This is a genomic window from Nitrospirillum viridazoti CBAmc, from assembly GCF_000730165.1.
Taxonomy (GTDB): domain Bacteria; phylum Pseudomonadota; class Alphaproteobacteria; order Azospirillales; family Azospirillaceae; genus Nitrospirillum; species Nitrospirillum viridazoti.
In genome coordinates this window covers 1,604,736-1,716,282 of sequence record NZ_CP022111.1, presented here as the reverse complement: position 1 = coordinate 1,716,282, position 111,547 = coordinate 1,604,736, and the positions used below count along the sequence as shown (strand labels likewise).

110 protein-coding genes, 5 tRNA genes and 1 pseudogene (2 of these 116 only partly in view) are annotated in these 111,547 nt (G+C 62.6%); 68 read left to right on the top strand and 48 right to left on the bottom strand.

Annotation, left to right across the window (positions count from 1 at the left end; all coding sequences use genetic code 11):
• From Y958_RS20805 to Y958_RS20795, 3 genes are all read left to right on the top strand, one after another.
• Positions 1 to 2,831, top strand: the 3' portion of a protein-coding gene (locus Y958_RS20805; RefSeq protein WP_186291379.1) for a ligand-binding sensor domain-containing diguanylate cyclase. 304 nt of this gene lie to the left of the window's left edge; the window shows 2,831 of its 3,135 coding nt (coding positions 305-3,135); the start codon falls outside the window, past its left edge; its stop codon occupies positions 2,829 to 2,831.
• A gap of 65 nt (positions 2,832 to 2,896) precedes the next feature.
• Positions 2,897 to 3,763, top strand: a complete 867-nt coding sequence (locus Y958_RS20800) for a substrate-binding periplasmic protein (protein ID WP_186291378.1) — start codon at positions 2,897 to 2,899, stop codon at positions 3,761 to 3,763.
• A 106-nt stretch (positions 3,764 to 3,869) separates the two neighbouring features.
• A complete protein-coding gene (locus Y958_RS20795) occupies positions 3,870 to 4,667 on the top strand; it encodes a crotonase/enoyl-CoA hydratase family protein (RefSeq protein ID WP_088873776.1) in 798 nt (265 codons plus the stop codon).
• On the opposite strand, the gene gcvA is transcribed toward Y958_RS20795, so the two are convergent.
• From gcvA to Y958_RS32055, 4 genes are all read right to left on the bottom strand, one after another.
• Entirely contained in the window at positions 4,668 to 5,573 is a 906-nt protein-coding gene (gcvA, locus tag Y958_RS20790) for a transcriptional regulator GcvA (RefSeq protein ID WP_088873775.1), read from the bottom strand.
• Positions 5,574 to 5,653: 80 nt separating this feature from the next.
• Positions 5,654 to 6,937, bottom strand: coding sequence for a UDP-N-acetylglucosamine 1-carboxyvinyltransferase (murA, locus tag Y958_RS20785; RefSeq protein ID WP_088873774.1), 1,284 nt, complete (start codon positions 6,935 to 6,937; stop codon positions 5,654 to 5,656).
• Positions 6,938 to 7,079: 142 nt separating this feature from the next.
• Positions 7,080 to 7,634 carry a dCTP deaminase gene (dcd, locus tag Y958_RS20780; RefSeq protein ID WP_088873773.1) on the bottom strand — a complete coding sequence of 185 codons (555 nt, stop codon included), beginning with the start codon at positions 7,632 to 7,634 and terminating at the stop codon, positions 7,080 to 7,082.
• A 167-nt stretch (positions 7,635 to 7,801) separates the two neighbouring features.
• The gene (locus Y958_RS32055) at positions 7,802 to 7,957 is read right to left on the bottom strand and encodes a hypothetical protein (protein ID WP_186291377.1); all 156 of its coding nucleotides are present in this window, start codon (positions 7,955 to 7,957) and stop codon (positions 7,802 to 7,804) included.
• Positions 7,958 to 8,180: 223 nt separating this feature from the next.
• Between Y958_RS32055 and Y958_RS20775 the strand changes: the two genes are divergently transcribed.
• From Y958_RS20775 to Y958_RS20765, 3 genes are all read left to right on the top strand, one after another.
• Positions 8,181 to 8,255 (top strand) — tRNA-Thr (locus Y958_RS20775).
• A gap of 247 nt (positions 8,256 to 8,502) precedes the next feature.
• Entirely contained in the window at positions 8,503 to 9,912 is a 1,410-nt protein-coding gene (locus tag Y958_RS20770; protein ID WP_088874132.1) for a DUF2252 domain-containing protein, read from the top strand.
• Positions 9,913 to 10,222: 310 nt separating this feature from the next.
• Positions 10,223 to 12,631, top strand: a complete 2,409-nt coding sequence (locus Y958_RS20765) for a TonB-dependent receptor (RefSeq protein WP_088873772.1) — start codon at positions 10,223 to 10,225, stop codon at positions 12,629 to 12,631.
• A gap of 57 nt (positions 12,632 to 12,688) precedes the next feature.
• Here the strand turns inward: Y958_RS20765 and Y958_RS20760 are convergent, their stop codons facing one another.
• Positions 12,689 to 13,693: a helix-turn-helix transcriptional regulator gene (locus tag Y958_RS20760; protein ID WP_088873771.1), complete on the bottom strand. Its 1,005-nt coding sequence runs from the start codon at positions 13,691 to 13,693 to the stop codon at positions 12,689 to 12,691.
• A gap of 108 nt (positions 13,694 to 13,801) precedes the next feature.
• On the opposite strand from Y958_RS20760, the gene Y958_RS20755 reads away from it, so the two are divergent.
• The 3 genes from Y958_RS20755 (at position 13,802) to Y958_RS20745 (ending at position 15,939) form a co-directional block, all read left to right on the top strand.
• Entirely contained in the window at positions 13,802 to 14,440 is a 639-nt protein-coding gene (locus tag Y958_RS20755) for a hypothetical protein (RefSeq protein ID WP_088873770.1), read from the top strand.
• 89 nt (positions 14,441 to 14,529) lie between these two features.
• The gene (locus Y958_RS20750; protein ID WP_088873769.1) at positions 14,530 to 15,480 is read left to right on the top strand and encodes an NIPSNAP family protein; all 951 of its coding nucleotides are present in this window, start codon (positions 14,530 to 14,532) and stop codon (positions 15,478 to 15,480) included.
• Between the two features lie 201 nt (positions 15,481 to 15,681).
• Positions 15,682 to 15,939 (top strand): hypothetical protein, encoded by a 258-nt coding sequence (locus tag Y958_RS20745; protein ID WP_088873768.1) that lies wholly within the window; start codon positions 15,682 to 15,684, stop codon positions 15,937 to 15,939.
• An 18-nt stretch (positions 15,940 to 15,957) separates the two neighbouring features.
• Here Y958_RS20745 and Y958_RS20740 read toward each other — a convergent pair whose 3' ends face one another.
• A complete protein-coding gene (locus Y958_RS20740) occupies positions 15,958 to 16,497 on the bottom strand; it encodes a hypothetical protein (RefSeq protein ID WP_088873767.1) in 540 nt (179 codons plus the stop codon).
• Between the two features lie 501 nt (positions 16,498 to 16,998).
• Between Y958_RS20740 and Y958_RS20735 the strand changes: the two genes are divergently transcribed.
• Positions 16,999 to 17,403, top strand: a complete 405-nt coding sequence (locus tag Y958_RS20735; protein WP_040843005.1) for a hypothetical protein — start codon at positions 16,999 to 17,001, stop codon at positions 17,401 to 17,403.
• A 20-nt stretch (positions 17,404 to 17,423) separates the two neighbouring features.
• Here the strand turns inward: Y958_RS20735 and Y958_RS20730 are convergent, their stop codons facing one another.
• On the bottom strand, positions 17,424 to 17,897 hold the full coding sequence (locus Y958_RS20730) for a helix-turn-helix domain-containing protein (RefSeq protein ID WP_186291376.1): 474 nt from the start codon (positions 17,895 to 17,897) through the stop codon (positions 17,424 to 17,426).
• Positions 17,898 to 18,486: 589 nt separating this feature from the next.
• Between Y958_RS20730 and Y958_RS32050 the strand changes: the two genes are divergently transcribed.
• Positions 18,487 to 18,969 (top strand): hypothetical protein, encoded by a 483-nt coding sequence (locus tag Y958_RS32050; RefSeq protein ID WP_186291486.1) that lies wholly within the window; start codon positions 18,487 to 18,489, stop codon positions 18,967 to 18,969.
• Between the two features lie 326 nt (positions 18,970 to 19,295).
• On the opposite strand, the pseudogene Y958_RS33090 reads toward Y958_RS32050, so the two are convergent.
• The 3 genes and pseudogenes from Y958_RS33090 to Y958_RS20715 all read right to left on the bottom strand — a co-directional run.
• A pseudogene (locus Y958_RS33090) lies at positions 19,296 to 19,591 on the bottom strand (helix-turn-helix domain-containing protein); the annotation flags it as partial.
• A gap of 210 nt (positions 19,592 to 19,801) precedes the next feature.
• A complete protein-coding gene (locus tag Y958_RS31530) occupies positions 19,802 to 20,497 on the bottom strand; it encodes a hypothetical protein (RefSeq protein WP_145727660.1) in 696 nt (231 codons plus the stop codon).
• Between the two features lie 13 nt (positions 20,498 to 20,510).
• Positions 20,511 to 20,765: a hypothetical protein gene (locus Y958_RS20715; protein WP_088873764.1), complete on the bottom strand. Its 255-nt coding sequence runs from the start codon at positions 20,763 to 20,765 to the stop codon at positions 20,511 to 20,513.
• A gap of 564 nt (positions 20,766 to 21,329) precedes the next feature.
• On the opposite strand from Y958_RS20715, the gene Y958_RS20710 reads away from it, so the two are divergent.
• Genes Y958_RS20710 through Y958_RS20695 form a run of 4 tightly spaced genes read left to right on the top strand, consistent with a single transcriptional unit; the run spans position 21,330 to position 23,665 of the window.
• A complete protein-coding gene (locus tag Y958_RS20710; protein ID WP_145727661.1) occupies positions 21,330 to 22,058 on the top strand; it encodes a hypothetical protein in 729 nt (242 codons plus the stop codon).
• Positions 22,059 to 22,095: 37 nt separating this feature from the next.
• On the top strand, positions 22,096 to 22,365 hold the full coding sequence (locus Y958_RS33085; protein WP_088873762.1) for an Rmf/CrpP family protein: 270 nt from the start codon (positions 22,096 to 22,098) through the stop codon (positions 22,363 to 22,365).
• A 39-nt stretch (positions 22,366 to 22,404) separates the two neighbouring features.
• Positions 22,405 to 22,779 (top strand): hypothetical protein, encoded by a 375-nt coding sequence (locus Y958_RS20700; RefSeq protein ID WP_244909487.1) that lies wholly within the window; start codon positions 22,405 to 22,407, stop codon positions 22,777 to 22,779.
• A complete protein-coding gene (locus Y958_RS20695; protein WP_244909486.1) occupies positions 22,763 to 23,665 on the top strand; it encodes a TIR domain-containing protein in 903 nt (300 codons plus the stop codon). Before Y958_RS20700 ends, Y958_RS20695 begins: the two co-directional genes overlap by 17 nt.
• Before the next feature lie 282 nt (positions 23,666 to 23,947).
• Here the strand turns inward: Y958_RS20695 and Y958_RS20690 are convergent, their stop codons facing one another.
• Positions 23,948 to 25,576, bottom strand: coding sequence for a potassium channel family protein (locus Y958_RS20690; protein ID WP_088873761.1), 1,629 nt, complete (start codon positions 25,574 to 25,576; stop codon positions 23,948 to 23,950).
• Positions 25,577 to 26,157: 581 nt separating this feature from the next.
• Here Y958_RS20690 and Y958_RS20685 point away from each other — a divergent pair.
• On the top strand, positions 26,158 to 27,381 hold the full coding sequence (locus Y958_RS20685) for an exonuclease SbcCD subunit D (protein WP_088873760.1): 1,224 nt from the start codon (positions 26,158 to 26,160) through the stop codon (positions 27,379 to 27,381).
• A 3-nt stretch (positions 27,382 to 27,384) separates the two neighbouring features.
• Complete coding sequence (locus Y958_RS20680) at positions 27,385 to 31,122, top strand: AAA family ATPase (RefSeq protein ID WP_088873759.1); 3,738 nt, start codon at positions 27,385 to 27,387, stop codon at positions 31,120 to 31,122.
• A gap of 117 nt (positions 31,123 to 31,239) precedes the next feature.
• Here the strand turns inward: Y958_RS20680 and Y958_RS31525 are convergent, their stop codons facing one another.
• A complete protein-coding gene (locus tag Y958_RS31525; protein ID WP_145727662.1) occupies positions 31,240 to 32,361 on the bottom strand; it encodes a hypothetical protein in 1,122 nt (373 codons plus the stop codon).
• An 890-nt stretch (positions 32,362 to 33,251) separates the two neighbouring features.
• On the opposite strand from Y958_RS31525, the gene Y958_RS20665 reads away from it, so the two are divergent.
• Positions 33,252 to 34,070, top strand: a complete 819-nt coding sequence (locus Y958_RS20665; RefSeq protein WP_145727663.1) for a YkgJ family cysteine cluster protein — start codon at positions 33,252 to 33,254, stop codon at positions 34,068 to 34,070.
• Between the two features lie 128 nt (positions 34,071 to 34,198).
• On the opposite strand, the gene istB is transcribed toward Y958_RS20665, so the two are convergent.
• From istB to istA, 3 genes are all read right to left on the bottom strand, one after another.
• Positions 34,199 to 34,927 carry an IS21-like element helper ATPase IstB gene (gene istB, locus Y958_RS20660; protein WP_088873755.1) on the bottom strand — a complete coding sequence of 243 codons (729 nt, stop codon included), beginning with the start codon at positions 34,925 to 34,927 and terminating at the stop codon, positions 34,199 to 34,201.
• Between the two features lie 47 nt (positions 34,928 to 34,974).
• A complete protein-coding gene (locus Y958_RS20655) occupies positions 34,975 to 36,195 on the bottom strand; it encodes an IS256 family transposase (RefSeq protein ID WP_088871361.1) in 1,221 nt (406 codons plus the stop codon).
• Between the two features lie 61 nt (positions 36,196 to 36,256).
• A complete protein-coding gene (gene istA / locus Y958_RS20650; RefSeq protein WP_088873754.1) occupies positions 36,257 to 37,756 on the bottom strand; it encodes an IS21 family transposase in 1,500 nt (499 codons plus the stop codon).
• A gap of 278 nt (positions 37,757 to 38,034) precedes the next feature.
• Between istA and Y958_RS32045 the strand changes: the two genes are divergently transcribed.
• Positions 38,035 to 39,396, top strand: a complete 1,362-nt coding sequence (locus Y958_RS32045) for a hypothetical protein (RefSeq protein WP_186291375.1) — start codon at positions 38,035 to 38,037, stop codon at positions 39,394 to 39,396.
• 57 nt (positions 39,397 to 39,453) lie between these two features.
• Here Y958_RS32045 and Y958_RS31515 read toward each other — a convergent pair whose 3' ends face one another.
• Genes Y958_RS31515 through Y958_RS20640 form a run of 3 tightly spaced genes read right to left on the bottom strand, consistent with a single transcriptional unit; the run spans position 39,454 to position 41,403 of the window.
• A complete protein-coding gene (locus Y958_RS31515) occupies positions 39,454 to 40,092 on the bottom strand; it encodes a hypothetical protein (RefSeq protein WP_145727693.1) in 639 nt (212 codons plus the stop codon).
• 60 nt (positions 40,093 to 40,152) lie between these two features.
• Positions 40,153 to 41,091 (bottom strand): HNH endonuclease, encoded by a 939-nt coding sequence (locus Y958_RS20645; protein WP_088873753.1) that lies wholly within the window; start codon positions 41,089 to 41,091, stop codon positions 40,153 to 40,155.
• Positions 41,092 to 41,106: 15 nt separating this feature from the next.
• The gene (locus tag Y958_RS20640) at positions 41,107 to 41,403 is read right to left on the bottom strand and encodes a hypothetical protein (protein WP_088873752.1); all 297 of its coding nucleotides are present in this window, start codon (positions 41,401 to 41,403) and stop codon (positions 41,107 to 41,109) included.
• A gap of 82 nt (positions 41,404 to 41,485) precedes the next feature.
• Here Y958_RS20640 and Y958_RS20635 point away from each other — a divergent pair, with 82 nt between their 5' ends.
• Positions 41,486 to 41,779 (top strand): hypothetical protein, encoded by a 294-nt coding sequence (locus tag Y958_RS20635; RefSeq protein WP_088873751.1) that lies wholly within the window; start codon positions 41,486 to 41,488, stop codon positions 41,777 to 41,779.
• Positions 41,780 to 41,794: 15 nt separating this feature from the next.
• Positions 41,795 to 42,007 (top strand): hypothetical protein, encoded by a 213-nt coding sequence (locus tag Y958_RS20630; protein ID WP_088873750.1) that lies wholly within the window; start codon positions 41,795 to 41,797, stop codon positions 42,005 to 42,007.
• A gap of 10 nt (positions 42,008 to 42,017) precedes the next feature.
• Here Y958_RS20630 and Y958_RS20625 read toward each other — a convergent pair whose 3' ends face one another.
• Positions 42,018 to 42,626, bottom strand: coding sequence for a hypothetical protein (locus Y958_RS20625; protein WP_088873749.1), 609 nt, complete (start codon positions 42,624 to 42,626; stop codon positions 42,018 to 42,020).
• A gap of 186 nt (positions 42,627 to 42,812) precedes the next feature.
• Here Y958_RS20625 and Y958_RS20620 point away from each other — a divergent pair, with 186 nt between their 5' ends.
• The gene (locus tag Y958_RS20620; protein WP_088873748.1) at positions 42,813 to 42,995 is read left to right on the top strand and encodes a hypothetical protein; all 183 of its coding nucleotides are present in this window, start codon (positions 42,813 to 42,815) and stop codon (positions 42,993 to 42,995) included.
• An 80-nt stretch (positions 42,996 to 43,075) separates the two neighbouring features.
• Here Y958_RS20620 and Y958_RS33080 read toward each other — a convergent pair whose 3' ends face one another.
• Both Y958_RS33080 and Y958_RS20610 read right to left on the bottom strand, forming a co-directional pair.
• The gene (locus tag Y958_RS33080; RefSeq protein WP_369410314.1) at positions 43,076 to 43,309 is read right to left on the bottom strand and encodes a hypothetical protein; all 234 of its coding nucleotides are present in this window, start codon (positions 43,307 to 43,309) and stop codon (positions 43,076 to 43,078) included.
• Between the two features lie 48 nt (positions 43,310 to 43,357).
• Entirely contained in the window at positions 43,358 to 43,567 is a 210-nt protein-coding gene (locus Y958_RS20610; RefSeq protein WP_088873746.1) for a metallophosphoesterase family protein, read from the bottom strand.
• A gap of 808 nt (positions 43,568 to 44,375) precedes the next feature.
• Here Y958_RS20610 and Y958_RS20605 point away from each other — a divergent pair.
• Entirely contained in the window at positions 44,376 to 45,437 is a 1,062-nt protein-coding gene (locus Y958_RS20605; RefSeq protein WP_088873745.1) for a Panacea domain-containing protein, read from the top strand.
• Between the two features lie 329 nt (positions 45,438 to 45,766).
• Here Y958_RS20605 and Y958_RS20600 read toward each other — a convergent pair whose 3' ends face one another.
• From Y958_RS20600 to Y958_RS33065, 6 genes are all read right to left on the bottom strand, one after another.
• Positions 45,767 to 46,471, bottom strand: a complete 705-nt coding sequence (locus Y958_RS20600; protein ID WP_145727692.1) for a hypothetical protein — start codon at positions 46,469 to 46,471, stop codon at positions 45,767 to 45,769.
• 256 nt (positions 46,472 to 46,727) lie between these two features.
• On the bottom strand, positions 46,728 to 47,435 hold the full coding sequence (locus tag Y958_RS20595; RefSeq protein ID WP_088873743.1) for a metallophosphoesterase family protein: 708 nt from the start codon (positions 47,433 to 47,435) through the stop codon (positions 46,728 to 46,730).
• Between the two features lie 17 nt (positions 47,436 to 47,452).
• Complete coding sequence (locus Y958_RS20590) at positions 47,453 to 48,358, bottom strand: metallophosphoesterase (RefSeq protein WP_088873742.1); 906 nt, start codon at positions 48,356 to 48,358, stop codon at positions 47,453 to 47,455.
• A 103-nt stretch (positions 48,359 to 48,461) separates the two neighbouring features.
• Positions 48,462 to 48,755: a DUF6634 family protein gene (locus Y958_RS33075; RefSeq protein ID WP_425600688.1), complete on the bottom strand. Its 294-nt coding sequence runs from the start codon at positions 48,753 to 48,755 to the stop codon at positions 48,462 to 48,464.
• Between the two features lie 208 nt (positions 48,756 to 48,963).
• Positions 48,964 to 49,158, bottom strand: coding sequence for a LuxR C-terminal-related transcriptional regulator (locus Y958_RS33070; RefSeq protein WP_369410315.1), 195 nt, complete (start codon positions 49,156 to 49,158; stop codon positions 48,964 to 48,966).
• Positions 49,159 to 49,254: 96 nt separating this feature from the next.
• Positions 49,255 to 49,476 carry a response regulator transcription factor gene (locus tag Y958_RS33065; protein WP_186291374.1) on the bottom strand — a complete coding sequence of 74 codons (222 nt, stop codon included), beginning with the start codon at positions 49,474 to 49,476 and terminating at the stop codon, positions 49,255 to 49,257.
• Between the two features lie 106 nt (positions 49,477 to 49,582).
• On the opposite strand from Y958_RS33065, the gene Y958_RS33060 reads away from it, so the two are divergent.
• From Y958_RS33060 to Y958_RS20565, 3 genes are all read left to right on the top strand, one after another.
• Positions 49,583 to 49,924, top strand: coding sequence for a helix-turn-helix domain-containing protein (locus Y958_RS33060; protein ID WP_088873739.1), 342 nt, complete (start codon positions 49,583 to 49,585; stop codon positions 49,922 to 49,924).
• Between the two features lie 298 nt (positions 49,925 to 50,222).
• Positions 50,223 to 51,371, top strand: a complete 1,149-nt coding sequence (locus Y958_RS20570; RefSeq protein WP_088873738.1) for a hypothetical protein — start codon at positions 50,223 to 50,225, stop codon at positions 51,369 to 51,371.
• 77 nt (positions 51,372 to 51,448) lie between these two features.
• On the top strand, positions 51,449 to 51,973 hold the full coding sequence (locus Y958_RS20565) for an MbcA/ParS/Xre antitoxin family protein (RefSeq protein ID WP_186291373.1): 525 nt from the start codon (positions 51,449 to 51,451) through the stop codon (positions 51,971 to 51,973).
• Positions 51,974 to 52,002: 29 nt separating this feature from the next.
• On the opposite strand, the gene Y958_RS20560 is transcribed toward Y958_RS20565, so the two are convergent.
• Positions 52,003 to 52,842 carry a S1/P1 nuclease gene (locus tag Y958_RS20560; protein ID WP_186291372.1) on the bottom strand — a complete coding sequence of 280 codons (840 nt, stop codon included), beginning with the start codon at positions 52,840 to 52,842 and terminating at the stop codon, positions 52,003 to 52,005.
• 935 nt (positions 52,843 to 53,777) lie between these two features.
• Here Y958_RS20560 and Y958_RS20555 point away from each other — a divergent pair.
• The 3 genes from Y958_RS20555 to Y958_RS31510 all read left to right on the top strand — a co-directional run bounded on the left by Y958_RS20555 (position 53,778) and on the right by Y958_RS31510 (position 55,206).
• Positions 53,778 to 54,203: a Ros/MucR family transcriptional regulator gene (locus Y958_RS20555; RefSeq protein WP_244909484.1), complete on the top strand. Its 426-nt coding sequence runs from the start codon at positions 53,778 to 53,780 to the stop codon at positions 54,201 to 54,203.
• Between the two features lie 209 nt (positions 54,204 to 54,412).
• The gene (locus Y958_RS33055) at positions 54,413 to 54,829 is read left to right on the top strand and encodes a DUF6088 family protein (RefSeq protein ID WP_369410313.1); all 417 of its coding nucleotides are present in this window, start codon (positions 54,413 to 54,415) and stop codon (positions 54,827 to 54,829) included.
• 122 nt (positions 54,830 to 54,951) lie between these two features.
• Positions 54,952 to 55,206, top strand: coding sequence for a hypothetical protein (locus tag Y958_RS31510; RefSeq protein ID WP_145727690.1), 255 nt, complete (start codon positions 54,952 to 54,954; stop codon positions 55,204 to 55,206).
• Here Y958_RS31510 and Y958_RS20550 read toward each other — a convergent pair.
• Complete coding sequence (locus Y958_RS20550; RefSeq protein ID WP_088874129.1) at positions 55,188 to 55,382, bottom strand: SEC-C metal-binding domain-containing protein; 195 nt, start codon at positions 55,380 to 55,382, stop codon at positions 55,188 to 55,190. The two genes, Y958_RS31510 and Y958_RS20550, sit on opposite strands and share 19 nt — an antisense overlap.
• Before the next feature lie 212 nt (positions 55,383 to 55,594).
• Between Y958_RS20550 and Y958_RS20545 the strand changes: the two genes are divergently transcribed.
• From Y958_RS20545 to Y958_RS31500, 4 genes are all read left to right on the top strand, one after another.
• The gene (locus Y958_RS20545) at positions 55,595 to 56,422 is read left to right on the top strand and encodes a DNA/RNA non-specific endonuclease (protein ID WP_088873734.1); all 828 of its coding nucleotides are present in this window, start codon (positions 55,595 to 55,597) and stop codon (positions 56,420 to 56,422) included.
• 206 nt (positions 56,423 to 56,628) lie between these two features.
• Positions 56,629 to 57,885, top strand: coding sequence for a hypothetical protein (locus Y958_RS31505; RefSeq protein WP_145727689.1), 1,257 nt, complete (start codon positions 56,629 to 56,631; stop codon positions 57,883 to 57,885).
• 14 nt (positions 57,886 to 57,899) lie between these two features.
• Positions 57,900 to 58,097 (top strand): MucR family transcriptional regulator, encoded by a 198-nt coding sequence (locus tag Y958_RS33050; protein WP_088873732.1) that lies wholly within the window; start codon positions 57,900 to 57,902, stop codon positions 58,095 to 58,097.
• Positions 58,098 to 58,369: 272 nt separating this feature from the next.
• Complete coding sequence (locus Y958_RS31500; RefSeq protein WP_145727688.1) at positions 58,370 to 58,957, top strand: hypothetical protein; 588 nt, start codon at positions 58,370 to 58,372, stop codon at positions 58,955 to 58,957.
• A gap of 111 nt (positions 58,958 to 59,068) precedes the next feature.
• Here the strand turns inward: Y958_RS31500 and Y958_RS20530 are convergent, their stop codons facing one another.
• The 3 genes from Y958_RS20530 to Y958_RS33045 form a co-directional block, all read right to left on the bottom strand.
• On the bottom strand, positions 59,069 to 59,473 hold the full coding sequence (locus tag Y958_RS20530) for an OB-fold nucleic acid binding domain-containing protein (protein ID WP_145727687.1): 405 nt from the start codon (positions 59,471 to 59,473) through the stop codon (positions 59,069 to 59,071).
• A gap of 75 nt (positions 59,474 to 59,548) precedes the next feature.
• Positions 59,549 to 59,671, bottom strand: a complete 123-nt coding sequence (locus Y958_RS32855) for a hypothetical protein (protein ID WP_276328588.1) — start codon at positions 59,669 to 59,671, stop codon at positions 59,549 to 59,551.
• The gene (locus tag Y958_RS33045) at positions 59,649 to 59,984 is read right to left on the bottom strand and encodes an SOS response-associated peptidase family protein (RefSeq protein ID WP_369410312.1); all 336 of its coding nucleotides are present in this window, start codon (positions 59,982 to 59,984) and stop codon (positions 59,649 to 59,651) included. The genes Y958_RS32855 and Y958_RS33045 overlap by 23 nt, the downstream gene beginning before the upstream one ends.
• A gap of 332 nt (positions 59,985 to 60,316) precedes the next feature.
• On the opposite strand from Y958_RS33045, the gene Y958_RS20525 reads away from it, so the two are divergent.
• Positions 60,317 to 60,595 (top strand): type II toxin-antitoxin system Phd/YefM family antitoxin, encoded by a 279-nt coding sequence (locus Y958_RS20525; protein ID WP_088873730.1) that lies wholly within the window; start codon positions 60,317 to 60,319, stop codon positions 60,593 to 60,595.
• Positions 60,596 to 60,598: 3 nt separating this feature from the next.
• Positions 60,599 to 61,060, top strand: a complete 462-nt coding sequence (locus Y958_RS20520; RefSeq protein WP_088873729.1) for a PIN domain-containing protein — start codon at positions 60,599 to 60,601, stop codon at positions 61,058 to 61,060.
• Here the strand turns inward: Y958_RS20520 and Y958_RS20515 are convergent.
• A complete protein-coding gene (locus Y958_RS20515; RefSeq protein ID WP_145727686.1) occupies positions 61,035 to 61,268 on the bottom strand; it encodes a hypothetical protein in 234 nt (77 codons plus the stop codon). The two genes, Y958_RS20520 and Y958_RS20515, sit on opposite strands and share 26 nt — an antisense overlap.
• Before the next feature lie 1,190 nt (positions 61,269 to 62,458).
• On the opposite strand from Y958_RS20515, the gene Y958_RS20510 reads away from it, so the two are divergent.
• Genes Y958_RS20510 through Y958_RS20495 form a run of 4 tightly spaced genes read left to right on the top strand, consistent with a single transcriptional unit; the run spans position 62,459 to position 67,974 of the window.
• Positions 62,459 to 62,980 (top strand): hypothetical protein, encoded by a 522-nt coding sequence (locus tag Y958_RS20510; RefSeq protein WP_088873727.1) that lies wholly within the window; start codon positions 62,459 to 62,461, stop codon positions 62,978 to 62,980.
• Positions 62,977 to 65,127, top strand: a complete 2,151-nt coding sequence (locus Y958_RS20505) for a Mu transposase C-terminal domain-containing protein (RefSeq protein WP_088873726.1) — start codon at positions 62,977 to 62,979, stop codon at positions 65,125 to 65,127. Before Y958_RS20510 ends, Y958_RS20505 begins: the two co-directional genes overlap by 4 nt.
• A 1-nt stretch (position 65,128) precedes the next feature.
• Entirely contained in the window at positions 65,129 to 66,112 is a 984-nt protein-coding gene (locus Y958_RS20500) for a TniB family NTP-binding protein (protein ID WP_186291371.1), read from the top strand.
• A 2-nt stretch (positions 66,113 to 66,114) separates the two neighbouring features.
• Positions 66,115 to 67,974, top strand: a complete 1,860-nt coding sequence (locus tag Y958_RS20495; RefSeq protein ID WP_088873724.1) for a TniQ family protein — start codon at positions 66,115 to 66,117, stop codon at positions 67,972 to 67,974.
• Between the two features lie 331 nt (positions 67,975 to 68,305).
• Here Y958_RS20495 and Y958_RS20490 read toward each other — a convergent pair whose 3' ends face one another.
• The 4 genes from Y958_RS20490 to Y958_RS20475 form a co-directional block, all read right to left on the bottom strand.
• The gene (locus Y958_RS20490; RefSeq protein ID WP_186291481.1) at positions 68,306 to 69,454 is read right to left on the bottom strand and encodes a beta/alpha barrel domain-containing protein; all 1,149 of its coding nucleotides are present in this window, start codon (positions 69,452 to 69,454) and stop codon (positions 68,306 to 68,308) included.
• 147 nt (positions 69,455 to 69,601) lie between these two features.
• Positions 69,602 to 70,060 carry a periplasmic heavy metal sensor gene (locus tag Y958_RS20485; protein WP_088873722.1) on the bottom strand — a complete coding sequence of 153 codons (459 nt, stop codon included), beginning with the start codon at positions 70,058 to 70,060 and terminating at the stop codon, positions 69,602 to 69,604.
• Between the two features lie 50 nt (positions 70,061 to 70,110).
• Positions 70,111 to 70,632: a hypothetical protein gene (locus Y958_RS20480; protein WP_088873721.1), complete on the bottom strand. Its 522-nt coding sequence runs from the start codon at positions 70,630 to 70,632 to the stop codon at positions 70,111 to 70,113.
• Positions 70,629 to 71,279 (bottom strand): RNA polymerase sigma factor, encoded by a 651-nt coding sequence (locus Y958_RS20475; RefSeq protein ID WP_088874128.1) that lies wholly within the window; start codon positions 71,277 to 71,279, stop codon positions 70,629 to 70,631. The genes Y958_RS20480 and Y958_RS20475 overlap by 4 nt, the downstream gene beginning before the upstream one ends.
• A 485-nt stretch (positions 71,280 to 71,764) precedes the next feature.
• On the opposite strand from Y958_RS20475, the gene Y958_RS20470 reads away from it, so the two are divergent.
• On the top strand, positions 71,765 to 72,613 hold the full coding sequence (locus Y958_RS20470; RefSeq protein ID WP_088873720.1) for a hypothetical protein: 849 nt from the start codon (positions 71,765 to 71,767) through the stop codon (positions 72,611 to 72,613).
• A 113-nt stretch (positions 72,614 to 72,726) separates the two neighbouring features.
• Positions 72,727 to 73,488 (top strand): enoyl-CoA hydratase-related protein, encoded by a 762-nt coding sequence (locus tag Y958_RS20465; protein ID WP_244411121.1) that lies wholly within the window; start codon positions 72,727 to 72,729, stop codon positions 73,486 to 73,488.
• Here Y958_RS20465 and Y958_RS20460 read toward each other — a convergent pair.
• From Y958_RS20460 to Y958_RS20445, 4 genes are read right to left on the bottom strand one after another with little or no spacing between them, the layout of a single operon-like run.
• A complete protein-coding gene (locus tag Y958_RS20460; protein ID WP_088873719.1) occupies positions 73,463 to 74,197 on the bottom strand; it encodes a DUF1028 domain-containing protein in 735 nt (244 codons plus the stop codon). The two genes, Y958_RS20465 and Y958_RS20460, sit on opposite strands and share 26 nt — an antisense overlap.
• Before the next feature lie 5 nt (positions 74,198 to 74,202).
• The gene (locus tag Y958_RS20455; RefSeq protein WP_088873718.1) at positions 74,203 to 75,168 is read right to left on the bottom strand and encodes an IS481 family transposase; all 966 of its coding nucleotides are present in this window, start codon (positions 75,166 to 75,168) and stop codon (positions 74,203 to 74,205) included.
• 25 nt (positions 75,169 to 75,193) lie between these two features.
• Positions 75,194 to 75,448, bottom strand: a complete 255-nt coding sequence (locus Y958_RS20450) for a DUF1028 domain-containing protein (protein ID WP_088874127.1) — start codon at positions 75,446 to 75,448, stop codon at positions 75,194 to 75,196.
• 5 nt (positions 75,449 to 75,453) lie between these two features.
• Positions 75,454 to 75,738: a hypothetical protein gene (locus Y958_RS20445; RefSeq protein WP_088873717.1), complete on the bottom strand. Its 285-nt coding sequence runs from the start codon at positions 75,736 to 75,738 to the stop codon at positions 75,454 to 75,456.
• A 355-nt stretch (positions 75,739 to 76,093) separates the two neighbouring features.
• On the opposite strand from Y958_RS20445, the gene Y958_RS20440 reads away from it, so the two are divergent.
• The 3 genes from Y958_RS20440 (at position 76,094) to Y958_RS20430 (ending at position 78,025) form a co-directional block, all read left to right on the top strand.
• Positions 76,094 to 77,017, top strand: a complete 924-nt coding sequence (locus Y958_RS20440; protein ID WP_145727685.1) for a protein phosphatase CheZ — start codon at positions 76,094 to 76,096, stop codon at positions 77,015 to 77,017.
• Positions 77,018 to 77,115: 98 nt separating this feature from the next.
• Positions 77,116 to 77,577 (top strand): MarR family winged helix-turn-helix transcriptional regulator, encoded by a 462-nt coding sequence (locus tag Y958_RS20435; protein WP_088873715.1) that lies wholly within the window; start codon positions 77,116 to 77,118, stop codon positions 77,575 to 77,577.
• A gap of 46 nt (positions 77,578 to 77,623) precedes the next feature.
• Complete coding sequence (locus Y958_RS20430; RefSeq protein WP_088873714.1) at positions 77,624 to 78,025, top strand: DUF1398 family protein; 402 nt, start codon at positions 77,624 to 77,626, stop codon at positions 78,023 to 78,025.
• Here the strand turns inward: Y958_RS20430 and Y958_RS20425 are convergent, their stop codons facing one another.
• The gene (locus Y958_RS20425) at positions 78,026 to 78,664 is read right to left on the bottom strand and encodes an FMN-binding negative transcriptional regulator (protein WP_088873713.1); all 639 of its coding nucleotides are present in this window, start codon (positions 78,662 to 78,664) and stop codon (positions 78,026 to 78,028) included.
• Positions 78,665 to 78,791: 127 nt separating this feature from the next.
• On the opposite strand from Y958_RS20425, the gene pdxR reads away from it, so the two are divergent.
• Positions 78,792 to 80,216 (top strand): MocR-like pyridoxine biosynthesis transcription factor PdxR, encoded by a 1,425-nt coding sequence (pdxR, locus tag Y958_RS20420; protein WP_088873712.1) that lies wholly within the window; start codon positions 78,792 to 78,794, stop codon positions 80,214 to 80,216.
• A gap of 96 nt (positions 80,217 to 80,312) precedes the next feature.
• Here the strand turns inward: pdxR and Y958_RS20415 are convergent, their stop codons facing one another.
• On the bottom strand, positions 80,313 to 80,855 hold the full coding sequence (locus Y958_RS20415; protein ID WP_088873711.1) for a GNAT family N-acetyltransferase: 543 nt from the start codon (positions 80,853 to 80,855) through the stop codon (positions 80,313 to 80,315).
• Positions 80,856 to 80,946: 91 nt separating this feature from the next.
• Between Y958_RS20415 and Y958_RS20410 the strand changes: the two genes are divergently transcribed.
• Positions 80,947 to 81,291, top strand: coding sequence for an MmcQ/YjbR family DNA-binding protein (locus Y958_RS20410; protein ID WP_088873710.1), 345 nt, complete (start codon positions 80,947 to 80,949; stop codon positions 81,289 to 81,291).
• 30 nt (positions 81,292 to 81,321) lie between these two features.
• On the opposite strand, the gene Y958_RS20405 is transcribed toward Y958_RS20410, so the two are convergent.
• The 4 genes from Y958_RS20405 to Y958_RS20390 form a co-directional block, all read right to left on the bottom strand.
• Positions 81,322 to 83,568, bottom strand: a complete 2,247-nt coding sequence (locus tag Y958_RS20405; protein ID WP_088873709.1) for an EAL domain-containing response regulator — start codon at positions 83,566 to 83,568, stop codon at positions 81,322 to 81,324.
• Positions 83,568 to 85,376, bottom strand: a complete 1,809-nt coding sequence (locus Y958_RS20400) for an ATP-binding protein (protein WP_186291370.1) — start codon at positions 85,374 to 85,376, stop codon at positions 83,568 to 83,570. Before Y958_RS20400 ends, Y958_RS20405 begins: the two co-directional genes overlap by 1 nt.
• A gap of 294 nt (positions 85,377 to 85,670) precedes the next feature.
• Positions 85,671 to 87,080 (bottom strand): type I glutamate--ammonia ligase, encoded by a 1,410-nt coding sequence (gene glnA, locus Y958_RS20395; RefSeq protein ID WP_004274166.1) that lies wholly within the window; start codon positions 87,078 to 87,080, stop codon positions 85,671 to 85,673.
• Positions 87,081 to 87,323: 243 nt separating this feature from the next.
• The gene (locus Y958_RS20390) at positions 87,324 to 87,662 is read right to left on the bottom strand and encodes a P-II family nitrogen regulator (protein WP_004274165.1); all 339 of its coding nucleotides are present in this window, start codon (positions 87,660 to 87,662) and stop codon (positions 87,324 to 87,326) included.
• Between the two features lie 485 nt (positions 87,663 to 88,147).
• Between Y958_RS20390 and Y958_RS20385 the strand changes: the two genes are divergently transcribed.
• The 6 genes from Y958_RS20385 (at position 88,148) to Y958_RS20360 (ending at position 96,526) form a co-directional block, all read left to right on the top strand.
• Positions 88,148 to 88,223, top strand: a tRNA-His gene (locus Y958_RS20385).
• 126 nt (positions 88,224 to 88,349) lie between these two features.
• Positions 88,350 to 88,715 carry an MmcQ/YjbR family DNA-binding protein gene (locus Y958_RS20380; RefSeq protein ID WP_088873707.1) on the top strand — a complete coding sequence of 122 codons (366 nt, stop codon included), beginning with the start codon at positions 88,350 to 88,352 and terminating at the stop codon, positions 88,713 to 88,715.
• A 782-nt stretch (positions 88,716 to 89,497) separates the two neighbouring features.
• Complete coding sequence (locus Y958_RS20375) at positions 89,498 to 91,084, top strand: NAD(P)H-hydrate dehydratase (protein WP_088873706.1); 1,587 nt, start codon at positions 89,498 to 89,500, stop codon at positions 91,082 to 91,084.
• Positions 91,085 to 91,570: 486 nt separating this feature from the next.
• A complete protein-coding gene (locus tag Y958_RS20370; RefSeq protein WP_138918590.1) occupies positions 91,571 to 91,822 on the top strand; it encodes a hypothetical protein in 252 nt (83 codons plus the stop codon).
• 355 nt (positions 91,823 to 92,177) lie between these two features.
• Entirely contained in the window at positions 92,178 to 94,001 is a 1,824-nt protein-coding gene (locus tag Y958_RS20365; protein WP_186291369.1) for a hybrid sensor histidine kinase/response regulator, read from the top strand.
• A 161-nt stretch (positions 94,002 to 94,162) separates the two neighbouring features.
• Positions 94,163 to 96,526, top strand: coding sequence for a transketolase (locus Y958_RS20360; protein ID WP_088873704.1), 2,364 nt, complete (start codon positions 94,163 to 94,165; stop codon positions 96,524 to 96,526).
• Between the two features lie 75 nt (positions 96,527 to 96,601).
• On the opposite strand, the gene Y958_RS20355 is transcribed toward Y958_RS20360, so the two are convergent.
• Complete coding sequence (locus Y958_RS20355; protein ID WP_088873703.1) at positions 96,602 to 97,306, bottom strand: GNAT family N-acetyltransferase; 705 nt, start codon at positions 97,304 to 97,306, stop codon at positions 96,602 to 96,604.
• A gap of 362 nt (positions 97,307 to 97,668) precedes the next feature.
• Here Y958_RS20355 and Y958_RS20350 point away from each other — a divergent pair.
• The 16 genes from Y958_RS20350 to Y958_RS20275 all read left to right on the top strand — a co-directional run.
• A tRNA-Leu gene (locus tag Y958_RS20350) sits at positions 97,669 to 97,753 on the top strand.
• A 108-nt stretch (positions 97,754 to 97,861) separates the two neighbouring features.
• Positions 97,862 to 99,199: a trigger factor gene (tig, locus tag Y958_RS20345; protein WP_040849802.1), complete on the top strand. Its 1,338-nt coding sequence runs from the start codon at positions 97,862 to 97,864 to the stop codon at positions 99,197 to 99,199.
• 131 nt (positions 99,200 to 99,330) lie between these two features.
• The gene (gene clpP / locus Y958_RS20340) at positions 99,331 to 99,966 is read left to right on the top strand and encodes an ATP-dependent Clp endopeptidase proteolytic subunit ClpP (RefSeq protein WP_088873702.1); all 636 of its coding nucleotides are present in this window, start codon (positions 99,331 to 99,333) and stop codon (positions 99,964 to 99,966) included.
• A gap of 265 nt (positions 99,967 to 100,231) precedes the next feature.
• A complete protein-coding gene (gene clpX, locus Y958_RS20335) occupies positions 100,232 to 101,497 on the top strand; it encodes an ATP-dependent Clp protease ATP-binding subunit ClpX (protein WP_040849805.1) in 1,266 nt (421 codons plus the stop codon).
• A 360-nt stretch (positions 101,498 to 101,857) separates the two neighbouring features.
• Positions 101,858 to 104,266: an endopeptidase La gene (gene lon, locus Y958_RS20330; RefSeq protein ID WP_004274299.1), complete on the top strand. Its 2,409-nt coding sequence runs from the start codon at positions 101,858 to 101,860 to the stop codon at positions 104,264 to 104,266.
• 159 nt (positions 104,267 to 104,425) lie between these two features.
• Positions 104,426 to 104,698: an HU family DNA-binding protein gene (locus tag Y958_RS20325; protein ID WP_004274300.1), complete on the top strand. Its 273-nt coding sequence runs from the start codon at positions 104,426 to 104,428 to the stop codon at positions 104,696 to 104,698.
• A gap of 317 nt (positions 104,699 to 105,015) precedes the next feature.
• Positions 105,016 to 105,090: transfer RNA gene (locus Y958_RS20320), tRNA-Val, on the top strand.
• A 338-nt stretch (positions 105,091 to 105,428) separates the two neighbouring features.
• Entirely contained in the window at positions 105,429 to 106,292 is an 864-nt protein-coding gene (locus tag Y958_RS20315) for a hypothetical protein (protein ID WP_088873701.1), read from the top strand.
• The gene (locus tag Y958_RS20310) at positions 106,292 to 106,504 is read left to right on the top strand and encodes a hypothetical protein (RefSeq protein ID WP_088873700.1); all 213 of its coding nucleotides are present in this window, start codon (positions 106,292 to 106,294) and stop codon (positions 106,502 to 106,504) included. The genes Y958_RS20315 and Y958_RS20310 overlap by 1 nt, the downstream gene beginning before the upstream one ends.
• Before the next feature lie 51 nt (positions 106,505 to 106,555).
• Positions 106,556 to 108,241: a Na+/H+ antiporter gene (locus Y958_RS20305; RefSeq protein WP_088873699.1), complete on the top strand. Its 1,686-nt coding sequence runs from the start codon at positions 106,556 to 106,558 to the stop codon at positions 108,239 to 108,241.
• Between the two features lie 188 nt (positions 108,242 to 108,429).
• Positions 108,430 to 108,654, top strand: coding sequence for a hypothetical protein (locus Y958_RS20300; RefSeq protein ID WP_040849813.1), 225 nt, complete (start codon positions 108,430 to 108,432; stop codon positions 108,652 to 108,654).
• A 174-nt stretch (positions 108,655 to 108,828) separates the two neighbouring features.
• Positions 108,829 to 108,905 (top strand) — tRNA-Asp (locus Y958_RS20295).
• A 446-nt stretch (positions 108,906 to 109,351) separates the two neighbouring features.
• Positions 109,352 to 109,720, top strand: a complete 369-nt coding sequence (locus tag Y958_RS20290) for an NADH-quinone oxidoreductase subunit A (RefSeq protein WP_040849814.1) — start codon at positions 109,352 to 109,354, stop codon at positions 109,718 to 109,720.
• 81 nt (positions 109,721 to 109,801) lie between these two features.
• Positions 109,802 to 110,374, top strand: coding sequence for a NuoB/complex I 20 kDa subunit family protein (locus Y958_RS20285; protein ID WP_040849827.1), 573 nt, complete (start codon positions 109,802 to 109,804; stop codon positions 110,372 to 110,374).
• A 21-nt stretch (positions 110,375 to 110,395) separates the two neighbouring features.
• Positions 110,396 to 111,043 carry an NADH-quinone oxidoreductase subunit C gene (locus Y958_RS20280; protein ID WP_088873698.1) on the top strand — a complete coding sequence of 216 codons (648 nt, stop codon included), beginning with the start codon at positions 110,396 to 110,398 and terminating at the stop codon, positions 111,041 to 111,043.
• An 8-nt stretch (positions 111,044 to 111,051) separates the two neighbouring features.
• Positions 111,052 to 111,547 carry the 5' portion of an NADH-quinone oxidoreductase subunit D gene (locus Y958_RS20275; protein WP_040849816.1) on the top strand. The gene runs 698 nt beyond the window's last position, so 496 of the gene's 1,194 nt are visible here — the first part of the coding sequence; it begins with the start codon at positions 111,052 to 111,054; the stop codon falls past the right edge of the window.

The following is a 111,547-nucleotide window of genomic DNA, read 5'->3' as shown; positions in this document are numbered from 1 at the left end:
GGGTGGGTACCACCGGCGGCCTGTACCGCTGGGACGGCCGCACCTTCGCCCCCGTGTCCCAGGACGGGCGGCCGGTGCCCGTATGGCAAGGCCAGAAGCTGGCATCGCTGGATGCGGGCCACCTGCTGGTGGTGGGCCGCGAGGACCTGCTGGTGGTGGAGGCGCACAGGACCGACGCCGCGCCGGGTGCCACCACCGCCGTCGCCTGGGTCGCCCGCCCTTATTTCACGCCGGACCAGAAGGCCGCCCAGCCGGCGCTCAACCGAATCCAGAGCGTGCGGGTGTTCGGTGTGGGCGAACAGGGCGGCGGCGACATATGGCTGGGCTGCGGCCAGGCGCTGTGCGAGGTTCGCCAAGGCCAGCTGAAGCTGTGGGGGCCCGACCAGGGCGTCGCTCCCGATCGCTGGGGCAATGTGCTGCGCGATGTCGACGGCACCTTGTGGGCGCGTGGTGAACACCAGGTACTGGCGCTGGCGCCTGCGGACGCCCAAGGCGAGGGCGGCCGCTTCATGGCGCAACTGCCGCTGCCCTCGACCCGCACCAACGTCCGGGTGTTCCTGCCCCTGCTGCAGGACATGGACCGCAACATCGTCACCTTCGGCGACCAGGGCCTGTTGCGCCTAGCACATCCAGGCAAGGGGCAAGCGCCGAGCCGCTGGGAGCAACTGGGCGATGGCAATGGCCTGCCGGCGCGGGAGGTCAGCGCCCTGCTGGTCGATCACGACGGCGACCTGTGGGTAGGCTCGGCCGGCTTGGGCCTGACCCACTGGGTCGGCTATCGCAGTTGGGCCAACTGGACGGCGCGCCAGGGGTTGATCCATGAATCCGTCTGGTCCTTTCGCCGTGACGGCGCCGGCCGCCTGGTCATCGGCACCGATGGCGGCCTGGCGCGGCTGGAAGAGGGGGGTGATACTCCCCCGCACATCATCCCGGCGCCCGGCGGCCAGCCCGTTCTGAACCATCAGGTCGGCAGCCTGGCGTTGGACAAGTCCGGCCGCTTGTGGGGCGGCACCTTCTCCGGCCTGCTGTTCTACCAGGATCCGGGGAAGGACGGGGCGCCGCCGGCGGCCGTTGTCGTGGCCCACCTGCCTCTGATCTTCCAGGTCTTCATCGATGCGCAGGGCCGGTTGTGGGTCATGACCCGGAAGAAGGGCCTCTACGTCATCGACAAACCGGAAGGTCCCAATCCCCAGGCGGTGCCCCTGGGTGCTGCCCTGCCCATTCCGCCCGACACCTCGGTTTCCAGCGCCTGCCAGGCGCCCTCCGGCACCCTGTGGTTCGCGACAGAGACCGGCGTGCTGCGCTTCGGCGAGGGTAAATGGACGGCGCCGGCCATCACCGGCGTGCCCCCGGTCACCCGCTTCAACGTCATCGCCTGCGCCCGCGACGGCAGCCTGTGGCTGGGCGGGGAGACCGTTCGCCTGGCCCATGTGCAGGAGCCGCCAGACAACGCGCCGGGGGCCGGCACCGGCGTTCTGCAGCCTGTCGGCGACGTGACCGAGGATCTTGTGGGCGACCGCCAGGTGCTGGGTCTCCTGGAGGACCGGCGCGGCTGGATGTGGCTGGCCACCGACAGTGGTGTGCTGGTATGGAATGCTGGCGCCCTGCGCCAATACAGCCACGACACCGGCCTGGTGTGGAACGACTGCAACCAGAGCGCCCTGATCGAGGATGATGACGGGACCCTGTGGGTGGGCACCAGCAAGGGCCTGACCCATATCACGCGGCCGGATCTGCTGTTCAACCGGCCGGCGCTGGTGACGCGGGTGACGGGCATCGAACGCAACGGCATGGCCTTGCCCACGGATGGCAATTTCGAACTGCCCTGGGATACTGCTCCTCTGACCTTCCACCTGACCACGCCCAGCTTCCGCAGCCGGGGTGGGCAAATCTACCGCTATCGCCTGAACGGCCTGGAAAGCGACTGGAACGTGACGGCGGCCGAGGAAATCCGCTACTCCGCCCTGCCGTCGGGGACGTACGAGCTGGAGCTGGTAGCCCGCAACACGGCGTTGCAGGCCATGGCCCCCGCCATCCTGGTGCCCTTCAGCATCCGGCCACCCTGGTGGCAGACCAAGTTGTTCTTCGCCGGCTGCGCCCTGTCCGTGGTCGCGATCGGTGTCGCCATCTACCGCTGGCGCACCCATGCCGACATGCAACGGCGGCGCACCCTGGAGATCCTGGTGGAGGCGCGGACCCGGGAGTTGGAGGCGTCGCGGGAGCAGCTGCGCCAGTTGGCCATGTACGACAGCCTGACCCATCTGTGGAACCGCCGCGCCATCCTGGATTTGCTGGAGTTGGAACTGGCGCGGCGGCGTGAGGATGCGTCGCTGACCGTGGTGCTGGCCGACGTCGATCACTTCAAGCGCATCAACGACACTCACGGCCATCCCGCGGGCGATGCCGTGCTGGTCGAGGTGTCGCGCCGGCTGTCCGCCGCCGTGCGCAGTTACGACGCGGTTGGCCGTTACGGTGGCGAGGAATTCCTGATCCTGTTGCCCGGGCTAGGGCGAGAAGACTGTGGGGAGGTGCTGAACCGCCTGCATGGCGCCATCTCCCTCAGCCCCATCGCCTTGGGCGACGTGCCTGCTGGCATGGTCCAGGCCCATGAGGAAGGGTGGCCTGAGGCCGCGCCGGATGTGCACGTCGACGCCTTTGGCGTGAGCGTAACGGTGACCTGCAGCTTTGGCGTCATCTCCGTCGGGCCGAAGTCCAGCCATGGGCCCACGGGGGTGCCGCCGCTGGAGGAAATCATCAAGCGGGCGGATCAGGCCCTGTACCGGGCCAAGCACCTGGGACGCAACCGGGTGGAGTACGCGACTGGAACGTGACCGCCCCACGCGTGTGAAGATGGGCGGGGAAAGCCGGGGGGCACGCCATGGGCCTGGACAGGCGCATGTTCATTCGGGCCATGTCGGGCGGCGCCGCGCTGGCCGTGGCCGCCGGGCGTGTCTCCGCCCTGCGGGCCATGCCTGAGGATACGGGCGCAGAGGCGGGACCAGTGCGCTTCCTGCTGTCCGCCCTGCCCCTGTGGACGGAAGGGGAGGGGGATGGCGCGACCGGCCCCATGCCCGACATGGCCAGGGCGATCTTGCGTCGTGCCGGCCAGCCCGGCCACCTGGAAGTGATGCCGCAGCTGCGCCTGTATGACGAACTGATGCGGGCGGGGACGGTGGTGTTCGCCCTGTCCGACAATCATCCGCCCGACAGTCGGCTGTCAGGCACCCAACTGCCGGGCACCAAGCTGCCGGACGCCCCGGGCGCGGGCCGCGAGGGGATGCCCGCCATCGTCTTCGTCCCCCTGGCGCCGGTGCTGCAGATGCCGTTGGCGGTGGTGGCCCGCGCCGGCACACGGCTGGCCAGCCCGGAGGACGTGAGGGCTTTGGGTCCCGTGGCCAGTACCCGCACCACCGGCGGCAGCGTCGCCCGGCTCATGGACCGGCTGGGCGTTCCCCTGGTGCCGGCCCCCTCGCTGGAGAGTGCCCTGCGCATGCTGCGCGCCGGTCGGGTCAATGGCGTGGTGGGGGCGGAGGTCATGCTGGACGCGTTGATCAGCCGCCTGGGACTGGCCGATGAGCTGGGCAGCAAATGGCGGGTGGGCGTCATGGAGGGATGGCTCAGCTGCTCCCGCGACGCGGCTGCCACCAAGGCGGCGCAGGATTTGCGACGGGCGGCGGACGAGTTACGTGCCGAGGGGGTGTTCGACCAAATCGTGGAACGGTATTTGGGCGTGCCCGTCCAGCCCGCAGGTCCGGTGCCCTGATTTCACTCAGGTGAGTTTTGCTCATGTGAGGGTGCGAAAGGCGCGTTTGTCCGGGCTGTAAGGAAACGGGAACAGTGGGCGCCTCTTCCCTCGCAAAGGTGTCCCCATGACCACCCCCGTCCTGTTGCGCACCGTCGATGATGACGGCATCACCACCCTGACCCTGAATCGTCCGGAAAAGCTGAACGCCCTCAGCTACGCCCTGGTCGACGCCCTGCTGAAGGCGTTGGAGGAGATGGAGGGCGACGATGCGGTCCGCGCCGTCATCCTGACGGGTGCCGGCGACCGCGCCTTCTCCGCCGGCGGGGACATTCCGGAGTTCGCCGGCAGCGTGCGCCTGGGCGCGGCGGTGGCGGTTCGTGACTTCGTGCGTCGGGGCCAGGCCTTGACCAGCCGCATCGAGGCCTACTCCAAACCCATCATCGTCGCCGTCAACGGCCTGGCTTATGGCGGCGGATGTGAGATCACGGAGGCGGCGCCCCTGGCGGTGGCCAGCGACCGCGCCCTGTTCGCCAAGCCGGAGATCAAACTGGCGATGCCGCCCACCTTCGGCGGGACCCAGCGCCTGCCGCGTCTGGCGGGGCGCAAGCGGGCGCTCGACCTGCTGTTGACCGGCGACAGCTTCACCGCTGAGCGGGCGCTGGAGTTGGGGCTGGTCAACCGGGTGGTGCCGCATGATCAACTCATGCCGGCCGCCCGTGACCTCGCCCACCGCATCATCCGTCATGCGCCCGGTGCGGTTGCCGCCATCCTGGCCGCCGTTACACGCGGGGTGAATATGCCGATCGCGGAGGGCCTAGCGGCCGAAAGCGCCGCCTTCGCCGCCCTTGTCCCCGGCCACGACCTGGAGGAAGGGCTGGACGCCTGGATCTCACGCCGTCCCGCCGTTTACACCGGCACCTGACTACACGGTCGGGGACGCGGCCAGCTCCGCCTTGATCCAGGCGCGGAAGGCCGCCACCTCCGGCCGGTTGCGGCCGGCCCGGCTGGTGATCAGCCAGTAGCCGGTGCGGATGGGCCTGGGCGGGCCCAGCACGGCCACCAGGCGGCCGGTGGCCAGGTCGGTATCCACCAGGGGCAGGCGGCCCATGGCCACGCCCAGGCCGCTGGCAGCCGCCTCCAGCGCCATGTGCACGGTGTCGAACCGCGCGCCGCCGGTCAGGGCGCTGATATCCATCCCGGTCGGCACCGCCCAGGCTGCCCACTCCTCCGTCACGCTGTCGACATGCAGCAGGGGCACCGAGTTAAGGTCGGCTGGGGCGGTTACGCGTGCCGCCAGGGTGGGGGCGCAGACCGGTATCAATGCCTCCCGCACCAGGCAGGCGGCGTACAAGTCTGCACCCTCGTCGGGTCGCCAGTCGTCCTGGCGCATGCGAATGGCCACGTCCACGCCGTCGCGCGGCAGGTCCGCCGGGCGCTGGCTCGTGTCCAGGGTCAGGGTGATGTCCGGGTGCTGGTCGCGGAAGCGGGGCAGGCGTGGCACCAGCCAGCGCAGGCCGAAGGTGGGCGCCACGCTGACCGCCAGCCGGCCGCTGGGCGCGCGCCCGGGCAAGGCGGACGTGGCCACGGCCAGCCGTTCCAGCATGCCGCGCACCTCGGGCAAATAGGCCGCGCCGGCCGGCGTCAAGGCCAGGCTGCGGTGCCCCCGTGTGAACAGCGGCGTGCCCAGCCAATCCTCCAGCGTCTGCAGGGCATGGCTGACGGCGCTGGGGGTCAGGTTCAATTCCTCCGCCGCCTGCTTGAAGCTGAGATGGCGGCCCGCCGCCTCGAAAGGGCGCAGGGTACTCAGCGGTGGCAGGTGGTAGGGCATGGCGGCGGCTCATCCATTTTCGGATGAGAATAGTTCATCCGAGGGGCGGGACGCCACCGCCCCCACGGATTCCCTCCGGCTTAATCGCCCTTCAGGCGCTCCATCTGGGCGCCGCAGGCGTTCAGCTTGTCCTCGATACGCTCATAGCCGCGATCCAAGTGGTAGATGCGGTTGACTGTCGTTTCGCCCTGGGCGGCCAGTCCGGCCAGCACCAGCGAGACCGAAGCGCGCAGGTCCGTCGCCATCACCGGCGCGCCGGTCAGGCGCGGCACGCCACGCACCAGGGCGGACGAGCCGTGGACCGTGATGTTGGCGCCCATGCGCGCCAGTTCCGGCACATGCATGAAGCGGTTCTCGAAGATGGTCTCGGTGATCATCGAGGCGCCCTTGGCCGTGCACATCAGCGCCATCATCTGCGCCTGCAGGTCGGTGGGGAAGCCGGGGAAGGGCTCCGTCATCACGTCCACGCCCAGCACCTCGCCATTGGCGCGGCGCACCTTGAAGCCGGTGTCGGTGGGGGTGAAGACCACCTCTGCGCCGGTCAGGGCTGTGGCCACGGCCTGGATGTGCTCCAGCTCGCCGCCCACCAGTTCGAGTTCACCACCGGTGATGGCGGCCGCCATGACATAGGTGCCGGTCTCGATGCGGTCGGACACGATGCGGTGGCGGGCGCCGTGCAGCGACGGCTTGCCCACGATGTGCAGGCGGTCGGTGCCGATGCCGCTGATTTCGGCGCCCATGGCCACCAGGCAGTGGGCCAGGTCGGTGATCTCCGGCTCACGCGCGGCGTTGATCAGGACGGTCTCGCCCTTGGCCAGGCAGGCGGCCATCAGCAGGTTCTCGGTGGCGCCCACCGACACCTGGGGGAAGACGAACTCCGCCCCCCGCAGCCCCTCGGGGGCGGAGGCGTGGATATAGCCGGCCTCAAGCTCGATTTTGGCGCCCATGGCCTGCAGCCCCTTGATGTGCAGGTCGACGGGGCGGGTGCCGATGGCGCAGCCGCCGGGCAGCGACACCTTGGCCTGACCGAAGCGGGCCACCAGGGGCCCCAGCACCAGCACGCTGGCGCGCATCTTGCGCACCAGGTCGTAGGGCGCCTCGGTGGAGGTGATGGTGGTCGCGGTCAGGTTCACCGCGCGCTGGGCGCAGGAGGTGGCGCCACCCTCGTACACCATGTCCACACCGTGCTGGGCCAGCAGGTTGGCCATGGTGGTGATGTCGGCCAGGTGGGGCAGATTGTCCAGCGTCAGCGTCCCCTCGGTCAGGAGGCAGGCGGCCATCAGCGGCAGGGCCGCGTTCTTGGCGCCGCTGATGCGGATGCTGCCGTTCAGCGGCGCGCCGCCGCGTATGCGTAACTTGTCCATGGGGAAAGGGCCGATCGGTTCGAACGTGCCGGTCTTGAGCCCCGTCTCGGGAGCGGTGCCGGCTGAAAGGGTGATGGCGGAGGGGTATGGCGGAATTGGGGCGGCGGCGGTCCGCCGCCTGGAAATCAATGTGGGTCGCGACTCACAAGCGCGGCAGGGTCACGCCGCGCTGGCCCATGTATTTGCCCGAGCGATCAGCGTAGGACGTCTCGCAGATGGTGTCGCCCTTCAGGAACAGGAACTGGCATAGGCCCTCATTGGCGTAGACCTTGGCGGGCAGCGGCGTGGTGTTGCTGATCTCAAGCGTCACGTGGCCCTCCCACTCCGGCTCCAGCGGCGTGACGTTCACGATCAGGCCGCAGCGGGCGTAGGTGCTCTTGCCCAGGCAGATCACCAGCACGTCACGGGGCACCCGGAAATATTCCACCGTGCGCGCCAGCGCGAAGCTGTTGGGCGGGATGACGCAGACGTCGGTCTTGCGGTCCACGAAGCTGGCGTCGTCGAACCGCTTGGGGTCGACGATGGCGCTGTCGACGTTGGTGAAAATCTTGAACTCGTCCGCCACCCGCGCGTCATAGCCGTAGGAGGAGAGGCCGTAGGAGATGACGCCCTCGCGCTTCTGCGCCTCCACGAACGGTTCGATCATGCCCCGGTTCTGCGCCATGTCGCGGATCCAGGTGTCGGGCATGATGGCCATGGGCGTCGCTCCTGCGGTCGGGGGTCGATGGGATATGCACTAACGGTGCGCTTTCCCTTCTTAGACCCTCCCCGTCCGCCGCTCAAGGTGACTCTGACGCCTGCCTGGCGGGGATACGCACCAGGAATGGGCGCGGGCCTGCGGCCGTACCCACCACATCTGGGGGTTCACTCGGTCTCGGCCGCCGGGGCGTCGGCGGCGTCCTCTCTCTCGCGCGACTGTACCTTGCGGCGGCGCAGGTTTTCGCGCAGGGCGGCGGCCAGGCGTTCCTCCCGGGTCATGGTCTTGTCGGCGCCGGGTTTCGCGGGCGGCTTGTCGGTCATGGGGCGGTGTTACTCCTAAGGGGCCGGGCTGGAGGTGGCTGCCCTGGCCTTTGCCCTATCGCGGGGTCCCGAAAATAGGCGCAGAATGGCGGCACGCCAAGGGCTTCGGCCCCGTGGACCGTCAGCGCCTGGACCCTGCCGATCAAAATTCTTTCATTTTCTTCGCTCAAAAGGCTTGCATCCCCTCCGCCCCTGTGGCAATTACCCCGCCCACCGGACGGGCGCTGCCGTAGCTCAGTGGTAGAGCACTCCCTTGGTAAGGGAGAGGTCGAGAGTTCAATCCTCTCTGGCAGCACCATCCGAACCTTCCTTAAAATCAGATACTTAAGCCCGCATCGCCCGCTGGAGCGAAGGTGCGGCCTTTCGTCGTTTTCCATGAACAATCATGGAACGGCACCGGTATCCTGATGGAAAATCCGTGCACCGGTGAGTCCCTGGCCATGGCGCCGGGAGTTCACAGCGGTGCCATAATCGCTTCCGACACTTCGGACGTTCCCCGGCGGCACCTGCCGCTTTCCCGAGCCTTCATCCGCCCGGAGACATCCATGCCCGATCTCGCCGCCCTGCGCGCCCTGCCCGCCGACAAGCGTAAGGAGGCCGGCAAGGCCCTGCGCGACGCCGCCCCCCGTTCCGGCAATGCGGCCCTGCCGCCGCTGAAGGACCGGGGCGATCCTATTGCGCTGCTGGTGGCGACCTCCGCCACGCGCATCCAGTCGCTGCTGCCCGTGCGCTGGGCCCGCATGGTGGCCAGTCCCTTCACCTTCCTGCGCGGGGCGGCGGCGGTCATGGCCCGCGACCTGGCCCAGTTGCCCGTCAGCGGCATTCGCGTCCAAGCCTCCGGCGACTGCCATCTGATGAACTTCGGCATCTACGCCAGCCCCGAAGGCCGGCCCGTCTTCGATCTCAACGACTTTGACGAGACGCTGTCGGCGCCCTTTGAATGGGATGTGAAGCGGCTCGCCGCTTCGCTGGTGCTGGCGGCACGGGACGCGGGGCATACGCCTGGTGCTGCCAAGGACATGGCGCGCGCCGCCGTCACCGCCTATCGCCTGCGCATGGGGGAACTGGCGGGGCTGGATCCCTTGACGGCATGGTCCAGCCGGGTGGACATCACCGCCATGGTCCAGGGCATCAACGATGAGGCCACGCGCGCCAAGGAGATGGACCTGTTGGCCAAGGCGGCCGCCACCCCGTCCGCCGGCGACGATTTTCCCCGCCTGGCCCAGGGCGACGGAAGCCAGGCCCGCATCCGTGATGCCCCACCGTTGATCTATCATTTTGACGAAGAGACGGACCGCCAGGGCCAGGCGGCACTGCGCGCCCGCGCGCTGTTCACCCGTTACCGGGACACCTTGCCTGAGGAACGCCGTTTCCTCATCGACCGTTATCAGCTGGCCGACGTGGCCTTCAAGGTCGTAGGCGTGGGCTCCGTCGGCACCTTCTGCGCCATCGGCCTGTTCGTCGACCCTGACGGACACCCCTTGTTCCTGCAGGTGAAGGAGGCGACCGCGTCGGTGCTGGCGCCCTATGCCGGCGCGTCGCCTTACGCCAACCAGGGCCAGCGGGTGGTGGTGGGCCAGCGGACCCTGCAGACGGTCAGCGACGGGTTCCTGGGGTGGGCGGCGGATGAGGCCGGACGCCAATTCTATATCCGCCAGTTGAAGGACCGGCGGCTGGCGTCGGCCAGCACGCTGATGGAGGATGACCGGCTGGATTTCTACGCCACCCTGTGCGGCGCTACGCTGGCGCGCGCCCACGCCCGTTCCGGTGACGCGGCGTTGATCGCGGGCTACCTCGGCAATTCCGGAACTTTCGACGACGCGGTGGCGGATTTTGCCGCCGGTTATGCCGAGATCAGCGCCGCGGATCATGGCGCGTTGAAACAGGCCGTGGCCGATGGCCGGCTGGAGGTGGCGGATCTGCCGCGCAAGGCCAAGGGGAAAAAGGCGGGATGACCGGCGCCTGTCGCTTCCAATTCGGCAACCATCGCGTTTTTGCCCCGATTCGCCTTTTCCGTGCGACGGGCCTGGCTTGCAGGTGCGACAATTTGCCTGACCGGACGGTCAGAAAACAGTCACAAAACCTGACCATTTGATCAAGTTCTGGGCGAATTCGCCACCGCGAAGCGCAAAGGACGTACGGCAACCGACCTTTTCTTCCAACGCCTTGAAACTGCAACACTCCAATGTTAGTGCAGATGCACAAACATTGGTTGGCGGCCTCTTGGGAAGCAGGGCGCCGGTAGGAAAAGATCGGGGGATTCTCATGACGACTTTCACGCCGGGCGGCGTCGCCGCCCGCGAACGCTTGCGCCTGCGCCGCATCCTGCTGGCGGGTGCCGCCCTCAACGTGATGGTGTGCGGGGGCGCCATGGCGCAGGAGGCCTCGTCGGCCGGCGACGTGGAAACCATCCTGATCACCGGCGGCCGCCCCGTGAGCGCCACCGGCCAGATCACGATGCAGGAGGCGCCGAAGTCCGCGTCTTCCGTCACGCAGAAGTTCATCCAGGACCAGCCCGCGGCGGCCAACCCCTTCCAGCTGATCAACCTGGCGCCGGGCGTGAACTCCAACGGCCGTGACGCCACCGGCACCGGCCGTGGCGCCATCTCCGTCCGCGGCTTCCAATCCAACCAGATCGGCCTGATCCTGGACGGCGTGCCGGTCAACGACAGCGGCACCTTCAACGTCTACCCGCAGGAATACATCGACGCCGAGAACCTGTCCCAGGTCTACATCATGCAGGGTGCCGGTGACGCCGACACGCCCAACGTGGGTGAGACGGGCGGCAACATCGGCATGGTCATTCAAAAGCCGTCCGACGATTTCCATGTGACGCTGCAGCAGGCGCTGGGCGACAACAACCTGCGCCGCGAGTTCGTGCGCGTGGATACGGGCGACCTCGGCTTCCGCACCAAGGCCTTCATCTCCTACTCCAATGCCGAGGTGGACGTGTGGCGTGGCGAGGGCACGACCAAGCGCCAGCATGTCGACGCCTCCATCGCGCACGACATCGGTGACAGCAGCCGCATCGCGCTCAGCGCCTTCTACAACACGGCCGAAACCTATTCGTACCAGGCACTGACCAAGGCGCAGATCGCCCAGTACGGCTATGACTTCAACTTCGCCACCGCCTTCGCCCCCACCGCCCCGGCGGCGACCGGCACGGTGCAGAACGACAACAACGGGCCGCTGCTGACCCAGCGCTCCAACTACTACAAGCTGGCGACCAACCCGTTCGAAAACCTGGTGGTGTCGGTGAAGGGCAACTTCGCCCTGACCGACAACCTGCGCCTCGATGTCCAGCCCTATCTCTGGTACGGCTTCGGCGGCGGCGGCACCGCCGGCTATTTCTCCGAAACCAACGCGGCGCAGTTCGGCGTTCCGGGTCAGGCGTTCAAGGGCATCGACCTGAACGGCGATCACGACACGCTGGACAACAAGCTGTTCTACAACCTCTTCGCCCAGCAGCAGATGCGCCCGGGCTTCGTCACCCGTGGCAAGTGGACCTATGGCCACAATGAGCTGGTGGTGGGCTTCCAGTACGAAACTGGCAAGCTGCGCGAATGGAAGCCGCTGCTGTCGGTTGACCCCAATGGCAATCCCGTCAGCCTGTGGCCCGACCTCTACAACGAGCATGTGTTCCGCGCCGACGGCAGCGTCGTCCGTACCCAGGACCAGAAGACGACGACGGAAGTGGTGCGCCCCTTCGTGGTCGACACCCTGAACCTGTTCGATGACAAGCTGGCGCTCAGCGTCGGCCTGCAGCATTCGCAGATCAACCGCGGCGGCATCAACTATCTGCCGCTCAGCCTGCGCACCGCGAACGCCAACGCCATCGCGCCGACCCATCCGGAACTGGACCAGGGCAAATTTGTGCCCAGCGCCGGCGCCGTCTACCATATCGACGACAGCAACCAGATCTTCGCGTCGGCCACGCAGACCTTCCGCGCCACCGACAATTCCGCGCTGTACACGCCGGGCGTGAACCTCTCTACCATTCAGCCGGAAACCACCGTGGATCTGGAGGCGGGCTACCGCTACGCCGGGGAATGGTTCATCAGCTCTGTCACCGTGTTCAACACCAACTACTCCAACCGGCAGCAGTCGCTGTTCGACGTGACCGCCAACACCACGGTGTCGAAGAACATCGGCGGCGTCATCATCAAGGGCCTGGAGGCCGAGGTCGGCACCAAGCCCATCGACGGCTTCTCCGCCTATATGTCCACCGCCTATACCCAGAGCCACCTGAAGAACGACCTGTATGTCGGTCTGGCCAACGGCTCGACGGTGCCCTTGCCCACGGCGGGCAAGCAGCTGACGGACACGCCGGAATGGCTGGTTTCCGGACTGCTGCGGTATGAGCGGGACAGCTATTTCGCCCAGATCCAGGGCAAGTACACGGCCCACCGCTTCAGCACCCTGACCAATGATGAAGAGGTGCCGTCGTTCTACACCTTCGACGTCGCGGCCGGGTACACCCTGCCGGAAGCGCTGACCGGACGGTTCGCGACCAAGCTGGTGCTGTCGGTCACCAACCTGTTCGACAAGCGCTACCTGGGCGGCATCAATTTCGGCAATAACGCCCAGCCCTACAACGGCGTCGCGGCTAATCTGCCCAGCTATCAGCCGGCGCCGCCGCGCTTCATCTCCGCCAAGATGACGGTCACCTACTGATCGTGGGGGCATAAGTCTGGAAGGGGCACCGGTGGCGACGCCGGTGCTCTTTTCCTTTCAGGGCGCGGCATAGCGGCGGTGCAGCTCTGCCGCCATTTCCCCCATATGGGCGCGCAGTGTCGGTGGGCCCAGGACCTCCACCGTCAGGCCCAGGCCCAGCAACTGGCGGGCGGTCCATTCCACTGCCTCCAGGGGGATGTCGGCCTCGGCCCAGCCATCGGCGTCGGCCGGCAACAGGGTGGCGGTGATGCGCTCGTTGAAGGCCGGGCCCAAATTGCGCAGGGATTTCAGGCCGGCCGCCGTGGCCTTCACCCGCGCCGTGCCGGTGTACAAACCGGCCTCGAAGCTTTGCAACGATTCCTGCCAATGGGCCGGCAGGTTGAAATCCGCCGGCCGGGGGAAGCGCCGGTCCAGCACGGTGTGGGCCAGGATGTTGGAAACGCGGTAGGTGCGCGGGCCGCCCGCCGGCTTGCCGGCCTTCGTCTGCGCCGTCTCCATGTGGGACTGGGCCACCAGGTACCAGACGCCCCCTTTCAGGACCAGCCCCAGCGGTTCCACCGTGCGCTCCACGATGCCGGCCCAGCGTTCATAGCGCATGCGGATGACCTGCTCGTTCCACACCGCCCGGGCGATGTCGGGCAGGATGTCGACCTTGCCCGGTTCCTGGAACCAGCCCACCGGATCCAGGTGGATGCGGGCGTTCAGGCGCGAGGCCGTCTGGCGCCCCGGTTCGGGCAGGGCCGCCAACAGCTTCAGCTGGGCGGCGGCCAGGGTGTCGCCCAGGCCCAGTTCCGCCGCCGGCCCCGGCAGGCCCGCCAGGAACAGGCTCTCCGCCTCCTGCGCCGTCATGCCGGTCAGACGGGTGCGGTAGCCATCCAGCAGCTGGAATCCGCCGGTGCGGCCCCGGTCGCCGTAAACGGGGACGCCGGCGGCACTCAGATCGTCGATGTCCCGATAGATGGTGCGGACAGTGACCTCAAGCTCATCGGCCAGGGCCTGGGCGGTCTGGCGACCCCGAGTCTGAAGCAGCATGAGCAGGGAAAGAAGACGGCTGGCGCGCATGAATTTCAAACTAGCAGATTATACCTGACAAAGGATGTCATGTTTTGTCCGGTAAAGTGCGTTCACCGGACAAATCGCCCGGTTTTCCCGTCGCGGAGGACCGTTTCCATGCACGACACCAGCACCCTTACCCCCACCCGCCGAGCCGCCCTGCTGGGTGCCGGCCTCATGGCCTTCGCCGCCCCGGCACGGGCGGAGCACTTGCCCACCGTCGACCGCCGCCCGACCGATCCGGACCAGCCGGATCTGCTCACGGGCGGTCCGGGGGCAGGCGATTTCGACTTCCTGGCTGGCCGCTGGTCGGTACTGAGCCGCCGCCGGCTGAACCGCTGGGTGGGCGATGACCGCTGGGACGAGGCGCGGGCCAGCGCCCACGGGCAAGTCATGCTGGGCGGCCTGGCCTGCCTGGACGAACTGGAACTGCCGGCTCCGGCGGACCGGCCCGGTGCCGCCGTCACCTTCCGCCTGTACGACCCGGCGGCCCGGCACTGGGCCTTTCATCGGGTGGACGGGCGCACCGGCACCCTGCAGGCCCCCCTGATCGGCCGTTTCACCGGCGGCCTGTTCGCCGGCCGTCGGGGTGACTTTCGCGGCCAGGATTTCGATCCGCTGTTGGGTCGGCCGGTTCAGGCGCGGGTGATCTGGTCGCGCATCACCACCTCCTCCGCCCTGTGGGAGCAGGCGTGGTCGGCCGATGAGGGCCGCAGCTGGGAAACCAATTGGACCCTGGCCTTCACCCGCGCTTGAAGGGGCGCGCTTGAAGGGGCTTGACCTCAACTTTGCTTGAGGTTTTAGCGTGACCGACAGCTCAAACGACAAGAATAAGGAAAACCACCATGAGACTGCAGACCGCCGTATTGCTGGCCCTGACCCTGTTGGTCGGCGCCGGCGTGGCCGACCGGGCGCTGGCCTGGCCGCCCGACCTGATGCCGGCCGACGCCCTACCCCTGAAGGTGGCGCTGCGGGCGGAGGCACCGGTGCCGAAGGCCAAGGTTTCGCCGGTCACCGGCCCCGCCGCCGCCTGCTGCGCTGTTCTGGAACTGCGTCAGTACACCCTGAAGCCCGGCCAGCGGGACGCCTTGATCGACCTGTTCGACCGCTATTTCCGGACAGGGCAGGAGGCGGCGGGTCTGCGGGTGGTGGGCCAGTTCCGCGACCTGGACGATCCCGACCGCTTCGTCTGGCTGCGGGGCTTCCCTGACATGTCGGCCCGCGCCACCGGCTTGGCCGCCTTCTATGGCGGACCCGTATGGCAGGCGTACCGCGAGGCTGCGAACGCCACCATGCTGGATTCCGACAACGTCCTGCTGCTCCGGCCGGCAATCGCGGGTTCAGGCTTCGCCGATGTCACGCCGGTGCCGCCAGCGGTGACGCCCGGCCCAGCGCCCCCCCTACCGCCCGCGCCGGCGCCGTCCGGCGCGCCGCCGGCAGGGCACGGCATGTTGGTCGCCACCCTGTACTACCCGTTCCCGGCCCATGACGCGGCAGCGGCCCAGGATTTGGCCGACGCCTTCGCCCGCGACGGGGGGCCGGCTTTGGCGGCGGCGGGCGGTCCCGTCCTGGCGGCCTTCGTCACCAATCCTGAACCTAACAATTTCCCCCGCCTGCCGGTGCGGGAGGGGGAGGCGGTGTTCATCACCTTCCAGGCATTCGCCGACGCGGCGGCCTACGATCGCTATCGCGCCCATGTCGGGACGCCCTGGTGGCGCGGGCATGTGCTGAAAGGCGCGCCTGAGGTCCGCCGTTTGGCCCCCACTTCCGGATCCCGGTGGCAAGGGCCCTTCTGACCAATGTCTAGGGCCCCGGGCCACCTTTTAGGGGCCTTGGCCTGCGGCGGGCGAGCCCGGACAGTGATGGTGACAGATGATGTCTATCGTCCTTGCCGGGAGGCCAAGATGGAACGGTCCACACTCCAGTCCGCGTCATCCCTTCAGAGCGTGTCTCCTGAGGTCGTGCGGAGACGCCGGCACTGGTTGAAGCCTCTGGTGATGGGAGCGGGCATTTTGGGCGCCGGGCTGCTGCTCAGCGCCTGCGCCACCCAGCCACCGCCCATGGCGGGCCGTGAGTTGCCGGGCTTCCTCTATGGCTTGCTGCACGGACTGATCGCGCCTTTCAGTTTCCTCTACAGCTTGATTTCCGATACGCGGGTCTACGCCTATCCCAACCCCGGCCGCTGGTACGATTTCGGCTTCCTACTGGGGGTCAGCGCCTGGGGCAGCGGCGGCACCACCGTGGTGCGCCGTTGAGATCCCATCCGGCGCGACTCAGGGTGGCGCCATTCCGATGGCGGGAGTGGCCGGGTAGCGGGGCGGCAGGGCGCGGATGGGAATGTCCGCTGCCGGCGAGGGCGCCGGGCTGAAAGGCGGCACCAGGGCTAGGCCCCTTTCCAGCGTCCATAGCGCCGCTTCGCGGCTGTCGCCCGCTTCCTCGGCCAGGCCAGCCCGGGCCAGCACGTCTGCCTGTTTCAGCAGGCTGGTCGCCGCCTCCATGCGCACGCGTAAGGTGGCGGCCGGGCGCAAGTCCACTTCCCGCACCTGGCCGTGGGCCTCCAGTGTCGCTTCCAGCCGGCCTATGCCTTCCAGCGCCTGCTCCAGTGCGGGCGCCGCCGTTTCCAACAACTCGTCACGGGCCTCTTGGCCGTGACCCTGATCCAGCCGCCGGCTGGCCAAGCGGACGCTGAGCGCTGCGTGCGCCAGATGGCGCGCCAGGGTTGGAATTTGAGCGGCCAGGGGCGGCATGGCCAAGCCACGCGCGGGCGGGGCGGCGGCGATGGGAACAGGCGGCGCGGATGACGCGGACGACATGGGGGCAGGCTCCGTCGTTGACTGTCAAAAGGAACCCCGGGGCGGTGGCGGCCGATCGGCGCCTGCCCACCCCGGGGAGGGGGCGACCCGCCCGGGGAGGGGCAGGGGCGGATCGCCATCGCCGGGCGGCGCCGATGGGGAAGCGCCGGCCGGTGAGGATTACCCTGGCAGGAGAAAAATACCCCGTCAAGGAAATTCGGGTAAAAATGCCCTAATCGCGGAATGTTCTCCTGTCTGCTCCGTCCGCGGCGCATCGGCCACCGCTTGACCACTCCCCATCAAAATGAGAACGTATAGAGAACATATAGCAAGCACGCCGAAAGGCATTCTAGGCCTTGTGGCGCACGTTAACCGGGAGTTTCGGCCAAAGATTTATCGAGGACGTACGATTTGCAGGGCTTGGCGCTTGGGCTGTCCCATTGGGGCAGATCTGGGCCGGGCCAGTATTAGGGAACGGCATCCCGGAACAGGATCGGGGCCATTGCGGGATAGAGGAGTGGAATGTCCGGTCGCGTGTCGCAGCGGCGTTTGCCCCTGGCTGGGGAGGTTTATCCCGGCACGCCTGAGGTGCCGCCCCTTGGGCGGCGCCTGCGGGTCATTGTGGGCGGCGTGCCGGTCGTGGCGGTGGTCAGCGATGCCTGGCCGTGGACCCTGCTGTCGCTGACCCGGCACCGGCAGGTGGACATGGTGCCATCCTTGCACCAGGTGGCCGGGGGCGCGGCCATCGCCGCCGATGCCTGGGTCGCATTGGAGACAGCCACAGTCCCGAACGGTCTGCGCGTGCGCCTCTATCTGGTGGACGCCTTGCCGGCCGATTCGGCGGCTATGGCGGAGGCAAACGACCGCCCGGCCGATATGCTGCTCAGCCGCGACCTGGCCGCCTGCCTGGGATGGGCGTCATGCTGACGGCCGGCGCCGCAAACGCCTCAGCGCTGGGCGATCTCGCGTTCGATCTTCAGCTTTTCCAGGTCCAACTGGAACAGGCGCACCAACTGAGCGGCCAAGTCCAGGTCGCCCTGACGGTAGGCCGCCCGCACCTTGTCCAGCACGGCGTCCAGCACCGCGTGTTCCGGCAACGGCGGCGGTTCCTGCCCGGCATAGGGGATAGGGGGCGGAGTGGCGAGACGGCCAGCCTCGTCGCCCGAGTCGCTGCCCAATCGGCTCTCGCCGATCAAATCCTCGATTCGGCAGCCCAGGCCGCGCGCGATCTTGTAGATGGTATCGGCGCGGGGGGAGGCGGACTTGCCGTACATGATGCCTTTGATGGTGCCTTCGTTCAGGCCGGCCGCCCGTTCGAACTCCGCATAGCCCAGGTTCAGCGCCGACAGGCGACGGCCCAGCCGCTCAGCCAATGGGCTGGGCGCGGCGGCGTTCAGGATGACTTTGGCGGCGGTGGTCATGTGGGGAAATTTACCCTGAGGCGGAAGCGGCGTCGTGGGGGAATTATACCCTGGAAAACGGGAGAAATTTACCCTATCCTTGGCGGTATGACCAGGGGCTAACATCCCTTTTCATAGAAATCCAGATTGATCAAGGAAAGGCAGACTGGTTGCGAATTACGTCAACAAATTCGCGTGCGAGAAAATATTGATCTATTTCCAGTAAGTTATCAAGAATCTCCAGGTTTCCGACCCGAGTTCGGCATCGGGTTGCGCAAGGGACAGCTGCCCGGCCGGTTCCGGGGAAGGCCAGGGCATGCCCGGCCGGACGAAGGGGACATCCATCATCGCACCTCGGGTCTTTGTGCCGGAGAGATTTATGTCCGAATTCGAGGTCGGCGGCCGATACATCGTGTTTGGGACCTGGAAGGCTGACCAGAATGCTTGGACCTCGAAGGACGGGAAGTCATCCATCCTGTTTCGAAACTTAAAAATGATAGCGTATCAGAAGGCCCAATTCTGTCGTATCGATTTGCCAGTTGAAGGTGAGGACGAGGAAGTTTAAATGCGGGGTGAATGCAATCCATTACCCAACGATTAAGGGCCCTATATGTCTGACGTGATCCAATTTTTCCTCAAGATGGCCGCTGGCTTCGACGAGAGGGCCGTTGAGCCCCCGTATCTCGTTCAATTTGGTATCGAGCGAGCAAGACTTTCTGACGCTCGCGAAAAGGCTGAACGACTAGTCACCCAGCTGTATAAGCATCGGAATTTCAAGAATGGTTCCCATGCAGCTCAATTCTCGATCGCGGATGCAGTCCTGGCCAATGGGCACACGGACCAACGTATTCAGCAGATGCTCGCCCTGCTGATTGTCCACCTCGCCACGGACTCCCAGCAGAAGCTGGACACCATCGCTGCTGGGGCCGACAAAGTTGGGTACGTCATGTCGCTGTCTGATGATTCTCTGCGGGCCATGGAGCAGACCGACGGAACGGACGAAGATTTTGAGAGTGTCGCCAGTGGAATGCTGGCTGAGGGTAACTCGCCCTTCAAATTCAAATTTGTCGCTCTGTCGTCAGCCATTTCGTGATTGGCGAGCCGCTGTCCCACGGTGCCTTTAGATTGTACAGAGACGGTTATCCTCTGACAGTCGCCCCGTCTGGTGAGGTTATCAGGCGGCGGGTTGAGGTTTGCTTCGGGCGCCTCCTTCTGTGGCTTGGGGATACCGTCGCGGAAGGCCTGGAGGGGCGTACGTCCCTTCATGGCGCGCCCCTGGTGGGGCGCTTGGTATTGTGGACGACCAGGTATTGGTCGAGCACGCCCTGCATCTCTTCGATGGTATCGAACCAGGTGCGGCGGCGTCGGCCGCGGAAGAGTTCGCCCAGCAGCGTGCGGTGCAGGCGCTCGACGATGCCGCAGTTCCTGGGCCACCCGCAGGGAGCCGTGGCAGGGATGGGCCAGGGCGTGATCTGGTACCGCCGTTTCCACCTCCGCCGACACGCGGTTGGGATGGGGGCCGCGCGGGCCGGGCGGACGGTCGATCAGGCCGTCCGCCCCAAAGGTCTGATAGCTCCGCGCATCTCGTAGAACTGCTGTCGGCTGTAGCCCATCACTTTGCAGACTTTGCAGACTTTGCCGAGGTCGGACGCAAGTTCAAGCAGGCTCAGCTTACGGCGTGCTACCTTCTGTGCCGTCTTCTGTGCCGTGGTCATGTCGCTCTCCGGTCTCTGGGTTGATGTTGCTAGCAACTCCATCAAACCCCACCAGAGATAGCATGGCCACACCGGCCCCCGCGGTGGCCGGTGTGGCCGGGACTGTCAGGTCAATACTCTCTCAGCACAAACTGATCATCAGCACCGGCGCTTATGCCGTGCCGCCTGGCACACGTTCGAGATCGCCAGAGATTTCATTAATAAACTCACTCAGAATCCTTTCGCGCCCTTCTGCCTATCGATTGCGGCCTTGTCCTTCTTGATTTTGGCCTCAACGGTCGGATTGATGAATTCAATCCGCGACATGTGCATATCTAGATAATAGAGCGACAATCTAAGGGTGCCCTGAGGAAAACTCCAATCACATTGCCTATTGTTAAAAATTAGACCGTATCCGCCATACGTATTTACGTATTCATCCCGATTTGGCTTGCCATACTTTCCTTCCATCATGTTTCTAATCGTTTCAAATTTTACAATGCTAAATCCGACATCGATGGAAGCTAATTTACCGTCATAATAATCATAATTAATGCGATCTATTTCAACGTCGCCAATTTTATATGATCCGAGAGAGCTTCTTGGATCTACGGCTTCCCGTTTCTCAGGGCATGCCAAGTAGCCGGATACTACTTCGTCATGGCAGCCTCTGATCCCGTAAGGGTCTTTGTTTCGCCAATCGGGAAATGACAACTCAATCGGCTCTCCCAGCGTATGGCCCCGGAATTCGAAGGTCTTGGCCATGGTGCTGTGGGTAAGCGCCAGGCCCGCGGCAAGGATTCCGATCCGGAGCACACTCTGAGCTGACATGGTTGTCCTGAATTTCATCGCGGAATCGAGATAGGCGCCGCCGGGCATATGGCAGGCTGCCTCCTCAAGTGGGGTGTTGTCGATCAACGGCTTCACGTGAGCGAAGCCGTCAGTGCCCTTCAGCCTGGCGGTTTCCAGCGGCTTCGGCGGCCTTCTGGCACATATAGAAGCCGTCTTTGGTGGTGCCGTAGTAGCGGCTGCCTTGGAGGTGATAGACGCCCGAGTTGGGGTTGACCCACACCACGGGCGACTTGCAGACCTTGGCTGCGGCGGCCGGGTCGGAATAGTGCTTGCCTTCAGCGGCTAGGGCAGCTGGGCTGACTAGAAGAGTGGTCATCAGAATGGCGGCAACGAGACGGCGCATTCGGGGAGCCCTTGCAGCTGGAAACTATCGCCTAAGCTTATAGATTGCGCGTTATGCGAGCAAGCTGCTGCGGCATGTGGGTAAAGATGTCGGCTTTGTCGCAGGGCAACGGTATCCTAGCAATGCCGCTAAGAACGTAGTGTGAACATCACGATTTGGTGTGGTATGCTCCGTTGCAATAACAAGATGGGGGCTCTGATCACTTCTTGATGGAGGATGCTCATGCCTGGTGAACCGATAGAGTTCGTTGGCCCCTATAGAGAAGCCCCCACGCTCCGCGAGCGTGAAGACATTCAGCGATTCATTGATGAGACAGGCCAACCAGAGGCTTGGCCCAAGCTGGCCAAGGGAAAGCCCGACTTAGCGCTGCGATGGGAGATCGTTCTTCAATTTGCGGTCAGGGCAGAGGTACGTCCTGAAGGGAAGCTCATTCCTTGCTGCCTTTGCGATGATAAGCCCAAGTTCCTTGAAGGGGCGTACATATGGGGAGTCGATGACGGTTCCCTTCGGTGCGTGGGGTGGTGTTGCGCTGGCAATCATTTTGGCGGTGTCCGGATGAGGCAGATGCAGCGCACCTTCCGCAATGCCCAGCGCTACGACCAGGCGGCGTTCTGGTTGATGGAGGCGGTCATACCGGTGGCAGAAGAACTGGTTGCGGACCTGAAAGCTCTGGAACCGGCGGTAAAGCACCTCACGCGGGAGCGGCAGGTGTTGCATCGGCTGCCGACGACTGAGGGGCTGCTGAAGAGGGCCTGTGAGCAGAACAATGGTCGGCTGACGGTGGAAGTCAAAGCCACGGGCGGAATGGTTCCTAGGCTTGGGCTTGCAGGATCGGGCGGTACCAGCAACTTCACGACTGTGGTTGTCGGTCAGCTACGGGGACAGGAGTTCGTCCGGGGTACGAAGGGCTGGCGCCAGCGGTGGGAACAGCTCCACAAGTGCGCCGCGTCGCTCATTTATTCCGACCCCGCTGTCGTTTGCACCTGGACCCGAAAGGAAGTGATGGACCTTTCCCGGCAGGCGGAGCGACTAATTCGCGAAGTTCCAAAGTTCTGGGCGGACCTGAAAAATGCGGCTGATTTCCTCTCCCAGGAAAACGCGCAGGAGATCCACCGTTGGTCCCAGCATCCGGACATGCCGCATCGCCTCTGGGTTCGGGTAGACAGCGGCCGAGCGCTTGGTTTGCATGCCAACGGGGAGCCCTTCGTGAAGATAAACCTGCGTTGCCCGCCCATGCCTGCGCTGTCCGGCAAGTGGGAGCAGCTTCGGGATATGACGAAGGTGGCTGCCTGAGGTTCTACGAGACGGTGAGTTTCAGCGGGAGGTCGATATGGACGAGCAGGCTGGGTATCGGGTGCGGCGCCGAAAGCATATGACGGCGGAGGAGCAGCAGGCCGCTGCGGCTGCGCGAAAGGCCAGTGGATGGCCTTTGCGGCTGGATATGCCGCCCACCCGTGCTGCGGGGGACAAAGCGTTCCATGACGGCGTTCGGCGGGAGGACTGTCCGCTTGAACGCGGTGGTGGCCGATCTGAGTGGTTACAGGGATGGGACGACGCGGCGGAGGCCCGGAGGAAGTGGGAGGAGGAAGCGTATCGCTAGACGGTGCGCGTTTTGTCCTGATGGGCAGGAAAGTCCGCTGTGTCTGCGAACAGCGCAACTAGGAGCAGGTGTTTCTATGGACCTCACTTCAATGATGGAAGGTTAATGATGGCATTCGAGATTAAGGGCTTAAACAAGGTGACTAACGACATGAAAGAGTTTCAGAAAGCTCTGTCTGAGTTGGATGGCGAAATTGGGACGGTAAAGTTCGACCCTGAAGATCCAGGTAGCATCGAAGTTGCTATCCAGGATATGGAGCATATAATTGAAGAGAAGCTTGGTAGATACTCTTCAAATCCATTTGCCGGACCAATGATGGACCAAATTAAGGAAACGATGAGGGATCAGATAATTCAGAAGGCGCAGGAAGTTAGAGATAATCAGGAAGAAGAGGAAGATGATGAGCGGCAATGACATATTTAAATCAATAAACAACGCCATTCTCGATCTTCAGGGCTCCAGTCTTCAATCTTATGAACGTCCTATTAAGAATATCGGCCGCCTCTTGCGAGATGACCAATTTAAGGAGGTGAATGCCCGTTTGACGAATGGCTTGGATCTGAAAAAATTTTTGGAAGAAAGTAAGAAGACCCAGGGAGGTATGGTTGGTACGGCTAAACTCCAATGGCCGGATGACCACGAGAAGACGCTGGGTCTTCAACTTCTTATGGTCGAGAGCCTTGCGGATGATCCAGAATCAATGATTCACATTAGTCATCAATTCTTTAGCGGCGGTTCAAAAATAATTAATGGCATTCACAATTTGACGAGACAGATAATTGTGCCATTCGCTAGAGATTACAAGGACTACGTTATGAGTAACGCGACCCATCAGCCGAAAATCCTGCTCCCGAAATCGGATAAGATATTTATTGTTCACGGTCATGATGTTGCTATCCGGGAATCCGTTGCTCGCTTCCTTGAGGGAGTTGGCTTCAGGCCAATTATACTTCATGAACAAGCGAATAAGGGACAGACGGTTATTGAGAAAGTTGAGGCCCACAGCGATGTTGGATTCGCTGTGGTTCTGCTGACGCCCGACGATGAGGGGTGCGTTAAGGATGGAGAGCTTGAGCCCCGCGCCCGCCAGAATGTTTTGCTGGAGCTGGGATATTTCATCGGCAAGCTGGGGAGATCTCGCGTCTGCGCCATAAAGAAGGGAGCGGTCTCCATCCCCAGTGATTTCGCTGGGGCATTATGGACGGAGTTTGATGCATCGGGCGCTTGGAAGCTGGCCCTCGGCAGAGAGCTTGCAGCTGCCGAATATGAGATCGACTGGAATAAGATAATGCGACGATAGCCTAGCAGGCTGTTGAACATTAACCACGAGATCGCCAAGAGCCTCGACGCCCGCATCTCTTTTGGCCCGCTATGACCCCTGGCGCGACCTAGCGACTAAAGTCAGCAGCAGACCCAACGCCAGCGCGGGCAGAAAGTTTATTCCCTCCACGTTCCCGAGGTCGAATGCCTTGGCAAGGGCTGTGTCCTCTGCGGGTTCGGCTGCAAGGTCAGCGTCGCTGTTCCCATCACCGAGCAAATGGATAGCCTCTTTGTCCTTCGCGGCAGGCTCACCGTCATTTGTTTAGTATCTACTACGATTGGAAAAGCCAGCAACGGCGAGTCCCATTGTAGCAGCGCCTAAAAGAGATTCGGAGGAACATAATATCTTCAGCAGTGTTGTCTTTGGAGTAATATCTCCATATCCAAGAGTGGTGAATGTGACTGTAGAAAAATATAAACTGTCAACCCAGTCTAATATTATCCGATATCCCTTTTCATCGTCGGGCCATGGAAGATAATGATATCCAGAAGCGTATAAAATTATCAAAAACAGGGCCAGAGAGAAAATACGAGATGGGCGCTCTCCATACCCCCAAATAAGATAGTCAATCATGGAATATATCCAATGAGATCTGAACGCTATTAACGGAAATAGATACTTTGGCAAAGTATATAGTTTAAAAGTGGACTTAAGATATTTATACAATAAGTTCCGAAATGTATTTTTATCTATAATATTGTTTTTATATTTTTTAATAAAATCCATGAGATTTCCATTGTATATACCTGAGAATTTGGATCTATGCTCCAAATATGGTCTGAAATAAGATTTGCGCTCAAATATCCTTTCTTTGTAGTAAGACTCTGACGCCTCGCGGCGCATGCCGCTATTTTGGAAAGCTATTCTTAATAGCCTATATGTAGATGCTGTGTCATGCGGTGGCGCATCTTTTTTGCTAGAGAAATTGACCTCTCTTAGTTCACAGTTATAAAGAAGAGGTACGACAGTCGTATCTTTAAATTTCATCTTTATGATCTGGGAATCTTTCGCGGTTATTGTAATTCTCCCAGCACAGCAGAAGTAAAAGTCTTGAATACGGGACTCATATATTTCAATTTTATCCATATGGCATTGATAAAATGTAAAAAATGCCAACTGCGCTCCGGTAATTTTCATATTTTGGCACGAACTATAGCTGATATTTGCCTGAAGGGAGCCATGAAAATCGCCCGTTATGGTGATGGAATCCATGTCCGTGAAATCAAGATTTCTTCCAGATATATGAACCATAGATTGTATTTCGACTTGGCCCAGTTTCAAAGCATCGAATTCTTTGAAGAGAAAGGCTTTAGATCTATTTAACGGGTCAATTTCATGAAGATTGTAGACGAATGTGTTAGAATATTGTTTATTCATCTGATCGTGACAGAAATAGCCACCATGATCACCATTATATTTCAACCATAAGAAATATGGAGTTATGGTCCCGATAATTTCATTATTATCCTGTTCTGTTCCTATATGGGAATCAGCAACTTTATTTTGGCTTTCGGAAAAGCATTCGTAAACTTGGATGTTAGATCCGGTGAGATCAATTTTCTTTACGATGATCTTTCTCTCGTCTCCCTTAAAAAGATCGCCAGTCGGGATAACTTTCATCAAAATATTATAATCTATGCCACAATGCTCTATCCATTTATCAAATAAAGGTAATTTTTTCTGTAGGAATTGAAAAAGAAATGGTATGTCGTTCTGAATTCTCCACTCATTAAATTCGCATGGGGTAAGTTGCCAAAGTGCAGTCGGGCTGAGAGACATATTTCTCATATTCAATACCTCAAAATTATCTCGGCAGGCAACCTCCCCATTACATGGTTTTGTTGCCTGACTGGCCGGTGTACGGTTAACGTTATCTCTAGCGACCACCATGATACCCGCTTCCAAAAGTCTCTGCCGATGATCTGAAGACTAGACTGCATCGAGTGGCGGCAATCGGGACTATTGAGCGCATCGTTGAAAAACATATTTTTTAGCACGTTTAAGATGATAGCGCCTCGCGTTATAAATACAACGACGGAGAGGAGCATACGGGATATTTGGGCGCCGAAAACCCAACAGGCTGTCCTCACTGCGCTATTGGCCATCGGGCTGCTGCTTACTGGCATCATGGCGGCCATGGCTGGGTGTCGTAGCGCGGTTCCAGATGGAGCGGTGGGCATCGGCTCATTGTCCGGAGGACGTGGTGGTGTGGGTGAATATCCAGACTGGTGTCTTCCACTTCACGGGACGGCGCTGGTGGTACGCGGCGACCAAGCAGGGTGCTTTAGTGTGCGAGGTCGAGGCTCTGCGCAAGACGGTATGGATGCGACCAAAAATAGCTAATAGAACAGGCTCTTGGTAGCAGCAGGACGTCAATAAGCGATACTTTCCACCCACCTCGATATGGTGCTTTCAGTCAGGCGACCGCAGTGGAATACCTTGGGGCCTGGAACTGAAGATGGCGGACCACCTTGCGCATCCTACACACCGCTGATTGGCACATCGGGCAGACGCTAAGTGGCTGGACCCGTGAGGTGGAGCACCAGGCATTCCTGGACCACCTGGCCGATGTCATCGAGGAAGAAGCGGTCGATGTGCTGGTCATCGCCGGGGACGTGTTCGACGGCATCAACCCCTCGGGTGATGCCCAGCGCATGTTGTACTCGGCGCTGGCCAAGTTCAGGCGGCGGCGTCCACACCTGACGACGGTGATGATCGCCGGGAACCACGACCCGGCTGGCCGCTTGGAAGCGCCCGATGCCGTGCTCCAGGTAATCGGCGTGCATGCTCTGGGTACCTTGCGCTGGAAGGATGGCCAGGTCGACATGGACCGTCATCTCATCCCGGTCGCCGATGCCGGTCGGCAGGTGCGGGCGATGGTTTTGGCTATCCCCTTCCTGCGCGCCGCCGATCTGCCTGGCCTCACGCTGGGTGCTGAAGTCACCGCCGGTTCTCCCGTCGTCGCGGCGACCCGGGCGTTCCATCAGCAACTGGCTGCCCAGGCACAGGCCCGCGCAGGCGGACTTCCGATCATTGCAACCGGCCACCTCCACTGTGCCGGTGGAACCGAATCCGAAGGCGTGGAGCGGCGCATCCTGATCGGCGGCGAGCACGCCGTGCCTCCCGAGATCTATGACCCCGCGTTCGCCTACGTGGCTCTTGGTCATCTCCACCGGCCGCAGAACCTCGGTGACGGGCGGGTGAGATATTCCGGTTCGCCCTTCCCCCTGTCGGCGGCGGAGATCGGCTACGATCACGGCGTCACCTTGGTCGATATCCGGGAAGATGGGGTGACGACCACCCACCGACCGCTCCCACGTCCCATCCCTTGCCTGCAATTGCCGGAGCGGGGTGGGATGAGTGTGGCTGACCTGGATGCGGTCCTGACGGCGCTCAACCTCGATGCGTCGGCTCCACGGGATCGTCACCCTTTCGTGTGGCTCAGGTTCCTGGCGGATCGCCCCGTTCCCAACCTGTTGGCTGAAGTCGAGACGGTGCTGGAACGCCATGCCGTCCGGCGGGCAGGTGTCAGGATCGAGCAGGCGGCCCGCGCCGCATCGGAAACTGCTCCGCCGGTGTCTTTGGCCGAGACCTCTCCCGAGGAGCTGTTCGTGAGCGTGTTCCAGGACATGCACGGCATGCCACCAGATGCCCGCCACCTCGCAGCTTTTCGCGATGCCCAGGTGGGGGAATAAGCGATGCAGATCCTCGCCATTCGGGGCCAGAACATCGCCAGCTTGGCCGACAAGTTCGAGATCGATTTCACCGCTGAGCCACTGAAGTCGGCGGGCCTGTTCGCCATCACGGGTAAAACGGGAGCGGGCAAGTCATCCATCCTGGATGCCCTTTGCCTCGCGCTCTACGGGGATTGTCCGCGCTTTGGCCTGACGGGTGGCAATGAGGATGTGCCCGACGCCGGTGGCGAGGCGATCAAGGCTCGTGATGCGCGCGGGGTCCTGCGAAGAGGGGCGTCGCAAGGCCATGCCATGGTGGATTTCGTCGGACTCGACGGCGAAGCCTACCGGGCCACCTGGATCGCCCGGCGGGCGCGAGGGCGGGTGGATGGGCGTTTACAGAACATCGAGCGCAGCGTTCAGCGCCTATCCGATGGCCAGGTGCTGGATAGTCAGACGAGAGCTGTTGAGGCGAAGGTTCCCGCGCTGACGGGGCTCACGTACGACGAGTTCCGCCGCACGGTGCTGTTGGCCCAGGGAGACTTCGATGCCTTCCTCCGTGCTGACACCAAGGACCGTGGTGCCCTGCTTGAGAAGGTGACGGGCACGGAGATCTACCGCGACATATCGATTCGCGTTTTCGAGCGATACAGCAAGGCGAAGGCTGATCACGACCTGTTGGTGGCTCGCCGAGCTGAGCACCAGCTTCTGTCGGAAGAGCAACGCACGGCCCTTGACGACGAAGAGAAGGCTTTGCTGGCGGCCATTGAGGCAGCGCGAGCCGGACGCCAGGTCCTGGAGGCCGATGTCGGTCGCCATAAGGCCTTGGCAGAAGCTCAGCGGCGGCATGAAGAGGCTGTTCGGGTCGCGGCCGATGCGGACGCCGCTCTCGTGGAGGCAGCGGGAGATCGTGCCGACCTGGAGCGAATTGACCAGGCTGAACCGCTCCGTCTTCCGTGGGCCCGAGCCAGGACAGCGGCAGCCAGCGTGACCAAGGCGGCGGGAGAGGTTTCGCGAGCGCAGGTCACCTTGGAGCAAGTCACCCAGCAGGCTGTTGCCCGCCGACAAGAGCAGGACCTAGCGCAGGCTGCCGTGAACGAGGCCGAGCGGGTTTTCAAGGAATTCGGTCCTATCTGGTCCAAGGCCACGGACCTCGACAGCCGCATCGTCCGCGCTGGCCAGGAGGTCGCCGATGCTGCGAAAGCGGCCGCGGCGTCGGGGGAAGAGCACTCCAAGGCTCTGGTGCAGTTGCGCGACCTGATTGCCGAAAGGGCGCAAGCGCAGGTCCGGCGGCAAGATGCCCAGGCTGTCCTGGAGGCGCGGCCCCAGGCGGCGGTGCTGGTTCGGAATTGGAACCAGATCACCCAAGCCTTCGATGTTCGGCATGTGGCCCGCCGGAGTGCCCATAAAGCTCGCCAGCAGGCTGGTGTGGTTGATGCCGAGGTGCAGAAGCTGCGGGCCGCCCTCAGCGAGTCGGAGAAGCAGGATGTTGCTGACCAGGCGACGCGGACCAGCCTGCATCGCGACATCTTGGACCATCAGGAGCGCCTCACGCGGTTAGCTCCCGAGGTCACTGCCCGCCGAGTCGAAGCCTTGGGCGACCAACTGACTGTTTTGGGCGACCTGAAGCGCACGTCAGAAGACTACGACAGGGCTCAAACGCAGGCCCAAACGGCTCAGACATCCCTAGCGGCAGCCGAGGCGGACAGAGATGCCGCAGCGAAGCAGGTCCAGGACGCAGAGCGGGGCATTGGAGAGGCCGAAGCTGAGGTCAAAGCGCTGATGGCGCCGACTGATCGTGCATTGGCTGCTGTCTCGGATAGCGCGCAGCATCTTAGGAAGGGATTGGTGCCAGGACAGCCTTGTCCGGTTTGTGGCGCCAAGGAGCATCCCATTCATGCCGACGCGGTATTGGCCGAGTTGGCTCGTGACCTTCAGGCTGACCTTGATGCGGCTCGGGAGCGTGCTGAGAAAAGTCGGCATCTCCTTACGAGGGCCCAGGGGAAGGTCGCGCAGGCGGAAGCCGCGGCCAAGCAGTTGCGGACCAACATTCAAGAGGCCGGGGACAGGGCTGAGGCCGCCGAGCGCTTGTATGGCGAGACCCTTCCCAAGGCGGAGCGGTCTGACCTTCCCGCCGGACCGGCAGGTGCTGTGACCGCCATACTTGAGCTGGGCCGCCAGGTTGCCGAGGAGCGGCGAACTCTCCAGGCCCAGCTTGGGCAGGCGGACGAATTGCGTCAGGCGATCACCCGCCTGACCACCGAGCGAGATCGGCTGACGGACGCGCTTGAACAACGGCAGGGAACGCGGCAACGCCTTTCCGATGAGGCGAACGCCAAAGGGCAGTCCTATGCGCTCCATATGCAGGCTGCTGCTACGGCTGAGGAACGCGTCGAGACCATCGATGCTGGCCTCGCCTCGGCGCTGGAGGCTGGGGACCTGACCCAGGCCGACCTGGAGACGGATGCGGACGAGGTGCGTCGGGTTCTGGCCGAGTTGGTGACTGAACGAGAAAATGCTGAGGCCGAGGCTCTTGTGGCGGACGATGCCTTGGCGGCGCTCGCCCCGCGTATCAGCGGGATACAGGCGCGTGCTGATGAACTGCTCCGCGGCGTCGAAAAATTGAAGGCGGCTGCCGACGCGCGGGCGGAGGAACTGAACCGGTTGCGGGGTGAACGGGCGGCGCTTCTCGGCGGCGAGGCCACGGATGTTCACCGGACGCGGATCAATGACGCCCGGGTGGCGGCTATTGCGGCCAGGGATGAGGGGCAGCAGAAGGTTCAGGCTGCGGAGTCGACGGTAGCCACGGCCAAGCAAGCGCTGTCGGGGGCGACAACGGCTTTGGCCGAGTGCCAGGCTGAGCAGGTGGAGGCCAATGGCGTCCTGGACGAGACTTTGGTTAGCGGTGGGCTGACCGCCGCCGAGCTTTCCGAGATCCTATCCCGGCCGCGAGCTGAGGTGGAGGCGCTGCGGACCCGTTTGGCGGCACTGGCTGACCGGCGGACGAGTGCGCACGCGGCGCTGCGCGAGCGTCAGGGTGACTTGGCCACTGCGGAGGTCGCCGGTGTTCCGGAGCTGACGCTAGAGGATCTGCAGCAGCAAATTTCCGGCATCGACAATGAACTGTCAGCCCGGCAAGAGCGAGTCGGGGCCATTCGTGGTCGGATGCAGACCGATGTTCAGGCCAGGCGGAACTTGGCTGGGCTTGAGGCCGAGATCGCGGAGGCGCGGGCCACGTTCGATGTCTGGCAGGCCGTCAACAGCGCTGTGGGTTCCAAGAACGGTGACCGGTTCGTCCAGCACGCCCAGTCGATCACGTTGGACATCCTGGTCGACCGGGCGAACCACCATCTCGCGGACTTGAAGCCCCGCTACCGGCTGGTTCGTGCGGGCCAGGACCTGGCGATGCATGTCGTGGACCGGGACATGGGGGACGAGGTCCGGTCGGTCCGCAGTTTGTCTGGTGGCGAGCGCTTCCTGGTTTCCTTGGCCTTGGCTTTGGCGCTTTCCCGGATGGGTGGGCACGGTGGGCTGGCGGCCACGCTCTTCATCGACGAGGGCTTTGGTTCGCTTGATGCCGAGAGCCTGGACTTGGCCATCGATGCGCTGGAGGCGTTGCAGAGCCAGGGGCGCACCGTGGGCGTCATCAGCCACGTCGAGATGATGAAGGACCGGATCCCCGTGCAGGTGAATGTGACGCGAACGGGTGGCGGCAAGAGCCGCGTGTCCATCAAAGGGGCAAACTGGGCCCAAGGTGCGTGAACCATTTGTATTTTATAGGAATTTACGCACCGAGGTCGGTCTGCTGCTGACAGTGCTTTAATGGCGGCGAGCGAAGCGCCGCCATTTAGGTTGAACTAAGAGAACTTCGTTGAGGCTTTATAGATAATCGTCATGAGTTGGGATGGCGGCATCTGCGAACGCTTGTAATCGACTCATTGCGGGAACCTTGTATGAGGCGTCGATAATATATTCGCCTTTGAGGGTATGGGTTAGGACCAGCCCCCTATTTACGGCCTTAAGTCGCCCGCGAACGGTGTTTTGGTCAGGGTCGTTAAACCACCGTTCGATTAGTTTCAGATTTTGAGGAGCAAAAAAAGAACCGGCAGCCCGAAGGGTTCCGCTGGCTTTCGAAATGAAGGTGCGCAAATTGGCGATAGTCGCATCAATCCGGGATTTCTTGCGGGCAAACGGGACATAGTCTCCCGGGAATTGATCTCGAAGCTTCCTCATGGCCAGCAACTCATTCAATAGCTGCCGAGCGTCTGCTTCGATATCAATCTGATGGTTAATGAATGCGGTTCCCGATATTGCGCCGAGATACTCAGGGACCTCGGTCCAAATTGCCCATTCCTTGTCGTCTGAGCTATCGTCTGAATCATCGTCTGCATCCGTGGACCTTGCGCGGAAGGCCTCCTGCGCCTTATCCCGAACACGACGATATACAGACAACTGTTGATCTGGACGGGCGCCCGCACGAACTAGTGAGTCCCTAAAAACGCGATAATAGGAATCGAATTGCATAAGCAGCCGTTCCCGTTCCTTGAGCGCCGGGTGTTTGATAAGGCGCTTCAATTCGTTAATCGCGGCATCCAGGAACGGAAGAGTTCGTTTCATCCGATTGATAAAACGTCGCTCATTCGTCTCCTGCTCAAGACGATAGACCTCAGCCTCGTATTTCTCCACCTGAAGATGATGACGAGCACATATACGATCGCCAATCAGACGAAGAAAACCATCTTCAAACAAGAAGACATGGCCGATCCAGAATTTATTCTTTGTTCCACATAGTGCGCAATCAATGCGGGGGCGCTTCTTACCTTTTCCTGGGCGCAGGTCAAAATAATAGAGAGCCGTAAAGCCAAGGTCGTTGGCTGGCTTCTCGAAACTTAAGCCTCTCAGGCCTTCTGGTGAGCGGGTATCACGCACAAATTCTCGAACATACGAAGCTAAATCCGGCGTGGCCCCGATCCATGGACCACGAATCTCAGGAGCACCCATATCAAATCCTTTCTGCCGTTGGGCTTTGGGGGGATAGGCACACCGTTACCGTTCCTGAAAACGGCTTTTCCAAATTCAAAATGTTGGTGCTAGGGGAGCCGACCTATACCAGATCGGCCACCGACACCTTTGATGTTCATGGTATGTGCTAACTTAGCAAGCGCCGGACAAAACGCAAGCGTGTTGATGGCATCTAGAAAACAAAAAAATGTATGCCTCCTGAGGCGAGTTTCCCCATAAGGGATTCATTTATCCGGCACGCCTCTGATTAAGAAATTCATTTAATTTCAATTGACTAATTGGATTCGGCTTGGTGGATCGCCTCACGCATTCCACTTTAACGATAGTTAACAGGAACAGCCGGGCGCGGGTATTATCCGCCAAGCCGGTCGCGTCGTCTCCGGCGGCTGCAACCTTAACTTCTTGGCTATTAGCGTGCATAGGAAGGCGGCGTGACCCTCATTTCAAATCGCGATTCCGCTGAAAGGAGGACACACCGGCGACCCGGCCACCGTTGGGCAGATCGAGAGCGCCAGCTACAGGCTACGCCAGCATGCCGACCTCATCTCCGAAAACATCCGGCGAAGACCCAATACCGCTCCGCTTCAAGCCATCCGAAACGTAAAGGCCACCGATACTCATCCAATCAATTGGCCAACCAAACCATCTGGGGATTCTTAACCCGCCACTTCTGGAGAAAAACACTTCGCCGTTTACAGGACTTGGCCATTGATGCACTGGAAGCGTTGCAGAGTCAGGGGCGCACCGAGGGTGTGATCAGCCATGTCGAGATGATGAAGGACAGGATCCCCCGTGCGGGTGAACGTCACGCGGTCGGGTGGCGGCAAGAGCTGCGTGCCCATCAAGGGGGCGAACTGGGCTGAAAGCGTATGACTGAAGCTACCATGGTTGAACCGATTGAGCTGCTGCCGAATGGCTTGGATTCGATCTTGTCCGAAGCCCATGAGCGCTTGCGGGCCATCCCGGAGACATTGAGCAGGTATGAGGCACTCGCTGCCGCCGCGCGCGTGCAACAGGACCTGAGCAATCGGCTATCCGCGACCGTGTACGCCCACGTCAATAGCAGGCCTGGGAATCGATTGGCGTGTGGTCCAGGATGCTCGACTTGCTGTCACATGCCATCCGATATCGGCGGCGGGAAGTCGTTCAGGCTTTCCCTGCTGGATATCGTCATGCTGCTGGAGGCGGAGGAGGTGATCAACCGCTCCGTCGCCGATGCTGTCGGCCGAGCTGTCGATAGCGTTGAGCGGGCTCGGGCGGGTGGAACGGTTGCCTGCCCCTATCTGGATAGCTCGGGGCAATGCGGGATCTACGAGGTCCGACCGGTTCCCTGCAAAATCTGGTTCTCGCGTGACCTGGCGGCATGCGTGCGCAACCGCGACGCCGGTTATGCCCAGGGTGGCGTCAATCCAGATACCGCTGCGTCGAACGACCTGCTCCGGCAGTTTGAGGAGCCCTTCGAGGCCTTCGTTCGAGATCGGGCTCCCATGTATCCCTATCGGGCAGAATTCGACTTCCTGCGAATTTTTGCCTATGCAGGGAAAATCAGCGAGGCGGGGCTGACCGAGGTGCAGAAGCAGAAAGTCGATGAAGGTGACCTTGTCAATCAGCACCGAACATTGACCCTGTATAGGCGCCGAAGACTGACCCGGGGGTTTTTGGTTTCGGGTTGTCCCGGTAGCGCATAGGAGGGCCCCGTCCCCGGAGCGCAGCGCCTCCGGCGATGCGCGGAGCGGAGGGGACGGGAGGTGCCTGTGCGCCCACCGGGGGAACCCGCGGGGGTGGGGTCCGGGGCGGGGGCGTGATGGGAGGGCGGTCAGGCGCGGTTCTTGAAGCGCCAGCTCTCGTTGCCGGTCTCGACGATCTCGCAGTGATGGGTCAGGCGGTCGAGCAAGGCGGTGGTCATCTTGGCGTCACCGAAGACGGACGGCCATTCGCCGAAGGCGAGGTTGGTGGTGACGATGACCGAGGTCTGTTCATAGAGGCGGCTGATGAGGTGGAACAGGAGCTGGCCGCCCGCTTGGGGGAACGGCAGGTAGCCGAGTTCGTCCAGGATGATGAAGTCCAGGCGGCTGAGGTGGTCGGCCAGCCGCCCCTGGCGCCCCAGGCGGCTCTCGGCCTCCAGCTTGTTGACCAGGTCGACGACGTTGAAGAAGCGGCCGCGCCGCCCACCCCGGATGCAGGCGCGCGCGATGGCGATGGCCAGGTGGCTCTTGCCGGTGCCGGTTCCGCCGACCAGGACGACGTTGCGCTGATGGGCCAGGAAGTCGCCGCCCGCCAGGTCGCGGACCAGGGTCTGGTTGATGGGCGTGCCCTCGAACGCGAAGTCGTCGATGTCCTTGGCCAGGGGCAGCTTGGCGATGGTGATCTGGTAGCGGATGGAGCGGGCCTGCTTTTCGCTGATCTCCGCACCCAGCAGGTCGCCGACGATGCGCTGGGGCTCATGCTGGCGCTTGATGGCCGTGGCGATGACCTCATCGTATGCCGCCTTCATGCCGTAGAGCTTCAGCTCGGCCATGGCGGCCAGGATTTCCGGGCGCTCCATCACTGGGACTATCAGGAATTTCGTGCTCGGCGGGGTCGGTTTCACGATCAGGCGCTCATCGCCTTCGAGAACCGCTCGCCGAACATGACGGCCATCTGGGCCTTCGCCGCCGTCCATTCACGCGGCGGCATTTTCCAATCTTTCTCCGCGCGGTTCAAGACCAGGAACAGGAGCTTCAGGGCCGCCTCGTCATTGGGGAAGTGCCCTCTGGCGCGGACCGCCCGGCGCAGCTTGGAATTCAGTGCCTCGATGGCATTGGTAGTGTAAAGGATCCGCCGGACCTCGCGCGGGAACGCGAAGAACGGAATGACCTCTTGCCACGCCCGGCGCCAGGCCTTGCCGATGGCCGCGTGTTTCTCGCCCCAGGGCCCGACCTCGAAGGCGGTCAACGCGGCCTCGGCCGCCTTGTCATCGACGGCGTCGTAAATTGTCTTCAGGGCACCGGCGACGGCCTTGCGATCTTTCCAGGAGGCGAACTCCATGCTGTGGCGGAGCAGATGCACAATGCAGGTCTGCACGATGGTCTCGGGATAGGCTGCGGCGATCGCCTCGGGGAAGCCCTTCAGGCCATCGACCACGGCCAGCAGAATGTCTTCAACGCCCCGGTTCTTCAGTTCATTCAGGACGCGTAGCCAGAACTTGGCGCCTTCGTTCTGCTCGATCCAAAGGCCCAGGACCTCCTTGGTGCCGTCGGCCCGCACGCCGATGGCAACGTGGATGGCCTTGTTGCGCACCAAGCTCTCATCCCGGATCTTCACCCGGATAGCATCCAGGAACACCAGCGGGTAGATCGCCTCCAGCGGCCGGTTCTGCCAGGCCGTTACTTCCTCGATCACCGCGTCCGTCACCGTCGAGATCAGGTCCGCCGACACCTCAATGCCGTAGAGTTCCCGCAGGTGCCCCACGATCTCCCGCGTCGACATGCCCCGCGCGTACATCGAGATGATCTTCTCGTCAAAGCCCGGAAAGCGCCGTTGGTACTTGCCGATCAATTGCGGATCGAATGTCGCTGTCCGGTCCCGGGGTATGGCCAGCTCAACCGAGCCACCATCCGTCAGCACCGTCTTTCGGCCATAGCCGTTGCGCCGGTTGCCGCCATCATCATCCGCAAGATGATGATCCAGTTCCGCTTTCAAGGCGCGTTCCGTCAGCGCCTTCTTCAACTGATCAAGGAGGCCGTTCTGGTCAAACGCCGTCTTGGCATCCGCCCCGGCAAGCAACTGGTCTAGGATCGCGTCAGGGATAACTGGCTCTTTGCGTCGGGCCATGGTGGGTCTCCTTCTTCCTCACTATGACCCCGCCGAGCACGAAATTCCTGATAGTCCCCCATCACTGTACCCTCCTCAAGGTGTCGTAGCGGGCGCAATCGGCCACGGGCGCGTGGTGCAACCGCAGTGTCTCGGGCGTTTGAATGGGCGCCGGCGCCGCCGCTTCCCGCCGCCGGGCCAGGATGTTGAGGATGACGGCAGCGGAATGGACGTTCTCGCGCAGCGCCTCGGCACAGGCCACCTCCACCGCCGGAAGGCCGTCGCTCAGCACCGCCGTCAGGATGTCGACCATCTGCCGGTCGCCGTCGTCGCTGCCCGCCAGTTTGCGCCGCACCCGGTCCAGCGCCGTGGGCAGCACCCAGTCCTTGAAGGGCGCGCCATTGCGCAGGGCTCCCGGCTTGCGCGCCAGCACGGGCACATAGTGCCAGGGATCGTAGACGGTGCGGTCGCGGCCGAAGCAGCGCGCGTGCGTCCCCACCACTTGGCCGTCCTGGCGCAGTTCGATCCGGTCGGCATAGGCACGCACCTCCACTGGGCGCCCCACCGCCTTGGCCGCCACCGAGTACTTGTTGTGGTCGAACCGCACCAGGCAGGTCTTGGACACCGACGCCGGGGTGGCGTGGAAGCCGTCGAAGCGCCCCACGTAACCAACCAGGCTGGGCCGCTCCGCCTCGAACATCTCCCAGACGGTGCGGTCCCGCTGCTCAGGATGCCGGTGCGCCCTGGCGTAGGCGACGCACTGGTCCAGCAGCCAGCCGTTCAGCTCCTCGTAGCTCGCCACCCGCAGGCGCGGCGTGAAGAACCGTTCCCGCACCAGGCCCACCTGGTTCTCAACCTGGCCCTTCTCCCACCCCGCCGCCGGGGTGCAGGCCACCGGCTCCACCAGGTAATGGCTGCACATCTGCTGGAAGCGCCGGTTGTAGGCCCGCTCCTTGCCCACGAAGATCGCATCCACCGCCGTCTTCATGTTGTCGTAGATCCCGCGCGTGCAGGTCCCTTTGAAGAAGGCGAACGCCCGGTCGTGAGCGTCGAACACCATCTCCTGCGTCTCGCGCGGATATGCGCGCACGAACAGCATCCGGCTGTGGCACAGGCGGACATGCGCCACCTTCACCGTGACCGTCACCCCGCCGATCAGCACCACCTCGTGGCTCCAATCGAACTGGTAGGCCTCCCCCGGCGCGAAGCTCAACGGCACATAGGCCGCCGCCTGCGACGCCCCCCGCGCCTTCTGCCAGGAACGGGCGTACCGCCGCACGGCGTCATAGCTGCCGTCATACCCAGCCCCCCGCAGCTCCTCGTAAATCCGCACCAGCGTCAGCCGCTCACGCGCTGCCTTGCCCTCGTTCACCAGCAGCAGCGCGTCCAGCCGTTCCCGCCACGGGCCGATCTTCGGCTGGGGCTGCGTCGTCCGCTCGTACCGGAACTCCGTCGCCTCTGACCGCAGGATCTTCCGGACCGTGTTCCGGGAAAGATTCAGATCCCGCGCAATCTCACGGATGCCGCGACCCTTGACCAGGAAATCACGACGGATACGCCCTATCGTCTCCACGATCAGCATCCCCCACCCACCCGGCCAATCTCTCGTCCGGGCAGCCTGAACTACAAGCGGGGTGGGTCAATTTTGGGTGCATCCAACCCCGATAACTGGGGCACTTTTCCACGCCGGATAACAGTGACCTGGAGTGGTCGCCGTTTCCTGAGTACGGAGCCCCCTAGGATCGCGGGCAGACTTTAGGTCGTTGCAAAAAAGCAGATGTGGGGCACAATCCAGCAGGAAGTTAAACGCACTCAACGCTTTAGCCAGCACTTGCTTAAAGTTAGTGGCGGAGACCAGCTATGATTGGCGACAACAGACTGTCAAGCGGGCACGTTCACCAGAATGGCGTCCAAATTGTCGCTAATAGTGGTCTCGAATTAATAAGCCATATTCGCACACAGCGAAAAGCTCTTCGGAGTATAATACAAGAACTGAAACCAGAATACAGCACTGGTTTGGTGGCTGATAACTTTGATGGTTACTGGTCGATCACCACCGAAAACATAGTGTCAAAATTAGACGCGCAAGGGGTTGAGCTTAATTATAATTGGGCATCACTTCCTCAGAATTGGAAATGTCCGTGTTGTAATCGCGAAAAAAAGGAGATAGCATATAAGAATTCCTCCGGTATTTTGATTGCAAAAGTAGCCAGCCACCATGATCATTTTATCGATTTCATAAACAGAAGCTTCGTGCAGTCCTTGGGATCTAGGTGGAATGAAAACGGGAATGTTAATCATGATGTCGCAGAGCGGCTCTACCCTACTCTTGTCGCTTTCGAGAATGTCGTAATATGTGAGGCCTGCAATCAGGCTGACGGAAAAGCGAAACAAGTTATAGCGTTATCGCTTGCGAATTCCGACCCAGAATCCGTATCCACAGTTATGGAATATTTTTCTTTTTCCGTAGATGAAATCCGTTCTTTTATAAAAGCTAAACCAAATAGCCTCCATCAGATCGACAATGATGCTGCACTTCGAGTGTTTGCCGAGCGCTGTAAATTGCCGACAATAAAAGCACGAATGGATATCGTAAATTTTTATTTAAAATTCTTGAAAGATGGCGTGCATTGGCGATCTGCGGAGAAGCATCCCAGTCGTGAAGACGTGGACGAGGCCGCGCGTGATGCTTTAGACGGCCTAGGATTGGCAAATATCCGAAACTTTGACCTGATGGAGCATTCTTGTACTACGAGAACAGGATATCAAGCCACCAATAATTGGAGGAAGATCACTTCACGTCTATCGCTTCCGCCCGAGGTGCGTGTGCAGGAGTTCCTTACCGCATCAGCAGAATGGAAAGCCCTGCCAGCCGGGTGGGCTTGTCCCTGTTGCGGCCGCGTTCCCAAAAAGATCGTTCGTTATTCGAATAGCCGCACGTTGCATGCACGCCTCGATTATCTAGGTATTCATCCGGAGCGGGTGTCAATCTGTATGGACTGTAAAGATGTTGCCAATGGCCTCGCCCGAGAGGCGGGCGTCGACAATCGACTGATTCTCCTGGGGGAGGTACGGTCCCTGATCGTCTTTCGTAGTCACCAACGGCACAAGCTTAAATCTGACTTAGCGACTGATCAGATGGTGAGGCTTATCCGAGATCGCCTGCGTGAACCCGATCCGGATGATGTGAATGAATCCGATGAGAATTTTACGGCGATATAATATATTTACTAATTATATCGCCGTTAAGTGTTCTTCAGCGAACGGTCAGTGCTATTCTTATTTCTGGTCTAGGGGTTGACATGGCGCCATTCTTTCTTTTGTGACATATTTTTTGATAAGATATGTACTGGATATATCATCGGTTACGATACGTAGAGAGTTATGCATTTCTTTCATGGAATCTAGGTGTTTGGAGACAAATTCGGCAAATGCTGGGGAGTTCCCGCTAATTGGTGGCTTTGTCGATACTCTCGACATTGCCGTGTAGGCTTCGATAATTTTTGCGGATATCAAGGGATCTATCATCCCAATTTTGTTAACATTGGCATCATATACGCGTTGATCGAAGCTAATGTAATTTATTTGGTCAAAGACTGTAGATGCACTATCAATTTTCCCTACGAGTATTAAGGCCTTTATGGTTGAGTAGGTCGCTATGTACGATCTCAGCGTGGTGCATGCAGAAAGAAGCTCGCTTTGCAGAGCGGCAGCAGTAAATTTCATGTCATTGTCGCGCTGCTCAATAGATAATCTTCTATTTTCTTCTATCTGTTCGCTCACATTGAGTGAGCCGATCCATATTCCGACTAGAGATATGACAGACGCGATGATACCAGTTACGGATGGGTTTTTATTAAGAAAGCCTAGTAGGCTTCTATCGTTGGAGATTTCTTGGGTATTGCTCTGGTCGCTCATGTGTTTTTCCATTGCATTTATAGTTAATATATCGGACATGCTTCTAAGAAGCTGCACTAACTAGCCAAGGAAGCGGTTATTCCAGTGCCAGTGAAGGGCTTTTGCTGAGGGCTGGGCAAGGGGGGAGTCGGGCAGCCTGATAGGGGTCCCGTGGAGTTCGTAATAGTGCCGTCCGTTGTCGAAATCCTCTTTTAGGCGGCGGCTGACCACGAACCGGTGATCGTCGGAGACGGTGACGTAGCCACGGTCGAATAGGCGGTGGATGTCGGTTCGAAGCAGGAGGCCGTTGTCCACAGTGTGATTGCCGCCTTCGCCGAAATCCTTGATATGGGCGGCGTCGAGGATAGGCAGCGTCTTCTCACCGGTCACCGCACACCGGCGCCCATAGCTGTCGGTAACAGCGACGCGGAACGTACCCTGTCCCAGGCGTGGCGTGATCAATGTGGGGGCGCCGTACCTAGCGGTGGGCGCGTCGTCATCGATGGTTGTACGCGGCGCAGCCATGGGGAGGCCCTGGAGGCGATCCTGGACAGCATCCCACAGGAAGCGGCCATCATCGTCGTCGGCCGAAAAGGATTTGCCGACGACGATGTTGGGAGACCATGACGGCGGGACCGGGATCCATTGATCCTCTGGGAAGAAGAAGGGCTGTTCGAGCAGGCGGCAACCGATCTGATAATCCTGACGATGATCCGGCTGTTCCCGGCGATAGCGCGCTATCCTGGTTCGCATCTCCGTAAGTGATGTAGCGCCGTTGCTGTGGCCGAAGGCTTCCCAGGCCATGGAAACCGGAAGGAAAGAGGCGTGCCCGAATATGCCCCCGCCCACGATGAAATTGCGCGGGCTGTGGAGCTTGAACAGGAACAACTCACCTGGTCTGAGGGCCTTGAAGGCGGTCTTGCCGCCAGGTTGCCAGAAGTTGACCTCTTCCAGACCTGGCTGAGCAGCGAGATACCGATACCAGTCGAAATCGGTGACGGCGACGAAGATGCTGATCACGCTCTGGGCCCGCTGTTAGTGGGGCGTCTGGCCGTCGCGTGACTTCGTTCCCGGCTGGCCGGTATACGGGTTGGCATTGCCCTTCGTGGAGTAGTTATCGTTCTGCGTCTTGTTCGGATTGGTCTGCATGTGGCCGTGGACGTAGGTGCCCCGCTTCGTCACGTGTGGGCGAACGTAATGGTCATGGCTGTAGGAGCGATGGCTGTGTGTATGGCTATGCCCATTGTGCCCACCGCCATGGCTGCGGGCTTCCGCCGTCGAGCCGAAGATCAGTCCGCAGATAGCGGCGGTGATCAGGGTAATATAGCGCATCGTTGAGTTCCGCGTCAGGCTATGCACGCGGAAGATGGTAGCGTTGAGCTTCATAAATGCAAGCGATGGAGTGGGCGCGATCATGAAGAGCGAGAGGGTGCATCAGGTCAGGCTGATGATCACCGCCGTGCTGCTGGCGGTTGGACTGTTGTTCACCGGCGCCACGGCATCGGTGGCGGGTGCTGTGGCGCTGTTCCAGACGGCGCAGTCGGCAGCGGCTCATTGTCCGAAGGACGTGGTGGTGTGGGTGAACACCCAAACCGGCGTCTTCCACTTCAAGGGGCAGCGCTGGTATGCGGCGACCAAGCAGGGAGCCTTTGTGTGCGAGGCCGAGGCCCTGCAAGGTGGCATGCGAGCGACGAGAAACGGTCAGTAGTGCCTGGGGGAGTGGATGGTCAATTCGATCAGCGATCGCGACGTATGGTTGGCAGCCAACGTGCTGGTGAAGCAGCACGGAGCCGATGCCCCGATTTTTGCCGCCACGCGGGCTGATGAGTGGTTAGCGGCGGGTGACATGGACCAGTACCTGCTGTCTAAACGCATCCTGCATGCCGTCGATCAGCTACTGCTCGCCAAGGTACCGGAAGGCGGCCAAGTCATGTGAGGGGAACGCCTCAGGGGTGAGGCTTTGGGCGCCATGAGCTATGGGCGCAGGTTGTCTCCCACATCACGGGCACGTCCCCGTCTGGCTTCCACATTTTTACCCAGAATCTCTCACGCGTGCTGGTTCTCTGCGGCGCGATGCCAAAATTGAACTCCTTACCAACAAATGCCTCGGTGACCAGGTCGTCGGTTAAAGGCTTCCCGGTATCTGGAACCTTGCGCATGCCATTATCATAATCGATTTCAGATATATCGGAGCCATTCACCCAAATAGGGTGCGAGTAAATTACAGAGGAGGCGACATCGAGCACGTCGCCCTGGTGTATTTCATCCTGGCTATTGGACATGACTTCTATTACGCGGACCTTTAGGTGGATCAACTCGGTTGGAACGCAGAATGTTGAGTTCGGGGGCATGGTCAATCGGCAGTCCTTGCTCCGGGCTTCAACAACCTCGCCCCGGATCATCGATGACGCTCCGCAGACCAACTGCTCTCGCGAGGCGGGCGTTATTGCACCTGCCGACGAGGTGAACAGGCCTGCGATGGCTCCCAGCATCCCGATCCCCGATATCCGTCGTCTCATGGATTCTCCCGTTCCATCCCCGGTGATGATGTCCATCGAATGAGCCTGTGTCTATCTGTCCGCTTCCTGGCGGTCGGGCTATGGGCCGTGAGACCGGCTCTACTGAACCACATTATCTGCGTGGGCGAGCTAGGCGTCGTTCCGTTGACATAAGAACAAAAGAAGAACATTATCCCCGTGACGTTCCTGACATGCGGATCGGAGGAGAGAATGACGCCATCGATGTCCCTGCTGATCACCGCGTCCGAGCCGGACCAGGTGTCTCTGCTGCTGGCCGATCTGATCTATCTGTACGGCACGCGGATTCAAGTCACCGAACGCTTCACCGACCCCACGGATGGCGACTCTGTCACCCACTGTGCGTCGTTGGAAATCCGGCGCCCAGAGGCTGCTCACGCTCCATAAGCCAGCCCAGCCAACGGCACCGCGCCGGAAGTCCACCGGCCGTATCGCCACCAGAACCCGGATGCCCGACGGGGGAATGATCATCCCAGTCGCTTCAGCGTTCGCAGTACCCGCACCAGAAGAGCTGGATCGGTATCACTGCCCACACGAATCACGGCACCCGCGCAGGCGATCTCGATACCCGGAGCCATTGGCGCCGCCATCCCTTCCGCGACCACGGGCGCGAACGTGACGCCTGCCACCTTCTTCCCGCCGCGAAGTTCCTGGCACCACGCATACAACTGGTTTCGATGCATTCCATGACGCCGCGCCACGATCCGCGCCCCAACCGGGCCTCCTTCGACAGGCCCGATCGTCGCATATCATGGCATGCCGGACGACGTGGGGGCAAAACAGCGCATACGAAAATCAGACCAAAGGGCGGTGCCCAGGAACCGAGTGCCCGCCACGATGACCTCATCGTCGAGCATCGAGATGTCCTTGGTGGTAGCGGCAACCTTCAGCGTAGGGACGGCGGTATCGACTGCCTTGCCATAGAACTCATGGTTAGCGGGAGCCATGATCACGGGCATGCCCAATGCCTCCTGAGTATTTCCAACAGCACTGCCATCCTTTAATCCAGATATTCCCGGCTAGCACGACTACATCCGCTTACGGTTCGCCGGGGAATGCCACGGCCCAACGCAATGTGCAGATATGGCCATGTGGATCAGCCGCTGATAGGCCTGCCGTCGTTTGCTGCGGGCTTAAGGCGTGGGCCCGGCCGATGAGAACAAGGAAAACTTGGGGACAAATCGCTCTTTTCAATCTCATGAGAGCTGCTATAAACGACGCCGCCTCAGAATTGAATCTTTGGTAGTTAGTCAATTTGCTGAGATGGAAATGGGCGGTAGACCTGATTTGCACTGGCTGTTCCCCTGCCGCAACCACACTATTTTAGTGTATTTTATTATAATTATCAATGGACTACGTCGGCGCTTTCATGCCAATCGGTGTAGGCTCCCTCTAGCTAGGGCTTGTGCGACGCGAAGCTTTTTGCATTGCTGCCCCTTCTCAATTGGGTTGGTTGTCACTTGACAACTGACAGTTTTTGGCCTATCTCTACGGAAAATCCACATGGCCCCCAGGCACCAAAATAAGGAAATTCAAGCTGTAATTGAAGAGGCGGTAAATCTTGGCTGGAGATTGGTCTATAAAGGAAGCCCAATTTATGGCGAGTTACTGTGCCCATTCAACGACACCACCTGCCGCAGTGGTGATTACTGCCGGAGGTCGGTCAATTGTACGCCGCGTAGTCCGCAGAATCATGCGAAAGACTTGATCAAGGGCGTAAGGAAATGCACAAAACTGAATCCTTGAGGCAGGTGGACGGAGGTAAAGATGAAGAATTTTGAATTCTGCCTAACGTTTCGCCTTGCGTCCTCGGATGAGGATGGTGCGAACTATCTCGAAGCTCTGCTTGAGAGTGGCTGTGATGATGCCACTGCTTCAATAGGCAGGCCAGGACGGATTGTGCTCGATTTCAATCGAGAGGCAGAAACCGCCGGGGATGCCGTTGAGTCTGCGATAGTTGACTCTTATCGAGCGCTTCCAGGGGCCATCTTACTTGAGGTTGGGCCAGACCTCGTCAACCTTACTGATCTTGCAGAAATCTTGGATACTACTCGCCAGAATCTGAGAAAATATGCATCGGGTGAGATCAAGTCGGTGAATGTGGCTTTCCCATCGCCAACGGTTTCTTCAGAGCCCCCTCTATGGCGTTTGGCGGAGGTGGCTCCGTGGTTTGAAGAGAATACCAAACATTCGGTTCCGGAAGAGATCGTCGAAATATCGAAGGTCGCGTTCCATGAAAACCAATCCATCCAAGCTAGGCGTGTCGAGAAAGTATCGGAAAACGAATCCGCACTTCCATCGATTTTATCAGTCTTTGCCCGCCAGATACGCGGGACATCGAAGTTGATGATTGGAGGGAGAGCTCTCGATTTTCAGCGGCTGGGACAAGCTGTTGCGATTCTGGCTGACCGAGGAACGCCAAAGACTAAGCTGAACAAGCTTATGTTTTATGCCGATTTCCTTTGTTTCCGAAAAAATGGACAGAGCATTACGGGGCTAAGCTACGCAGCCATTAACCTGGGTCCTGTCCCTCATTTGTATGAAATGGTGTACTCGGGCCTGAGTGAAATTGGTGCGGTCACCTACGAAGAGCAGATCATTGGTCCATACATCTCTGGTGTGATTGCAAAAGGACCTCAAGTGCCAAGTGGTACTCTCTCCGGCGAGGAGGTCGAAATTCTTGAGAAGGTCCGAACCCATTTTGCGGCCGATAGTGCAACACGGATCGTCGAGATTTCTCATGAAGAAGATGCCTGGATAGAAACACCCAGAGGCGCATTGATTACTTACCAATATGCTGATCGGCTGAAGAATGGTCCTGTCTTGTGACCTGTAACGGCAAGGGGGCGTTTCACGATAACATCAAGTAAGATAACTAAGTTATCCGTCTTGATGTGATCTTGATAGGGGGAATCTTTTGCACGGTTATCTTACCCAATTATTCCATGTGGTAAAACCTGCACTAAGTCCCGGCCATGCCGGGACTTTTCCCGTTTCCGGTAAAGTGCTGGACACTGTTGAGTAGCTGGCTTTGCACCATTGTGATGCAAATTCTGTGTCCATTACCCATCGTATCAGTTCGATTGTTCGGCCTTATGCTGGAGTGAATTTCCTGCGCGACAGTGGTGGCTGCGGGCAGAAAAGAGCTTTGCCTTTAGTTACCGGGAACGATAGCCGCTAATCGAGTGAATCGTCGCTCCAGCAGATATCCCGGCCACCAAAATGGACCACACTACGATACGCACCATGAAGAAGGCGTGCTTGATGGTGTGCTCGGCGAACACGACGTACCAGACCGGCACCACCAGGAAGGCCCCGAGCAGGAGAAGCCACCGGGTGCGCCGCGCCAGATCCAAGCGCCAACCGCTGATGGCCAGGGCGATGGTTGCCATCATCACAGATGTCCCCAATGCCAGGATGCCGACTCCTCGGGCGCCCCAGGCCATCATGGGCATCATGTAGGCCACCTTGGCGAAAGCGTACGCGGCGGCCAGCCCCCGGCTATTGGATAGCACTTCGCTGGTGATGCCATAGGGCGCCAACATCGCCTGCTCTGGCGCCGACAGGTCGACGCTGTGCCCCATCCGAACAGCCAACTCGTCGGTGAAGGGCTTCAGCTCACCCCAGCCCCAAACGCCAATCACGAAGGCCATCTTTAGGGCGAAGCACAGCAGGCCGGTCAGTAGGAACCATAGGAGCCCGGTGACAGCGCGGCGCCATATCAGGGCCGCTTCTCTACCGTCCAGTACCAGCACCATGAAGAAGATGCAGATGGACGCGGGAATGGCGCCCGTCAGGAGGTCCATGCTCGCGGTCAGCGCGCTGTAGAAGGCCATGACGGTGGCGAAGGTGACCTCGCTCATCCGCGACATCGGCCGCCACTATGATCAAGAAGCCCAACGACCGCTCCCTGTTGGCTTTCCAGCCGAACGCGGCCGACATCACGTTGGCCCCCAACACATGAACCAATACTGCTGCTCGCAATGCCTCCTGATGATGATAGACCAGCTCTTGGCGAGCGCCCCATCACCAAGAAGTAGGCCGTCGTGACGGCCAACCCGATATCGGCCAGCAACTCACCCTGAATGTCAGTAAGCCTTCACCAAAGCACTGCGCACATCAGAGCTGCACGACCCAAGGCTCGCCTCTTGCCAAGCCGCGGACCTTGCAGCCGTTGGGTAGGACGCCCTCATAGCTTTGGTGATGATGTCCATGGATGACCAGCTTGGCACGGCAGGCTTCCGCGGCCTGCTGGATCCCCCGAAAGCCATACCGATACGTTGGCGGCGCCTCGTGGGTAACCAGGATATCGGCTCCTTCCGCCTGCCCGATTTCCGCCAGTAGGTCGTGATCTTCCGGAAAAATCAGGCCGTGATATTTGATGGGTAACCCACGGCCATCCCGAGCGCCAACGTCGCGCTGTCGCTGGAGGTGCGGATGCTTCCGCAGCCACTCCCCACGCGACCAGAAGAACGGGCCCAGATTCTCATCAGCGGATTTTGGGAACCAAATCTTCGCGCTGTAGATTCCCGACAATCCGGCGACCGTCACACCTTCTATTTCCTCGGCGCGGCCGTGGAGGTTCCCAGTTGGATGGTCCTCGACCAGGTTGGCAAACCAGGCTGGGCTGTCGACGTCATGATTCCCAATGACATAACGGACCCGGATGCCAGCCTCCCACAAAGGCGCCAGCGTCTCCCGAAGTGGGCGGCTCAGGTCACAGTCCCCGACTATCAGAACGGCGGCGGGGCGCACACGCTGGCACACTTCGAGCAGCGGCTGCCAATCCCCGTGGGGGTCACCCACCGCCACGATGGGGCGTCGCATCAGTTTCTCCTCAGTCGCTAGACCTCAATGACTTTGGGCCGGAATTCCTCAGATCCAGGCTCGTAGCCTAGGTAGCCGCGCTGAGCCGCCACCACGCGAGTGCCGCCGATCTGGGTGTCCATGTTGAAATGCGTGTGCCCGAAGATCCAGGCCACTGGCCGCCAGGAAATTATCTCCTCCGTCAGGTCGCTGGCGAATGCCGGTGACAACGGATCGCCCACGTACTGCGGTCCGCTTGCGCCCCTGACTGGGGCGTGATGCGTGACGATCAGGATTTTGGCGTCTTCGCCGTCTTCGGCCCGGATGCGTTTCACTTCCTCCGCCAACCAGGCCCGGCTTGCCAGGTGCCTCTTCCTGGCCAGGTACGGCGTGAACGGCTGCCCATTCACCGAAATCCGCACATGGTCGTTTAAGCTGTCTCCGGCACGTTCCATCGAGTGCGCGATGTCGTCCGAATCGGAGCCGTTCATCGCGTAGTCAGTCCACAACGTGCAGCCAAGGACATAGAGGCGTTGACCGTCGAAATCGAACACCGCGACCTCGTTCTCCAAAAAAGTCACCGACCCTGTCGTCGCATCCGCGGCGTTCCGGAATTCCTCGGCCAGCAGGTCCAGGTCGCGGCCGTTGTAAGCTTCATGATTGCCCATCACGTAGACGGTCTTCGCTCCGATAAGCTGTGCCACCTCTCGGGCATATTCGATGCCCCGCACCCCGACATTGATGTCCCCGGCGAGAATGACGAGGTCGATCTGGTCGCCGATTAGGCCATCCAGTAGCGGCCCTATCGTTGGATGGCCCGGGATGCGCCTGCGGCCCTCATCCAGTGTCAGCCAGGCCGCGGTCGGTCTTCTGGAGCCTTGCGCCGCCTCGAATTCATTGTGGAGGTCCGACATCACTGCCAGACGGATCTTCCGGTCGGTCATGATTGGGTTTCCAGGCAGATGGCTGGCCGAGCCGGATTTCCGCGCGCGTACATAGCTGCCGCGAAAATCCGGGCTGGCTTACCTTGCGTATGATGGCGTCAGTTTAAGGGCGGCTGGTCGCCTGATTGGGCTCGGCAGGCTCCCCAAGGCGATAGTACCGCGACAAAGTCCTTGCCCAGCCATCCTCGCGGTTAAAGATAATTAGCTGGCTGGTAAATATAGGGCCGTCCTCAATTAAGGGGTGGCCATAGGATTTTCCGGCCAATATGTCGTATTCACGCCTGGTGATTCGGTAGGAATTGAGTAGAGGTGCTTTAGAAATTTCCGCTGATGACGGCGAAATTCCTTGCGAGAACAACTCAAGATCCCGGGCAATCCGACTGTATTTTCCGGCCATCTCGATTGCACTGCGCCTAATATTGGGGGGAACCATGGTCTTCCTTCCAGAGTGAATGATGTCCGTTTCTGGCGGGGCTCAGCACGAGTTGGCTGTCGCCTGGGCCATTCGGCGTACCGGCGCGTGCCGATAGCAGATGGTGGACCGCGAATTCTTTGGCTTGGGCGCTTAAGAGAATGCGCCCAGCAGCGGCCGGGCAAAGTCCAGGTCACCGCAAAAGACCCTGCCGAGAGGCGAGAAATACGGCGTGCGGCAGCGACTTAGCATTAAGCTTCGCGCGGACTCTGGACAGGTACAGATTGACGGAAATGACCTTCAGATCCAGGTCGTATGCGATCTCCTTCGGCGAACTGCCATGAGCCAGGAGATGCAGGCATTTCAACTCTCGTGGAGAGGGTGGCATAGGCATGGCAATCTCCGGCGCACGGCGGCCTGAGGTCGTCGTCTCGACTTCGCTATTTTGGAATGGGGATCATAGGCCTGGCGGCGTTACCGCCTTTCAGGGCTCGATCAACAGGCCCGCTTTCGAGGCGATGACGGCGGCATGCGTGGAATTGCGGGCGCCAAGCTTTTTGCGAGCCCTACCCAGGTAGGCATCTACAGACCTGGAACTCAACCCCAGCGTATGGGCGATCTGCTTGGAACTTTCGCCTCGGGCGAGCAAGCGCAGGCATTCAGCTTCCCGGGGTGTCAGCGGATGTGTCAGCGCAGGGGCGGTCATGGGCTCAAACGCGCAAGGAGACGATGGGGAAAATACCGATCTGGCATCTTCGGGAACGCCAATTCGGTAATAGCGCGTCGACGGCCCGGGCGCCACTAATCTCAGCATGAAGGGATTTGGGGAAAGATTGCGCGCGCGGTCGAAAGCGCTGGGTCTAACCGACGCCGAGGTCGCCGAACGCCTGGGCTTGAGCCAGCCCCGATACGCCCGGTACGTGTCCGATTCCCGAGAACCCGACTTCGTCACGCTGCTTCGGATCTGTGGCGCGCTCGACATCAGCCCTAACGAGTTGCTCATGGGTGGCGAGCCGACGCGGGTTACGGACCCGGATATTGATCGTGCTGTGGTGGCCCTTATGGGCATGGACAGTCAACTCCGCCAAGTAGTTGTTAGCATGGTCCTCACTGCTCAGAAGCAGGCAACCAAGCAAAAGAAGGCTTTGAGCTAAAGGTTTTGAACAGCGGCGGCAATATGGTGAATTTCCCATATGGACCGAGCCCTGGGATTTGTTGTATGGCGCGCCCGCGCTCTGCGCCATGAGCCGCCTGCTCTGACTGTATTTAGATCTAATTGATGGTCATTGGGCGGATGACGCAAGGATTTATTTAATGTTGACATGAATTCTGCCAAGGATTCACGGCGATAGGCACATTTTAAGCGCGAGCGCAATATAGAAGATTCCGTACCTTTCCCACTGGGTCGCGGCGATGCACGTTGGGCGCGCATAGCCCACCGTGGGGGAAGTCATGATTTTGAAGATTGCCGTCGCCGCTGTCGTGGCGACTGGGATGCTGCTTGGGGCGGTCGGCGCCAAAGCGGCTGAGGAGCTGACCGGCGAGCTGGCCGCCCTCTACTATCACAAGAAAAGCGGCGACCCGCTCGACGTCGCGGGCGCGGCGGCTGGCGCAAAGCCAGTAACAACCGCCAGCCATTTTGACCGCCCAGAAGCCCAAAAAGCTGAAGAAGCCAGGCTCCGGGCCGCCCAAGCCAAGGTTGACGACTCGACGCCACTGGTGGTCCTGACGAACGTGACACTGGGCGAGTACGACCGGAGCGCGGGCCAGTACACCATCAACGACCTGCTCCCTGGCCACTATCTGAGCCAAATCGTTTTCGGCCGTACCTATAAAATCGGCTTCTCGAATGGAGCGCCGGTTCCGCTCCCGCTGCCGATGGAGGAGGCGCGTAAGGTCGACCGTCAGCGTGTGATCGCCCAGGTCGAAGGCCATTTCGTGGGTGTGGGCGACCCAAACGGCAAGCTGGATAGCCGCTATACGGTGCTGGTTGCGATCAGCAAGGTTACGCTGAAGCTTGCGGACAATGGCAAGGTGTTGGCGGAATTTACACCGTCGGCAGCGGCGCCGGTCCCGTCTGCCAAGGCCGCCGCCGATTTCGACGTCAGCGGCTTGAAAGTTGGAATGACAGAAGGCCAGCTGACGGCCGCTGCAAAGGCCTCCTTCACTGACAAGAACTTGGTCATGGGATCCGACCAGGCGTGCGGGGGTGGCTCCACGATGACCGTATTGACGAAGCCAGCGGTGGGCACGGTGTGCGTCACCTTCAAGGTTGCCAACGGCAAGGCTACCAGCATCACCGTGCGGCAGGTGCTGACGTACACCAAGACCGTTGTCGACGATGTTCGGAAGGGCCTGATCGCGAAATATGGTCCGCCCGGCGCCGCGGCCAGCCAGCGGTTCTTTGGCTGGGGTCAGAGCGTCGGTAAGCGGCCGCAGGATTTCCAGCTGTATGCGGCGCTCGACGCCGTCCAGACCAGCATGGAATACGACGCGGGTGAATCGGGCACCCCGGTTCTTTCGGTAACACTGACGGATGCAGCGACGCTCCAGGCCAAGGCTGCGCCGACGCAGCCGCAGAACGGCGCACCGCATCTGTGACGGTGATGGCGCCCCAATCTTGTTGGGGCGCCATTCACTGGGTGCCCCGTCCTGGATGGCCCACCGGAAGGTCTGTGATGATCGACGACACCAGAAAGGAAGGCTCGCCCGGCGGTCCTGGGATGGTCGTCATCATGGACCTCGCCATCGCCGACGTCCGCCGGGTCAGCGGTCCCGGCATGAGGGCATTCCTGGCAATCGCTGACCGCTGGGGGCTTACCGCCCGAGAGCAGCTTAACGTCCTTGGTAAGCCTGGGCACTCCGCCTATCGCAGATGGGCGACCAGGGCCCTGTCCGGTGCCGAGCTGGCGCTGCCCATTGATACGTTACTCAGGATCTCCGCAGTGCTGGGAATCCACCGGGCGCTGCGAACGATTTTTGCGCGGGACGATGACGGCATCCGGTGGCTCAAGAGTCCCAACAGCGGTCCGCTTTTCGGCGGACAGGCGCCCCTGGCCTTGGTCACGAATGCCACCCAGGACGGCATTCTCGTTGTTCGGCGGCACCTCGATGCTTGGCGCGGCGGCCTATTCGCCACCCCTGTCCCAGGGTTCGACGACCTGGTCAGCCCCAGCACCAGCGACGACTTGCTGTTCCTGTGATGCTGCTTTCCCGGCTCATTGGGAAATGTCTATTTGAAATCGCCATTTAGAAGGGAGGCTAGCCGAACCCCTGCCTTGACGATCTGCTCATCGACAACCGGCGCCTCTTTGGCGGCGTAATCGGCGGGCAACACGACCGGCGGGGTAACGGGACCAGGTGCCGGAACGTTGCCCAAGCTCGGGTAGACGACCTGCCGGGCAATGGTATGGCTCTCAGTCGCCCAGTCGGCGGGCGTGCCATTTTCCCATTTGGCGTGTTCGGCTTCCGCCCGTTGCGTCAGCAGCGCCTGATGGGCGGCGATGTTTCCCCAACTCCCCCGGATGATGCCCGAGTCCCACACGCTGTGGAGGTTGGTATTTCGGCCATTCAGCGTGACCTGCACCTCGTTGGCGCCGCGATCTCCGTTCTCACACGCGTGGAGGGGCTGGTGGATGTCGCCGACGAAGTGGATAACGAACTTCAGCGCATCGCGCCGGACGCCTTCAAGAAGCTGGCTATCAGACAGCTGCGCATTGAAGGCGCTTATCTTCTCCACCACGCAGCTATCCGTCTTGCAGTCCCGGCCTTTGACGTACACCGCGTCATTAAACGGGATCGAGACGTAGTGCCAAGGGCCGCTGCCTGGATACGGCTGGTCCGGCTGGGGTTTGCGAATGTCGTCCGCCCAGGTGGCGGCATTAATGAAGGCTTGGCCACTGTCGTCGCCCAGTAGACCATTCACCTGGGCCTTTGCAGTCGGTGTCAGCAGCTGGTAGGCGATGGCGGCCACAGTCCGATGCCCGTCGCCACCCCAGGCAAAGGCCTGAGTTGGAGCCATCGCGGGAAGAACCGAAAGCGCAATGAGGGCGGCGGAAAGGTGGTGGCGCATCGCAGAAGCCTCATGCTGATGGGATTGTTTGCCTATAGCATTTGCTGGAAATACACACAATGAGTGTAATATTTCTATCATAGGCGCCCCAAAGTAGAAAGTTGACCCCGTTTTGGATCGAACGACACGGTCGCAGCTTGCTCTGGAAACGGACCGCTGCTCGGCATCTCTACGGCCAAGCCAACTTCGTCAGCGGCATTGGGATCGGGCCCGAAGGGCGCATGCAGCGGCCGCCAACCCATTTTTCCACCTTACGTGCTGGAGCCACGGCGCCGATGCTGTCGAGTACATATCCGATGCGCTATGTCGGGATCAGCGATAGCCAATCTCAGCCATCAATCCGTCTTGGGCCTTACATTTTTTCTGCGGCAAACTTTCCATAAACCGCGTTCAGGACGCGTTACTGACAGTTTGCCGCTAGGCTTCTCGCTCGCGCGTTCGACTGCCAAGACAGAGGACGGGTATTTTGGCCGTCGAGGTCTGGAGTACGGGATGAACTCAACCGACGGAGCTTGGCAATTCCAGGACTGACCTTCCTGACGCAGAGGTTCACGAACGGCATCGTCGGATGACGCCTTTCTTCCGTGGCGCTGACGCTGTGGACGGGCGCCTAGCAGGCCGGACATCCTCGAGAGCTAGCGGGTTCGGTCTGCGGCCGCCATGGCAGCGTTGGCGCTGACGAAGTACCGTGTCTTAGGGTTGCTACCGCTGGTCACCGGCGAGGTCGATAACCAAGAGCCGTCAGGCCGCTGCACTGCCCAGGAAAACCTGGTAGCCGGGGCTACGCATTGGGCCGTCATTCCGTCCATACGAACCCAGGTCCCGTTGATTTCTTCGACCCAATCCTGAGTCGGCAATAACTTTCCCAATATTCCTCCTGGACGATACTTATAGGAACTGTATCATGTCGCCAGCTGTGAATAATGGATTTCCTCATGGACGACTTACTGAAGCTGACGACGGATATCGTATCCGCATATGTGACAAGAAACCAGATACCTCCTGCCGAGTTGCCTGGGTTAATTCAGTCGGTATACGGTGGGCTAGTTCGCGTTGATAGCCCAGAACCGGAACCTGTTCCTGAAGCTAAGCTGGTTCCAGCTGTGCCTGTCCGGAAATCCGTGACCCCGGACTACATCGTCTGCCTCGAAGATGGCAAGAAGCTGAAGATGCTGAAGCGCCACCTGCGCACGGCCTACAATCTGACGCCAGATGAGTACCGTGCTAGGTGGGGCTTGCCGTCGGACTACCCCATGGTCGCGCCGAGCTACGCCGAACAACGTTCGGGTTTGGCCAAGGAGATCGGGCTCGGCAGCCGCACCCGTGTTGCGAAGCCCAAAAAAGGCAAGAACGCTGCCTGACGCGGATAATTCGCCGCGCCTTCGGCTATGAAATGGTGGGAGCCTCAGTTCGCACAAGATGCGGCTCCCCAACCGCTGCCGCCACTGGCAGGCCTTCGGATGTGCGGAGGCGGTTAGCTTTTGGAAGGAAGACAGACAGCAGGTCACGCTGCCCGGCCCGGTTATGGCGGCAACGATAGATAATATTTCCCAGAGAGCATTCTCGTCGGATGAGCGGTCTTGAATCGCAAGCTGTTGAATTAATTCGGGTGAGCACGGAAATCGTTCTGCTGCGGGCCGACTTTGTTGATGGGCTTAACGCAAGCCAATCTCAGATCAGTCGTGTCCTTCGGAAGCTGACTGGGCGAGCAGTGCTGATTCGCATTGGCGTCGGCGTCTACGCAAAGACGTGCCGGTCGAGTCTCACTGGCAGGGTAATTCCGGCGGCGAGTCTGCCGGATCTCGCCCGGGCGGCACTCCATCGCCTCAATGTGCAAACAGCCCCATCAAAAGCTGAGCGTGCGTACAACGAAGGGCGCTCGCAGCAGGTGCCTACCGGGCGTACCGTTGGCGTCACCAAAACTGTTCGGCGGCGCCTTGGGTACGGTGGCGCCCACGTCCGCTTTGAACGGGTCCGCCAGCGCTGAAAGCCGAGTTTGGCCGCGGCCCGCACCGGCCAGCTAACGACCCTGTAAAACGGCACCGACATTGCAGCCATGGCGCGCGTACTGTACTTGTCATGCACGCTCAATATGCAAAGGTGAAACCGATGCGCCGCTTAGCAACCGCTCTCGTTGCCGCCGTCCTCTTGGCTTCTCCGGCCGCCCTGGCTGGCGAGGGGAAGCACTATTCCGACCCGGCCGCAGCCGCAAAGGTCTGCAAGAGCCCGGTGGTCTGGGTGAACCCCAATTCCCAAATATATCACCTGCCCAGCAGCCGCTACTACGGCACGACCAAGGACGGTTACTACATGTGCCAGAAGGCAGCTGAAGCCGCCGGTAACCGTCAAGCTGAAGGCCACTGAGGCATCCAGTTAGGCATGCGCGGTGCGCGTCCCCACTGGGTTTGGCGGTTGACGCCTCCGTTGGCACCGCAGCAGCGTTCGTATTTCTTGCCGGACCCGCGGGGGCACGGGTTGTTGCGTCCGACCTTGGTCTGACGGACGGGGGCTGGCTTTGCGGGTGGATGCGCCGCCCCGATCTAGGCGACCTTGTGCAAGACCAGGATGGCGCGGGAGATTTGTCTGGCGGCTTCATCGAGGCGGTTATATCCAAAAAGGGATTTTGGATATAACTTCACATTTTCAATAGCTTAAATGATGGGCTGCTACGGCGGGCACTGGTTTCGACGGAGTGGTCGCAATTCGTATTGGCTGCTTCGGCCTGATAGCGTCGCCACTGTTGGGGAATGTAATGCGGGTGCATTTGGGGGCTTTTGTCGTCCTGGCATGCTTGGGCGTCGGCAGCGCGCAATCGGCAGAGATTCCGGCGGCTTGCCAGGCGCAGGCCCCTTGGGGTGCTCCGCAGTGGTCGGGGACTGAGCCCCGTCTAACGCCGCTGTGCCGCCGGGCCTACGTCGTTCTGCACGACGACGTGAAACTGGTCCCCGACTTCGTGTCCTGGAGCCTGACTGCTGAGCATGCGCTGGGGTGTCTGCCCCGCAAGGATTCATTCGCGCCCGATCCTGATCTGCCACCTGATCATCGTGCTGAACTCGCGGACTATAAAGGGCACGCCGGTGTGTATGACCGCGGCCACTTTGCACCCAACTCCGATTTTGAATGGGACGCACAGGTTCAGCGGGAGAGCTTCTATCTATCAAACATGAGTCCGCAGGCGTCCCACCTGAACCAGTGGGAGTGGGAAGCACTGGAGGAAGCGACGCGTGCCTGGGCTCTTGACCGGGGGCCGCTGATCGTGATGGACGGCCCAATCTGGAAGGAACCGGTGGAAACCATCGGCGCTGATGGGGTCGGCGTCCCGGCCGCGTACTGGAAGGTTGTGGTTGACGGCAGTGGCCAGGTCGCAGCGTTCATCATGCAGAACCAGCCGACCCCCAAGGGTGATCTGACACCCTATGCCGTGTCTGTCGCCAAGGTGGAACAGGCTGCCGGGTTCGCGCTGCCGCTGCCGTTTAACGTGGATAAGACTTCCATCGGCGCCATATGGCCATCTGATACCGAGGTTTTCCAAAGACGCAAGCATGCAATCTGCCATGTATCGGGGCAAGATGGGGGCTAGACTCAAAGGGCACCCAGCGACGGAATCAGGTTTTTCAACATCCTGTTAGGTTGGAAAGTGAATTATATCGTCTCTTGAGGGTGGACAAGATCATGACCTCACACCATTAGGAACCTCAGAAATGATAGGCTGGAGACACTCTTACTGTAAACGCAACCTACTTTCGTTTACCATACATCGTCTTGTCCAACTAAACCGGTGTTCCGATGTCATCAAATGACCAAGCTATTGAAAAAATTTGGTGGCAGCTCTGCCTTAACTCAACAAGCCTATACAGGAGTGCGCTGGGCCCTATAACGAAAAGCGAAATGATTTCTCTTGGGAGAAGAAGCATTGCTAGCAGTGAAGTTACTAGTTCAGTTATATCTTCTCAGAAGTCCGCGGAAGATATACTTGATGATACGCATACTTTAATTGACGCTATCAACAAAAATGGGAATTTTTTTAAGATTATAGAAATATCAAAAAATGACAAACTGGGAGGTCTAATTTTTGTTCACCCGCATCATCAACAACTGGCTGAATCCGGTCATATAGCTGAGGTCGAAAATACGCCACTTAGCAATTACCGCATCAAATATCCAGCAAGGTCGACAATAATTCTAACATTAGATATGTTAAAAACCATAGAAGACCCAGAAAATCTGGGAACTCCCGCTTTTCCAGCCCTCGAGACCTATTTTTCTGAATACGATGAAGAATTATTGTCTGACGTTTATTATGATTTTCCGGATTTGTTGCCAAGAGGTGAATCGAAAATCGCAGAAATATATAGGCGGTCAGCGAAACACATGTTCACGCATGGCCGCAGAGCCGAGATACTTTGGGGTTTTTTGGCGGATCGCATCGGTCCTTCTGATAAGTATTTTCGCTCTATATCGCCGTCTATCACTATGGCAAATGGTACGGATGGTGGAATCGACGATCTAAGAACAACGGCGACTGGCGCCTTACTCGCGACACAAGTTAAAGGCGGAAAGACATGGGGGGAAACCTCTGATCCGAGGAAGGATGCTCGGAAATTTTTTGTGCTTGACGGCGAAAGCCAGCACCAGTGGAAGCATCGTCGAACGCGGATTAAATTGTATCCGATGCTGGATGAACCAGTCGGCAATGAAGGTGCGATACGTGATGATCACCTGATCGTCCATTTCCTTGCGTTTGGGAAACGTAGCCCGGGATCGGTTAAAGTACTTCGTGGCAAGACGTGGCCATCACACCGCAATCGAAGCGGGCAACCCCCTAGAGGAAAAGGCGAAGTGGCGCCGCTTCCTATTGATCGGCGTATGTACATATCAGGAATGGATGTCATAGTCCTCTCTAATGCGGAATTCTTTGGAAAGACGAGAGTGGATATGTCGCATTCATCGACGTCTCTATTGTCGAAAATAACAAATAAGCCTCTCACACACCCACTTGCTCTTGATTATGATGTTCCATTTAAACCAGTATCGCCCATCTGATCATAGAGCTATTGATGCTGAAGCGGTATCTGCGCACGGCCTTGACCCTGGTGCATAGAGAATATTGCACCGGGGGACTGCCCGTGGAATACGCGATGGTCCCGCCGAACTACGCCGATCAGCGCACCGGCTTGGCCAAGCAGATTGGCTTGGCCAACCGGCCCCCGCCAAGGCAACTCGAAGAAAAGCATAACTGTCGCAGCTTGAGATGAACGAGGAAGCGGTGACTGAGATCGTAGAGCGTTGCATTTTTTGCGGTAATCCGGCCTCGCGGCTCACCTGGGAGCATCTTTGGCCCAGATGGTCCCACCGGGAAATTACCCGCTCAATGCGAAAGTGGGATGGGTTCAAAGCGGTGGAACGGATCGAACGAGGTTCCGTAGAGACTAAGGGCATCCGCAAGATAAAGCGCGGTGGGGACATTCACGACCTCCAAGTTCACTGCGTGTGTGGTGGTGATCGGAAGAGCTGCAACAATGGCTGGATGAAGAACATCGAAGATCGCGCAAAGCCGATTATGATCCCCTTAATGCAGGGTCAATCGCTACGAATTGCGCCGGACGCACAGAGTGTTATCGCTGGATGGGCTGCGGTAAAGGCGACAGTAGCGGAGCACATTTCGATTGGCGATGTTACAACCTCTCAAGCAGAACGAGATTTGCTCCGGCAAACGGGATTACCACCTCACCACGGCTGGGCCGTTTGGATTGGCCATTATGAGCGGAGTGCCTGGCAAGCGTATCTTGGATCAAATGCATTTCTTTACCTTCCTGGCCCGGAAAATGCCCATCTTCTTGGTACATCTCCGACTGAATACAATGGCCAGGCCTCGTTCCAAATTTTAAAAAACCTTTTTATTTATGTTATGCGATGCCGCGACCTTGAGTTTGTTGAAAGGTGGCGTTTCGATGTTACAGCATCGAGATTTCTCCGCAAAATCTGGCCGCCAAGCAACCTCAGTATTAAGTGGCCGCCGCCTATTATGTCAGACGTAGACGCCGATTATGTTGCATCCGCTCTGAAAAAGAGGGGTGCATTAGCGGTTCAGCGGCGCCTTATGCGAAACTCCTGAGTATATAAAGTATGCCATCCATTGCAGGCCAACGCCTCAGAGCCGGACTTGGGGTGGCTGCTACACACGGAAAATGTTCCAACCGGACTTAAGGCGCCACCAGGTGTAGGTTTACTTGAAATTCCGTCCCTCCCCATACACCAGCCGCAACGAGCCTGGCTCTGGCCGCCGAACCTCATCAGCCCGCGGCAGCGGCGTTTCGAACGGTCCATCCAGTTCGGTCAGCCCCCTGAGGATGTGACCAAGATCCACCAGCCGGTCAGCGATGACGTGGATGACGTCGCCTTCACGCTGAAGGCGCCCATGGACACCCAGCATGGTGGCCGTCAACACTTCCCGGCGCTGCTTCGCGAACAACGACGGCCAAATGATGGCGTTCACGATGCCAGTTTCGTCCTCCAAGGTCTCAAAGATCACCCCTGACGCCGTGCCCGGCTGCTGACGGATCAGGACCAAGCTCGCGACCGCCACCCGGGCGCCGTCCTTGAGACTGGGCAACATGACGGCGGGCGTCATCCCCAATGCCGCAAGCTGGGCGCGCAGCAGGGCGCAAGGATGGCCTTTCAAGGACAGGTACAGGGTTCGGTAGTCCTAGCGGACGGCCTCGCCCAGCGGCATCGCAGGCAGCGTCAGGAAGGGCTCCTCGCCGAACTCGACCGGTGGCCGGTTGTCGCCCAGCAAGCCCCAGCCATCAGCGGCTTCGAACAGCGGCAACGGCGCGTCCCCGAGTCGTTTGACCTCCCATAGCGCCCGGCGCCGGTCCACGCCCAGGCTGCCAAACGCATCCGCTCCAGCCAGCCGCTCTCCACTGCACTGACAGAAACCTTCGCTGTGAATCGGTACGGAATAATGCCGCCGATGACAGACCAAGGTGCCGCTCGCCGGTTTCCGAATGCAGCCGGGTGACTGGCGCCGAGGTGGTCGGAGGAAGATTGTATCGGGGTGCGAAATTCGGGAGCGGACCCAGCGTGGCGAAGAGCTGACGAAGAGCTTCTGGAGGAGTCGTGATGGAATAGCGACCACACATTCCTATCCCGATCCCAAAGCTGCCTGAGATCTATTCTCTTCGTTTCTTGGAAAACATTACAAATCCGGCGTGAGCTGGGAAATGATTTTTCCTTAAAAAGACGGGCTCAAAAAGGACAAGTGATTCGAAATTTTTCGACCTCTTGAATTCGAAATCACAAAGCTCCGTTTATCCGAAGAGACCTTGCCCGGCTGAAATGTGCGGCATAGGCTTTCTCAGGAATTCCTGAGGGCGCGATTTTCTGGGGCGTGTAGGCCCGGTAGATACCGGCGGACCCTGCATGTCCCGATACGCTTGTGTGCGCCCTGGTGAAGTGCCGAGGCTAAGTCAGTATGGCGAACAAGGACTCCTGGGAACTGGGGCCTCTCGGCGATGGTGTTGCCGAGGTCGTCACGGCATGCCAACACGACGGCCCCCAAGCCCTCGCCAGCAGCGGCGCCAACATTGCCGTCGTGATCTCCCAAGCCGACTGGCTGGCCATTCGATCTCTACTGAAAGATCACTTGGCCGCCGGATCGACAGCCGCCTACCCTGGTGGCCGGGCCGGTGACACCCCGTTCACCTGGATCCCCAGAATAGTCGGCAGGCAGGCCGGGGAGGATGGGAAATGACCGGTGACATACGTTGTCGACACCTGTGTCCTGTCGGATCTCCGGCGCGGCACTAAGCATCCGGAACTGCTGAGATGGTGGACTGACACGTCCCCCGACCAGCTCTTGGTCCCTGCCGTGGTGATCTCGGAGATAGAACGCGGGATAACCCGCCTGCGTATCCAGGGCCGAATAGCCGAGGCCAACGACAACGACCTCTGGTTCCGCGCCCTGACATTGGCGCTGCCGATCATTCCCTACGACGGCCAGATCGCCAGGCTCCATGGGGCACTCTCCATCTCCGTTCCCCATGACGGGACCCCAAGCTTCGAGCGGGACCTCATGATCGCGGCAACAGCCCTGGACACGGGCGCGATAATAGCGACCCGCAACATACGCCACTTTTCCCTCATCGCCGCCAGCACGGGCCTTGAACTGCTGAACCCCTACGATAGCCCGATTAATGTCGAGGCGCAGTCGGGTTAGCCGCCGTCTTCAGGCCCACCAGCGCCGACAAGTCGACATGAACATTGGGGCGCCGCTTCAGGCTGATCGGAACCATCCCCTCCGCGACGTCAGCCAACTGCTCTACTGGCGGGATCAGCACCGGCAGCGGGGATCGGGCCCATTCCAAGCCCTCGACGATTTCCTCGATCAGCAAGTCGTGCCAAAAGCCGGGCGCCTTCTCGGACATCGCGTCCTCCATATCTGGTTGGGCCCGCCATCCCTTAAGGGTGGCCATGTCGGTCAGCCTACGCCTCTTTGTCCGACGAGGGGACTCGATTCGAAAACTATCGGTGGCGGACGAATACTCCCCAGAAGTGGCGCCTGAATTTCCCCCAGTTTCGCTGATCGGTCAGATTTCGGGGAGCATGCCTCCCGAAACCTCGTGGCCGGTAACCCGAACTGCTGTTGCAGGCGCGACGGAGGGGTTGGAACTTACCCGCGGACCGTTGAGCGCTGGAATTGAAGGGTTTATCCCGCAAATGGGTAATTTCGGGAAAATGCGGGATAAAGCGAAACCTCACCAGCGGCTCAACTGCGCCCGAATTCGACAGGATATAGAATGTCCCGACAACCAGTGACTTGGCTGTTCTTAAGATAAAGACTTTACGCCGAGACTATATCGGAAAAGTTCATTTTGCTTCTTGATGGGAATATCCAAAGTAGGTCTAATGATCGGCAGGCTCCTCACATCCGGTGACGCGCTATGATCGACCACTTAATGTTCCGCCAAGTACATGGCTCATATCTGCGGCCCCAATTTGGACTCGCAATGCGCCAGGGGAACTTCATAAGCGGTGATATAGCCTTCGCCAGCATACGGCTGATAGGCACTTATTTTGCCTCTGCCCGTTAGGCGGCTCAAGCCTGAACCCTGAAAATACACAAGCCCGGATTCGATCGTACCGGCTGGGTCAGGGTTTTATGGCCAATACTAGCCATATCTAACTAAATTTATACACCACCTTGAGGTCACGCGCAACTGTTGCTGATGCACATCTGCGCATATGTAAGTTGCGCCGCTACCCCGGGCCGGAGTACAAAATCATGGCCAGCACGAATGACGCCACGTATTCGACGGAATATTGGCTAATTGTTGCGGCGAATTCAGCAGACATACTCCAAATAATATGACCTGAAACCGACGCCGTGGCGTCAGTTGGTCCTATTCTTGGAATCCACCGAATAAGCGGGGGTATTATGCCTTCGAGCATTTCGTTTTCGGGACCTGATCGAGGTCTCGGGCCTGGAGCTATTCGACTTTCAGAAGCTGATGGTACTCCGCCTAAAGGTTATCGGGCCCGGCAGAGTGGCATTTTCGCGACTAGGAAAGCTGTCGAAGGACAAGCTCGCTGGTACCGCGATATTGACCGCGACTTCATGTACCTGCTCCAGGCAGACCCCTCCGTCATCAGGTTCCAGTCAAGGGCACACGTCGCCCACTATGTCCTCAACGGCAAGCCGACCTCCCACGTTGTCGCATTCATCGTGCAGGCGGAGGCCGCCACCTACGCTGTCGACATCATCGACACGAGACAGAGGCCGAAGGCTCGATATTGCGACATCGACCTCCTGACCACGGCGTATGGCCAGTTGGGGATCGACTATCGCTGCCTCGACGACCGGTTCGTCCACCTCGAACCCAGGTTCAAAAACGCGGTCGAACTGAACCGGTGGAAAAGCGCGGCCTTAAACCTGGCCAGCGAGCTTTCCGTCATCGAGGCGATATCCAACGGCGCTGACACCGTGGGCAAGGTCATCCAGGCCATCGGCGCCACTGAGGTCGCGGGCCTGGCCCACGTCTACGGGTTAGCCCTCAAAGGCAAGCTGCGGCTCAGCATGGGGCAGCCCTTATCCGCCAACACGTCAGTTTGCCTTGTCACGGGGAAGAAAGCGCTATGAGCAGCATTGCCCTCTTCCGCGACCAGTACCTGCGCATCGAAGGGCGAATGGTTGCTTTCGAGCGCCGTGACGCATGCCGCAACCTGGTGTTCCTTGATGTCGCCAACAGCTCCCCTTTCGTGGTTCGCGAAGACGAGCTGCTGGACCTGATGGCGAGGGGACAAGCGTATCGCGTCGGCGGTGCTGAAGAACGCGCCTTCAAGGAAGGCCGCAAGAGCGACCTGACATCGCTGGCCCAGCTCCAAGTCGATGAAGACCTGAAGGCCCGGACCCTGCGCCGAGTGACCTACGTCCAGGCTTGGGAAAGGAGTGGGCTGAAAACCCGGAAGCGGCAGGAACTCGTCCCTGTCATCGAAGCCACGGCCGCCGTGCTGAACGACCGTCACCCTCCTCAACCGGGCACGCTCCAGAGTTGGATCACCGAATGGGAGAAAAGCGGGCGCGATTTCCAGGCCTTGATGGACCGCATTGCCCAGCGCGGGCGCCGCGGCTCACAGCAGAAGCTCGATGCGCAGAACCTGTTTGACGAAACGGTCGAGGGCCTCTTCCTGAATTCAATGCAGTACGACGTGAGCAACGTCTACAGACAGGTCCGCGACGTGTTCACGCGCCGCAATCGGCTGACCGGCGACACGTGGGTGCCGAGCTACTCCACCGTCTACCGGAAAATCAAAACCTACGACCGATACGTGGCCACCGCGAACCGGAAAGGTGTCGCTGTGGCAGACCGGATTTATCGGCCGAAGACCGGACATGTCTCGACTGAGCGCCACCACGAGCGCACTGAACTGGATCTGCTCAAGACCGACTTAATCGTGGTCGACAAGGATGGAAATCCCATCGACCGTCCCGTCGTCATTATCGCTTACGACCATTTCAGCAGGATGCCGGTTGGCCGCTACATCGGCTTCGAGCAATCTGTCGCTGCTGCCATCGAATGCATCCATCACGCGACCTACCCAAAAACGTATGTGAAGGAAAAGTACCCTGACATCAAAGGGGCGTGGCCGTGCTGGGGGCTGTCCGAAAATTACTTCGCGGACCTGGGGAGCCAGTTCGTCGCCAATGACTTCTCGGCGATGCTCAAGCTGCTTGGTTGCAACATCACCTTCGCGGCCCGCGAGACGCCCAACGACAAGGCGGCAATCGAACGATTCTTCGGCACCTTCACCCGCAGCCTGGTCCGCTACATCCCGGGTCGAACCTTCGAAGACTTTTATCGGCGGCGGAACGAAGAAGCCGTCGAAATGCAGCCTGTCGTTACGCTGGAGGAGCTGGACTACCTGGTCCATCGCTGGATTATCGACGTCTATTCCCAACAGTTCCACACCGGAATCAACGACGCGCCTCATCGCCGGTGGCTGGAAAGCGTGGCGCGGCACCACATTATTCCGCTGCCCGAACCGGAGGTGTTGAAAGCGGCGTTCTGTCTGACAACGCATCGGCGGCTGTTCGATTACGGCGTCAGGATCAACAACCTGATCTACAACGGGCCGGAAATCGCGAGCATTCGCGCCAGCCCCGCCTTTAACCCCGGCGGCACGGTGATGTGCAAGATCGACCCTAAAGACCTGGGAGCCATCCAGGTCTACGACCCCGGCCGAGAGCGCTTCGTTACCGTCCAACAATCACCCGGTTCCCGGCGGATGTTCGACGCGCGCGGTGTGACACTCGTGCAGCAGACCCTGGCCCTGAAACTCATCAAGGCCCGACCGGAAAAATATAGCGAGGACAACGTCGCGGCAGCCCACGCCGACCTACAGCGGTACATCCAAGACAAGCATGTCCCCAAAGACCGAAAGGTTCGACGGCTGAAAGCTGCTTATGGCGTCCCTAAGCACCAGATCCCCAGTCCCATCAATCCGGCGCTAAGCGACCTTTCCATTTCGGACGCATTGGAGCACCTGCCGGACTCGGTTCTTGCTGGGGAATTCACCATTCCGGACGAGGACGACAACATCGGCCAGGACTTCACTGCTTCCGCGCCAACACCGGAAGTCTTGGAACTACTCCCGTCCCCGACCGAACCCGTCGCATCGGATTTATCGGCCTCGGGGACCAACTCGTCAGCTTCCAGCGCAGCAAGGTTTGCAGAGATGGCTCGCCGTATGGGGGTCACCGGTCGGGGTGGAAACAAGGATGTCTAACATGGATCGTGAAGAGCGACTTGAACGCTTCAGAAACATTGTAAAAATCGCTATCGACCTGCCTAAACAGGCTCAAATCAAGCAGTGGATTCGCAACGCAATAGACATTGGTTGTTGCGGTAAGGAAGCCCGGTCGTTGACGTTGCTGGGGCCTACGGGTACCGGCAAGTCTACCCTCCTCAAGGAGATTGTCGACGAGTACCCGGCTGAACAGCGGGATCGCTATCTCTATCACCCGGTCCTATATGTTGAGATTCCTCCTCAATCGACGCTGAAGGCCTTGGCCATCGCGATCTTAAAAGCGCTGGGCGATGTTCCCTCGAATCGCAGCGTGTCCGAGTACACCCATATTGTTACCCGGACGCTGGCCAGAGCGGCGCCTAAACTCCTCATCCTCGACGAGATCCAGCACATCGTCAGCGCGGGTAACAAGCGAGCCAACGCGTATGCTTCAGGCGACCTAATCAAATCCATCCTGAACGCCGCTGTCTGTCCGGTGATTCTCGCGGGTCAGCCCGAGGGAGCCGAGGTCGTCGATACAAATTCCCAGTCGGAGCGTCGGAATGGATGGTCTGAACGTCTGGAGCCCTTCGATTGGTTCAAACAGGCGGACCGGGATATCTACCAATCTTTCCTCTACATGTATGAAGAACGCATGGGCCTCCCAGCGCCGTCGAACCTGTTCGACGATGACATGGCATTTCGCCTTTGGATCGCTTCTGACGGCTTAATTGGAAAAACCACCAAATGGCTCCAAATGGCGGCGGAAATGGCGCTGGTTGAACGCAGCTCTCCATTGCCCTGCCTAAGCCAGGAACTCCTCGCTGAAGCCTTCGAAAGGGGACAGGTCAGGGCAGAGCGCCGACAGCCCAATCCGTTCCGGTCCGATAAGCATTCCCTGAAGGTGCTGCCCGCGCCCACCACGGAGAAACTCAGCCTCCCCCGGCCGCGTAAAACCGATCAGGCGCTGAAGGAACTGCTGTAGCCATGTTCAAATTGATTTTCCCGCTAGTGCCCTACGTTGATGAAGGGTTCCTTGGTTTCGTCGCCAGGTCTGCTGAAGAGAACTTCAGGCCCACCCCTTGGGCCGTGCTGACATATGTAGCTCCGCGCCTCATGGCGGCCCGCGCCTTCATGCTGTCGGATACCGACATGGAGCCCCTTCGCCACCTCCTGTCGATGACGCCTGACGAGCTGGAACGCATGTCCTACCGCGCAGCCGATACCCGACACGTGCGCCTCCTCGGGCACACGCTGCCGAAGGAACTCGTCTCCCTCATCTGGCGGAAATGCTGCCCGTTGTGCCTGGCTGAAGCCCCTTATCATCGCGCTGTCTGGGACTTCGTGTTCATGGTGGCCTGCCCCCATCACAACGTCATGCTGGTCGACCGGTGTGCCGAGTGCAGGGGGCCACTCAACTGGCTGACCAGCAAGTTGACCCACTGCGTGCATTGCGGTGCCGACTACCGCGTCATCGACCCCGAGCCTGCCCCTGACGACATTGAAGGCCTGAAAGCGGTTGTTTCACTCCTCGAAGGTAAGCCCCCGCCGGAAGGGCTGGCAGGCATGGATGTCGGCTGCCTGCTGAAGACCATCTACATGCTGGGCCAATGCGTCCACGACACCTTGTTGAATGTCGCGGCGGTCAAAATCGGTCGGCATCATCCCGAACGAGTCCTTGCCTACCTGAACATCGGCTGGCAGGCCTGCGCGGACTGGCCCCATTCCTTCTACCGCCATATCGATTGGCTTCGGCAGGGGGCGGCTGATCGTCAGGACCAGCACGAGCGGATGTACCGCGACATCGGCGTTACCGCTAAATGGATCCTGAAACAGGATAAGGATCCTGCCTTCAGGCCCATTACCGGCACCTTCAGCCAGTATGTCGCCGGTGATGTCACGCTGGTAACCAAAGCCAGGGCCGTCGTCCGCGCGCGCCGTGCCAATCCATCGCGGTCCTTCTTCCTTCCCCAGGAGGCTATTCGCCTCCTGGGGACCTCAATGCCTCGACTCATGCGTCTGGCCGAGGAACGCGACATGTTCTTGGTCAAGGGAACGGGCAAAGGCTTCGGTTCTCGGCTCGACCCCCAGAAGGTTTTGGACATCCAAGCCGAGGTCGAGCGGTACATTGATGGCAAGGCCGCCAGGGCCATGCTGGGGGTCAATGATCGGACCCTTGGGCAGATGGAGGACGCCGGTCTTCTCACCGTGGCATCCGAGCCCATCGCCACCACATTCTTTAAGCACCCGCTTCTCAGGGCAGAAGTCCAGGATCTCCTGGACGCCGTCAACCGCCTGGAACTGACGGAACTGCCGTTGCCGCTGGGCAAAGACATGATCACGACGGCCAACCTCATCAGACGCATGCCGATGAGTTATGACGACCGGAACGCCGCGACGGTATATCGCGCTGTCGTCGAGGGAACCTTGCTTCCAGCCGGGAGGCTGGCGGGATCCCGGGGATTTACCAATCTGGTTTTCACCATCGACGCGGTGAAGAAGTTGGCGGTGAAGCTTCGCCAGGACGTTCTGGCCGTTTCCGACATTGCGGCCAAGCTGAACGTTCAGACCAAGTCGGTTCGACTTTGGGTGCAAAACGACATCCTGAAATCCAGGGACAAGGTCGGACGCGTCACCCGCCGTGCCAAGGTCTTGAACAAGGATTTCCGCGACTTTTCTGGAAGGTACATGCTCGCCAGAGACGTTGCGGCCCAGCGCGGTTTAGATGTCAAATCAGTCAACTCGACGCTTCTGTACAGCGGAGCACGACCGATTTCCGGTCCCTCCGTCGATGGCGGCGAGATGTATCTTTATGAGCGCAGTGATATCGACCGGATCATCGGATAGATAAATCGGCGCGAGGTGCGCGACATATCTCTCCGAATCAAGTCCCTCGGCCACTCCAATAAGGGGCCGGGCCAACGACACAGCCGACACGAATCCGGCGTTCTATGACAAAGACCGGCCTGAATCCGGCATTCCATGAAAAGGAATCCGGAATTCTATGAAAAGCCCCCCAGGTTTCCTGAGGCTCTCAGACGTCCAAGATCCGGATTTCCATGAAAAGGGATGAAAGTCAAAGGCGTTAAGTAACGTCCCCGCATCATGTCGAGAACGCCCCCGGGCGGCCTTTCCCGAGTGACGGAAAGGCCGCCCGGGGGCTTTCCTGCTTGGGGAATTAGCGTTTCAGTAAGAACTCGCGTCCCATCTTCACCCGGGCCACGCCATCATAGGCGACAATGTCGGCAGTGGCATAGGTTTCCCCCCAATGTTCGGGCAGGAAGCTGCCGGTGCCCACCACGTCGATGGGCGCCTGGGCATCGGCCATGACCCGGCACTTGGCGGGGCTGAAACCGCTTGAGGCGACGATGCGCACCTTGGTGAAACCAGCTTGGTCCAGGTTCTCGCGTACCCAGTGCAGACCGGCGGCGGAAACGCCGGCGCCGATCAGATAGCGCAGCTCGGTTTCATCCCGGTATCCCCGGATGCTGTCCGGCGCGCGGCGCTCCAACACTGCGTAGCTTTGCGGAGGATCCAAGCCCTCGACGAAGCGTCCGCCGGGTGTGTCCAGTCGGACCGACAGCTTGCCCGTAGCGGCCAGCTCAGGAAAACGTCGGCACACCGCGAGCGTGTCGCTGACCTCACGGCCGAAATAATCAACCAGCACGGTCATCGCTTCGCCGGGAAAGGTATCGTGGTAAAGCTCGGCCGCCTTGACGGTGGAACCGGCGTAGCCGATCAGGGCGTGCGGCATGGTGCCGAAGCCGTGGGTTTGACCGAAATAATGGGCGGTGGCATCTGTGGCGTTGCCGATGAAGCCAATGGCGCCGACCTTGCGCTTGGCCCGTTTTGAGCCGACGCTGGCGGCATAGGCCATCAGGTCGGCCATTTCGGTACCGGCGCAATGGCGGGCGTCCATGGCCAGAAAGGCGGATTTGGGCAGGCCTGCGCTCATTACGAAGGCGTTATGAGCGGCCACACAAGCTGGGCCCAGCTTCATCAAGAATAGAGTCTCTAACTCTGCGAGCTGTGAGAAGGGCCCAGTGATCCACATCATGGGTTCGCCAGCACCTATCCACTGCCCTTCGTGGTAGCGGACCTCGATTTCCGGCGTGAAGCCACGGGCCGCCGCCACCGATTTGAGCCAGTCCAGCGCCAGCCGGGGGGCGAACACAACGGGCCGCCGCATGAAAACGGCGTAGGTGACGGGAACGTCGCCGTGCCGCTCCACGATGGTACGGGTGCGCTTGAAATAGACGTCGGTCCATCGACCAACGGCGTCCGCGGGGGGCCAGGCCTGAGTGGTTTCCCCCGGGGGCGTTGCCATGACGGCGCTGAGCGCCATCACTTCCTTTTTATCCTCGGCCATGTGGCCATCCTTCCGTCGTCCTCAGGACATGCGCTGGGGGATCATAGACGATGGTCGGTGGGCCTGGGCAAGCCGCGTTATAGGTGGAGTTGGAACCGCGCCCCCTTACTGCGGCTTGTCGGAGTTGGCGGAAGGTGGTGTCTGGCCGTAGGCGCGGGCATAAGCGCCCAGCGCGGTCTCGTGCACATTCTGCTGAATTTCAGCGATCAAACCGCGCACACGGGCGAAGGCCGCATTGGCGGCCGCGGCATCGAAGGGCTGCGCTTTCAACTGCTGCACCGCCTCGCGGCGAGCATCCCGCAGTTGTTGCAGTTGGATCTGCGACAGATCCTGGCGGGCCGCGATGGCATCCTTCAGAAAGGGCAGCACTTGCTCCGGCGCGTTCTTCACGAACAGGTCATAGGGGCCCGGGCGGGTGTTGTTATTGGGGTTGGCGTCACCACGGGTAACATTCACCCGGCCGAGCAGGCGGACGCCATCCAGGCGCTGACCCACGACCATGCCCGCGACCAACAGATTGATCGAGACGGAGATGGCCAGCAGGACGATCACCAGCTTGGACAAGGTGGGGCTTCCAGGGGAAGTGCCCGGGTCGGAATGCGCACGCCCCTCGGTCACTGTCCAATCTCCGTGTCGATTTCAGTCATGGCCTTCATGTATTCGGTCGTGGCGGAGGTTCGCGAGTCGCTGGATGGCAGAGCAAGGGGGGAAACGCCATGCACCCCCAATACGATGCCGACCACGGCCGCCGCCAGTCCGGATACCAGGGCGGCGGGAATACCGCCCGCCCAGACCGCGCGACTTCCGCTGGCGAAGGCCGGGGTTCGGCCGGGCAGTCCCGCTCGCGGGGGTAGCAACCTACGGTCTGTGATGCGGGTAGCGGGCCGCCCCCCGGTCGCGGCGTTGGGGATGGCCAGAATGGCGCGGCGCAGCTCGGCGCTGGCCCGGTCAAGGGGCATGGCCGTCAGTGCCTGTTCGGCCAAGCCGGCTTGGGTCAGCACGACCCGCGCCGCATCCGATTGGGCCAGCAGACTAGCCGCCCTGGGGCGGTCCGCCACCGGCCACAATTCTGGGTCCGGGCCGTGCAGGTCGACCAGATCCTCGAATTCCGCGATCGTCATCATGCCGTCCATCATCGCGGCCCTCCCGTTCGTGAGCGTCGACCGTCCTGGGCATCGGACGGCGCCAGGGGCGCCAATGTCGCCCGCAAGGCGCGGCGGGCCCGCACCAACAGGGTTTCCAGTGCGCCAACACTTACTTCCATGGCGGCAGCGGCTTCGGCGTTGCTCAGGCCGGCATCATAACACAAGGAAATGGCAGCCCGTTGCCGCTCGGGCAGATCATCGACCGCCCGCGCCACCAGCCGACCGAGTTCCGAGCGTTCCACCAGGGCGACGGCGTCAAGGGATGGGTCCACCGGTTCGGGCACGTTTTCAAGCGTGTCGTGTACCGGCCGGCGTTTGCGATCCAGGCACAGGTTCACGGTGATTCGGTAGAACCACGTGGAAAAGCGGGCCTCGGCCGGGCGGAAACGCTCAGCATGTTGCCACAAGCGCAGGAAGGCTTCCTGCGCTACGTCTTCCGCATCGGCCGCCCCACCCAAGACGCGGCGCGCCAGCGTGACCGTCCGGTCCAAATGCCGATCCGTCAGCACCCGGAAGGCTTGCGCGTCGCCCTGGGCAACCCGGCCGACCAGGTATTCATCACTGCTGGTGGCCAGGTTCTGGCCATCGCTCCGCTGCACAGGGTCGCCTCTGCCGTCCCGGGTGAAGGGCCGTCCCATCAGGCCGCCCACCGGCGTAGTTAGACCAATCGCGGCCTTTGCGCCAGAGAGGCCATAGGCGTAGCCCGGCCCGCCGGATGAGGGCACAGCTGTGATGGTCGAACTGCAGGAAGGGAAAGATGGGGACATGGGCGACAGCATCCCTTACGGATTTTGCCTGTTTAGGTTGTGCGGCAGCAAACGGTAGAGGGCAGTTCAAGTGGCGGTGCCACCTGAAAAGCTGCCTACGTCTGTGACACAAACTTGGCTATGGTACGTCAGGCTGTCGGGCAACCCTGCGCTATCTAGGGGTGCGACAGAACGGACAGGCGGCGGTCAATGTCATTTTGTATGCCTACTCGCGAAAGTGGTGCGCGCTATTAGTTAATCAATGTGATCAGATATGATACCTTTCCCGCGCATGAAGATTACCGCGCGAAGCGTCGCGGACGGGTGAGGTGGAGAACGGACAGGGACGGGGCGGTAGGGGCGGACGGACTGCTGTCATGAGCTTGGCGGAGCGGGAACGGAAGACCAAGGGCGTCATCTTCGGACGCAGCCTCAACCACCGGCCGGAGCCGGTGGCGGGGGAAAGCGTTGCCTCGCCCCTTCGCCTGACCGACGTGGAATATTTCACCCTGCCGCAGAAATCCTGGCGGGACCAGTTACGCCTGTTCTTGCAGGCCAGCGGCCTGTCCACCATCCCCATGATGACCCGGCTGCGTTGGCAGGCGCACGACACCATCGAGTGGCTGCAGGCTTCTCTGCTCGGCAAGGGGCGGGCCAAGCGCGTCGCCATCACGCATCCCGTGCAGCTGCTGCCCGCGATGGAATTCCTGATGGGCTTGCCGCCGGATCTGGATGTGGAACGGCGTATGATCCAGACCCTGGTGGGGCGTGCGCTGATCGATTATCGCAAGCGCATCAGCCAGGAGCGGGAAAAGCCGCTACTGTTTGCTCGCGAGGCATCGAACTATTTCTACGCCGGATTCAAAGATCAACAACTGATCTCAAAAGTTTCTGCCCCAAGCGAGCAGTTCTTTATCGTTCAACGCATCTATAATAATTACTATTACTTCAGGCTATTCTATATATGCTCAATCATTTCGCGGGAGCCGGCGGAGGGGGCGAACAAACTGTTTTCCAAATTCATGCGGTCATCTTTTTTCCTGTCGACAGTGCAGGATGATGGCACGCTGGCCGCCAAGCCCTCCTACCGCTCCCTGCCACCCAAGGACCACGTGGTCTATCTGGCCAAGCGCGACAATGCCCTGCAGGCGCGGTTGCGCGAGGACTCGGGCCTGCGTACGGAACTGCAGTCTGTCCTGCGCTATTTCCGTCCCTTAAGGGGCTAAGGCCATTGCCTGGGCCGGTTGATCCCGGCCACTATGCCCCGGCGGCTGATTTAACACCGGTGGACAGGATGGGTGAGGAGGCTCCAGGCTTTAGCCTGTCGGTACAGGAGGGGGTGGCCACCCTAACGGTGGACCGCCCGGACAAGCACAACGCGCTGTCGCTGGAGATGTGGCTGGCCCTGCCCGGCCTCGTGCATGGGCTGGAGACCGATCCCGAGGTACGGGTGGTGGTACTGACCGGTGCCGGTGGCACCGCGTTTTCCGCTGGGGCCGATATTGCCGAATTCGCCGGGCTTTTTGCCACGGCCGAAGGCGTCACCCGTTTCAACGCCGCAGTGCGATCCGCCAACTTGGCGCTGGAGCGCTGCCCGAAGCCCACCATCGCCATGGTGCAGGGGCTATGCGTGGGTGGCGGCTGCGGCTTGGCGCTGCATTGCGATCTGCGCTTCGCCGGGGCCGGCGCCCGCTTCGGCATCACCCCGGCCAAGCTGGGGTTCGTCTACCCGTTCGAAGACACGAGGCGCCTGGTCGACCATGTCGGGCCCGCTCGCGCCAAGGATCTGCTGTTCAGCGGCCGGATGATCCGCGCGGAGGAGGCGATGGCCATCGGCCTGGTGGACCGGGTGGTGGAGGATGCCGCGCTGGCGGACGCGGTGCGCGAATACGCGGCGACCCTGTGCGGCCTATCGCAATTCTCCATCCAGGCGGCCAAGCGCATCATCCAGGCCGTCCAGGATGGCGCCACGGCGGTCACCGATGCCGGTGCCGCCACTTTCCTGGAAGAGGCTGCCCGCAACGTGGATTTCGAGGAGGGACGCCAGGCCTTCCTGGCCAAGCGCCGGCCTACCTTCACTTGGCGGGGGTGGGCGCGCTAGACGCGTCAACCGGGGATGCCAGGTCGCGATATGCGGGATCGGCGGCTTCCTGCCGGCCCCAAACCGGATTGGCCGCGGCCATGCGCGCCAGATAATCGCGCACGGCGGCGGCATCGCCCAGCACCAGTGCCACCCGGGCGGCGCGGCGCCACACCCGATCCCAGCCATGGGCCAATTGGGCCGCTTCGGCGAGGGCTTTCCGCGCCCCGGCCGTGTCGCCCTTGCGGGCCGCCCTGTCGGCGCGAATCACCGCTTGCCAGGCATGGTGGCGTTCCACCAGGGCGCGCAAGTCAGGCAAGGGCTGGGTGCTGGCGTCCACGCGGTAATCCAAATCCAGGGGGAAGCCGTCGCGCGTACGCACCACCAAGGCGGCGGACAGCTTGCCGATGCTCTGGCTACCCGCCGCCTGGCCAGCCTCCAGCGCCGCCAGCAGCCTATCCTCCAACCCGCCCCCCGTGGCCTTGTAGGCATCCTCCATGGCCGTAAGCACGGCGGGGCCCGCCAAACCGTTGCCCTGCACGGCATAACCCGGCCCGCGCCTGTCACCAGCGTAAGCGGCTGCCGCCGCGTCGCGCCCGGTGAAGACGGCGGTGCGTCCTTGGGCGTCGACCAAGGCCACCTGGCGGGCTTCCACCCCCTCACCATCGAAATCACCATCCTCCCGCAGCAGGATGGCCAGTGCATCGGCCGGGGCATGGCCGGCGGCCATCAGGGCTAGGTGTTCGGTCCCAGGGATTGATGGTGCGGGTTTAGCCTGAACCGCTGGGGTTCAGCTGTCCATGATTTGCAGATGAATTCCCAGGGCGTCAGGCCTCGAAGCGTCTTGAGGCGCCTTGCAAAGTTGTAGGCGCCGACGAAGGCATTCAGATGCTGCTCGAACTGTTCATGGCTGTCGTAGTGGTAGCGTTTGACCGTAGCTTCCTTGATGGTTCGGTTCATGCGCTCGACCTGGCCGTTGGTCCAGGGATGTTTGATCTTGGTAAGCCGGTGTTCGATGCCATTCTCCTGGCACCGCCTGTCGAACATGTGCGTCACGTACCGGGCTGTCGGGCCATCGGCATATCGTGGCGGGAAGGTGAACTGGATCCCGTTGTCGGTCAGTACCGTGTGGATCGTGTAGGGGACAGCACCGATCAAGGCGACCAGGAAGGCGGAAGCGGATGAGCGCCCCGTCTTCCTGGCTATCTGCACGAAAGCAAATTTGCTTGTCCGATCAATGGCAACGTAAAGGTACAGCTTGCCTTCGGCTGTCCTGATCTCGGCGATATCGATGTGGAAATAGCCGATCGGGTAGGCTTTGAACTTCCGCTTGGCAGGCTTGTCGCCTTCCACCTCCGGCAGCCTGCTGATGCCGTGTCGCTGAAGACATCGGTGTAGGGAAGATCGGGTCAGATGGGGAATGGTCGGTTGCAGGGCATAGAGGCAGTCATCCAGTGGCAATAATGTATGGCGGCGGAAAGCGACGATTACCGCTTCCTCTTCCAGAGTCAGGACAGTGGATCTGGCTTCCCTTGGGCCAGTTGGCTGGTCCATCACATCATGCCGCCCCCGCCACTTGGCGACCGTCTTCTGATTGACCCCGTACCGGCTGGCCAGGGCCCTCAAGCTCTCTTGACTATGTTGTATCGCTCGACGCACTGCCTCTGTCGTGCGGGCGCTGCCGTGAAGTATCTGGCCCATAGTGCATCCCTCCATTCCTGTGAGGTCATTGCACCATCAATCCCTGGGACCGAACAGCTAGGCCCTTGGGGCCCATGGCCGGGTTGGTCTCGAACTGTGTGACGACGGCGCCGACACCGGCTTGGGCGTAGTCCACGCTGGCCCCCACCGCCAGGTTGTTGGTAGCGACGGCCACGCCGCAGCGGTCTCGGTCGCAGGCGATAATGGAGAAGGTGGCGCCCGCGAGTGCCGTCGTGGCCAGCAGGCCGGTCAGGGCCAGGGGGACCAACCACCACCGCATGGGCATCAGCGCACCAGGAAGCAGGTGCGGCCCTGGCAGCGGACATAAACCGCCAAGTCCTTCCCGTTCTGGCAGGTAATCTTGTAGACGATGTCGGGATTGTTGCCGACGAAGCGCTGCACCGCCTCCACTTTGTTAGGCTTGCAACTGGCCTCCAGCGCCACCGATTTGGCTTCCGCCTCCGATTCCGCCCCCAGCGCGCCGCTGCCGGCCCCCATCACCACGCCGGCCAGCACCAGGGCGACCAGCTGTCTTGCGTGATGGGGAAAGGTGTGGGGCAAGGTCCGCATCTGTCACTCATCTTAGAAATGGGCGTCCTGTATAGGGTCAACGGTACCACTGGCGGCTGGGTACCGTCACCAGGGCAGGGGAGCGCGTGCGGCACCAGCTAGGATGTTGCTTATACAGGAAGGGGCAGTCACTTTATTTCCGCAGAGGTAGGGGTCGAGACAAACGTGGCGGCTTTTATCACAAATGTGATGAGAACTACCCACATTGCGTAAGGTAAAACTCATCTGAAATACATACGTCTACGGAGGAAGCCTATATTGACGGAAAAGTCATGCCTATGAGGAACTTAAGCTTGAGCACCATAAGCCGGGGCAGGCCGGCCGTGTGGCATATTTGCGAGAGGGCGTTATGGGCATGCAGACGACCCGGGGTTCCGGCCTGACGCTGGATGAATACCGGCAGATGGAGGAATCCCTGCTGGCCACGGCCAAGGGCCGGGATTTTTTCTATGAGGTTCAGCGCCGCGCCCGGTCGGTGGAAACCGATGAGCTACGGCGCACCATTGCCAGTGTCCAGCGATTGATCGCGGCCTCCCGCAATGACCATGCGCCGGCTCCGGCCGGGGGCCAGCTGGGCAATCCTGAGATCGCCTTCCTCAAGGCGGAGGTGGAGGCCATGGCCAACACCATCCGCTTGGTGAAGCGTGAAATCGCGGCCATCAAGCCCAGCGATCCTAAGGCCGACCGCATCAGCGCCGCCACCTCGGAGCTGGACGCCATCGTTACCGCGACGGAGGAGGCGACCAATCGCATCCTGACCACGGTGGAACGCATGACCGGCGCCCTGCGTCGTCTACGCCCGGGCCGCATGGTCGACGGTCAGTTGCTGACGGCGCTGGAGAACGCCTGCATGGACGTGATGATGGCCTGCTCCTTCCAGGACATCTGCGGCCAACGCACCGCCAAGGTGGTGAACACCTTGAGCTATATCGAGGAACGGGTGGGCGTGATCACCGGCCTTTGGCGCACCCTGCCGCAGGCCTCGACCGCCCCCGCTATGCCGCCGGCGGATGCCCCGCGCGAGGTGCTGCTGCCGTACAAACATGACGACGCCCGGCCCGATGCTCATCTTCTGCATGGGCCCGCCCTACAGGCGCCGTCGCAGACCACCATCGATGCCCTGTTCAGTGCCGTTTCGCCCGCGCAGCCGGTGGCGGCGAAGCCGGCCGCGCCGGTGAAGGACATGGTCATCCCCAGCACCACCGGCCTGTCGGCCGACGCCTTGCGCACCCAGCAGGAAATCGACGCGTTGTTCGAGGGCCGCACTGAAGCCAAATAAGCCCGCCTCGGTTCGCGCGGGAATGTGTTGACCGGGAAGGCGTTGACAAGCAAACGCCAGCCATTTAGTTTCCTAGTCAACAATTTGAGCCGGTCAGCATGCCCCCGGGCGATACCCCATCGGACCTCCACGCCCACCTCGGCTATTGGCTGAGGATGGTGTCCAACGCTGTTTCCCAAAGCTTCGCTCGCGCGGTGGAGGCCCGGGGGGTGACGGTGGCCGAGTGGGTCCTCTTGCGGGTGCTATATGACGTGGAGAGGCTGGCGCCATCCGTGTTGGCGGAACGGATGGGCATGACCAAGGGGGCCATCTCCAAACTGGCTGACCGTCTGGTTGAAAAGGGCCTCGTCCGGCGTGAGGCCAATCTGGAGGATAGGCGCGGCCAGACCCTGGCCCTCGAACCGGCGGCCCGATCGCTGGTGCCCCTGCTGGCCGAACTGGCGGACCGGAACGATGCCGCCTTCTTCAACGGGCTCTTGCCCAATGAACGGGCACAGCTGAAAGGGCTGCTCCACAAAATCGCCTCTAAGCATGAGTTGAACACCGCGCCCATCGACTGACCGCCGGGCGGATTCCAACCTTCACTCCAGCGAAAGGACGGCGCCCATGAATGCGCAACGGATCGCCATTGCTCAAAGATGCTTCGCCGCAGCCTATGACAAGTCGATGGATTTCCCGGACATCGTGGCATTGCTCATCCAGTCCGGCTTTGAGGGATATACTGTCGATTACCGCCGCAACACAGCCACCTATTTCCTGCCGGACGGCGATAGCGTGGCGCTGGAAGGCCATCCCACGGACGATCAGGTCGCAGCCCGCTTTGACGCGGCCGCTGTGGCGTCACTGATCAAATGGGCGCAAGCCTGTCCGTCCGATTATTCCTATACGGCCTTCTGCAGGAGGGCGAAGGCCGCCGGGTGCGCCGGCTACATCGTCTCCTTCTCCGGTCGGCGCGTGCTGTACTTCGGGCGCACCGCGGAAACCCATGTGGAGCATTTTCCCCAATAGTCAGGGCACCCCTGCACCACCCGCCCGCACCAGGGCGGCAACGCCGGCGGCCCCATCCCGGGCCAGCCCGTTCGCCGTGCCGTCGCGGTCGGCGGCGGGGCGGTTCTGACTCATCTTCCACTTGCCCTCGATGCTTGTGAGCATCAGGCGAAAGCCGACGATGCCGCGCAGTTGCGCCTGGATGAAATCGGCGGGCGCGTCAGCGACCGTCCAGGGCGCGGTGCGGGACCCCTCATGCCGGTCGGTCAGGCCGCCCACCAGGTCCAGCAGGGCGTCTGCGTCCTCGAAGAAGGTGATGGGCCCCCGGGCGTGGATGGTGGCGTAGTTCCAGGTGGGCACCACCTTGCCGGTTTCTGCCTTGGTGGCGTACCAGGAGGGGGTGATATAGGCATCGGGCCCCATGAAAATGGCCAGCGCCGGGCTGCCCGCCGGTGTCTCCCGCCATTGCGGGTTGGCCTTGGCGACATGTCCATAGAGCGTGCCGTAAGGTCCCTCATCCGCGCGCAGCAGCAGGGGTAGGGGGCTGGCCTGGGGTATGCCGTCCGCCCCCACCGTGACTAGGTTGGCCAAGCCGATGGCCGTCATGGCTTGGTGCAGCACGGGCAAGCGGTCTTCCTTGAAATGTGTCGGACGGTACATGGCGGCTGGCTTTCCATGCTACGAATGATGGCGCAGTTTCCCGCCAAACTGGATTGTCCCATAGCGCCAATTATCACGTTTTGATAAGTCCAGTAGGCCCGTTCCGGTATGAGGGATTGCGCCGTCCATGTCCGCCATCGCTCCCCTCTGGAACAGCCTGATGCTGGACCGGCAGGCGTCCACGTCGCTGCAGGACCAGATCGTCGCCTATTTCCGCGATGCCGCCCTGTCCGGCCGCCTGCCTGCCGGCACGCGGCTGCCGTCCAGCCGGGAACTGGCACGCGACCAGGGGCTGGCCCGCATCACTGTTGTCCAGGCGTATGATCGACTGGTGGCCGAGGGCTATGTGCAGGGCCGTGTCGGGGCCGGGATGTACGTGGCCGAGGGGGTGGCCACGATCGCACCCCGTGCCGTGCCCGGCACCCCGGCATCCGGCAGTCCCACAGCGCCGACGGCGCCCCCCATGCCCCTGGCGGTCGGCATCCCCGCCCTGGACCAGTTCCCCTGGGCCGATTGGGCCAAGGCGGGGATGGCGGCCCAGCGCGGACGTCCGGCGCACCTGCTGGCCTATGGGCACCCCAGCGGCACGGCGGAGCTGCGTGCCGCCATCGCCGATTATGTTGCCGTGGCCCGCGGCATCGCGTGCACCCCCGGCCAGGTCATTATCGTCAGCGGTGCCCAGCAGGGCATCGACCTGGTGGCCCGCACCCTGCTGTCTCCCGGTGACGCCGTCTGGTTCGAGGAGCCGGGCTATGTCGCCGGCCGGTCAGCCCTGGCGGCGGCGGGGCTGGAGATTGTGCCCGTGCCGGTGGATGGCGACGGTATGGATGTGGCCGCCGGCTTGGCCGCCCGGCCTGGCGCACGCCTGGCCCTGGTCGCCCCAACCCACCAATATCCCTTGGGCGCAACCCTCAGCCTCGGGCGCCGCCTGGCGCTGCTTGATTGGGCCGAAAGGGCCAATGCTTGGGTGCTAGAGGACGATTACGATGGGGAATATCGCTACGGCGGCCGGCCGCTGACGCCGCTGCATACCCTGGACGGCGGGCGGCGGGTCCTCTATCTGGGGACCTTCAGCAAGGTTCTGGCCCCGGGCCTGCGCCTGGGCTACCTCATCGTGCCACCGGCCCTGGCGGACCGGTTCGCCAATGCGAAGTGGATGCAGGACCGGGGGGCGCCGGGCCTCACGCAACAGATCCTGGCGCGCTTCATCACCCAGGGTCGCCTAGCCGCTCACGTGCGGCGCATGCGCCCCCTCTATCGCGCCCGGCGCCAGGCCCTGATGGCGGCCCTGGCTGAGCACGCCGCCGATGTGCTGAATGCTGCCGGCAATCCCGAGGCCGGCCTGCATCTGGTGACGCGGTTGCGAGTGCCGGGCGACGACGCTGCCATCGCGAAGGCCGTCCTGGCGCGGGGCGTCAAGGCGGCGGCCCTCTCCCCCTATTACCACGGATCCGCACCCGCCGGCGGCTTCGTCCTGGGCTTCGCCGGCACGGCGGAGGCGGCGATGGCTCCCGCCGTACGCATCCTGGCGGCGGCGATCCGGCAGGGCTAGAGCCGCCTGCGTAAAACCAGACGCAGCCGGCTCTCGCTGAGTCTGTCTGCGAGCAGCTTCACGCCCAAAGGTGATTCCACCTCTGGGCGATCTGCTCTAAGCCCCCAACTCCTTGCGCATGGGCACGAACGCGATGGTCTGCCCGTTGGGCAGGGGGTGGAGCACCTCGCCCGTGGGGTGGAAGCCCAGGGCGCGGTAGAGCGGGACGCCGGGTAGGGTGCCCATCAGTTCCAGCGCCTGAAAGCCCGCCGCCCGCGCTTCCGCCTCGCAAGCTTCCAGCAGGGCGCGGCCAATGCCCTGGCGCGCGCGCTGGGGATGGACGAAAAAGGCGCGGATGCGGGCGGGGTCGCGGGCCGGGTCCAGCATCTGCGGGCTACGATCCGGGCGGGCATCCCCGCCGAACAGGGTCATGCGCCGGCTCCACCCGCCGCAGCCGACGAAGAGGCCGTCCGCCTCCTCCGCCACGAAATAGGTCTGATCATGGATCAGGTCGCTGTCCACGCCGAAGGCGCCGGCCAGCGCGCCCTCCACCATCTCGGGCGTGTAGTGGTCCCCGCTCAGGCCCCGGGCGGAGGCCTGGATCAAGGCCTGCAACGCCGGCTTGTCCGCCAATGTCGCCTTGCGCAAGGTGTAGGCCACGGTGTCCCTCTCCCATCTTCGATCCATGCCTTAAGCTGTTGATGATACACTGGCATCACCGCCTGTCCCGTCGCTTTGGGGAATTGCCGCCATGACGCCAGACGATTTCCGCCGCATCGCGCGCTCGCTGGCGGGGGTGGAGGAAGGCGCGCACATGGGCCATGCCGATTTTCGCGTGGGTAACCGCATCTTCGCCACGCTTGATCAAAACGAGGGGGACGGGCGCGGTATGGTCCAGCTGGCAGTGGAGGAGCAAGAGATGAGGGTGGCAGCGGCCCCGGCCGTATTCCAACCGGTTCCCGGCGGCTGGGGACGGGGTGGCGCCACCCATGTGGCCTTGGCGGCAGCGGATGAGGCCACGCTGACCGGCGCTTTGACGGCTGCCTGGCGTCTGGCGATGGCCCTGGGGCCGACACGGCCCAGAAAAAGGGGATAATTGGCCGACGAGGGCGCGCAAGAAGACGGCTTAGTCCTTAACCTCTGGCGCGTCCTGCTTCAGCCACCAGATGGCCAGCTCCTCCGCCGGCAGGCCGGGGCTGTAGAGGAAGCCTTGGGCTACGGGCACGCCCAGGGCGCGCAGCCGTTCGGCCTGGTCCTCCGTCTCCACGCCCTCGGCCACGACCTTGGCGTCGATGACCGCCGCCACCTGGATGATGGCGCGCACCAGCATGTCCGACTTGGCGTCCCGGTTCATGCCTTGGACGAAGCGTCGGTCTATCTTCACCGTCGTGGCCGGCAGGCGGTTGAGGTAGCTCAGCGATGAATAGCCGGTGCCGAAATCGTCCAGAGCCACGCCGAAGCCCCGGTCCCGCAGGCCCTGGATATGGTCGAACGTGCGCGCGTCATCGCCGACGAAGACGGACTCGGTTATCTCCATCTCGATGCCCTCGGCGGCGGCCTCCTGCGCCAACAGCACGCCGTCGATGCCTTGCAGGAAATCCGCCTGCTGCACCTGCAAGGCGCAGACGTTGACAGCGACCGGGATGTCCAATCCCTCCGTCCGCCAGGCGCGGCGCTGGCGTATGGCCATCTCTAGCACCTGCAGCCCCATGGGCAGCACCAGGCCGCTGGCCTCCGCCAGATCCAGGAACTGGGCCGGCATAAGTAGGCCATGCCGGGGGGATTGCCAGCGCACCAGCGCCTCCACCCCTACCGGCCGGCCGGTCATTAGGTCCAGCTTGGGCTGGTAGTGCAGCACCAGTTCGCGGTTACGCAGGGCGGCACGGAATTCGGCCAGCAGGGCCAAGCCGGCATGGTTGCGCCGCTCCAGCTCCAGATTGAAGGCAATCAGCCGGCCACGGGCGCGCAACTTCGCATCCTTCAAGGCCAATGACGCCTGCTGCACCAGCAGGTCACCGGCCGGCTGGCCGTCAGGGCCACCGGTCGCGCCGGTGACGGTGAACGTGCAGCCGCTGGTGGCCGACAGGCTGGCGTGGCGGCCGGCGACGTCGAATCCCGTCTCGAACGCCACCTCCAGCCGGCTTTCCAGCAGGGCCAGCGACAGGTCCGCCTGCGCGGGGGCGGGCAGGGCGAGGGCGAAGCGGTCACCGCCGAAGCGGCTGACGGCCACGGCTTCGGGGAAATTGGCTACCAAACGGTGCCCAACAGCGCGCAGCAGGGCGTCCGCCACCTGGAAGCCCAGGCGCGCGTTGATGAAGTGGAACTGGTCCAGGTCCAGCAGGATGACCACCAGGTTCTGGCCGGACGCCGCCCGGTCCAACGCCGCAATGAAGCCGGCCCGGTTGGGCAGGGCGGTCAGGGGGTCGGTGAAGGCGACGGACCGCAGGTGCTCGAACAGGGTCGCCGTTTCGAAGCCCAGCGCCACATTGATGGTGAACAGGCGCACCAGGTCGCGCTTCTGCTCGTCCACCGGCGTGGGGGTGGACATGTAGATGGCCGCCGGGTGGGCGCTGCCCGATTGCAGGTACAGGATGTCGCCGCCCCGGCTCTTGAACCCCTCGCGGCGGGAAAACGCCTCCAGCAAGGCGGCCTCGATCTCCATATTGCCCAGGCTGGCCAGGGGCTTGCGGATGTGGCCGGCGAAGCGGCCGGCGGCGGCCACGATGACAGGGCCATCCACCGTGCCCTGGGCGCACAACAGGCCCTCGGGCTCTATGCCCATCTGGGCCGCCAGCTGGATCAGGACGCCGGCGCTGAACTCGTTCAGGCTGCGCTCGCTGAACAGGTCGGCGGAGGCCTTGATCACCTGCTCAAGTCCCCGGCGATGCCGGTCCAGGGCCACGATCTGCTCATAGGACCTGAGGGCGGTGATGATGCTGGAGGCGAGGCGGGTGACCGTCAGCTCGGTCTTGGCCTTGTAATCGTTGATGTCGTATTGGCGGATGACCTCCAGCTCCGGGGCATAGCCCGGCTGGCCCGTGCGCAGCACGATGCGCACCTGGTCGTTGCGCAATTCCTCCCGGATGCGGCGCACCAGATCCAGGCCGGCGCGTTCATCCTCCATCACCACGTCCAGCAGCACGACGGCGATGTCGGGCGTGCCGGCCAGGTACTCGAACGCTTCCCAGGCGGTGTAGCAGCTGTCCAGCGTCAGCAGCCGGCCACGGAAGTCCATACCCTCCAATGCCAGGCGGGTGGCCAGGTGCACCTGCTCGTCATCGTCGACAACCAGGATGCGCCAGCCCGGTCCGCTTTGCCGGGCGGTCCCCCGGTCGTCCTCGATATGGATCAGGGCCTCAGCCGGGTTCGCCATCAGCCGGGCTCTCCCGGTGAGGACGACGGCTCGTCGTCGGCGTTGTGGGGCGCCATCAGGGGCACCGTCAGCGTTACGGTCGTTCCCTTACCGGGCGTGGAGGCCACAGCGATGGCCCCGCCCAGGATACCCGTGACGATGTTGTAGACGATATGCATGCCCAGGCCTGATCCCCCCTGGCCCATCTTGGTGGTGAAAAACGGTTCGAACAAGCGTCGCCGCACATCTTCGCCCATCCCGGCACCGTTGTCCTGCACGCGCAGGGTTACATCCCGCGCGCTGCGGCTGGCCTCTATGCGCAGCAACTGCCCGGTGGTCTGGCGTTCCCGCGCCGGCAGGGCCGCGTCGAAGGCGTGGAGTTCCGCGTTCTGGATCAGGTTGGTCAGCACCTGACCCAGGGGGCCGGGGTAGCTGTCCAGGTCGATGCCATCCGGGATGGCGGTCTCCACCCTGTAAGAGGCGCGCCGCAGCATGGGGCCCAGTGTGGTCAGGGTATCGGAGACCATTTCGCCCAGGTTGAAACGGCGGCGCTGGGAACTGGCGCGGTCCACCGCCACCTGCTTAAAGTGCTGCACCAGGGTGGTCGCGCGGTCCAGGTTGCGCTCCAGCAGGTCGGTGCTGTCACGCGCCACACGGGCGAAGCGGTCCACCGTGCTCTGCCGCAGCTGCCCGGCCTCGATGGCCGCCAGAAAGCGCTTGGTCTCCAGCGCCAGGGTGCTGCTGGCGCTGACGGCCACGCCCAGAGGGGAGTTCACCTCGTGCGCCACACCGGCGACCAGGGACCCCAGGGCGGCCAGCTTCTCCGATTCCACCAACTGGTCCTGCAGCTGGCGCAGCGTGGCCAGGTTGGTCTCCGCCTCGGTCTTGGCGGCGGACAGGGACTGCGCCTCATTGGTGCGGGTGGCGATCAACCGGTCACGCTCCGCGCTTTTGTCACGCAGCACGGCCAGGGCTGCGGCCAAGCCGGCGATTTCGTCCCGCCGGTCGGTGCAGGGCAGGGGATGGCCGTAATGGCCTTGGGCGAAGGCCTCGGTGGCCAGGGTCATGGCCTGGATGGGGGCCGCGATGGTACGGATGGCCAGCCAGGCCAGGCCGGCGCCCGTCACCACCGCCAGGCCGATGGCTGACCACAGCAGCGCACGCGTGGCGGCATAGATGGCGTTGCCCTCGCGCGCCGTGGCCCGACCCTGGTTCACGTTGAAGGCCAGGTCGCGCAGGATGGCGTCGGTCGCCTGAGTATCGGCGTCGCGCAGCGGCCCGTTGTAAAGGGCGATGGCCTGGTCCCGGTCATGCTCCCGCACCAGGTCGCGCAGACGCATCTGGTACTGCTGTCCGGCGGCCCAGGCCTGGTCGAAGGCGTTCAGGCGCTGCTCGTCCTCCGTGTTCATCACGATATATTGCTGATAGTCGCGGCGCGCGATCTCCACATCCTGGTTGCGCTGGTCCAGCGCCTGCAGGCTGCGTTCCAGGTCGGCCTCAGGGGCGAACAACAGCCGTGCCTCCGCCAGGCGATGGCTCTTGATGGCCGAGATCATCTGCCCGTTCACCGCCGTGCTGGGCAGCCAGTTGTCCCGGATGACGGCCGCCTTGTCGTTGAGCGCGCCCAGCCGGTCCATGGCCAGCCCGCCCACCAGCGCTACGCCCAGGGTTAGCAGGCCAAAGGCCAGCAGAAGGCGCAGCCGCAAGGTCAACCCGCCGGCGGTACGCGCGATCCGGTTGGACAAATCGGCCGGGGGCAGGAGCGGGGCGGTGGCGACCATTTCCGCCGTTCCCATTTCAAGCGACCGGGGGCCGGAGGACTGTGCCATGAGCCATGCTTCCGCTTGCGATCCGCCGTCGGGCCAATCCCGGCATCTGGGCCTTACATGTCCGGGCGGCAACCGCTGCCCAGGCGGTGCCCCGGCCGGGAAAAGGCACGTCATCGCCTAAGCTTAACGTCTGCCATCGGCGGTGGACAGGGGCCTGGCTCTATCCTCCGGTACAGGACGGCGGCGGGCAAGGGTGCGAAAGAGGGGGCGGGGCGCGCTCAGCGCAAAAGAAAAGGGCCGCCCGGCTGGACGGCCCTTTCCCGACAGGAGGCTTCCCGGGGGAAGCCGATCCAATCAGACGGAGTAGTACATCTTGTATTCGATGGGATGCGGCGAGGTTTCGAACGCCAGCACTTCTTCCATCTTCAGGTCGATGTAGCTGTTGATGAAGTCCTCGGTGAAGACATCGCCCTTCTTCAGGAAGGCGTTGTCGGCGGCCAGGGACTCCAGGGCCTCACGCAGCGAACGGCAGACGGTCGGCACTTCCTTCAGCTCTTCCGGCGGCAGGTCGTACAGGTTCTTGTCCATCGCGTCGCCGGGGTGGATCTTGTTCTGGATGCCGTCCAGACCAGCCATCAGCATGGCGGCGAAGGCCAGGTAGGGGTTCGCACCCGGGTCCGGGAAGCGGACTTCGACGCGCTTGCCCTTCGGGCTGTTCACGAACGGGATGCGGCAGGAAGCCGACCGGTTGCGCGAGGAGTAGGCCAGCAGCACCGGCGCCTCGTAGCCCGGAACCAGACGCTTGTAGCTGTTGGTCAGCGGGTTGGTGAAGGCGTTCAGGGCACGGGCGTGCTTAATGATGCCACCAATGTAGTACAGGGCGGTCTCGGACAGGTCGGCGTAACCAGAACCCGCGAACAGCGGCTTGCCGTCCTTCCAGATGGACTGGTGGCAGTGCATGCCCGAACCATTGTCCCCGAACACCGGCTTCGGCATGAACGTGGCGGTCTTGCCGTAGGCGTGGGCGACGTTGTGCACCACGTACTTAAAGATCTGCATGGTGTCGGCCATGCTGACCAGGGTGCCGAACTTGATGCCCAGTTCGTGCTGCGAGGCGGCCACTTCGTGATGGTGCTTCTCGACCTCGACGCCCATATCGGCCATCACGGTCACCATCTCGGCGCGCAGGTCCTGGCCGGCGTCGATCGGGGCGACTGGGAAATAGCCGCCCTTGACGGCCGGACGGTGGCCCAGATTGCCTTCCGGATAAGCCTTGCCGGAGGTGTAGGGGCCTTCCTCGCTGTCGAACTCGTACATGACGCGGTTCATCGAGACTTCGAACTTCACGTCGTCGAACACGAAGAACTCGGCCTCGGGACCGAAGTAAGCGGTATCGCCGATGCCGGCGCTGGCCATGTAGTTCTCAGCGGCCTTGGCGATGGAGCGCGGGTCGCGCTTGTAGGGCTGGCCGGTGGAGGGCTCCAGCACGTCGCAGAACACGGTCAGCAGCGGCTGGGCGGCGAACGGGTCCAGGACGGCGGTGGCGGGGTCGGGCATCAGGATCATGTCCGACTCGTTGATGGCCTTCCAACCGGCGATCGACGACCCGTCGAACATCACGCCATCGGTGAACATCTCCTCGTTCACGGTGCTGATGTGCTGGGCGGTGTGCTGCAGCTTGCCGCGCGGATCGGTGAAACGGAAGTCGACGTACTTGACGTCGTGCTCCTTAACCAGGTCGAAGAACTTCGCGATATCGGACATCTTGATGGGTTCCCTAAAGTTCTGGGAGATGTTGGGTGACTACTGATTTCACGTGCATGGGCGGGAACATCGCTGCGCCCCCCCCATCCCATAATGTTCCGGCGCCTTGGGTTACTCCCATCCCGGGCCGCCAGCCCCAAACCTATGATCAATGATCAATGACCATTGATATCCCGGACGGCGACGCGCCCGGCCGTTCCCGTCCATGCCACCCGACGCGAGGCGGCATCCGGCGAACCGGCGTCAGACGGCGTCCGGACCCCGTTCGCCGGTGCGGATGCGGATGACATCCTCCACCGGGGTCACGAAAATCTTGCCGTCGCCGATGCGGCCGGTGTGTGCCGCCTGCTGGATGGCCTCAATGGCGCGATCGACCAACTGATCGTCCATCACGATCTCGATCTTCACCTTGGGCAGGAAGTCCACAACGTACTCTGCGCCGCGATACAGCTCGGTATGGCCCTTCTGCCGGCCGAAGCCCTTGGCCTCGGTCACGGTGATGCCCTTGATGCCGACTTCGTGCAGCGCTTCCTTCACCTCGTCCAGCTTGAACGGTTTGATGATGGCTTCGATCTTTTTCATCGCTTACGGCCACGCCTTCGCTTCAAGGGCGGGGGATGGTCGGCGCCGGTGCCGGGACTGCGGAACCCAACGGGGCCGCATGCCTGGAAACTGATGCCGGAAACCCCCCACGATTTTCAATTCGGTGTCTGGCCCATAGACAACACGGGTGGGGCGCATCCCGCAACAGGCGTCGCCGCCCCCATGTGGCCCGGCCGGACCGGGGCAACAGGATAGCACGCCCCATGCCAACCCGGCGGATGGGGCGGGCCCGGCCCTCCGGCCCCGGTGGCCCCAACGTATGCGCGCTTCTTATGCAGACGACAGCACAAAAATTAATCAACAGCCTGTATTTTGTCCTTTGAGGTGGCGGTGTGGCTGATTTGTGGGGATGCCAGTGCCTCGATTGCAGCCTGTCGCGGGACGCGACCCCGGCATGTGAAGATTATTTTATCAGAATGCTTGACGGGGCAGGGGCAGGTGGTGCAGAAACCCGCCTCACGGCGGCGGTGGTAGCTCAGCTGGTAGAGCTCTCGGTTGTGGTCCGAGCGGTCGTGGGTTCGAGTCCCATCCATCGCCCCATCCTCCTTATACATAGTATAAGGATAGCAAAGGCGCCCTCACCGGGCGCCTTTCTGCTTTTCCGGATCCTTTCACCATGCGGCGGCGCTAGACTGCCCGCGCGACAGGCAATCCGGGCGGCGCGCCATGACCTTCAGCTTCGACGACGTCCGCGCCCAGGCCCTGGCTTGGCCCGGTGTGGAGGATGGCATCTCCTATGGCACGCCGGCGCTGAAGGTGCGCGGCAAGCTCCTGACCCGCCTGCGCGAGGATGGCGACACCCTGGTCGTCACCGGTGTGGACACGGACGAGCGCGTCCTGCTGATGGCTATCGAGCCGGCCGTCTATCATCTGACCGACCATTATGTGGGTTGGCCCATCGTGCTGGCGCGCTTGTCCGCCATTCCCGACCAGAGCTCTTTGGACAAGGTGATGGGTCTGCTGCACCGCCAATGGCGCGCGGTGGCGCCCAAGACCCTGGTGCGGCGGTTCGACGCGGCCGGTTCGGCATAGTCGGATCCGCGGACGAGGTTGGTGCCCGCCGCAGCTGCCGCCCCCGCACCCGCCATGGCCGCCACATCCGCCATGCCCGTGCCCACCGCTGCCGTGATGGTGACCTTGGCCGCCGCCATCATCCCCGGCGGTGGAGGACGAGTCGGTCGCGCCGCCGCCGTCACTCCGCGTCTTGCTCACCCAGGCCACAGCCAGGGGGCTGGGTGCCGGCCATGCTGACGGATCGGGTGCCCCGTAGCACTCCTTGTAGGCGATCCAGGTGCGGGCATAGGCCTCCGCGCTACCGGCGCCGACATGATGATGGATGAAGCGGCCGGCCGAGGCCTGGCAGTAGGCGGCATAAAGGGCGGTGCACAGCACCAGCTCGTGCCAATAGTCGTCGACCAGGCTGTCGGGTGCGCCCAAGGGCTGTTTTGCCGCCCATCCCGGCGGGGCGGCCATCAGGCCGAAATAACGCCGGAACTCCATTTCCCAGAAAGCGGCGTCGGCAGCGTCCAGGTCATGCCGCCTGCGGAAGCGCTCCGTCGCCAGGGAGAGGTCGTGGACGAACACGGCCCTTAGGCGCTTTTGTCGTCTGGTGAGAAGGTGGCCGCCCCAGGCGGCGATGGTGGCCCAACTGGCCAGGATCAGCGTACCCGGTCCCCAAATGGCGGACATAAGCCCTCGACGGGTGGTTGCGGACGGCGCCATTGTACTTGGGAAATTCTGCCGCCGCCAGCGAGGCGTTGTCTTGCTGCCGCCGGCATCAACCCCTGGTCGTTCAATCGCCCGAGTGTCCGCCCATGGTTCCGACCGCCGCTTCCGCCCGCGCCCTGCTGTCCGTGGCCCACATGCGCGCCGCCGATGCCGCCGCCATCGCGGGAGGTGTGCCGGGCATCACCTTGATGGAGCATGCGGGCCGTGCGGTGGCCGGCGTGGTGATGGCGCGCTTCGGCCTGGGTCCGGTGACGGTGCTGTGCGGGCCGGGCAACAATGGCGGCGACGGATTCGTGGCAGCCCGCCATCTGGCCGCCGCCGGCTGGCCCGTGCGCTTGGCCCTGCTGGGTGATCTGGGTCGGCTGACGGGTGATGCGGCCCTGGCGGCGGCCGATTGGGTGGAGATCTGGGGGCGGGACTCGGTGCTGGAGGCCGCCCCGGCCGTGCTCGCCGGGGCGACAGTGGTGATCGACGCACTGTTCGGCGTGGGGCTGTCCCGGCCCTTGACGGGGATGGCGGCGGCGCTTGTGGCGGCCATGGCTGATGCGCGCCGGGGCGGGGCCGTCGTGCTGGCGGTGGACGTGCCCAGCGGCCTGGACGCCGATACCGGCGCGCCGGTGGGCGACGTCATGGTCCGGGCTGACGTCACCGTCACCTTCTTCCGCAAAAAGCCGGGGCATCTGCTGTTGCCCGGCCGCGTGGCCTGCGGCGCCACCATCGTGACCGACATCGGCATTCCCGATGCCGTGCTGGCGGACCCGGCGGTGGCCACGGACGTGTGGGAGAACGGGCCGGCCTTGTTCACCGGCCACCTGCCGCGCCCCCGCATCGATGACCATAAATATCGGCGGGGCCATGCGCTGGTGCTGGGCGGGGCGGTCATGACCGGGGCGGCGCGTCTGGCGGCACGCGCCGCGCAGCGGGCCGGCGCCGGCCTGGTGACGGTGGCCAGCCCGCCCGCGGCGGAGCTGATCTATCGTCTTTCCAGCCCCAGCCAGATCGTACGCCCCATGGCGGACCTTCACGCCGCCGAGGCGATTCTGGCCGATCCGCGCATCACCGCAGCCGTGCTGGGTCCGGGCGCCGGCACGGACGACGATGGCCAGGCGCTGCTGCGCGCCCTGGTCGCCGCCGCCGGCCGGCGCCAGGGCGGTTCGGTGGGCGCCGGCCCAGTGGATACCGGCTCAGGGGGCGCCGGCTTCGGCCTCGTCCTGGACGCCGACATCTTCACAGCCTTCGCCGGTCAAGCGGACGCGCTGGGGACCCATCTGGCGGGCCGGGTGGTGCTGACGCCGCACGAGGGCGAATTCGCCCGCCTGTTCGGGGCCGGGCATGCCGCACTGGCGGGGGATAAACTGACGCGCGCCCGGGCCGCCGCCCGCCACCTGGGCGCGGTCATCCTGCTGAAAGGGCCGGACACAGTCATCGCCCGGCCCGATGGCCGCGCCGCCATTGAGGCCGGCGGCCCGCCCACCCTGGCCACCGCCGGGTCGGGCGACGTCCTGGCGGGCCTGTGCCTGGGCCTGCTGGCCGGCGGCATGAACGCCTGGCATGCCGCCCTGGCCGCCGCCTGGCTGCACGCCCAGGCCGCCCTGCGCTTCGGTCCCGGCCTGGTGGCCGAGGACTTGCCCGAACAGGTGCCGGCCCTGTTGGCGGATCTGGCGGCGGCGTGACGGCAAGGCGGGCGGAGAGATGCTAAATAAAAATCCTATAAAATTGTATATAAACCTACCGTTCTTTGCGCCGCCGACTAAGCCTTTCCTTTCCGCGCAGACCAACCGCCATGGCTTGCCGCGTCGGGAATATTTAAAATGCCATATTTGCCATATGGCAAAAGCATTGCCCGCACTAAAACAATGGGATACTCTCGATATAGATTCAAACTGCTTCGCGGCATTTGCCCCCGACCCGGGGCGTGACTGGCCGGCACAGTAACCATTTCCGCCCCCACTGGGCTTCCGGCGCTTGTATCTGGACCGGGCCTCGGGCGCGCCAGCTTCCCGAAGTATTGGGAACTGAGGGAATGGTGCCGACCCATGTCGAGATACCGCAGGCGGGGCAAGGCGACGGGGCCTTTATCCCGAACGTCTGGCGTCGGCGCCAATAAACGCCCTGTTCATTGGGCGGAGTGCCGGGCCTGCTTTATTAGGGGGACGAGTGTGGGCTTCTCTCTCTTCCGCCGGTCACGCCTGGACGATCCGTTGCAGGTTGGCGCGCAGTATCGTCGGGTCGTTTCCGGCAGCGTGACGGAAACGGCGGAGGTTTTGACCATCACCACGGACAGTTTCCACATCCCGCACGTGCGCTTCATGGTGCGCAACAACCTGCCCGAAGGCAGCTGCGCCCCGGACCAACGCACCCTGTCGGCCGAAAGCTTCAGCCGCCTGTTCAACGAGCGGGTCGCCAGCTGACGGCCGCCGCCTGGGCGGTGGGCTCAAACCTCTTCCTGCGAAACCATACTTTCCAACCCGGCCCCACCCAGGCCCGGCACCCTCATTGTCACCACCAGGCCGGCCGTGTGTGCCTAACCGGAGGTGGTAGTCCCCGGGAACGGCCTGGAATAGTTGGGGGAATCCCCCATATCGTCCACCTGGGCCACTCTCGATGATGGCCAGGCCGGCCGGCACTTCGCCATACCGGTATGCCCTCGAAGGCGTGTCAGGGACGGTCGGTATGGGATGGAAAGACGCGATGTCCTCTGGGGCGGTCCCGGTGCGGCCGGCGCCCATTCCGGACGCGCCTTCCGCCGCGGCTCCGTTCCCTCCCGTGAACTTTACCGGCCCTGTGGGCGACCTGGTGGATCTGGTCCAGGCCTTGTCCTTTTGCCGGGACGTGCCCAGCGTCATGGCCGTGGTGCGTCTGGCGGCCAGGGCGCTGAGCGGTGCCGACGGTGTCACCTTCGTCCTGCGGGATGGCGACCTGTGCCACTACGCGGATGAGGATGCCATCGGCCCGCTGTGGAAGGGCCGGCGCTTCCCCTTGTCCACCTGCATTTCCGGCTGGGTCATGCTGAACCGCCAGCCGGCCGTCATCCCCGACATCTACCAGGATGATCGCATTCCGCATGACGCCTACCGCCCCACCTTTGTGAAAAGCCTGGTGATGGTGCCGGTGCGCACGGATGAGCCGGTGGCCGCCATCGGCGCCTATTGGGCGACGGTGCGCATGCCGAAGGCGGAAGAGGTGGCATTGCTGCAGGCGGTCGCCCATTCCACCGCCGTGGCCCTGACCAACGTCCAGCTTTATGAGTCGCTCCGCGCCGCCGTGGCCGAAAGCCAGGCGCGGGCGGAGGAGGCGGAAAGAGCCAACCGCGCCAAGTCCGTCTTCCTGGCCGCGATCAGCCACGATTTGCGCCAGCCGCTGCAGACCATGCGGCTTTATCACAACATGCTGAGCGAGCGGGCGGTCAACGGCCGCGCCGCTGTCGCCACGGCGGCCGGCGGTGGCGGCGGTTCCAGCGCCACGCCCGCCAACGGTCTGGCCAATGCGCTGGATCGCAAGCTCATCGGCGGCATGGGCGAGGCGTTGTCGGCGGGGGAGGAGCTGCTGCGCGCCCTGCTGGACGTGTCGGTTCTGGACGCTGGCACGGTGACGGCGAACCCGCAGCGCTTCGGTCTGGAGGCGACGGTGGCCGGCTTGGTCAGTGCCATCCGGGGCGATGCCGAGAAGGCGGGAGTGGAGATCCGCTTGCGCACCGCCGCCAAGACCGGCCCGCAGGCGGCGCTTGGGGAGGCGGACACCGACCCCGTCCTGCTGAAATGCATCCTGCGCAACCTGCTGTCCAACGCCATCCGCTACACCGGCCGGGGTGGGCGCGTCCTGGTTTCCACCCGCCGCCGGGGCCGATCCATGTTGGTCCAGGTGTGGGATACGGGCGTGGGCATCGCGGCCGCCGAGCTGGACACGGTGTTCGAGGATTTCGTCCAGCTGAGCAATCCGGAACGTGACCGGACCAAGGGCTTGGGCCTGGGGCTGGGCATCGTGCGCCGCATGGCCCGCCTGCTGGGCACCACCGTCACCGTGCGCTCCGTTCCCGGCCGCGGCTCGGTCTTCTCCGTCCTGGTGCCTTGCGTGCCGGCGGCCCCCGCTGTGGGGGCTCCGGCCGCCAAGGACAGCCTGTTGGCCTTTCCCCGCGACGGCCAGCGCCCGGCCCAGCGCGAGAGCGACCCGCGGACCATCCTGGCGGTGGAGGACGACGCCCTGCAGCGCATGGCGCTGGGCGCCATCATCGAGAGTTGGGGCTATCGCGTCATCACCGCCGCCGGCTCCGACGACGCCCTGGCCGCCATGCGCGACGCCGTGCGCCTGCCGGGCCTGGTGATCAGCGACTTCCGCCTGCCTGGTCCCCTCAACGGCGTGCAACTGGTGGCCCGCTTAGGCAACGAGATGCGGCGCCATCTGCCTGGCATCATCGTCACCGGCGATACCGACACCGCCCGCATCCAGGAGGCGTCGGCCACCGGCTGCGTCCTGATTCACAAGCCCTACCTGCCCGAGGTCCTGCGCGCCGCCATTGAGGAAGCGCTGCGCGGGGTGGACCCGGGTGGGGCCCAGACAGGGGATGGCCAGGCGGGGGCGCTGGACGCGTGATGGCCCCGCCGACGGCGAAACGGCATCAAAACTTTCAAGGGGCAAATTTTTAAATACCGGACTTCAGGCCCGGCGCGGCCGGGTCTATAACCCTGGGCAACGATCGGGTGGCGCTTCCCCTCGCGGTGGCGTGCGCCCCAGCCTCAGGGAAGAACCACGGTATGCCCGACGCCGCCTCGACCGCCGCTCCGGTCACCCACTCCGACAAGATCCGCCTGCTGGAGGCGCTGGAGCGCAAGGTGCTCTGGCTCTCGGCCTGGACCATCCACAACGCCAACCACATCCGCCCCTCGCGCGATGGGCTGAAGGTGGGCGGCCACCAGGCCTCCAGCGCTTCGCTGGCCAGCATCATGACGGCGCTGTATTTCGACGTGCTGCGGCCGCAGGACCGGGTGGCGGTGAAGCCCCACGCCAGCCCTGTCTTCCACGCCATCCAGTACATGCTGGGCCGCCAGACGCGGGAAAAGCTGGAGCGCTTCCGCGCCCTGGGCGGGGCGCAGAGCTACCCCTCGCGCACCAAGGACACGGAGGACGTCGATTTTTCGACCGGTTCCGTTGGCCTGGGGGTGGCGGTCACCGCCTTCGCTTCCCTGGTGCAGGACTATGTGCGCCTGAAGGGCCTGTCGGACCAGCCGGAGGGCCGCATGGTGGCCTTGGTGGGCGACGCCGAGATGGACGAGGGCAACGTCTTCGAAGCCATGCTGGAGGGATGGAAGCACGACCTGCGCAACACCTGGTGGATCATCGACTACAACCGCCAGAGCCTGGATAGCGTGGTGTCGGACCGGTTGTGGGTGCCCATCGAGGGCATGTTCCGCTCCCTGGACTGGAACGTGCAGATCCTGAAGTACGGCAAGAAGCTGGAGGCCGCGTTCGCGCAGGAGGGCGGCGGCGCCCTGCGCCAGTGGATCGACACCTGTCCCAACCAGCTGTATTCCGCCCTGACCTTCAAGGGCGGGGCCGCCTGGCGCGAGGCACTGACCCACGACCTGGGCGACACGCGCGGCATCCGTCACATCCTGGACGCCCATGACGACGCGGCCCTGGGCACCCTTATGACCAATCTGGCGGGCCATGACCTGCCCACCCTGCTGGAAACCTTCCACGGCACCACCGACGACCGCCCGGCCTGTTTCATCGCCTACACGGTCAAGGGCCGGGGCTTGCCCTTCCAGGGGCACAAGGACAACCATTCCGGCCTGATGAACCCGGACCAGATGGCCGCCTTCAAGGCCGCCTGCGGGCTGAAGGACGGCCAGGAATGGGACCGCCACGCCGGCCTGGACATCGATCCGGTGGCGCTGGAGGCCTTCCTGGACAGTGTGCCCTTCGCCCAGGGTACCGGTCCCGGTAAGGCGAGCCGCCGCCTGAAGGGCGCCATCGTCCCCGTGCCACCGGCCCTGGTGGTGGATCTGGGTGCCCGCATGTCGACGCAGGAGGGGTTCGGCAAGATTTTGGGTGAGATCGCCAAGGGCGACGATGACTTGGCCGCCCGAATCGTCACCACCTCCCCTGACGTCACCGTGTCCACCAACCTGGGCCCCTGGGTGAACCGGCGCGGCTTGTTTGCCCGCACCGAGACGCAGGACATCTTCCGCGAACAGAAGGTGGTCTCCGCCCAGCGCTGGCAAGGCGCGCCCGGTGGCCAGCACATCGAGCTGGGCATCGCCGAGCACAACCTGTTCCTCATGCTGGCGGCCCTGGGCCTCAGCCATGACCTGTTCGGCGCCCGGCTGCTGCCCATCGGCACGCTCTACGACCCCTTCATCAAGCGCGGCCTGGACGCCATGAACTATGCCGCCTACCAGGACGCCCGCTTCATGGTGGTGGCCACCCCCTCGGGCGTCACCCTGGCGCCGGAGGGCGGGGCGCACCAGTCCATCGCCACGCCGCTGATCGGCATGGGCCTGCCCAACGTCTCCAGCTATGAGCCCGCCTATGTCGATGAACTGGCGGCCATCATGGCCTGGGGCTTCGACCACATGCAGCGGCCGGACGGCGGCTCCCTCTATCTGCGCCTCACCACCCGCCAGGTGGAGCAGCCGAAGCGGGGCCAGGGGCGGGAACGGGGCCTGGACCGCGACGCTGTCATCGCGGGCGGATACTGGCTGCGCCCGCCGGCGCCGGACGCGGAGTTCGCCATCGCCTATTGCGGCGCCCTGGCGCCCGAGGCGCTGGAAGCCCATGCCCAGGTGCTGGAGGACTGCCCCGGCGCCGGCCTGCTGGCGGTAACCTCCCCCGACCGCCTGCATGCCGGCTGGACAGCGGCGCAACGGGAGGGCCGGGGTGAGGACGCCCATGTCCACCGCCTGCTGTCGGCCCTGCCGGCCGGTGCCAAGCTGGTGACCGTCGTCGACGGCCATCCCGCCACCCTGTCCTGGCTGGGCTCGGTGCGCGGCCAGACCGTGGCGGCCCTGGGGGTCGAGACGTTCGGCCAGTCCGCCGACATCCCCGACCTGTACAGGGTCCAGGGCCTGGACGCCGACGCCATCGTCGACGCGTGCGCCAAGGTGCTTTTGGGTTGATACGTGACCAAGCCACCGGCATGAACCCTCATGCCGGTGGCAGCCAGCGACCGCCGCTTGAGGGTGGCTAAACCCTCAGAACTCCGCCAGTGCCCTGATCTGGGTCCCGTCGTCCGTGAAGTTCTCCGGTGCCAACCAAGCCGCCAAGCGCTGGCGGCGGGCGGGCCATTCCGCATCCAGAATGGAAAAGACGTTGCTGTCCCAGTTGCGGCCCTTCAGCCACAGGGTCTGGCGCAGCAGCCCCTCATGGGTGAAGCCGTAGCGCAGCGCCGCCTTGATGGAGGCGACGTTGGGCGGGCCGCAGCGCCATTCCAGGCGGCGGTAGCCCGATTGGCCCGCCCCTTGGCCCAGCGCGTAGTCGATCAGCAGGAACACGCCTTCCGTCCCGGTCACCTTGCGGCTGAGGGAGGGGCCGTAGACCAGGCCCATCTCCACCGTTCCCATGTCGGGGTTGGCGTTCAGCAGCAGCAGCAGGCCGGCGGCCACCGGCGCGCCGCCCGTCTTGTCCATCACCGCGTACATGGTCTGCCCCGGCCGGGGCAGGCGGTCGCGCAGCCATTGGGTGAAGGCGGCCTCGTCCGCGAAGGGGCCGCCGGGAATGTGGTCCCACAGGCCAGCGTGCTGGCCGATCGCCAGCCACAGGCCGGGGGCATGGCGGTCCAAGTCGATCCGTTCCAGATCCACCGTGCGGCCGGGCAGCCGGTCGGTGGTCAGGGCGGGGCGGGGCAGATTGGGAGTGAGGGGCGGCGGCGATGGGGCGGTCATGGCGGCGGCGGTCATGCGGCGGGGAACCTCGGTTGGCGCGGGTTGTCCTTGGGGAAGTACAACATAACAAGCACTTCGCTGCCGCCGATAGCCGGCTTCATGGGGTGATTCGTCGATGGGCTTCGCAATGGCCCCACTTTCGGTCTGGCCGGCGGGGCTGACCGGCGGGGCGGGGCGGGCGGCGCTCGGCCCTTTGATAGGCCCCACCCCTGGCCTAGATTCCTATTTACGCGGGTGCGCGGGTGCTATAGATCGGACGGCGCCTGGAAGGGTCCGGGCGCTATTTCCATGCCTATTCCCCATTGGCGCCGCCGGCGTCGGCGGGGGCGGGCTTCTGGGAACGGGGCGCCCAAGCGATCCTAGAGCCGGGTTTGGCCGCGGGCGTGGCGGAACTGGTAGACGCGCCGGATTTAGGTTCCGGTGACGAAAGTCGTGGGGGTTCGAGTCCCTTCGCCCGCACCAAGCACGAGATATCAACCCAACCGCCCGTGGTCCGTCCGGCCCCGGGCACCCAGAGGCCGGGAACGCCGGCATCCGGGGCCGATCAAAGAGACAGGTTCGAATAGTCCCATGAACATCACCGAGACCAGCACCGAAGGCCTGCGCCGCGAATACACGGTCGTCATCCCCGCCGCCGACGTGGCCGGCCGCGTGGACGCCCAGTTGAAGGAAATTGGCAAGACCGTGCGCATGCCGGGCTTCCGCCCGGGCAAGGTGCCGATGTCGGTGCTGAAGCAGCGCTATGGGCAGTCGGTGATGGGTGAGGTGCTGGACAAGGCCATGTCCGACAGCGCCGCCAAGGTGGTCGAGCAGCACAGCCTGCGTCCCGCCCTGCAGCCCAAGGTCGAGATCGTGAAGTTCGAGGTCGAGAGCGCCAGCGACCTGGAGTTCAAGCTGGCCTACGAAGTGCTGCCGGAATTCGAGCCCGCCGACCTCGGCGGCGTCGCCATCGAGAAGCCGGTGGTCGAGATCACCGACGAGCAGGTGGATGAGGCCGTGGGTCGCATCGCCGCCGGCCGCAAGACCTCCGCGCCGCTGACCGAGGACCGTCCGGCCGCCAAGGGCGACATCGTCGTCATCGACTTCGACGGTTCGGTCGACGGTGAGAAGCGCCCGGGCATGAAGGGCGAGGGCCATGAGCTGGAGCTGGGCTCCGGCAGCTTCATCGACACCTTCGAGGAACAGCTGGAGGGCACCCGCGCCGGTGACCACCGCACCGTCAACGTCACCTTCCCCGAGGGCTACCACGCCGCCGAGCTGGCCGGTAAGGCCGCCGTGTTCGAGGTGGACGTGAAGGAAGTGAAGCAGGCGGTCGAGGCGACCATCGACGACGAGTTCGCCAAGGGCCTGGGCTTCGACGACCTGGCCGCGCTGAAGACCGTGATCCGGGACCGCCTGGGCGGCGACTACACCGTCATGAGCCGCCTGCGCGCCAAGCGCGCCCTGCTGGACCAGCTGGCCGAGCTGCACAGCTTCGAGGTGCCGCAGGGCATGGTGGACATCGAGTTCGACCAGATCTGGAAGCGCCTGCAGGACGAGCTGAAGGCCGGCGACGCCGGTGAGGACGCCGGCAAGGACGAGGAGGAACTCCGGAAGGAGTACCGCGACATCGCCGTTCGGCGTGTTCGTTTGGGCCTGGTCCTTTCCGAGATCGGTCAGAAGAACAATATAACGGTGGCGAGGGAAGAGCTGAACCAGGCCGTGCTGGCCGAGGTGCGGCGCTACCCGGGCCAGGAGCGTGAGGTTTTCGACTTCTTCAAGAACAACCCCCAGGCGGTGGAAAGCCTGCGGGCCCCGGTTTTTGAAGACAAGGTTGTCGACTTCATCCTGGGACAGGTTAAGGTGACGGAGAAGCCCGTGTCGGCTGAAGAGCTGATGCAGGACCCCGATGAGGAAGAGGCGGCCTAAGGTCGCGTCTCCCGTCTTCGGTTTCTGACGGGCCTCGGTATTCAAACGGAATGGGGGAGGGATCGTCCCTCCCCCGGACCGGCAACGGGCCCGGGGATGGCCCCCGGGTCGGACGCAGCGCTGGAGCAGGCATGATCGACTTTGAGCCGCAGATGAACACGCTGGTCCCCATGGTGGTCGAGCAGACCAACCGGGGTGAGCGCGCCTACGACATCTATTCGCGCCTGTTGAAGGAACGGATCATCTTCCTCGTCGGTGGCGTGAACGACGCGGTGTCCAGCCTGATCTGCGCCCAGCTTCTGTTCCTGGAAGCGGAAAACCCCACGAAGGAAATCTCCTTCTACATCAATTCGCCGGGCGGCATCGTCACCTCGGGCCTGGCGATCTACGACACCATGCAGTACATCCGCTGCCCGGTGGCGACCCTGTGCATCGGCCAGGCGGCCTCCATGGGCTCGCTGCTGCTGGCCGGCGGCTCCGACGGGCGGCGCTTCTCGCTGCCCAACAGCCGCATCATGATCCACCAGCCCTCGGGCGGCGCCCAGGGCCAGGCGGCGGACATCGAAATCCAGGCGCGCGAGATCCTGAAGATCCGGCACCGCCTCAACGAAATTTACGTGCGCCACACCGGCCAGCCGATCGACAAGATCGAGCGGGCGATGGAGCGTGACAACTTCATGACCGCGGACGAGGCCAAGGCGTTCGGTCTGATCGACGACGTCATCGCCACCCGTCCCGGCGCTGGCGGCCTGACCCAGGCGGCCTGAGGTGCCAACGGTTTAGCGTCCGGGCTCCGGCGGGATTAACCTTCCGCCGGAACGCCCCCACCGGGATACCCCGGTATGGGTGTTCGGACACGAAGAGACACACGGGGGGTTGAAAGCCCAGCGTTCCGTGGTGTTGAATGGGCAGGCAGTGGCGGGTGAGCGGTGTTTCATCCCCTTGTCCGCCGGCCGATCCCGGGAGGATCGGGCCCCGGTTCCGTCATCGTGATGGCTCCGGGTGACTGTCCCGGTGATGTACGGAGCTTTTATGACCAAGTCGACCGGCAGCGATTCGAAGAATACCCTCTACTGCTCCTTCTGCGGGAAGAGCCAGCACGAGGTGCGGAAGCTCATTGCCGGCCCCACGGTGTTCATCTGCGATGAATGCGTGGAATTGTGCATGGACATCATCCGCGAAGAGAACAAGACGACGCTGGTGAAGTCCCGCGACGGCGTTCCCACCCCGCGCGACATCTGCGCGGTGCTGGATGACTACGTCATCGGGCAGAGCCACGCCAAGCGCGTGCTCTCGGTCGCCGTGCACAACCACTACAAGCGGCTGGCACACGGCACCAAGCACAGCGACGTCGAACTGGCGAAGTCCAACATCCTGCTGATCGGCCCCACCGGCTGCGGCAAGACCCTGTTGGCCCAGACGCTGGCCCGCATCATCGACGTCCCCTTCACCATGGCCGACGCCACCACGCTGACCGAAGCCGGTTACGTGGGCGAGGACGTGGAGAACATCATCCTCAAGCTGCTGCAGGCCGCCGACTACAATGTCGAGCGGGCGCAGCGCGGCATCGTCTACATCGACGAGGTCGATAAGATCAGCCGCAAGTCCGATAATCCGTCCATCACCCGCGACGTGTCGGGCGAGGGCGTGCAGCAGGCCTTGCTGAAGATCATGGAAGGCACCGTCGCTTCCGTGCCGCCCCAGGGCGGGCGCAAGCATCCGCAGCAGGAATTCCTGCAGGTGGACACGACCAACATCCTGTTCATCTGCGGCGGCGCCTTCGCCGGCCTGGAGAAGATCATCGCCGCCCGCGGCAAGGGCACGTCCATCGGCTTTGGCGCCGATGTGAAGGGCCCGGACGACCGCCGCACCGGCGATGTGCTGCGCGAGGTGGAGCCTGAGGATCTGCTGAAGTTCGGCCTCATTCCGGAATTCGTCGGCCGTCTGCCCGTGGTGGCGACGCTGAACGACCTGGACGAGGAAGCGCTGATCGAGATCCTGACCAAGCCCAAGAACGCGCTGGTGAAGCAGTATCAGCGCCTGTTCGAGATGGAGGACGTGAAGCTCTCCTTCGCCGAAGAGGCCCTGAAGTCCATCGCCAACAAGGCCATCCAGCGCAAGACCGGCGCCCGTGGCCTGCGCTCCATCATGGAATCCATCCTGCTGGAGTCGATGTTCGATCTGCCGGGCCTGCAGGGCGTGGATGAGATCGTCATCAATGGCGAGGTGGTCGAGGGCCGCGCCCAGCCGCTGTACATCTACGCTGACCGCAAGGCGGAGGCAGCACCCGTCGCCTGACGGGCCCCGTGCATCCGCGATAGCCAGTTCGGATAGTTTTAAGACCCGGGAAATCCCTGATCATGGGGGTTTCCCGGGTTTTATTTTGCCTTCGCCGCAGAATTGGTCCGGAATCCAGGCACTTGGGAACGCGAGAGCCCCAAATGGCGGGCGACATGGTTGCAAAAGCGCGATTTTCCCGCCGCCTACCCCTTCCGTAGCGCAGATTTCGTCGGGTTCAAGCCCTTGAAGGGGGGGGATCGGTGTGCCACGTTACCAGGGCGACCTCCCGACGCCGCGCCCATGACGGGGCGGCTGGTGGATGGCGGGCCAGGCCCATTATGGGCTGGCCGCTGAGATTCTGAGTGGAAGGTCAGATCTATGTTGGAAGCCACCCGAGGAACCCTTTACCCGGTCCTCCCCCTGCGCGACATCGTGGTGTTCCCGCACATGATCGTGCCCCTGTTCGTGGGGCGCGAAAAGTCGGTGCGCGCGCTGGAAGACGTGATGAAGGATGACAAGCAGATTCTGCTGGTCACCCAGAAGAACGCCGCCCAGGACGATCCCACGCCCGACGACATCTATTCCGTCGGCACCATCGGCACCGTGCTGCAGCTGCTGAAGCTGCCCGACGGGACGGTGAAGGTGCTGGTCGAAGGCGGGCAGCGCGCGCGCATCGTCAGTTTCGAGCGCAACGAGGACTTCTTCCAGGCCTATGCCGAGCCCATCGAGGAAAAGACGGGCGAAGCGCAGGAGGCGGAGGCCCTGGCCCGCGCCGCGGTGGCCCAGTTCGAACAGTACATCAAGCTGAACAAGAAGATCCCGCCGGAGGTCCTGGTCTCGGTCAACCAGATCGAGGAACCGGGCAAGCTGGCCGACACCATCGCTTCGCACCTGGCGCTGAAGATTCCGGAGAAGCAGCAGCTTCTGGAAGCGGCGACGGTGGGTGAGCGGCTGGAGAAGGTCTACGCCTTCATGGAAGGCGAGATCGGCGTGCTGCAGGTGGAAAAGCGCATCCGTAACCGCGTCAAGCGGCAGATGGAGAAGACCCAGCGCGAGTACTATCTGAACGAGCAGATGAAGGCCATCCAGAAGGAACTCGGCGAGTCCGAGGATGGCAAGGACGAGGTCGCCGAGCTTGAGGAGCGAATCGCCAAGACCCGCTTCAGCAAGGAAGCCCGGGAAAAGGCGCTGGCCGAGGTCAAGAAGCTGCGGACCATGAGCCCCATGTCCGCCGAGGCGACCGTCGTGCGTAACTACCTGGATTGGATGCTGTCCATTCCGTGGAAGAAGCGCACCAAGGTGAAGAAGGACATCAAGGGGGCCGAGGCCATCCTGGATGCCGATCACTATGGTCTGGAGAAGGTCAAGGAGCGCATCCTGGAGTACTTGGCCGTGCAGCAGCGCATGGACAAGGTGAAGGGTCCCATCCTGTGCCTCGTCGGCCCGCCCGGCGTCGGCAAGACCTCGCTCGGCAAGTCCATCGCCAAGGCCACGGGCCGCAACTTCGTCCGCGTGTCGCTGGGCGGCGTGCGGGATGAGGCCGAGGTGCGCGGCCACCGCCGCACCTACATCGGCTCCATGCCCGGCAAGGTCATCCAGGGCATGAAGAAGGCGAAGTCGTCGAATCCGTTGTTCCTGCTGGACGAGATCGACAAGCTGGGCGCCGATTGGCGGGGCGATCCGTCCTCCGCCCTGCTGGAGGTCCTGGATCCCGAGCAGAACGGCACCTTCAACGATCACTACCTCGAAGTGGACTACGACCTCTCCGACGTGATGTTCGTCTGCACGGCCAACACCCTGCGCATGCCCCAGCCCCTGCTGGACCGCATGGAGGTGATCCGGCTGTCGGGCTACACCGAAGACGAGAAGATCGAGATCACCCGTGGCCACCTGATCGACAAGGAGCTGAAGGCCCACGGCCTGAAGGCAGGCGAGTTCACCATCTCCGATGACGCGTTGCGCGACCTCATCCGCTACTACACCCGGGAAGCCGGCGTGCGCAGCCTGGAGCGTGAGATCGCCAACCTGGCCCGCAAGGCCATCAAGGAGATCCTGATGAAGGGGGTCGACAAGGTGTCGATCACCCGTCGCAACCTCGACAAGTATGCCGGCGTGCGCCGGTACCACTATGGCGAGGCGGAGAAGGAGGATCTGGTGGGCTGCACCACCGGTCTTGCCTGGACCGAAGTGGGCGGCGAGTTGCTGACCATCGAGGCGGTGATGCTGCGCGGCAAGGGCCGCGTCACCACCACGGGCAAGCTGGGCGACGTCATGAAGGAATCGGTGCAGGCCGCCGAGAGCTTCGTGAAGTCCCGTTCCGCCCAGTTCGGCATCAAACCGACGCTTTTCGAGCGCAAGGATATCCACGTCCACGTGCCCGAAGGAGCTACGCCTAAGGACGGTCCGTCCGCCGGCGTCGCGATGACCACGTCCATCGTGTCGGTGCTGACAGGCATTCCCGTGCGCAAGGATGTCGCCATGACCGGCGAAATCACCCTGCGCGGCCGGGTTCTGCCCATCGGTGGCCTGAAGGAGAAAATGCTGGCGGCTTTGCGCGGCGGCATCAAGACCGTGTTGATTCCAAAGGATAATGAGAAGGACCTCGCTGACATTCCCGACAACGTCAAGCGCGGCCTGACCATCATCCCGGTGTCGACGGCGGACGAGGTGCTGGCCAACGCCCTGGTACAGCCGCTGGTGCCGATCGAGTGGTCGGAGCCGGAAGTCGTTGAGCCTGTTGCCGCGAAAGCCGCGGAAGACGGTAAGGACGACGTGATTCGGCATTGAAGTACGAACCGAAATCGTGTGAATTGAAGGCCTGACGCGACGGCCCCGGGGCGGATAACCCCGGGGCCGTACGTCCGAACCGAATCCCAATCCCGGCGCGTGCCCCGCGACCGGGACGAAATCCAAGATCAGATCCTGCTTCAAGAAGGGGGGCCTTAAGTGAATAAGAACGATCTCGTTGCCGCCGTCGCCGCTAGTGCGGAGCTGTCCAAGGCTGATGCGAACAAGGCGGTCGATGCGGTGTTCGAGGGCATCACCGAAGCCCTCAAGAAGGGCGACGAGGTTCGCCTGGTTGGTTTCGGCACCTTCGCCGTTGCCGAGCGCGCCGCTTCGGAAGGCCGCAACCCGCGCACGGGTGAGGCGATCTCCATCGCCGCCAGCAAGCAGCCGAAGTTCAAGCCCGGCAAGGGCCTGAAGGACGCGCTGAACTAAGAACGGCTAAGCGCCGTTTTACGCCGGTCTTGGGGGCCGGTCGCCGCAGCCTGCGGCCCGCCCCCGGTTCCGGATGTTCAGGCACGCCGCTCCACGATGTGGCGGCGCGCTCGGGGGACACCGGCCATGGCCGGCCACAGTCCGAGCCCAGTGCTTATAAAAGGCGGGACGCCGATGGGTGTTCCCGTCTTTTTTGTTTCCACGGCATTATTTATTTTTCCAGGCCCCCTTTCGCAAAAGGGGTTCCCAAACGGGTCACGGGCGGCTAAAGCCTCATGTCCCGGCGGCCCGCTTGAGGGGGGCCGGTTGGGCGCGATGGGCGGTTAGCTCAGGGGTAGAGCAGGTGCTTTACACGCATCGGGCCGGGGGTTCAAATCCCTCACCGCCCACCATCGCCACACGTCCAGGGCCACAGGTCCAGGGCCACAGATCCAGGACAGCATGCCGCCAGTCTTTCGCCCCGACACCCGCAGCGGGGCGTCAAGCGGTCGACGGCCGGGTTGAAGGCGGGCGCCGCTACGCCGTTTGGCCCTGGATTGTCACTTTGACCGGCGGGGCAAACCTGTAATCATCGCCCCGGGTTGCCTATATAGGGGCGATCCAGCGGCACGGGGCATTTCTGTGACTGGCAAAGCGCGCGAAGCCTTCCCATGCTCACCCTTATGCGGCGGGGACGGTGGCGGTCGCGCATGTGAGGACGGCGGCGACGGCGTCCGGTTTTGGAGGGGGCATGGCGTCGAACGGGCAGTCGATCTGGGGGGAAGTGGTCGACCTTTATCGCGAGGTGTTCGCCGCCCCCGTGCGCATCGCCCGTTTCCTGGGCATGCCGGCGGTCTTCAGTCTGGCCGCCGCCCTGTTTTTCCAGTTCCGCAGCATCCAGTACCTGGGCCATGAGCCTGACCAGGAGCAGTGGGGCGAGTTCGGCTTCATCTTCCTGGTCCTGGTCGTCTTCCAGACCTGGGCGCACATGCGCTCCCTCTCCGCCTGGGGGCGCTGGGTCCGCACGGGGCAGGAACCGGTGACCTTCCTGCAGCCGGGATTCGGCCGCAACGAATGGGCCGCCACCGGCTGGCAAATCCTTTATTTCTTCATGCTGCTCATCGCCTTGATGGTGCTGATGTTCGCCCGCGCCCTGATCACGGAGCCCTCGGTGGAGGATCAGGCGGGCCCAGGTGTGTGGCTCGCCGTCCTGGCCGGGGCCATCGCCGTGGGCGTCCTGGCCCTGCACGTCACGGTGCGCCTCGGCATTGGCCTGATGGCCGTCCTGGCGGGGGAGACGCCGGCCTTCAGCCGCTATTGGAGAGCCTCGTCCGTCCTGGGCTGGCGCCTGACCGGCGTGGTGCTCCTCAGCCAGGCGGCGCTGCAGTTGCCCTGCTTTCTCATCAACCGCCTGCTGATGGGGGATTGGCTGACCGCCAGCACCACCTCGCCCCCCGACGTGGTCGTTAGCCTCTTGTGGACCTTGGCCATGGCCGTGGTGAATTTCATCTGTGTCGCCTTGCTGGGCGTGGCCCTGGCCCGGGCGCACCGGGCGTTGAGCCAGGATGGCACGGCCGCCCTGGTTCTGCCGGCCGCGGGCGGCCAGGGGCGGTGATGGGTATCCTGCCGCCTGACGGGGCCGGTGGGCTAACCCGCCAGCATCGTATCTTGCTGATCATCCTGGGCTTGGCCATGATCGGCGGTCGCGTCTGGGACATGAACCACGATCGCAGCGCTGGCCCGTGGATGAACGTCCTGGTCATCGTCCTGGGCGCCGTCGTCCTGGCGGCGGCCTTGCTGGCGGGCCGGGACCGGTCCGGACGCTAATTCGCCCGCCTGGAAACGCCCGCCCGCCCCCGCGCCTGGACTAGACGCCCCATGGAAACGATGACCGCCGTCCTGATCCTGCTGGTGACCGTGGCGGTTTCCGGCATCATCGGCCGGTTCGTGACACGGGTGCCCCAGCCCCTGATCCAAGTGGCGCTGGGGGCGGCCCTGGGCTGGGCGTCGGGCGTGCCCATCATCCTCAACCCCGACCTCTTCCTGTTGGTGTTCATTCCACCATTGCTGTTCCTGGACGCCTGGCGATTCCCGGCGACGGAGTTGCGGCGCCTGGGCGGCATCATCGTGACCCTGGCGGTGGGCCTGGTTGTGTTCACCGTGGTGGGGGCGGGCCATGTCATCCACTGGCTGCTGCCGGCGGTTCCCCTGTCCACCGCCTTTGCCTTGGCGGCCGTGCTGTCGCCCACCGACGCCGTGGCCGTTTCCGGCATGACGGGCGGCGGCGGCATGCCCCGCCGCCTGAAGCACATATTGGAGGGGGAGGCGCTGCTGAACGACGCCTCCGGCCTGGTGTGCCTGCAGTTCGCGGTGACGGCGGCGCTGACCGGCACCTTTTCCATCGGCGGTGCCGCGGTGGCCTTCCTTTGGGCGGCGGGCGGCGGCCTGCTGGTGGGCGTGATCGTGGTGGCCGCCGTGCACCTGGCCCAGAGCTGGATCATCCGCCTGCGGGGCGATTCCCCCGCCGCCACCATCCTGACCATGCTGCTGGTTCCCTTCGCCGCCTATCTGGCGGCGGAGCATCTGGACATGTCCGGCATCCTGGCGGCGGTCGCCGCCGGCATGACGCTGAACCTGCTGCCGCTGGAGGAGTCGGGGCAGGTGGCCACCCGCCTGCAGGGCACGGCGGTGGGCGACATGATCCAGTTCACCCTCAACGGCGTCATCTTCGTGCTGCTGGGCTGGCAACTGCCCGGCATCCTGGTGCAGGCGCCCATGATCGCCATGCAGGCGGGCGCCCCGCACACCGGGCCTATGGATATGCCGGTCAGCCTCGGCTGGCTGGGGCTGCATGTCGCCGCCATCGTCGGCGCCCTGCTGGCCCTGCGGCTGGTGTGGGTCTGGCTGTCGCTGCTGGTCAGCCGGGCCATCGCCCAGCGGCGGGGGCGCCCGGGAGCCGGAGGGCCGGCCGGGACAACCTTCCGCCTGGTCAGCGTCACCACCGTTTCCGGCGTGCGCGGCGCCGTCACCTTGGCGGGCGTGCTGTCCCTGCCGGTCTGGCTGCGGGAGGGCGTGGCCTTTCCCGGTCGTGACGTCGCCATTTTCCTGGCCTCCGGCGTCATCCTGGTGTCGCTGCCCATGGCCAGCCTGATGCTGCCCTGGCTGCTGCGCGGCCTTAGCATGCCGGGAGAGGACCTTACGGTGGAGGAGGAGAGGGTGGCGGAGGCCGCCCTGGCCCGCGCTGCCCTGCGCCGTCTGGAGCAGGCCCACCAGGCCGTGTCTCCCGCCGCATCCGAGGCCGACCTTTATACGGAGGCGGCGCTGCGCCTGATGGAGTTCTACCGCCGCCAGGTGGAGGATCCGGACATGCCGGTGGATGCCCGGGTGTTGAGCCGCCGGCGCTTGGCCATCGAGGCGGAACTGCGGCTGGCGGCGGTCCGGGCCAAGCGCGATGAGCTGGCGCGTCTGCACCGCACCCACGCCATCAGCGACGAGACCTGGCGCCGCATGATGCACAGCCTGGACATGATGGAAGCGTCCCTCGGCCGCTCCCGGATCCTGTAGACCCCGGGAGCGCGTTGCACCGCCACTTGCGGTGGCGGGGTCGCTGGCCGGTGTGCACATGGCTGCCCCTATCCAAGAGCAGTGGTCGTTTTCCCGTCGGGCGCCTTCCCGGAAAGTGCTACCCTCGGACCAGCCCCGGATGCATGAGTCCGGGGGGCCTGCCTGGCAACGAACCGGAGCATAGGGTCATGGAGAGTGATGAGCGCCGCCTGGGCGATCGGATTCTGAGCGCGCTGGAACTGGCGGTGGAGCAGGGCAACCTTACGGTGGCGGAGCCGCTGGCCCAGGCCCTGGAACTGAGCATGACGGCCTTCGGCGGGCCCGATGCCGTGGACCACCGCGGCGTGCCGATGCGCCTGCTGGACGCGCTTGACCGGTTGGACAACCTGCGCCGCGCCCAGAAAGTCGCGTGATATCAATAGTTTAGAAAAAAGTAAAAAAAATCGTCGCCGCCGCGTTTTTCTTGTTTGACAAGGGGTGGGGCTTTTTACTACAAACCGCGCACCGCAGCGACGCTGACGGCGCGAAACGCACCGAACGATAAACGAACGGTGCGAAATAAGGCCTGAAAGCAAGTTGCGAACGACGCGGGTGTAGCTCAGTTGGTTAGAGCGCCGGCCTGTCACGCCGGAGGCCGCGGGTTCAAGTCCCGTCACTCGCGCCACTTCATCGAGCCTAGACAGAAGGTTCGATGCATTAGCAAGGCCGCGCTGGCAACAGCGCGGCCTGCTTGCTTTCCGGGCTCTCGCACCTGCGGTAGAGTGGCGGTTGAGAGTGGCTCTCAACAACTTCGTTTCCGGACATTTCCCCCATATTTTCAGCGCCTTGGCCCCTGCGGGACGCATGGCGTAATTTGCTTTCCTTGGGCACGGCACCCGCCTATATTCCAACACGCCCGGCCCCAAGCCGGGCTTTTGTTGCAGGCGTCCGGACCCCCGCATGGGTTCGGAGGTTATGTCCAGAACCGGCGGGCAGGCCGGGTGGGGCCAAAAACCGACAATCAGATGTGTGGGCCTGGGCTTCATGCACTTGGTTGCGGCTGGCACCTTCCGCAAGCCCCGTCGGGCCAACCGGGACGAAATTTGGGGCACACTCATGTCCAGTCAGGTTATGTCCACCGAGCTGCTGAGCCAGTATCTGCCGATCATCATCTTCCTGGCCATCGCCGGGGTGATCGCGGCGGCGATGGTCTTCGGCTCCATGCTGGTCGCCAAGCAGAAGCCGGATAGCGAGAAGCTGTCGGCGTACGAATGCGGCTTCGAACCGTTCAACGACGCCCGCAGCAAGTTCGACGTGCGCTTCTACCTGGTCGCCATCCTGTTCATCATCTTCGACCTGGAAGTGGCTTTCCTGTTCCCCTGGGCCGTGTCGCTGGGTCGCATCGGCCTGTTCGGTTTCTGGTCCATGATGGCCTTCCTGGGCATCCTGACCATCGGCTTCATCTACGAATGGAAGAAGGGCGCGCTGGACTGGGAGTGATCCCGGACGGCGCTTGAGCCTTTCCCCTCTCGTTTCTTCGCATCGCTGCCCGTTCACACCGGAGCCAGACCCGTGACGTCTTTGCCAACCCACTCTTCCGTTTCCCCCGCCGGTGTTCCCGCCGGTGCGGGCGCGCCCCTGCCGCCGGGCCCCGCCCAGGACGCCTACATCAAGGCCGTGACGACGGAGTTGCAGGACAAAGGCTTCGTCGTCGCCAAGTTGGACGCCCTGCAGGAATGGGCGCGCACCGGGTCGCTGTGGCCCATGACCTTCGGTCTGGCCTGCTGCGCCGTGGAAATGATCCACGCCTACATGAGCCGCTTTGACCTGGACCGGTTCGGCGTGATTCCGCGCCCCAGCCCGCGCCAGTCGGACGTGATGATCGTGGCCGGCACCCTGTGCAACAAGATGGCTCCCGCCCTGCGCAAGGTCTACGACCAGATGGCGGAGCCGCGCTGGGTCATCTCCATGGGCTCCTGCGCCAACGGCGGCGGCTATTACCACTACAGCTATTCCGTGGTGCGCGGCTGCGACCGCATCGTGCCCGTGGACATCTACGTTCCGGGCTGCCCGCCCACGGCTGAGGCGCTGGTCTATGGCGTGCTGCAGCTGCAGAAGAAGATCAAGGGCGGTAACCGCCTGGTTCGGCGCTAAGCGGCCCTCGAGGGATCGGGAATGAACGAAGAAACCCTACAGGCGCTGGGCGCCAAGATCGCGGCGGCCCTGCCGGGTGCCGTGACCGGCACCGAGATCCAGAACGGCGAGCTGGTGGTCCGCACCACGCGCGAGGGTCTGCTGCAGACCCTGACCGTGCTGCGTGACGACGCCGGCTGCCGCTTCACCCAGCTGGTCGACATCACCGCGGTGGACTGGCCCTCCAAGCCGGAGCGGTTCGAGGTCAACTACATGCTGCTGTCGGTGTCCAAGAACCTGCGCGCGCGGGTGAAGGTCACCACGGATGAGGACACGCCCGTGCCGTCCTGCGTCCCGCTGTTCCCGGCCGCCGGCTGGTATGAGCGCGAGACCTGGGACATGTTCGGCGTGTTCTTCGCGGGCCACCCCGACCTGCGCCGCATCCTGACCGACTACGGTTTCGAGGGGCACCCCCTGCGCAAGGACTTCCCCCTGACGGGCTATGTCGAGGTCCGTTATGACGATGAGCAGAAGCGCGTCGTCTATGAGCCGGTGAAGCTGACGCAGGACTTCCGGGCCTTTGATTTCATGTCGCCCTGGGAGGCGATGACCGATGTGCAACTGCCGGGCGACGAGAAGGCGGCCATCCCGCTGGGCGCGTCGCTGCGCGACGGCAGCGTGAAGAAGTGAGATCGGCCATGGCCAATCCTGTCGAAAGCCAAATCAAACCCTACACGATGAACTTCGGGCCGCAGCATCCTGCCGCCCACGGCGTGTTGCGCCTGGTTCTGGAGATGGATGGCGAGATCGTGGAGCGGGCGGACCCGCACATCGGTCTGCTGCATCGCGGCACCGAGAAGCTCATCGAGTACAAGACCTACATCCAGGCGATGCCCTACTTCGACCGGCTGGACTATGTCTCGCCGATGTCGGAGGAGCACAGCTTCGTCCTGGCCGCGGAGAAGCTGCTGGGTATCACCCCGCCCAAGCGCGCGCAGCACATCCGCGTGCTGTTCGCCGAGCTGACCCGTATTCTGAACCACCTGCTGAACGTCACCACGTTCGCCATGGACGTGGGCGCGCTGACCCCGGCCTTGTGGGGCTTCGAGGAGCGCGAGCTGCTCATGGAGTTCTACGAGCGGGTGTCGGGTGCCCGCATGCACGCCAACTACTTCCGCGTGGGCGGTGTCCACC

Coding starts and splice junctions, on each gene's coding strand:
- Y958_RS20800 (WP_186291378.1), top strand. CDS start 2,897: ATGTTCATTCGGGCCATGTCGGGCGGCGCCGCGCTGGCCGTGGCCGCC.
- pdxR (WP_088873712.1), top strand. CDS start 78,792: ATGTCCGCCATCGCTCCCCTCTGGAACAGCCTGATGCTGGACCGGCAG.
- Y958_RS20425 (WP_088873713.1), bottom strand. CDS start 78,664: ATGTACCGTCCGACACATTTCAAGGAAGACCGCTTGCCCGTGCTGCAC.
- Y958_RS20360 (WP_088873704.1), top strand. CDS start 94,163: ATGCCCGACGCCGCCTCGACCGCCGCTCCGGTCACCCACTCCGACAAG.
- Y958_RS20740 (WP_088873767.1), bottom strand. CDS start 16,497: ATGTCGTCCGCGTCATCCGCGCCGCCTGTTCCCATCGCCGCCGCCCCG.
- Y958_RS20625 (WP_088873749.1), bottom strand. CDS start 42,626: ATGGACATCATCACCGGGGATGGAACGGGAGAATCCATGAGACGACGG.
- Y958_RS20405 (WP_088873709.1), bottom strand. CDS start 83,568: ATGGCGAACCCGGCTGAGGCCCTGATCCATATCGAGGACGACCGGGGG.
- Y958_RS20620 (WP_088873748.1), top strand. CDS start 42,813: ATGTCCCTGCTGATCACCGCGTCCGAGCCGGACCAGGTGTCTCTGCTG.
- Y958_RS32045 (WP_186291375.1), top strand. CDS start 38,035: ATGATTGGCGACAACAGACTGTCAAGCGGGCACGTTCACCAGAATGGC.
- Y958_RS20355 (WP_088873703.1), bottom strand. CDS start 97,306: ATGACCGCCGCCGCCATGACCGCCCCATCGCCGCCGCCCCTCACTCCC.
- Y958_RS20310 (WP_088873700.1), top strand. CDS start 106,292: ATGGGTATCCTGCCGCCTGACGGGGCCGGTGGGCTAACCCGCCAGCAT.
- Y958_RS20510 (WP_088873727.1), top strand. CDS start 62,459: ATGTACCTGCTCCAGGCAGACCCCTCCGTCATCAGGTTCCAGTCAAGG.
- Y958_RS33055 (WP_369410313.1), top strand. CDS start 54,413: ATGAGCGGTCTTGAATCGCAAGCTGTTGAATTAATTCGGGTGAGCACG.
- clpP (WP_088873702.1), top strand. CDS start 99,331: ATGATCGACTTTGAGCCGCAGATGAACACGCTGGTCCCCATGGTGGTC.
- istB (WP_088873755.1), bottom strand. CDS start 34,927: ATGGAGCGCCCGGAAATCCTGGCCGCCATGGCCGAGCTGAAGCTCTAC.
- Y958_RS20315 (WP_088873701.1), top strand. CDS start 105,429: ATGGCGTCGAACGGGCAGTCGATCTGGGGGGAAGTGGTCGACCTTTAT.
- glnA (WP_004274166.1), bottom strand. CDS start 87,080: ATGTCCGATATCGCGAAGTTCTTCGACCTGGTTAAGGAGCACGACGTC.
- Y958_RS20300 (WP_040849813.1), top strand. CDS start 108,430: ATGGAGAGTGATGAGCGCCGCCTGGGCGATCGGATTCTGAGCGCGCTG.
- Y958_RS33065 (WP_186291374.1), bottom strand. CDS start 49,476: ATGACCGCCCCTGCGCTGACACATCCGCTGACACCCCGGGAAGCTGAA.
- Y958_RS20495 (WP_088873724.1), top strand. CDS start 66,115: ATGTTCAAATTGATTTTCCCGCTAGTGCCCTACGTTGATGAAGGGTTC.
- Y958_RS20390 (WP_004274165.1), bottom strand. CDS start 87,662: ATGAAAAAGATCGAAGCCATCATCAAACCGTTCAAGCTGGACGAGGTG.
- Y958_RS20610 (WP_088873746.1), bottom strand. CDS start 43,567: ATGCCCGTGATCATGGCTCCCGCTAACCATGAGTTCTATGGCAAGGCA.
- Y958_RS20430 (WP_088873714.1), top strand. CDS start 77,624: ATGAATGCGCAACGGATCGCCATTGCTCAAAGATGCTTCGCCGCAGCC.
- Y958_RS20380 (WP_088873707.1), top strand. CDS start 88,350: ATGACCTTCAGCTTCGACGACGTCCGCGCCCAGGCCCTGGCTTGGCCC.
- Y958_RS32055 (WP_186291377.1), bottom strand. CDS start 7,957: ATGACCGACAAGCCGCCCGCGAAACCCGGCGCCGACAAGACCATGACC.
- Y958_RS20635 (WP_088873751.1), top strand. CDS start 41,486: ATGAAGAGCGAGAGGGTGCATCAGGTCAGGCTGATGATCACCGCCGTG.
- Y958_RS20280 (WP_088873698.1), top strand. CDS start 110,396: ATGAACGAAGAAACCCTACAGGCGCTGGGCGCCAAGATCGCGGCGGCC.
- Y958_RS33070 (WP_369410315.1), bottom strand. CDS start 49,158: ATGCCACCCTCTCCACGAGAGTTGAAATGCCTGCATCTCCTGGCTCAT.
- Y958_RS20400 (WP_186291370.1), bottom strand. CDS start 85,376: ATGGCACAGTCCTCCGGCCCCCGGTCGCTTGAAATGGGAACGGCGGAA.
- Y958_RS33050 (WP_088873732.1), top strand. CDS start 57,900: ATGCTGAAGCGGTATCTGCGCACGGCCTTGACCCTGGTGCATAGAGAA.
- gcvA (WP_088873775.1), bottom strand. CDS start 5,573: ATGCCCTACCACCTGCCACCGCTGAGTACCCTGCGCCCTTTCGAGGCG.
- Y958_RS33085 (WP_088873762.1), top strand. CDS start 22,096: ATGGACGAGCAGGCTGGGTATCGGGTGCGGCGCCGAAAGCATATGACG.
- Y958_RS20765 (WP_088873772.1), top strand. CDS start 10,223: ATGACGACTTTCACGCCGGGCGGCGTCGCCGCCCGCGAACGCTTGCGC.
- Y958_RS20630 (WP_088873750.1), top strand. CDS start 41,795: ATGGTCAATTCGATCAGCGATCGCGACGTATGGTTGGCAGCCAACGTG.
- Y958_RS33060 (WP_088873739.1), top strand. CDS start 49,583: ATGAAGGGATTTGGGGAAAGATTGCGCGCGCGGTCGAAAGCGCTGGGT.
- Y958_RS20470 (WP_088873720.1), top strand. CDS start 71,765: ATGAGCTTGGCGGAGCGGGAACGGAAGACCAAGGGCGTCATCTTCGGA.
- Y958_RS20480 (WP_088873721.1), bottom strand. CDS start 70,632: ATGATGGACGGCATGATGACGATCGCGGAATTCGAGGATCTGGTCGAC.
- Y958_RS20680 (WP_088873759.1), top strand. CDS start 27,385: ATGCAGATCCTCGCCATTCGGGGCCAGAACATCGCCAGCTTGGCCGAC.
- Y958_RS31525 (WP_145727662.1), bottom strand. CDS start 32,361: ATGGGTGCTCCTGAGATTCGTGGTCCATGGATCGGGGCCACGCCGGAT.
- Y958_RS20475 (WP_088874128.1), bottom strand. CDS start 71,279: ATGGGACGGCCCTTCACCCGGGACGGCAGAGGCGACCCTGTGCAGCGG.
- murA (WP_088873774.1), bottom strand. CDS start 6,937: ATGGACAAGTTACGCATACGCGGCGGCGCGCCGCTGAACGGCAGCATC.
- Y958_RS20500 (WP_186291371.1), top strand. CDS start 65,129: ATGGATCGTGAAGAGCGACTTGAACGCTTCAGAAACATTGTAAAAATC.
- Y958_RS20290 (WP_040849814.1), top strand. CDS start 109,352: ATGTCCACCGAGCTGCTGAGCCAGTATCTGCCGATCATCATCTTCCTG.
- Y958_RS20695 (WP_244909486.1), top strand. CDS start 22,763: ATGATGAGCGGCAATGACATATTTAAATCAATAAACAACGCCATTCTC.
- Y958_RS20605 (WP_088873745.1), top strand. CDS start 44,376: ATGAAGAATTTTGAATTCTGCCTAACGTTTCGCCTTGCGTCCTCGGAT.
- Y958_RS31500 (WP_145727688.1), top strand. CDS start 58,370: ATGAAGAACATCGAAGATCGCGCAAAGCCGATTATGATCCCCTTAATG.
- Y958_RS20640 (WP_088873752.1), bottom strand. CDS start 41,403: ATGCGCTATATTACCCTGATCACCGCCGCTATCTGCGGACTGATCTTC.
- Y958_RS20755 (WP_088873770.1), top strand. CDS start 13,802: ATGCACGACACCAGCACCCTTACCCCCACCCGCCGAGCCGCCCTGCTG.
- Y958_RS20750 (WP_088873769.1), top strand. CDS start 14,530: ATGAGACTGCAGACCGCCGTATTGCTGGCCCTGACCCTGTTGGTCGGC.
- Y958_RS20545 (WP_088873734.1), top strand. CDS start 55,595: ATGCGGGTGCATTTGGGGGCTTTTGTCGTCCTGGCATGCTTGGGCGTC.
- Y958_RS20560 (WP_186291372.1), bottom strand. CDS start 52,842: ATGCGCCACCACCTTTCCGCCGCCCTCATTGCGCTTTCGGTTCTTCCC.
- Y958_RS20490 (WP_186291481.1), bottom strand. CDS start 69,454: ATGGCAACGCCCCCGGGGGAAACCACTCAGGCCTGGCCCCCCGCGGAC.
- Y958_RS20715 (WP_088873764.1), bottom strand. CDS start 20,765: ATGCGCCGTCTCGTTGCCGCCATTCTGATGACCACTCTTCTAGTCAGC.
- Y958_RS20450 (WP_088874127.1), bottom strand. CDS start 75,448: ATGCGGTGGTGGTTGGTCCCCCTGGCCCTGACCGGCCTGCTGGCCACG.
- Y958_RS20655 (WP_088871361.1), bottom strand. CDS start 36,195: ATGGCCCGACGCAAAGAGCCAGTTATCCCTGACGCGATCCTAGACCAG.
- Y958_RS31515 (WP_145727693.1), bottom strand. CDS start 40,092: ATGAGCGACCAGAGCAATACCCAAGAAATCTCCAACGATAGAAGCCTA.
- dcd (WP_088873773.1), bottom strand. CDS start 7,634: ATGGCCATCATGCCCGACACCTGGATCCGCGACATGGCGCAGAACCGG.
- Y958_RS20690 (WP_088873761.1), bottom strand. CDS start 25,576: ATGGTGGTCGCTAGAGATAACGTTAACCGTACACCGGCCAGTCAGGCA.
- Y958_RS33075 (WP_425600688.1), bottom strand. CDS start 48,755: ATGGCCGGAAAATACAGTCGGATTGCCCGGGATCTTGAGTTGTTCTCG.
- Y958_RS20440 (WP_145727685.1), top strand. CDS start 76,094: ATGCAGACGACCCGGGGTTCCGGCCTGACGCTGGATGAATACCGGCAG.
- Y958_RS20565 (WP_186291373.1), top strand. CDS start 51,449: ATGATCGACGACACCAGAAAGGAAGGCTCGCCCGGCGGTCCTGGGATG.
- Y958_RS31510 (WP_145727690.1), top strand. CDS start 54,952: ATGCGCCGCTTAGCAACCGCTCTCGTTGCCGCCGTCCTCTTGGCTTCT.
- Y958_RS20445 (WP_088873717.1), bottom strand. CDS start 75,738: ATGCGGACCTTGCCCCACACCTTTCCCCATCACGCAAGACAGCTGGTC.
- Y958_RS20555 (WP_244909484.1), top strand. CDS start 53,778: ATGGACGACTTACTGAAGCTGACGACGGATATCGTATCCGCATATGTG.
- Y958_RS20410 (WP_088873710.1), top strand. CDS start 80,947: ATGACGCCAGACGATTTCCGCCGCATCGCGCGCTCGCTGGCGGGGGTG.
- Y958_RS32050 (WP_186291486.1), top strand. CDS start 18,487: ATGTCTGACGTGATCCAATTTTTCCTCAAGATGGCCGCTGGCTTCGAC.
- Y958_RS33045 (WP_369410312.1), bottom strand. CDS start 59,984: ATGTGTGGTCGCTATTCCATCACGACTCCTCCAGAAGCTCTTCGTCAG.
- Y958_RS20515 (WP_145727686.1), bottom strand. CDS start 61,268: ATGTCCGAGAAGGCGCCCGGCTTTTGGCACGACTTGCTGATCGAGGAA.
- lon (WP_004274299.1), top strand. CDS start 101,858: ATGTTGGAAGCCACCCGAGGAACCCTTTACCCGGTCCTCCCCCTGCGC.
- Y958_RS31505 (WP_145727689.1), top strand. CDS start 56,629: ATGTCATCAAATGACCAAGCTATTGAAAAAATTTGGTGGCAGCTCTGC.
- Y958_RS20590 (WP_088873742.1), bottom strand. CDS start 48,358: ATGACCGACCGGAAGATCCGTCTGGCAGTGATGTCGGACCTCCACAAT.
- Y958_RS20795 (WP_088873776.1), top strand. CDS start 3,870: ATGACCACCCCCGTCCTGTTGCGCACCGTCGATGATGACGGCATCACC.
- Y958_RS20505 (WP_088873726.1), top strand. CDS start 62,977: ATGAGCAGCATTGCCCTCTTCCGCGACCAGTACCTGCGCATCGAAGGG.
- Y958_RS20305 (WP_088873699.1), top strand. CDS start 106,556: ATGGAAACGATGACCGCCGTCCTGATCCTGCTGGTGACCGTGGCGGTT.
- Y958_RS20760 (WP_088873771.1), bottom strand. CDS start 13,693: ATGCGCGCCAGCCGTCTTCTTTCCCTGCTCATGCTGCTTCAGACTCGG.
- Y958_RS20730 (WP_186291376.1), bottom strand. CDS start 17,897: ATGACCACCGCCGCCAAAGTCATCCTGAACGCCGCCGCGCCCAGCCCA.
- Y958_RS20525 (WP_088873730.1), top strand. CDS start 60,317: ATGGCGAACAAGGACTCCTGGGAACTGGGGCCTCTCGGCGATGGTGTT.
- Y958_RS20665 (WP_145727663.1), top strand. CDS start 33,252: ATGACTGAAGCTACCATGGTTGAACCGATTGAGCTGCTGCCGAATGGC.
- Y958_RS20735 (WP_040843005.1), top strand. CDS start 16,999: ATGTCCGGTCGCGTGTCGCAGCGGCGTTTGCCCCTGGCTGGGGAGGTT.
- Y958_RS20455 (WP_088873718.1), bottom strand. CDS start 75,168: ATGGGCCAGATACTTCACGGCAGCGCCCGCACGACAGAGGCAGTGCGT.
- Y958_RS20595 (WP_088873743.1), bottom strand. CDS start 47,435: ATGCGACGCCCCATCGTGGCGGTGGGTGACCCCCACGGGGATTGGCAG.
- tig (WP_040849802.1), top strand. CDS start 97,862: ATGAACATCACCGAGACCAGCACCGAAGGCCTGCGCCGCGAATACACG.
- Y958_RS20375 (WP_088873706.1), top strand. CDS start 89,498: ATGGTTCCGACCGCCGCTTCCGCCCGCGCCCTGCTGTCCGTGGCCCAC.
- Y958_RS20770 (WP_088874132.1), top strand. CDS start 8,503: ATGCCCGATCTCGCCGCCCTGCGCGCCCTGCCCGCCGACAAGCGTAAG.
- Y958_RS20745 (WP_088873768.1), top strand. CDS start 15,682: ATGGGAGCGGGCATTTTGGGCGCCGGGCTGCTGCTCAGCGCCTGCGCC.
- Y958_RS20460 (WP_088873719.1), bottom strand. CDS start 74,197: ATGGCCGCCGGCCATGCCCCGGCCGATGCACTGGCCATCCTGCTGCGG.
- istA (WP_088873754.1), bottom strand. CDS start 37,756: ATGCTGATCGTGGAGACGATAGGGCGTATCCGTCGTGATTTCCTGGTC.
- Y958_RS20435 (WP_088873715.1), top strand. CDS start 77,116: ATGCCCCCGGGCGATACCCCATCGGACCTCCACGCCCACCTCGGCTAT.
- clpX (WP_040849805.1), top strand. CDS start 100,232: ATGACCAAGTCGACCGGCAGCGATTCGAAGAATACCCTCTACTGCTCC.
- Y958_RS20710 (WP_145727661.1), top strand. CDS start 21,330: ATGCAGCGCACCTTCCGCAATGCCCAGCGCTACGACCAGGCGGCGTTC.
- Y958_RS20570 (WP_088873738.1), top strand. CDS start 50,223: ATGATTTTGAAGATTGCCGTCGCCGCTGTCGTGGCGACTGGGATGCTG.
- Y958_RS20600 (WP_145727692.1), bottom strand. CDS start 46,471: ATGAGCGAGGTCACCTTCGCCACCGTCATGGCCTTCTACAGCGCGCTG.
- Y958_RS20530 (WP_145727687.1), bottom strand. CDS start 59,473: ATGACGCCCGCCGTCATGTTGCCCAGTCTCAAGGACGGCGCCCGGGTG.